The 112716-nt window shown below is 65.1% G+C and carries 105 protein-coding genes and 1 pseudogene (1 of these 106 only partly in view); 56 read left to right on the top strand and 50 right to left on the bottom strand.

The annotated features are described in order from the left end of the window. Positions 1 to 3389 carry the 5' portion of a response regulator gene (locus PSV38_RS18775; protein WP_300550217.1) on the bottom strand. 67 nt of this gene lie to the left of the window's left edge, so only the first 3389 of its 3456 coding nucleotides appear in the window; its start codon is at positions 3387 to 3389; the stop codon falls past the left edge of the window. Between the two features lie 185 nt (positions 3390 to 3574). On the opposite strand from PSV38_RS18775, the gene PSV38_RS18770 reads away from it, so the two are divergent. Continuing rightward, entirely contained in the window at positions 3575 to 4579 is a 1005-nt protein-coding gene (locus PSV38_RS18770; protein ID WP_300550215.1) for a PHB depolymerase family esterase, read from the top strand. Positions 4580 to 4599: 20 nt separating this feature from the next. Beyond that, entirely contained in the window at positions 4600 to 5397 is a 798-nt protein-coding gene (locus PSV38_RS18765; RefSeq protein WP_300550214.1) for a transglutaminase family protein, read from the top strand. A gap of 15 nt (positions 5398 to 5412) precedes the next feature. Here PSV38_RS18765 and PSV38_RS18760 read toward each other — a convergent pair whose 3' ends face one another. Further along, complete coding sequence (locus PSV38_RS18760) at positions 5413 to 6618, bottom strand: AI-2E family transporter (RefSeq protein ID WP_300550212.1); 1206 nt, start codon at positions 6616 to 6618, stop codon at positions 5413 to 5415. 163 nt (positions 6619 to 6781) lie between these two features. Between PSV38_RS18760 and PSV38_RS18755 the strand changes: the two genes are divergently transcribed. After that, on the top strand, positions 6782 to 7201 hold the full coding sequence (locus PSV38_RS18755) for a CopG family transcriptional regulator (protein ID WP_300550210.1): 420 nt from the start codon (positions 6782 to 6784) through the stop codon (positions 7199 to 7201). A gap of 25 nt (positions 7202 to 7226) precedes the next feature. Beyond that, the gene (locus PSV38_RS18750) at positions 7227 to 8309 is read left to right on the top strand and encodes a PHB depolymerase family esterase (RefSeq protein WP_300550208.1); all 1083 of its coding nucleotides are present in this window, start codon (positions 7227 to 7229) and stop codon (positions 8307 to 8309) included. Between the two features lie 16 nt (positions 8310 to 8325). Here the strand turns inward: PSV38_RS18750 and PSV38_RS18745 are convergent, their stop codons facing one another. Beyond that, positions 8326 to 8679, bottom strand: coding sequence for a response regulator (locus PSV38_RS18745; RefSeq protein WP_300550206.1), 354 nt, complete (start codon positions 8677 to 8679; stop codon positions 8326 to 8328). Positions 8680 to 8816: 137 nt separating this feature from the next. Here PSV38_RS18745 and PSV38_RS18740 point away from each other — a divergent pair, with 137 nt between their 5' ends. Together PSV38_RS18740 and PSV38_RS18735 are read left to right on the top strand one after the other, a co-directional pair. After that, complete coding sequence (locus tag PSV38_RS18740) at positions 8817 to 9620, top strand: alpha/beta hydrolase (protein ID WP_300550204.1); 804 nt, start codon at positions 8817 to 8819, stop codon at positions 9618 to 9620. A 3-nt stretch (positions 9621 to 9623) separates the two neighbouring features. Then, positions 9624 to 11591, top strand: coding sequence for an ATP-binding protein (locus PSV38_RS18735; RefSeq protein WP_300550203.1), 1968 nt, complete (start codon positions 9624 to 9626; stop codon positions 11589 to 11591). On the opposite strand, the gene ligD is transcribed toward PSV38_RS18735, so the two are convergent. The 3 genes from ligD to PSV38_RS18720 are packed head-to-tail and all read right to left on the bottom strand — an operon-like array spanning position 11563 to position 15545. Further along, positions 11563 to 14055 (bottom strand): DNA ligase D, encoded by a 2493-nt coding sequence (ligD, locus tag PSV38_RS18730; RefSeq protein WP_300550201.1) that lies wholly within the window; start codon positions 14053 to 14055, stop codon positions 11563 to 11565. The two genes, PSV38_RS18735 and ligD, sit on opposite strands and share 29 nt — an antisense overlap. Next, positions 14052 to 14636 carry a YqcI/YcgG family protein gene (locus PSV38_RS18725; RefSeq protein ID WP_300550199.1) on the bottom strand — a complete coding sequence of 195 codons (585 nt, stop codon included), beginning with the start codon at positions 14634 to 14636 and terminating at the stop codon, positions 14052 to 14054. The genes ligD and PSV38_RS18725 overlap by 4 nt, the downstream gene beginning before the upstream one ends. A gap of 18 nt (positions 14637 to 14654) precedes the next feature. Then, entirely contained in the window at positions 14655 to 15545 is an 891-nt protein-coding gene (locus tag PSV38_RS18720) for a Ku protein (protein WP_300550197.1), read from the bottom strand. Positions 15546 to 15654: 109 nt separating this feature from the next. On the opposite strand from PSV38_RS18720, the gene PSV38_RS18715 reads away from it, so the two are divergent. Next, positions 15655 to 16059, top strand: coding sequence for a phage holin family protein (locus PSV38_RS18715; RefSeq protein WP_300550195.1), 405 nt, complete (start codon positions 15655 to 15657; stop codon positions 16057 to 16059). A 21-nt stretch (positions 16060 to 16080) separates the two neighbouring features. Here the strand turns inward: PSV38_RS18715 and PSV38_RS18710 are convergent, their stop codons facing one another. From PSV38_RS18710 to PSV38_RS18695, 4 genes are all read right to left on the bottom strand, one after another. Next, positions 16081 to 16938 (bottom strand): SHOCT domain-containing protein, encoded by an 858-nt coding sequence (locus PSV38_RS18710; protein ID WP_300550193.1) that lies wholly within the window; start codon positions 16936 to 16938, stop codon positions 16081 to 16083. Between the two features lie 64 nt (positions 16939 to 17002). Continuing rightward, positions 17003 to 17641: a DUF599 domain-containing protein gene (locus PSV38_RS18705; RefSeq protein WP_300550191.1), complete on the bottom strand. Its 639-nt coding sequence runs from the start codon at positions 17639 to 17641 to the stop codon at positions 17003 to 17005. A gap of 74 nt (positions 17642 to 17715) precedes the next feature. Continuing rightward, the gene (locus PSV38_RS18700) at positions 17716 to 18366 is read right to left on the bottom strand and encodes a hypothetical protein (protein ID WP_300550189.1); all 651 of its coding nucleotides are present in this window, start codon (positions 18364 to 18366) and stop codon (positions 17716 to 17718) included. Positions 18367 to 18542: 176 nt separating this feature from the next. Next, positions 18543 to 20330 (bottom strand): lipase family protein, encoded by a 1788-nt coding sequence (locus PSV38_RS18695; protein ID WP_300550187.1) that lies wholly within the window; start codon positions 20328 to 20330, stop codon positions 18543 to 18545. A gap of 306 nt (positions 20331 to 20636) precedes the next feature. Here PSV38_RS18695 and PSV38_RS18690 point away from each other — a divergent pair, with 306 nt between their 5' ends. Then, positions 20637 to 21332, top strand: a complete 696-nt coding sequence (locus tag PSV38_RS18690) for a TetR/AcrR family transcriptional regulator (RefSeq protein WP_300550185.1) — start codon at positions 20637 to 20639, stop codon at positions 21330 to 21332. A 68-nt stretch (positions 21333 to 21400) separates the two neighbouring features. Here the strand turns inward: PSV38_RS18690 and PSV38_RS18685 are convergent, their stop codons facing one another. The 7 genes from PSV38_RS18685 to PSV38_RS18655 form a co-directional block, all read right to left on the bottom strand. Then, positions 21401 to 21823, bottom strand: coding sequence for a universal stress protein (locus PSV38_RS18685; protein ID WP_300550183.1), 423 nt, complete (start codon positions 21821 to 21823; stop codon positions 21401 to 21403). 36 nt (positions 21824 to 21859) lie between these two features. Further along, the gene (locus PSV38_RS18680; RefSeq protein ID WP_300550181.1) at positions 21860 to 24433 is read right to left on the bottom strand and encodes a cation-translocating P-type ATPase; all 2574 of its coding nucleotides are present in this window, start codon (positions 24431 to 24433) and stop codon (positions 21860 to 21862) included. Between the two features lie 3 nt (positions 24434 to 24436). Further along, complete coding sequence (locus PSV38_RS18675) at positions 24437 to 26173, bottom strand: alpha/beta fold hydrolase (protein ID WP_300550176.1); 1737 nt, start codon at positions 26171 to 26173, stop codon at positions 24437 to 24439. 16 nt (positions 26174 to 26189) lie between these two features. Next, positions 26190 to 27266 carry an NAD(P)-dependent alcohol dehydrogenase gene (locus tag PSV38_RS18670; protein WP_300550173.1) on the bottom strand — a complete coding sequence of 359 codons (1077 nt, stop codon included), beginning with the start codon at positions 27264 to 27266 and terminating at the stop codon, positions 26190 to 26192. Between the two features lie 65 nt (positions 27267 to 27331). After that, positions 27332 to 28210 carry an NAD-dependent protein deacetylase gene (locus tag PSV38_RS18665; RefSeq protein ID WP_300550170.1) on the bottom strand — a complete coding sequence of 293 codons (879 nt, stop codon included), beginning with the start codon at positions 28208 to 28210 and terminating at the stop codon, positions 27332 to 27334. A gap of 25 nt (positions 28211 to 28235) precedes the next feature. After that, a complete protein-coding gene (locus PSV38_RS18660) occupies positions 28236 to 29348 on the bottom strand; it encodes an alkene reductase (protein ID WP_300550167.1) in 1113 nt (370 codons plus the stop codon). Between the two features lie 69 nt (positions 29349 to 29417). After that, the gene (locus PSV38_RS18655) at positions 29418 to 30011 is read right to left on the bottom strand and encodes a TetR/AcrR family transcriptional regulator (RefSeq protein WP_300550164.1); all 594 of its coding nucleotides are present in this window, start codon (positions 30009 to 30011) and stop codon (positions 29418 to 29420) included. A 168-nt stretch (positions 30012 to 30179) separates the two neighbouring features. On the opposite strand from PSV38_RS18655, the gene PSV38_RS18650 reads away from it, so the two are divergent. From PSV38_RS18650 to PSV38_RS18620, 7 genes are read left to right on the top strand one after another with little or no spacing between them, the layout of a single operon-like run. Further along, the gene (locus PSV38_RS18650; RefSeq protein ID WP_300550161.1) at positions 30180 to 31826 is read left to right on the top strand and encodes a DUF4331 domain-containing protein; all 1647 of its coding nucleotides are present in this window, start codon (positions 30180 to 30182) and stop codon (positions 31824 to 31826) included. Between the two features lie 10 nt (positions 31827 to 31836). Beyond that, positions 31837 to 32109 (top strand): hypothetical protein, encoded by a 273-nt coding sequence (locus PSV38_RS18645; protein WP_300550158.1) that lies wholly within the window; start codon positions 31837 to 31839, stop codon positions 32107 to 32109. Positions 32110 to 32137: 28 nt separating this feature from the next. Continuing rightward, complete coding sequence (locus PSV38_RS18640; protein ID WP_300550156.1) at positions 32138 to 33271, top strand: hypothetical protein; 1134 nt, start codon at positions 32138 to 32140, stop codon at positions 33269 to 33271. After that, positions 33268 to 34479 (top strand): HupE/UreJ family protein, encoded by a 1212-nt coding sequence (locus PSV38_RS18635; RefSeq protein ID WP_300550153.1) that lies wholly within the window; start codon positions 33268 to 33270, stop codon positions 34477 to 34479. Before PSV38_RS18640 ends, PSV38_RS18635 begins: the two co-directional genes overlap by 4 nt. Positions 34480 to 34494: 15 nt before the next feature. Then, positions 34495 to 35115, top strand: coding sequence for a sigma-70 family RNA polymerase sigma factor (locus PSV38_RS18630; protein WP_300550151.1), 621 nt, complete (start codon positions 34495 to 34497; stop codon positions 35113 to 35115). 1 nt (position 35116) lies between these two features. After that, entirely contained in the window at positions 35117 to 35785 is a 669-nt protein-coding gene (locus PSV38_RS18625) for an anti-sigma factor (protein ID WP_300550149.1), read from the top strand. 46 nt (positions 35786 to 35831) lie between these two features. Beyond that, positions 35832 to 36497, top strand: coding sequence for an ion channel (locus tag PSV38_RS18620; protein ID WP_300550148.1), 666 nt, complete (start codon positions 35832 to 35834; stop codon positions 36495 to 36497). Between the two features lie 9 nt (positions 36498 to 36506). Here the strand turns inward: PSV38_RS18620 and PSV38_RS18615 are convergent, their stop codons facing one another. The 14 genes from PSV38_RS18615 to PSV38_RS18550 form a co-directional block, all read right to left on the bottom strand. Beyond that, entirely contained in the window at positions 36507 to 37220 is a 714-nt protein-coding gene (locus tag PSV38_RS18615; RefSeq protein WP_300550268.1) for a YebC/PmpR family DNA-binding transcriptional regulator, read from the bottom strand. Between the two features lie 48 nt (positions 37221 to 37268). After that, entirely contained in the window at positions 37269 to 38990 is a 1722-nt protein-coding gene (locus PSV38_RS18610) for a PAS domain-containing hybrid sensor histidine kinase/response regulator (protein ID WP_300550146.1), read from the bottom strand. Between the two features lie 2 nt (positions 38991 to 38992). Continuing rightward, positions 38993 to 40024, bottom strand: coding sequence for an ATP-binding protein (locus tag PSV38_RS18605; RefSeq protein WP_300550144.1), 1032 nt, complete (start codon positions 40022 to 40024; stop codon positions 38993 to 38995). A gap of 1 nt (position 40025) precedes the next feature. After that, complete coding sequence (locus PSV38_RS18600) at positions 40026 to 40367, bottom strand: anti-sigma regulatory factor (RefSeq protein ID WP_300550142.1); 342 nt, start codon at positions 40365 to 40367, stop codon at positions 40026 to 40028. A 64-nt stretch (positions 40368 to 40431) separates the two neighbouring features. Then, positions 40432 to 40803 (bottom strand): STAS domain-containing protein, encoded by a 372-nt coding sequence (locus tag PSV38_RS18595; RefSeq protein WP_300550139.1) that lies wholly within the window; start codon positions 40801 to 40803, stop codon positions 40432 to 40434. Positions 40804 to 40810: 7 nt separating this feature from the next. After that, positions 40811 to 41671 (bottom strand): STAS domain-containing protein, encoded by an 861-nt coding sequence (locus tag PSV38_RS18590; protein WP_300550137.1) that lies wholly within the window; start codon positions 41669 to 41671, stop codon positions 40811 to 40813. Positions 41672 to 41965: 294 nt separating this feature from the next. Further along, positions 41966 to 42784 carry a HAMP domain-containing sensor histidine kinase gene (locus PSV38_RS18585; RefSeq protein ID WP_300550135.1) on the bottom strand — a complete coding sequence of 273 codons (819 nt, stop codon included), beginning with the start codon at positions 42782 to 42784 and terminating at the stop codon, positions 41966 to 41968. After that, positions 42777 to 44267, bottom strand: coding sequence for an ATPase domain-containing protein (locus tag PSV38_RS18580; RefSeq protein WP_300550132.1), 1491 nt, complete (start codon positions 44265 to 44267; stop codon positions 42777 to 42779). Before PSV38_RS18580 ends, PSV38_RS18585 begins: the two co-directional genes overlap by 8 nt. Continuing rightward, complete coding sequence (locus PSV38_RS18575) at positions 44264 to 44824, bottom strand: hypothetical protein (RefSeq protein ID WP_300550129.1); 561 nt, start codon at positions 44822 to 44824, stop codon at positions 44264 to 44266. Before PSV38_RS18575 ends, PSV38_RS18580 begins: the two co-directional genes overlap by 4 nt. After that, a complete protein-coding gene (locus PSV38_RS18570) occupies positions 44817 to 45209 on the bottom strand; it encodes a response regulator (protein ID WP_300550127.1) in 393 nt (130 codons plus the stop codon). The genes PSV38_RS18575 and PSV38_RS18570 overlap by 8 nt, the downstream gene beginning before the upstream one ends. Continuing rightward, complete coding sequence (locus PSV38_RS18565) at positions 45206 to 46603, bottom strand: PAS domain-containing hybrid sensor histidine kinase/response regulator (RefSeq protein ID WP_300550125.1); 1398 nt, start codon at positions 46601 to 46603, stop codon at positions 45206 to 45208. Before PSV38_RS18565 ends, PSV38_RS18570 begins: the two co-directional genes overlap by 4 nt. A 12-nt stretch (positions 46604 to 46615) precedes the next feature. Then, positions 46616 to 47479, bottom strand: a complete 864-nt coding sequence (locus tag PSV38_RS18560; RefSeq protein WP_300550123.1) for an OmpA family protein — start codon at positions 47477 to 47479, stop codon at positions 46616 to 46618. A 32-nt stretch (positions 47480 to 47511) separates the two neighbouring features. Further along, positions 47512 to 47907, bottom strand: coding sequence for a DUF4398 domain-containing protein (locus PSV38_RS18555; RefSeq protein WP_300550120.1), 396 nt, complete (start codon positions 47905 to 47907; stop codon positions 47512 to 47514). A 102-nt stretch (positions 47908 to 48009) separates the two neighbouring features. Next, positions 48010 to 48729 (bottom strand): Crp/Fnr family transcriptional regulator, encoded by a 720-nt coding sequence (locus tag PSV38_RS18550; RefSeq protein WP_300550118.1) that lies wholly within the window; start codon positions 48727 to 48729, stop codon positions 48010 to 48012. A 308-nt stretch (positions 48730 to 49037) separates the two neighbouring features. Between PSV38_RS18550 and PSV38_RS18545 the strand changes: the two genes are divergently transcribed. Together PSV38_RS18545 and PSV38_RS18540 are read left to right on the top strand one after the other, a co-directional pair. Continuing rightward, positions 49038 to 52445 carry a GLUG motif-containing protein gene (locus PSV38_RS18545; RefSeq protein WP_300550116.1) on the top strand — a complete coding sequence of 1136 codons (3408 nt, stop codon included), beginning with the start codon at positions 49038 to 49040 and terminating at the stop codon, positions 52443 to 52445. Next, positions 52442 to 54097 carry a ShlB/FhaC/HecB family hemolysin secretion/activation protein gene (locus PSV38_RS18540; RefSeq protein WP_300550114.1) on the top strand — a complete coding sequence of 552 codons (1656 nt, stop codon included), beginning with the start codon at positions 52442 to 52444 and terminating at the stop codon, positions 54095 to 54097. Before PSV38_RS18545 ends, PSV38_RS18540 begins: the two co-directional genes overlap by 4 nt. Here PSV38_RS18540 and PSV38_RS18535 read toward each other — a convergent pair. Next, positions 54085 to 54414, bottom strand: coding sequence for a chaperone modulator CbpM (locus tag PSV38_RS18535; protein ID WP_300550111.1), 330 nt, complete (start codon positions 54412 to 54414; stop codon positions 54085 to 54087). The two genes, PSV38_RS18540 and PSV38_RS18535, sit on opposite strands and share 13 nt — an antisense overlap. Before the next feature lie 2 nt (positions 54415 to 54416). Further along, positions 54417 to 55334 (bottom strand): DnaJ C-terminal domain-containing protein, encoded by a 918-nt coding sequence (locus PSV38_RS18530; protein ID WP_300550109.1) that lies wholly within the window; start codon positions 55332 to 55334, stop codon positions 54417 to 54419. Between the two features lie 158 nt (positions 55335 to 55492). Between PSV38_RS18530 and PSV38_RS18525 the strand changes: the two genes are divergently transcribed. Beyond that, the gene (locus PSV38_RS18525) at positions 55493 to 55846 is read left to right on the top strand and encodes a hypothetical protein (RefSeq protein ID WP_300550106.1); all 354 of its coding nucleotides are present in this window, start codon (positions 55493 to 55495) and stop codon (positions 55844 to 55846) included. A gap of 100 nt (positions 55847 to 55946) precedes the next feature. On the opposite strand, the gene PSV38_RS18520 is transcribed toward PSV38_RS18525, so the two are convergent. From PSV38_RS18520 to PSV38_RS18500, 5 genes are read right to left on the bottom strand one after another with little or no spacing between them, the layout of a single operon-like run. Further along, positions 55947 to 56855 carry an SDR family NAD(P)-dependent oxidoreductase gene (locus tag PSV38_RS18520; RefSeq protein ID WP_300550104.1) on the bottom strand — a complete coding sequence of 303 codons (909 nt, stop codon included), beginning with the start codon at positions 56853 to 56855 and terminating at the stop codon, positions 55947 to 55949. Between the two features lie 38 nt (positions 56856 to 56893). After that, on the bottom strand, positions 56894 to 57508 hold the full coding sequence (locus PSV38_RS18515; protein WP_300550101.1) for a DUF2894 domain-containing protein: 615 nt from the start codon (positions 57506 to 57508) through the stop codon (positions 56894 to 56896). Further along, entirely contained in the window at positions 57505 to 58161 is a 657-nt protein-coding gene (locus PSV38_RS18510; RefSeq protein ID WP_300550098.1) for an OmpA family protein, read from the bottom strand. The genes PSV38_RS18515 and PSV38_RS18510 overlap by 4 nt, the downstream gene beginning before the upstream one ends. Next, positions 58148 to 60307: a DUF802 domain-containing protein gene (locus PSV38_RS18505; RefSeq protein WP_300550095.1), complete on the bottom strand. Its 2160-nt coding sequence runs from the start codon at positions 60305 to 60307 to the stop codon at positions 58148 to 58150. The genes PSV38_RS18510 and PSV38_RS18505 overlap by 14 nt, the downstream gene beginning before the upstream one ends. Continuing rightward, a complete protein-coding gene (locus PSV38_RS18500; protein ID WP_300550092.1) occupies positions 60304 to 60969 on the bottom strand; it encodes a DUF3348 domain-containing protein in 666 nt (221 codons plus the stop codon). Before PSV38_RS18500 ends, PSV38_RS18505 begins: the two co-directional genes overlap by 4 nt. Before the next feature lie 235 nt (positions 60970 to 61204). Here PSV38_RS18500 and PSV38_RS18495 point away from each other — a divergent pair, with 235 nt between their 5' ends. Next, positions 61205 to 62257, top strand: coding sequence for a putative solute-binding protein (locus tag PSV38_RS18495; protein WP_300550090.1), 1053 nt, complete (start codon positions 61205 to 61207; stop codon positions 62255 to 62257). 19 nt (positions 62258 to 62276) lie between these two features. Here the strand turns inward: PSV38_RS18495 and PSV38_RS18490 are convergent, their stop codons facing one another. Further along, on the bottom strand, positions 62277 to 62942 hold the full coding sequence (locus PSV38_RS18490; protein WP_300550087.1) for a glutathione S-transferase family protein: 666 nt from the start codon (positions 62940 to 62942) through the stop codon (positions 62277 to 62279). Between the two features lie 44 nt (positions 62943 to 62986). Here PSV38_RS18490 and PSV38_RS18485 point away from each other — a divergent pair, with 44 nt between their 5' ends. Next, positions 62987 to 63643 carry a hypothetical protein gene (locus PSV38_RS18485; RefSeq protein WP_300550084.1) on the top strand — a complete coding sequence of 219 codons (657 nt, stop codon included), beginning with the start codon at positions 62987 to 62989 and terminating at the stop codon, positions 63641 to 63643. Here the strand turns inward: PSV38_RS18485 and PSV38_RS18480 are convergent. The 4 genes from PSV38_RS18480 to PSV38_RS18465 form a co-directional block, all read right to left on the bottom strand. Beyond that, positions 63634 to 65925 carry a PAS domain-containing hybrid sensor histidine kinase/response regulator gene (locus tag PSV38_RS18480; RefSeq protein WP_300550081.1) on the bottom strand — a complete coding sequence of 764 codons (2292 nt, stop codon included), beginning with the start codon at positions 65923 to 65925 and terminating at the stop codon, positions 63634 to 63636. The two genes, PSV38_RS18485 and PSV38_RS18480, sit on opposite strands and share 10 nt — an antisense overlap. A 1-nt stretch (position 65926) precedes the next feature. After that, positions 65927 to 67156, bottom strand: coding sequence for an ABC transporter substrate-binding protein (locus PSV38_RS18475; protein WP_300550078.1), 1230 nt, complete (start codon positions 67154 to 67156; stop codon positions 65927 to 65929). Positions 67157 to 67204: 48 nt separating this feature from the next. Next, on the bottom strand, positions 67205 to 68647 hold the full coding sequence (locus tag PSV38_RS18470) for a SulP family inorganic anion transporter (protein ID WP_300550075.1): 1443 nt from the start codon (positions 68645 to 68647) through the stop codon (positions 67205 to 67207). A gap of 93 nt (positions 68648 to 68740) precedes the next feature. Continuing rightward, the gene (locus PSV38_RS18465; RefSeq protein WP_300550072.1) at positions 68741 to 69172 is read right to left on the bottom strand and encodes a helix-turn-helix domain-containing protein; all 432 of its coding nucleotides are present in this window, start codon (positions 69170 to 69172) and stop codon (positions 68741 to 68743) included. 82 nt (positions 69173 to 69254) lie between these two features. Between PSV38_RS18465 and PSV38_RS18460 the strand changes: the two genes are divergently transcribed. The 4 genes from PSV38_RS18460 to PSV38_RS18445 all read left to right on the top strand — a co-directional run bounded on the left by PSV38_RS18460 (position 69255) and on the right by PSV38_RS18445 (position 71312). After that, the gene (locus tag PSV38_RS18460; protein ID WP_300550069.1) at positions 69255 to 69749 is read left to right on the top strand and encodes a DUF2938 domain-containing protein; all 495 of its coding nucleotides are present in this window, start codon (positions 69255 to 69257) and stop codon (positions 69747 to 69749) included. Positions 69750 to 69760: 11 nt separating this feature from the next. Beyond that, complete coding sequence (locus tag PSV38_RS18455) at positions 69761 to 70333, top strand: flavodoxin family protein (protein ID WP_300550067.1); 573 nt, start codon at positions 69761 to 69763, stop codon at positions 70331 to 70333. Continuing rightward, positions 70330 to 70557, top strand: coding sequence for a DUF2798 domain-containing protein (locus PSV38_RS18450; protein WP_300550064.1), 228 nt, complete (start codon positions 70330 to 70332; stop codon positions 70555 to 70557). The genes PSV38_RS18455 and PSV38_RS18450 overlap by 4 nt, the downstream gene beginning before the upstream one ends. A gap of 122 nt (positions 70558 to 70679) precedes the next feature. Beyond that, complete coding sequence (locus PSV38_RS18445; protein ID WP_300550062.1) at positions 70680 to 71312, top strand: MBL fold metallo-hydrolase; 633 nt, start codon at positions 70680 to 70682, stop codon at positions 71310 to 71312. On the opposite strand, the gene PSV38_RS18440 is transcribed toward PSV38_RS18445, so the two are convergent. Together PSV38_RS18440 and PSV38_RS18435 are read right to left on the bottom strand one after the other, a co-directional pair. Then, complete coding sequence (locus PSV38_RS18440) at positions 71313 to 72161, bottom strand: M48 family metallopeptidase (RefSeq protein ID WP_300550060.1); 849 nt, start codon at positions 72159 to 72161, stop codon at positions 71313 to 71315. A gap of 7 nt (positions 72162 to 72168) precedes the next feature. After that, complete coding sequence (locus PSV38_RS18435; RefSeq protein WP_300550058.1) at positions 72169 to 73686, bottom strand: MFS transporter; 1518 nt, start codon at positions 73684 to 73686, stop codon at positions 72169 to 72171. A 156-nt stretch (positions 73687 to 73842) separates the two neighbouring features. Here PSV38_RS18435 and PSV38_RS18430 point away from each other — a divergent pair, with 156 nt between their 5' ends. The 16 genes from PSV38_RS18430 (at position 73843) to PSV38_RS18355 (ending at position 91049) form a co-directional block, all read left to right on the top strand. Next, a complete protein-coding gene (locus tag PSV38_RS18430; protein ID WP_300550056.1) occupies positions 73843 to 75597 on the top strand; it encodes a methyl-accepting chemotaxis protein in 1755 nt (584 codons plus the stop codon). A gap of 264 nt (positions 75598 to 75861) precedes the next feature. Further along, positions 75862 to 76959 carry a type VI secretion system protein TssA gene (gene tssA, locus PSV38_RS18425; protein ID WP_300550055.1) on the top strand — a complete coding sequence of 366 codons (1098 nt, stop codon included), beginning with the start codon at positions 75862 to 75864 and terminating at the stop codon, positions 76957 to 76959. Between the two features lie 52 nt (positions 76960 to 77011). Beyond that, entirely contained in the window at positions 77012 to 77503 is a 492-nt protein-coding gene (gene tssB, locus PSV38_RS18420) for a type VI secretion system contractile sheath small subunit (protein WP_300550054.1), read from the top strand. Positions 77504 to 77515: 12 nt separating this feature from the next. Continuing rightward, on the top strand, positions 77516 to 79006 hold the full coding sequence (gene tssC / locus PSV38_RS18415) for a type VI secretion system contractile sheath large subunit (RefSeq protein ID WP_300550052.1): 1491 nt from the start codon (positions 77516 to 77518) through the stop codon (positions 79004 to 79006). Between the two features lie 65 nt (positions 79007 to 79071). Beyond that, positions 79072 to 79557: a type VI secretion system tube protein Hcp gene (locus PSV38_RS18410; RefSeq protein WP_300550049.1), complete on the top strand. Its 486-nt coding sequence runs from the start codon at positions 79072 to 79074 to the stop codon at positions 79555 to 79557. A 96-nt stretch (positions 79558 to 79653) separates the two neighbouring features. Further along, the gene (locus tag PSV38_RS18405) at positions 79654 to 80142 is read left to right on the top strand and encodes a type VI secretion system tube protein Hcp (protein WP_300550047.1); all 489 of its coding nucleotides are present in this window, start codon (positions 79654 to 79656) and stop codon (positions 80140 to 80142) included. An 11-nt stretch (positions 80143 to 80153) separates the two neighbouring features. Next, a complete protein-coding gene (locus tag PSV38_RS18400; protein WP_300550044.1) occupies positions 80154 to 81014 on the top strand; it encodes a type VI secretion system accessory protein TagJ in 861 nt (286 codons plus the stop codon). A gap of 10 nt (positions 81015 to 81024) precedes the next feature. After that, positions 81025 to 81531: a type VI secretion system baseplate subunit TssE gene (gene tssE, locus PSV38_RS18395; RefSeq protein ID WP_300550041.1), complete on the top strand. Its 507-nt coding sequence runs from the start codon at positions 81025 to 81027 to the stop codon at positions 81529 to 81531. A 10-nt stretch (positions 81532 to 81541) separates the two neighbouring features. Next, the gene (gene tssF, locus PSV38_RS18390) at positions 81542 to 83416 is read left to right on the top strand and encodes a type VI secretion system baseplate subunit TssF (RefSeq protein ID WP_300550039.1); all 1875 of its coding nucleotides are present in this window, start codon (positions 81542 to 81544) and stop codon (positions 83414 to 83416) included. Continuing rightward, the gene (gene tssG / locus PSV38_RS18385; protein WP_300550037.1) at positions 83416 to 84468 is read left to right on the top strand and encodes a type VI secretion system baseplate subunit TssG; all 1053 of its coding nucleotides are present in this window, start codon (positions 83416 to 83418) and stop codon (positions 84466 to 84468) included. Before tssF ends, tssG begins: the two co-directional genes overlap by 1 nt. 30 nt (positions 84469 to 84498) lie before the next feature. Further along, on the top strand, positions 84499 to 87231 hold the full coding sequence (gene tssH, locus PSV38_RS18380) for a type VI secretion system ATPase TssH (RefSeq protein WP_300550035.1): 2733 nt from the start codon (positions 84499 to 84501) through the stop codon (positions 87229 to 87231). A 31-nt stretch (positions 87232 to 87262) separates the two neighbouring features. Further along, positions 87263 to 87658 carry a hypothetical protein gene (locus PSV38_RS18375; RefSeq protein WP_300550033.1) on the top strand — a complete coding sequence of 132 codons (396 nt, stop codon included), beginning with the start codon at positions 87263 to 87265 and terminating at the stop codon, positions 87656 to 87658. Between the two features lie 14 nt (positions 87659 to 87672). Then, positions 87673 to 88683, top strand: coding sequence for a M35 family metallo-endopeptidase (locus tag PSV38_RS18370; protein WP_300550031.1), 1011 nt, complete (start codon positions 87673 to 87675; stop codon positions 88681 to 88683). Further along, positions 88680 to 89108: a hypothetical protein gene (locus PSV38_RS18365; RefSeq protein ID WP_300550029.1), complete on the top strand. Its 429-nt coding sequence runs from the start codon at positions 88680 to 88682 to the stop codon at positions 89106 to 89108. Before PSV38_RS18370 ends, PSV38_RS18365 begins: the two co-directional genes overlap by 4 nt. Before the next feature lie 28 nt (positions 89109 to 89136). After that, positions 89137 to 90144, top strand: coding sequence for a hypothetical protein (locus PSV38_RS18360; protein WP_300550028.1), 1008 nt, complete (start codon positions 89137 to 89139; stop codon positions 90142 to 90144). 8 nt (positions 90145 to 90152) lie between these two features. After that, positions 90153 to 91049 (top strand): hypothetical protein, encoded by an 897-nt coding sequence (locus PSV38_RS18355; protein WP_300550026.1) that lies wholly within the window; start codon positions 90153 to 90155, stop codon positions 91047 to 91049. On the opposite strand, the gene PSV38_RS18350 is transcribed toward PSV38_RS18355, so the two are convergent. Further along, complete coding sequence (locus PSV38_RS18350; protein WP_300550024.1) at positions 91024 to 92397, bottom strand: type VI secretion system contractile sheath large subunit; 1374 nt, start codon at positions 92395 to 92397, stop codon at positions 91024 to 91026. The genes PSV38_RS18355 and PSV38_RS18350 overlap by 26 nt on opposite strands. A 114-nt stretch (positions 92398 to 92511) precedes the next feature. Between PSV38_RS18350 and PSV38_RS18345 the strand changes: the two genes are divergently transcribed. The 13 genes and pseudogenes from PSV38_RS18345 to PSV38_RS18290 all read left to right on the top strand — a co-directional run bounded on the left by PSV38_RS18345 (position 92512) and on the right by PSV38_RS18290 (position 103890). Beyond that, entirely contained in the window at positions 92512 to 93780 is a 1269-nt protein-coding gene (locus tag PSV38_RS18345; RefSeq protein WP_300550022.1) for a tetratricopeptide repeat protein, read from the top strand. Between the two features lie 15 nt (positions 93781 to 93795). Next, complete coding sequence (locus PSV38_RS18340) at positions 93796 to 95793, top strand: type VI secretion system tip protein VgrG (RefSeq protein WP_300550020.1); 1998 nt, start codon at positions 93796 to 93798, stop codon at positions 95791 to 95793. Positions 95794 to 95799: 6 nt separating this feature from the next. Further along, on the top strand, positions 95800 to 96972 hold the full coding sequence (locus tag PSV38_RS18335) for a DUF6861 domain-containing protein (RefSeq protein WP_300550019.1): 1173 nt from the start codon (positions 95800 to 95802) through the stop codon (positions 96970 to 96972). Next, positions 96969 to 97250 carry a hypothetical protein gene (locus PSV38_RS18330; protein WP_300550017.1) on the top strand — a complete coding sequence of 94 codons (282 nt, stop codon included), beginning with the start codon at positions 96969 to 96971 and terminating at the stop codon, positions 97248 to 97250. The genes PSV38_RS18335 and PSV38_RS18330 overlap by 4 nt, the downstream gene beginning before the upstream one ends. Beyond that, positions 97228 to 97395 (top strand): annotated as a pseudogene (locus PSV38_RS20470) (hypothetical protein); the annotation flags it as partial. The gene PSV38_RS18330 and the pseudogene PSV38_RS20470, both read left to right, overlap by 23 nt. Beyond that, positions 97376 to 97621: a hypothetical protein gene (locus PSV38_RS18325; RefSeq protein ID WP_300550015.1), complete on the top strand. Its 246-nt coding sequence runs from the start codon at positions 97376 to 97378 to the stop codon at positions 97619 to 97621. The pseudogene PSV38_RS20470 and the gene PSV38_RS18325, both read left to right, overlap by 20 nt. Continuing rightward, positions 97618 to 97731 (top strand): PoNe immunity protein domain-containing protein, encoded by a 114-nt coding sequence (locus PSV38_RS18320; RefSeq protein WP_300550014.1) that lies wholly within the window; start codon positions 97618 to 97620, stop codon positions 97729 to 97731. Before PSV38_RS18325 ends, PSV38_RS18320 begins: the two co-directional genes overlap by 4 nt. Positions 97732 to 97805: 74 nt before the next feature. Then, the gene (locus tag PSV38_RS18315; protein WP_300550011.1) at positions 97806 to 98345 is read left to right on the top strand and encodes a DUF4123 domain-containing protein; all 540 of its coding nucleotides are present in this window, start codon (positions 97806 to 97808) and stop codon (positions 98343 to 98345) included. A gap of 7 nt (positions 98346 to 98352) precedes the next feature. Beyond that, complete coding sequence (locus tag PSV38_RS18310) at positions 98353 to 100062, top strand: hypothetical protein (RefSeq protein ID WP_300550009.1); 1710 nt, start codon at positions 98353 to 98355, stop codon at positions 100060 to 100062. An 8-nt stretch (positions 100063 to 100070) separates the two neighbouring features. Further along, entirely contained in the window at positions 100071 to 100886 is an 816-nt protein-coding gene (locus PSV38_RS18305) for a hypothetical protein (RefSeq protein WP_300550006.1), read from the top strand. Between the two features lie 9 nt (positions 100887 to 100895). Continuing rightward, positions 100896 to 102704, top strand: a complete 1809-nt coding sequence (gene tagH, locus PSV38_RS18300) for a type VI secretion system-associated FHA domain protein TagH (RefSeq protein WP_300550003.1) — start codon at positions 100896 to 100898, stop codon at positions 102702 to 102704. A 14-nt stretch (positions 102705 to 102718) separates the two neighbouring features. Further along, the gene (locus PSV38_RS18295; RefSeq protein WP_300550001.1) at positions 102719 to 103474 is read left to right on the top strand and encodes a protein phosphatase 2C domain-containing protein; all 756 of its coding nucleotides are present in this window, start codon (positions 102719 to 102721) and stop codon (positions 103472 to 103474) included. A 29-nt stretch (positions 103475 to 103503) separates the two neighbouring features. Beyond that, a complete protein-coding gene (locus PSV38_RS18290; protein WP_300549999.1) occupies positions 103504 to 103890 on the top strand; it encodes a DUF4280 domain-containing protein in 387 nt (128 codons plus the stop codon). Positions 103891 to 103931: 41 nt separating this feature from the next. Here the strand turns inward: PSV38_RS18290 and PSV38_RS18285 are convergent, their stop codons facing one another. Beyond that, a complete protein-coding gene (locus PSV38_RS18285) occupies positions 103932 to 104477 on the bottom strand; it encodes an OmpA family protein (RefSeq protein ID WP_300549997.1) in 546 nt (181 codons plus the stop codon). Between the two features lie 112 nt (positions 104478 to 104589). Beyond that, on the bottom strand, positions 104590 to 104844 hold the full coding sequence (locus PSV38_RS18280) for a hypothetical protein (protein WP_300549996.1): 255 nt from the start codon (positions 104842 to 104844) through the stop codon (positions 104590 to 104592). A 171-nt stretch (positions 104845 to 105015) separates the two neighbouring features. Between PSV38_RS18280 and tssK the strand changes: the two genes are divergently transcribed. The 3 genes from tssK to tssM are packed head-to-tail and all read left to right on the top strand — an operon-like array spanning position 105016 to position 111317. After that, the gene (tssK, locus tag PSV38_RS18275) at positions 105016 to 106353 is read left to right on the top strand and encodes a type VI secretion system baseplate subunit TssK (protein WP_300549993.1); all 1338 of its coding nucleotides are present in this window, start codon (positions 105016 to 105018) and stop codon (positions 106351 to 106353) included. A gap of 52 nt (positions 106354 to 106405) precedes the next feature. Beyond that, positions 106406 to 107761: a DotU family type VI secretion system protein gene (locus PSV38_RS18270; protein WP_300549991.1), complete on the top strand. Its 1356-nt coding sequence runs from the start codon at positions 106406 to 106408 to the stop codon at positions 107759 to 107761. Positions 107762 to 107777: 16 nt separating this feature from the next. Further along, positions 107778 to 111317, top strand: coding sequence for a type VI secretion system membrane subunit TssM (gene tssM, locus PSV38_RS18265; RefSeq protein WP_300549989.1), 3540 nt, complete (start codon positions 107778 to 107780; stop codon positions 111315 to 111317). A 12-nt stretch (positions 111318 to 111329) separates the two neighbouring features. Here the strand turns inward: tssM and PSV38_RS18260 are convergent, their stop codons facing one another. After that, entirely contained in the window at positions 111330 to 112442 is a 1113-nt protein-coding gene (locus tag PSV38_RS18260) for a hypothetical protein (RefSeq protein WP_300549987.1), read from the bottom strand. Between the two features lie 90 nt (positions 112443 to 112532). Then, on the bottom strand, positions 112533 to 112706 hold the full coding sequence (locus PSV38_RS18255) for a hypothetical protein (RefSeq protein WP_300549985.1): 174 nt from the start codon (positions 112704 to 112706) through the stop codon (positions 112533 to 112535). Between the last annotated feature and the right edge of the window lie 10 nt (positions 112707 to 112716).

Raw genomic sequence — 112716 nt, 5'->3', positions numbered from 1 at the left:
TTGGCCAGGTAGTCGTTGATGCCCGCACGGCGGCATTGCTCCTGGTCGTCCTTCATGGCCTTGGCCGTGATCGCGATGACGGGCAGCTTGGCGAATGCGGGGTTGGCACGCAGGCGGCGCGTGGCCTCCAGGCCATCCATGCCGGGCATCATGATGTCCATCAGCACCAGGTCGATGTCGTCCACCTGCTCCAGCTTGGCCAGCGCCTCAAAGCCATTGCGGCCCACCTCGACCAGCAGGCCGCGTTGCTCCAGCGCGCTGGTCAGAGCAAAGATGTTGCGCACGTCGTCGTCCACCAGCAGCACCTTGCGGCCTTCCAGCACCTTGTCGCGGTTGCGCGCGGTTTTCAGCATGGTCTGGCGCTCGGCCGAGAGCTGCGATTCCACCGTGTGCAGGAACAGCGTGACCTCGTCCAGCAGGCGCTCGGGCGAGCGCGCGCCCTTGATGATGATGGAGCGCGAGTACTTGTACAGCTCGGTCTCTTCCTGACGCGTGAGGTTGCGGCCGGTGTAGACGATGACGGGCGGGAAGGAACAGATCTCTTCGCGGGTCATGCGCTCCAGCAGTTCGCTGCCGTCCATGTCGGGCAGCTTCAGGTCGATGACCATGCAGTCGAACACCGTGGTGCGCAGCAGGGCCAGGGCTTGCTCGCCGCGCTCCACCGCCGCGATCTCGATGTCGTCGTCGCCAATCAGGTGCACGATGCTGTCGCGCTGGCGGGCATCGTCTTCCACCACCAGCACGCGCTTGACCTTCTTGGCGCCTTTCTCTTCCAGCTTGCTGAAAACTTCCTTCAGGGCTTCACGCGTGGTGGGCTTGATGGCGAAGCCGATGGCGCCCATGTGGAGGGCCACCTCGCGGACGTCTTCGGCGGCCACGATGTGCACGGGGATGTGGCGCGTCTGCGGGTGGTCCTTCAGCTGCTGCAACACCGTCAGGCCCGAGTCGTCCGGCAAGCGGATGTCCAGCAGGATGGCATTGGGCAGGTGCTGCGTGGCCAGCTGGAAACCCTCGGCCGCGCCATGGGCGACCAGGCACTGGTAGTTCATCTCGTGGGCCAGATCGAACAAGATGGCGGCGAACTGCGGATCGTCCTCGATGACCAGCACCAGGCGCGCGCCAGCGGCAATGGCCGGGCGGTCGTCGGCAAAGGCCGGGATGCTCTCGGTCGGCGCGGGGGGTGGGCTGGCCGGCACTGGCGCAGCCGGCGGTGCCAACGTGGTCGCGGCTTGCTCACCCGAGTGGTCCACCCATTGCTGGGGCAGGTCAAGCGTGAAGGTGCTGCCTCGCCCCGGCTCGCTGTCCACGAAGATGGCCCCACCCAGCAAGCCCGCCAACTCGCGGGAGATGGACAGGCCGAGTCCCGTGCCGCCGTACTGCCGGTTGATGGTGCCATCGGCCTGGCGGAAGGCCTCGAAGATGACTTCCTGCTGCTCCGGCGCGATGCCAATGCCCGAGTCCGACACGGCGAAAGCCAGGCGGCCATCGGCGCGGCCCTGCACCGCCATGGAGATTTGGCCCTGGTCCGTGAACTTGATGGCGTTGGACAACAGGTTCTTCAGGATCTGCTCCACACGCTGGCGGTCGGTGAAGATCGAGGCTGGCGCATCGGCCGCCACCTGGATGTCGAATGCCAGGTGTTTCTCACCGGCCAGCGGACCGAAGGTCATGCGCAGCGACTCGACCAGGTTGTGCAACGACACCACCTGAGGCGTCAGCTCCAGCTTACCGGCTTCCACCTTGGAGATGTCCAGGATGTCGTTGATCAGGGTGAGCAGGTCGTTGCCCGCGCCATAGATGGTCTTGGCAAACTTGATCTGCTCTTCATTGAGGTTGCCGGCCTTGTTGTCCCACAGCAGCTTGGCCAGGATCAAGGAGCTGTTCAGCGGCGTGCGCAACTCGTGCGACATGTTGGCCAGGAACTCGGACTTGTAGCGGCTGGCGCGCTGCAACTCGTCGGCACGGTTCTCGAGCTCGGCCTGGGCTTGCTTGAGGGCGTCGTTCTTCTTGTCAACGATCAAGGCCTGCTCGGTCAGCTGCACATTGATCTGCTCCAGTTCCGCTTGCTGGTGTTCCAGGTGAACTTGAGATTCCGACAGCACGCGCGACTGTTCTTCCAGCTCTTCATTGGCGGTGCGCAATTCTTCCTGCTGGGTCTGCAACTCTTCATTGAGCTGGTGCGTTTCTTCCAGCGCGTCTTGCAGGCGCTGGCGGTATTGCGCGGCTTCCACCGAGGCGCCCACGTTGGAGGCCAGGATGCGCAGCAACTCCAGATCGCGCTCGACCACAGGCCGCATGAAGCCCAGCTCCATCACCCCATTGACCTGGCCATCGTTGCTGATGGGCAGCAGGACCACATCGGTGGGCGCGCCCGTGCTCAGGCCGGTGGTGACCTTGAAGTGATGGTCAGGCACCTGGGGAACATGCTTGAGCTGCCCATCCATGGCCACCTGTCCCACCAGGCCCTGGTCCAGGTCAAAGCTTTGCTCGGCCTGCTCATGGTTTTTGTCAAACCCATAGGCCCCCACCCGCTGCAGCTTGCCCGCCTGATTGCGCACGTACAGGGCGGCCACGGCCACCCCCAGGTAACCGGCCATGAACTCCAGCACATGGCGGCTCAGCACGGGCAAGGTCAACTGGCCCAGCAAGCGCTCGGCCAATTGGGTTTGCCCAATGCGGAACCAGGCTCTCTCCTGCAAGGCTTTGGTGCTGAGCACATGCTGGCGCAGCGCGTCGCCGTAACTGGTCGACAGGGTCATGATCTGGCGCCGCCCACTCAGGGCGATGAGCCCGCTCAGGATCAGCACCAGGCTCACGTAAGTCACGATGACCCAGAACGTGGTGCTGCGGGCCGTGTCATTGCGCTCATGAAGGAGCCTGTTTTCCTCGCCGATGAACTCCCGCACTTCGCGGCGGATTTCATCGAAAAGTTGCTTGCCGGTTTCGGCCCGGATGATGCTGAGGTAATCACCCTCGGTGCGCCTCAGCGCAATGACGCGCTGGGCAAACACGTCCCACTGCTTTTGCAGCGCCTCGATGCGGTTGACCCGGTCCAGCTGCAATTGGTTGTCCAGCACCATTCCCTTCAAGTCCAGCAACGCCGAGGCCATTTTGGGTTTGGCCAGGTTGTAGGGCGCCAGGAACTTGTCCTCGCCGGTGATCAGGAAGCCGCGCGTGCCCGTTTCCTGGTCCAGGATCACGGTTTTCAGTTCGTTGGCCTTGCCAATGACCCGCTGAGTGCGCTCCACCCAGTTGAGTTGCGACAGCAGGAAGAAAATCAGCCCGATGAACGCCATGGCACTGAACGCCCCCACCCCCAGCGGCAAGGTCAGGTGCCGCGTCAAGACGCGTTGGAAGTGCGCTGTTTCATGAGAAGTCTGTTCGGGCATCTGAGAATCCGCGTGAATCCAGGAGGAAGGCTTGGGAATTGTCAGGCAGTTGCGGCCGGTTCAAGGCATCCCAATCGCAAGACGCGGCAATGTCCTACAAGATCCGGGGCGCGTGTCTGGTGTCACCCCGACAGGGTCGGCCAGAGGATGGAGGCTGAAGTCAACAGCTCAGTTCAGGTCAGTTCATGGCAAGGCGCTCCAAACAATCCATCTGGACTGGGTCCCTCCAGCGGGCGGTCAGTGCCATCACCCGCAGCACGATCAAGGCGGGCAGCCGGGCTTTGGCCCAGTCGCTGCGCGCGCCCAAGGCCAGCACACCGCGCACCCAACTCAAGGGTGAGTGGATCCCCGGGGTGGCGCTGTCACCGATGGGCGCGCGCCGCTACCACCTGTTCAAACCACCGGACGTTCAATGGCATGAGCGCCTGCCTTTGCTGGTGATGCTGCACGGTTGCGGGCAGGACGCCCAGTCCTTCGCGCACAGCACCCGCATGAACCGCCTGGCGGCGCGTGAACGCTTCCTGGTGCTGTACCCCGAACAGGACCGCCGGGCCAACCCTCAGGGCTGCTGGAACTGGTATGGCACACGCACCAAAACGGCCTATGGCGAAGCCGCCATCCTGATGACGGCCGTGCAGCAGGTCAGCCAGCTGTACCAGGTGGACCCCGCCCGCGTTGCCATCGCGGGCATGTCAGCCGGGGCCAGCATGGCCGCCTTGATGGTCACACGCTACCCTGACCGGTTCAAGGCCCTGGCCATGCACTCGGGCGTGCCGCCGGGCGCGGCCGAATCAACGGTGTCGGCACTGGCCGCGATGCGGGGCCGTGGCGCCACGCAGGCCTTGTCCACCACCACCGACTGGCCTGCGCTGCTGGTGATCCACGGTGACCGGGACGCGATCGTCTCGGCCAGCAATGGCCAGGCGGCGGCCAAACTGTGGGCCGAAGCGGCGGGCCCCCATGTCGAGAAAAGCCGACAGGTCAGCCGGGGCCAACGCCACCCCATGACGGTGACCGACTTCAAGGTGCGGGGCGGCCGCACGGTGGCCACCTTGTGCGCCATCGACGGCCTCGACCACGCCTGGAGCGGGGGGCTGGCCCGGCAGGCCTACAGCGATGCAAAAGGCCCAGACGCCTCGCGCATGATTTGGTCATTCGTGACCAAACAGTTCGAGCTCACCAATCCATGACTCACAACCAAGCAACCATCATGAGCACCACACCACGTTTGTTCAATGTCGACTGCAAGCTGTCCTACAAATTGGCCCAGACCACCGACTTCGTGTTCCAGATCCACGCGCTCGAAGGCCAGGATCAGCACATCCAGTCCGAATCGCTCAAGATCACGCCCAGCGCGCACTACCGCGTCTACGAGGATCCGCAAGCCGGTCAACGCTTTTTGCGCGTGCAGGCCCCGGCCGGCGCGCTGACCTTGCGCTACAAGGCCAAGGTGCAAGTCACCAGGCCCCCTCGGCGGCGCAAAGCGCCCGAGCTGCCCATTGCCGAGTTGCCCGACAACGTGTTGCACAACCTGATGCCCACGCGGTATTGCGAATCCGACCTGTTGGCCTCGGCGGCGGTCAAGTTGTTTGGCAAGGTGCCCCCGGGCTGCTCACGGGTCGAGGCCATCTGCGAGTGGATCCACCAGAACATCGAGTACCGAACCGGCTCCAGCGACAGCACCACCACGGCCTGCGATGTGTTCCTGCGCCACGCGGGCGTTTGCCGCGACTTTGCCCACCTGGGCGTGACCCTGTGCCGCGCGCTGAACATCCCGGCACGGCTGGCCGTGGGCTACGCCATGTTCGACACGCCGCCGCCGGACTTTCACGCCATGTTCGAAGCCTATGTGGGCGGCCGCTGGGAGTTGTTTGACCCCACCCGCATGTCCGACCCGCGCGACCTGGTGCTGATCGCCACGGGCCGCGATGCCAAGGACGTGGCCTTTGCCACCATCTTTGGCCCGGCCCAGACCCTGGCGATCCTGCCGGAAGTCGAACGAGGCTGATCCGGCCGCGCCCGCTCAGGGCACGTTGATGGCGGCGTTGTCCTTGGACGGCTCGACCCCGCCCATCAACTCGCCCACCGCCTTGAGCTCGTCCACCCGGTCACACACGGCCTTGATGGCCATCAGGATGGGGGTGCCGAGCAGCAAGCCCCACACGCCCCACAACCAACCCCAGGCCAGCATGCCCACGAACACCACCACGGTGTTCAGGCGGCTGGTGCGGCTGGTGAGCCAGGGCGTGATCATGTAGCCAGAGATGACGTGCACCACCACCGACACACTCGCCACCAGAATGGCTTTGTCGATGGAGCCAAATTGCGTCAGCGCCACGATGGCCGACAGCACGCAGATGGCGATCGAGCCCAGGTAGGGGATCAGGTTGAGCACCGCTGCAGCGATGCCCCACACGGCCACGTGCTTCATGCCCAGCGCCCAGAAGGCCAGGCTGGTGGCCAGGCCCACGCCAATGCTGGTGACGATCTGCACCACCAGGTAACGCCGCACCTGCTGCGTGATCTCGTTGAGGGCCTGCACCGTGATCTTGCGTTTGGCGAAGTTGGGCCCGGCGATGTGGGCCAGCTTGCGCCGGAAGATGTCACCCGAGGCCAGCATGAAGTAGGTGATGAAGCACACCGCCGTGAACTGGCCGATCATCTCCACGATGCCCAGGGTGCCCACCACCACGTAGTCATTGATGTTGAAGGCGGGCTTCTCGATCCGCACACGCGTGATGCCAGCGCCACCGGATGAGTTCACCTGGCTCAATTGCTCGGCCGCCAGCTGCAACTGGTTGGCCGCCTTTTGCACCTTGTCCATGTTGCTGTCGGCCTGCGCGTGCGTGCCGCGAATCGCCTTGCGCAAGGTGCGCGCCGCCTCGGGCATCGACTGGATCATGTTGTCGACGTCGTCCTGCAGGGTGTAGGCCCCGGCGCCAATGGCCGACACCAGCCCCAGCATCAGCACGGCCGCGCTCAGCGAACGGGGCAGGCGCCAGCGGCACAGTGCATCCACCACCGGCGTCAAGGCGTAGGTGAACATGATGGACAAGAGCAAAGGAACGAACACCGCGCGAGCCCAGTGCAGCGCGAACAGGCACAGCAAAGCGGCGATGACGGCCAGCGACGCGCTGCGCACGTCCACCGGCATGTGCAGCAACACCCGGTCCGGTTCTGATTTGAACGAGGTCGGAGGTGCTTCGTCGGCGTCGCCAGCAATGCTCATGAATGTCAAAACCCAGGTAGACGAGGATGGACCATTAAGGCGAAGGCCTTGTCCGATATCCAGCAGCGTTCACCGCGATGCGTTGTCAGCGCTGTCCTACACCCCCACTGCCGACGAGGCAAGGTCATTGCACCATCCACTTGGATGGTGATAGGATGGTTTCATGCCAGCACCCGCCGCCCATTCCGCCCCCAGCAAACCGCTTGATGAAAAGATCACGATCAACATCGGTGTGGTTGACCTGGGCCAAATCGACCTTCTGGTGCAGGAGGGCTTTTATGCCAACCGCACCGACCTGATCCGCACCGCGATCCGCCACCAGTTGTCAGCCCATGCCGATGTGGTCCGGCAGGTGGTGGCTCGAAAAATGCTGGTGTTGGGCATCCAGCACTTCAGCGCCGATGACCTGCGCGCCGTGCAGGCGGCGGGTCAGACCCTGCAAATTCGCGTGCTGGGCCTCGCCACCATCGCGCCAGACGTCAGTCCTGAACTGGCCCTGGCCACCATCGACTCGTTGACGGTGATGGGGGCCCTGCATGCCAGCGCCGCCGTCAAAGCCGTGCTGGCCGACCGCCTGCGCTGAACCTCACCCAACCGGGACACCTCACGTGAATCCTCTCTTCAAACAACTCATGGGCCAGGCCTCGCGCCTGACCTTGGCGGGCGACCTGGGCTCGGCCACGGCGGCGATCCAGGATGCCCTGGCCCGCTCTGGCATGACACAGCCCCACGCGAAAGCGCCCGCGCGGCCAGACCTGAATGTGATCGATGTGGTGGCCCGCGAGGTGGTTCAACCGGGTGAAGCCCCACCTTCACCCGTGTCCCCCAACAGACCCCAGGACCACGTCGGCCAATTCCTGAGCGCCACGCACCGCGATGCCATCGGCACCCGGGACTACAAGCTCTACGTGCCCCCGGGCTACACCGGTCAGCCCCTGCCCTTGGTGGTGATGTTGCACGGCTGCACCCAAAACCCCGACGACTTCGCCGCCGGCACGGGCATGAATGACGCGGCGCAGGCCGAGGGCTTTTTCGTGCTCTACCCCGCGCAATCGCAGCAGGCCAATGCCCAGCGCTGCTGGAACTGGTTCAAGCACAACCACCAGCAGCGTGACCGCGGCGAGCCCGCCATGATCGCCAACATGACGCGCGACGTGATGAAGCAATACGGCATCGACCCCGGCCAGGTCTACGTGGCGGGCTTGTCAGCGGGTGGGGCGATGGCCGCCATCCTGGGCCAGGCCTACCCGGACTTGTTCATGGCGGTGGGCGTGCACTCGGGCCTCCCGGTGGGCTCGGCCCGCGATGTCAGCAGCGCCTTGATGGCCATGAAGAGCGGCGCGCCACGGCCTGCCTCCAAGCGGGCGGCATCCGCCCCCATCATCGTCTTCCATGGGGACCGCGATACCACGGTGCACCCGGTCAATGGTGACCACCTGATGGCGGACATGCCCGAAGGCACGGTGATGGAACAGGAACAGGCGCGTTCAGCCAATGGCCACACCTACACCCGCCGACGCCACCACGATGGCGAAGGCCGGGTGATGGCGGAGCAGTGGGTGGTCCATGGGTCGGCGCATGCCTGGTCGGGGGGGCGCGCGCAGGGTTCGTACACCGATGCCAAGGGCCCGGACGCCACCCAGGAAATGCTGCGCTTCTTCAAGCGGCACGCTCGCCCCGCCAAGCACTGAGGCGCCAAACGGGCCGTCAGTGCAGATGGCTCATCAAGCTCAACAACAAGGCCGTGTCACACGGCTTCTGAAGGTACAGGTCGAAATCGGACACGCTGCCAAGCCGTGTGCGCTGATCCAAAGCGGTCAAGGCCACCAGGATCAAATGCCGATCCGGCAAAGTCTGCCGCAATTCGCGCGCTGCCTGGTGCCCATCCATCACGGGCATGTTGATGTCGAGGATCACCGTGTCCGGTTGAAAGCTCTTGGCCAACTCCACGGCCTGGGCGCCGTTGTAGGCGGTGGCCGTCTCGTAGCCCGCCGAATTCAACAGCATGGCCAGGCTTTCGGCCCCGTCGCGCCAGTCATCCACCACCAAAACTTTGCCCATGCCTGCCGCCTGGTTCATAAGTTGCTCCTGAGTGAGAAACCGCTGGCTTGAATGAGCCAGCATCTTGGGGCTGTCAAGGCAAACCGCAGACCCGCTGTGAGGTAATCGCCCTTGGCATCAGTCTTGTTGGAGCACAAATGAGCATTCAGGCACGCAACCATGTGCAAACGGCCGGACAAGGCCAGGCGACCATGGTCTTTGGACATGGCTTCGGCTGCGATCAGCACATGTGGCGGCTCATGGCCCACCACTTTCAAGGCCACTTCAAAACCGTCCTGTTCGACCTGGTGGGCAGTGGCAGCTCCGACCTGTCGGCCTATGACAGGGACAAGTACGGCACCTTGCAGGGCTACGCCTCGGACCTGATCGAAATCATCGACGAGTTCGCCGACGGCCCCGTGGTCTTCGTCGGGCATTCGGTGAGCGCGTGCATCGGCATGCTGGCCGCCATCAACGCCCCGGATCGCTTCGCGGCGCAAGTCATGATCGGCCCCTCGCCTTGCTACATCAACGACGGCGACTACATTGGCGGCTTCACACGCCCCGACATCGACGACCTGCTGAGCACACTGGAGCGCAACTACCTGGGCTGGTCCAGCACCATGGCGCCGGCCATCATGGGCTCGCCGATGCAACCTGAACTGGGCATCGAGTTGACCAACAGCTTCTGCCGCACCGACCCCGACATCGCCAAGCATTTCGCCCGCGTCACCTTCCTGTCCGACCACCGGGCCGAGCTGAGCCTGGTCACCACCCCTTCGCTGATCCTGCAGTGCAGCGAAGACATCATCGCGCCCCAGTCCGTGGGCCAGTACATGCACCGCACGATGCCGGGCAGCACCTTGCGCATCATCGACAACGTGGGTCACTGCCCGCACCTGAGCGCTCCCAGCGCGAGCGCCGATGCCATGGCTGATTTTTTGCGCCAGCAGGAGGTCTAGCCGATGCTCACCAGCGCGCCCCCCCAGCTGCCCACCGCTGAGGCGCTCTACGAGCAGGCCGCGTCAGGCTTGCTGCTCACCAGCACCGATGGCACCATCCTTCGCGCCAATGGCACGTTTTGCCGGTGGATTGGTCAAGACGCCACCGACCTGATTGGCCAGCGCCGGGTGCAGGAGTTGTTGACGATGGGGGGCCGGGTGTTTTACCAGACCCACTGGTCGCCCTTGCTCCAGATCCAGGGCTCGGTGGCCGAGGTCAAGCTCGACATGATGCACCGCGATGGCGGCCACGTGCCCATGCTGCTCAATGCGATCCGCAAGCGACATGGCGACACCACTTACCACGAGCTGGCCGTCATCGTGGTCCGCGACCGACACAAGTACGAGAACGAACTGGTTCAGTCGCGCAAGAACGCCGAGGCCGCCCTGGCGGCCCAACACGAGGCGCAAAAGGCACTGCAGGAAACCGCCGATGTGCTGGGCTTGGCCATGCAGGGCGGCCAGATGGGCGCATGGTCCCGCAACCTGGCCACCAACGAGGTCTGGTGGAGCCGCCAGCTTGAAGCGCTCATGGGCCTGCCCGTCGGGGGCTTTGTCGGCACCGGGTCCGACTTTTTCGACCTCGTTCACCATGAAGACCTCCCGAAGGTCAGCGAGGCCGTGGAACACGCCGTGACCCAGGGCACCGACTACAGCGTCGAGTTCCGCTTTCGGCATGCCAGCGGGCAATGGCGATGGATGGAAGGCCGGGGCCGCGCCGTCTACGATGAGCAAGGCAAACCGGTGACACTGTACGGCCTGGGCATCGACATCACCGAGCGCAAGCATTCGGAAGACCAGTGGCAAGAGATCAGCGAGCGCCTGGCACAAGCCGACCGCCGCAAGGACGAGTTCCTGGCCACCCTCGCTCACGAATTGCGCAACCCGCTGGCCCCCATGCGCAATGTGGTCGAGTTGCTCAAACTGCAGACCCTGGACCCCACCCAGTTGCGCTGGACGCGCGAAGTGCTGGAGCGCCAGTTGCAGCACCTGACCCACCTGGTGGACGATTTGCTCGAAGTCTCGCGCATCACCCAAGGCAAGCTGGTACTGCGCCGACAACGCGTTGAGTTGGCCCACGCGGTGCACGGCGCGCTCGAAGCCGCGACGCCCCTGGTGCAGGCCGCCTCGCACGATTTGACCTTGGACCTGCCCGACCAGGCCATCGTGCTGGACGCCGACCCAACGCGGCTCACGCAAGTCATCCTGAACCTGCTCAACAACGCCATCAAGTACACGCCGCCCGGTGGCCGCATCTGGCTGAGCGTGCAACAGGTGGGCGAGCACGCGACCGTGACGGTGCGCGATTCGGGCCTGGGCATCCCCCGCGAGCACCTGGCCACCATCTTCGAGATGTTCTCGCAACTGACGCCTGCGCTGGAGCGCTCGCAAGGTGGCCTGGGCATTGGCCTGGCCCTGGTGCGCGGGCTGGTCGAGCTGCACGGCGGCGCCGTGTCAGCGCACAGCGATGGGCCGGGCCAAGGCAGCGAGTTCGTGGTCACCCTGCCCTTGGCCCCCGGCGCTCGCGCCGCGGCAACCCAGGTGGACAAGCCCGACGAAAGCGACCTGCGAACCATGCGAATCCTGGTGGTGGACGACAATGCAGACGCCGCCGAAAGCCTGGAGATGCTGCTGGGCCTGCAAGGCCATCAGGTGCGCAGCGCGGGCGATGGCATGGCCGCTTTGCGCCTGGCGGGCGAGTTCTTGCCGGAATTGACCTTGCTGGACATCGGCCTGCCCAAGCTCAATGGCTACGAGGTGGCCAAGTTGATTCGGCAACAACCGTGGGGTGCCCACATGCTGCTCGTGGCTGTGACTGGCTGGGGCCAGGCGCAGGACAAGCAAGCCGCGGACGACGCAGGCTTTGACCGGCACCTCACCAAGCCGGTGGACCCCGAGGAGCTCATGTCGATCCTGCGGGAGATGGCTTGAAGCCCAGCGCTTTCATCGCCCCGCTCAGGGTTTGCTTGTGCGTCCAGTAGTCCGCCCACGGATCCTCGGCCTGGAAGGACAAGCGATCCCGCGCGGTGGCGACGGTCCAGTCGGCCCCGCTTTTCAGGGTGGGCAACTCGTCCCAGGCCACCGGCATGGACACGCCCAGACCGGGTCTGGCCCGGGCTGAGAACGCCGCGGCCGTGGTGGCGCCATGGCCATTGCGAAGGTAATCGACGAAGAGCTTGCCCACCCGGTTGGCCGGCCCGCTCTTGGCCACGAAGCGCGTCGGGATGGTGGTGGCCAGGTGCTGCACGATCACTTTGGAGAATGCCTTGACCGTGTCGGCCGTCAGGCGCGGCGTCAAGGGCACCACCACATGCAGTCCCTTGCCCCCACTGGTCTTCAGCCAGGAGGCCAGGCCCAGCTCGGTCAGGAAAGACCGCACCAGCATGGCCGCCTCCTGGACATGCGCCCAGGATGTGCCTTCACCGGGATCCAGGTCAAACACCATGCGGTCGGGCTTGTTGATGTGGCGGCTGCGCGAGTTCCAGGTGTGGAACTCGATCACATTCATTTGCGCGGCGCTCAGCAGGGCCGACACGCTGGGCACCTCCAGCAAGGCCTCGTGATCAGGCCACAGTGCGGGATCGAGTTCCCGGATGCCTGGGATGCCTGGGATGCCGATGGTGCCGCCATGTTTCTGGAAGAAGAGCTGCCCACCCACGCCCTCCGGGCCCCGCACCAGGGAACACGGCCGGCCTTTGAGGTGCGGCAGGATCCAGTCGGCCACTGATTCGTAGTAACGCACCAGTGCCAGCTTGGTGGTGCCCGAGGCCGGGTCGATGACCCGTTCGCCATGGCTGACTTTGACTTTGCCAAAAGTGGTCGATGCGCTTGAAGCAGGCATGGCTGCTGACTCCCCCACGGTTTTGGCCACCTCGCGCACGATGGCTTTGGCAGGCTTGTCGCTGCGCAGCGCCACGTACGAAGCCTGCCTGATCTGGCCATCGGTGGTCCACTCGGCGAACTCGACCTCGGCCACCAAGGTGGGTTTAACCCAGCGCTCGCTGCCCAACACACGCCTGGACCACCGGCCCGGTTTGGCCACCCCCGCCGCGAAAGGCGCCTGGGCGCTGTGTCGCTTGGCCAAAGCCGCTTTCAAGTCGCGCGCCTCCTGCGCGCTCCAGCCGGTGCCAACGCTGCCCACCGAGATCAGTGGGCCCTTCCCGTCGTGCACCCCCAGCAGGAGGCTGCCCACCTGTGCCGAGCCATCGCTGCGGTCGGTGTAGCCGCACACCACGAACTCCTGGCGTTGCTTGCACTTGAGTTTGAGCCAGGTGTCGGAGCGGCCGGAGGTGTAGGGCGCATCGGCCCGCTTGGCGATGACGCCTTCCATCTTCAACTGGCAGGCTGATTGAAGGATGGAGGCCGGGTCTGCTTCGAAATCGGCGCTGAACCGAATCGGTTCGCACCCTTTGGCATCGATCAAGGCCTTGAGTTGCTGTCGGCGTGCTTCCAGCGGCGAGGGGCGCAAGTCCTGGCCATTCAGGAAGGGCATGTCGAACAAGAAATAGATGATCTGATCGGTGCGGGTGTGGTGGGTGAAAGCGCTTTGCAGCGCATTGAAGTGGGGTGCGCCATCGTCACCCAGCACCACGATTTCACCGTCCAGCCACGCCGATTGGATGCCCATCCGCTCGATGCTTTGCACCAGCGCTGGCATCTTGTCAGACCAGTCATGGCCACCGCGTGTGATGAGCCTGGCCTGGCCATGCTCGATTCGGGTCATCAGGCGGTAGCCATCGAACTTGAGTTCGAACAACCAGCGCCCCGTGGCCGGCACGCCCGTGGCCAAGGTGGCGAGCTGCGGCGCCAGCGTGGCCGGCAGGGACGCTGTTGAAGGCGCCTTGATCGGCTTGGCGATCACGCTGTCGGGCAAGGCGGTCACCACGTCGTACTCAGACCGGGGCCGGGCGAACTCGTCGCGCTTCTTGAAGAGCAGCCAGGCCTCCTGCCGGTCGCCAGGTTTGGCAATCTTCACCAGCTCCCACAGCCCAGCCAGCTTCTGACCGTGCAGGGCGAACACCAGCTTGCCCTGCGCCAGGCCTTTCTGTGGATCACCCACGGGCTCCCACCGCCCCTTGTCCCACACGATCACGGTGCCCGCGCCATATTGCTTGGGCGGGATGGTCCCTTCGAAATCGCCGTACGACAAGGGGTGGTCTTCCACGTGGATCGCCATGCGCTTGTCGCTCGGGTCAAAGCTCGGGCCTTTGGGCACCGCCCAGGACACCAGCACGCCGCCCAGCTCCAAACGAAAATCGTAGTGAAGGTGCGATGCCGCGTGCTTTTGAATGACGAAGGTCCAACCCTGGGCCTCGGCCACCTGCTGTCCTCGGGGCTCGGCGGTGACGGAAAAATCCCGCTTGTCCCAATAGCGTGCCAGGGCTTGCGATGTCATCGCCACGCCTCCCAGACTGGGTAGAAGACCATGGACGGTCGCGGCAAGGCGCCAGCCCCCTGATGCCGCCCCACCACCACGTAAACGCGGCCACCGAATGCAAACTGGACCTTGGTCGCATCCACACTGGCCGGGTCACCCCCATCGAAGTACTGCGCATCCACGCCGTGCATGGTCTGCAACTGGCGCCACAGCAGGTGGTCGAAATGGACCTCGCTGCCAATGGGCTGGCCTTTGAACAAGGCGGCGAAGCAGGCGCCGTGCTCATCGTCTGCCTGGGCCAGGTCGTGGGCAAATTCGTACAGGTCGTGGCACACCCCCAAGGCCGACTCCGCCGCGCCCATGTCAGCGTACAGCCCCATCCGAACCAAGGAGCGCCCGGCCACCGGCCGCAGCACCAGGTCACTGCTCAGTCGCGCAGCCTGGGGATGCCGGTGCAGGGGGTTCCACGGCCGCTCCGCCGACCACGCGCCCCGGCGGCCCTGCAGATGATCACGCACCTGCCGCTCGCCCAGCCGGGCATGGCGGTCGAAGTCCTGGACCGCAGCCAGGAAGTCATCGGTGGGCAGGGCGTGGATCATGGTGGGTCTCCGCCTGGGTCAAGCGCGCTTGCGGGCGGGTGCGCGCCCCGTTCCCTTGCGGGGCGCGGCTTTCTTGGCCGCTGGCTTCGGTGCGGCGGCTTGGTCGCCGGGCGCCGATCCCTTGTTCAGGCTGCGCTTGAGCAACTCGGTCAGGTCGATCACATTGCTGCTGGCCCCGGCGTCCTCCGATTCCAGTGCCTTGACCTCGTTGAGTTGCCCGGCTTGGGCCTTCGTCTCGATCAAGCCCATCACCGCATCGCGGAACCTGTCGCTGTACTGGCTGGGGTCAAAGTTGGCCGACATGTCGTCCACCAGCTGCGAGGCCATGCTCAACTCACGCTCGCTCAAGCCTGCCGCCTTGGCGCCTTCGGCCGGCAGCTTGAGCTCGTCCCAGGGGCGGATCTCGGCAGGCCAGCGCAAGGTGTTCAGCATCAAGGCCGGTCCCACGGGAATCAAGGCCGCCAGGTGCTCTTTGGTCTGGATGACCACACGGGCAATGCCGATCCGCTTGGACGCCAACAGGGTCTCGCGCAACAGGGCATAGACCTTCTCGCCCTTGGCAATCGGGGCCAGGTAGTAAGGCCGTTCCAGGTGCACGAAGGGGATGTCCTGCGCCTTGACGAAGGCCTCGATCTCGATCGTCTGCGTGGTCTTGGGATAGGCCTGCTTGATCTCCTCATCACTGAGCACGACGTAGCGGTCGTCCTCGTACTTCACGCCCTTGACGATGTGCTCTTTGGTGATCTCCTTGCCCGTGCGCTTGTTGATGCGCTTGTAGCCCACCGGGTCCATCGAACGGCTGTCCAGCCAGTCAAAATCGATGGCGTCTTCGCGGGACGCGGGGTAGAGCGCGACCGGGATGTGCACCAGGCCGAATGAAATGGCACCTTTCCAGAGACTGTGCGGCATGGCAGGCAAGGCGCGATGCCCTGACGGTAGTGATGGTCCTGACTTCCAGCAGTTGGCGTGCCTGCCTGGCCGATTGATAATGGCGCCACCACCATTGCACTGGCCCCACATGCTCGACCACTTGACGCCTTTCCTGATCCATTGGGCCATCACGGCCCTGTCACTTTGGGCGGCCAGTCACCTGTTCAAAGGTTTGAAGTTTGACGATGCCTCGTCGCTGATCGTGTCAGCCTTGCTGTTGGGCTTTGCCAATGCCATCGTCAAGCCGCTGCTGGTCTTGCTCACACTGCCACTGACCTTGATCACCTTTGGCCTGTTCCTGCTGGTGATCAACGCCTTGATGATCATGCTGGTGGCCTCGCTGGTCAAAGGCTTCAAGGTGTCCAGCTTCTGGACGGCGTTCTTTGCCAGCATCTTCATCGCCCTGCTGAGCATCTTCATCGGCTCATTCATCACCAACGACAGCCCCGCCAACACCATCCAGATGCCACACGGCAGCGGCACCTGGCTTTGACCGCGAGTGGACGACGAAGGCTTAAAGGCGGCCCAGGAGTTCGGACTTCTTGGCCGCGAACTCTTCCGCGCTGATGAAACCCTTGGCCTGCAAGGCGGCCAACTTTTCAATCGTGCCAAAGATGTCAGCCGGGTCGGCCGCGTTCGCAGGCGCTGACTCGAAACGCTGCGGCTGCGGCGCGCTGTAAGTCGGCGCCGAGCGGTGTGCGCCCTCCCCCGACACCACCGGCAACGAGGCCACGTCGATCAGGCCGTATTGGCTGGTGAAGCTGATGGAGCCGCTGCCCGATTGCTGCTGAGAGAAACCACCAATCTGGTGGTCCAGCGTGTCGTAGACCGTGACCCGGCCACCCACGTCGATCGCCAGGCGCCGCGCCTGTGCGAAGTAGGCGTAACGCACGCCATTCTGGGCACCGGTGCTGTTGGGCCAACGCAAGTCGGTCGGCCACCAATCGCTGGAGGTGCCGGGCACGAACAGGCTGGCCGATTCGGCGTGCCCCCCACCTGGCGATGGCGAACTGCCCTGGTAGCTGTGGTGGTTCTGCTGTTGCTGACCGTAGGCATCTTGCCCGCCCTGGCTTTGGGATTGGAAGCTGCCGGTGCGGACCAGGTCGGGCTGACTGGCGATCAGGTTGGCCAACTCGAAGCAAAGGCCATCCACGCGCCCCTTCAAGTGGTTGTTGAACATGTCGGACACCATGGTCATGCCGCCGCGCATCCACTGCCCGTAGCCACCAAACTCGGGGTGGTTGAACTGGGCCATGCCGCCGTTGCCGTTGATGACGGAGTCGAGCATGCTCAGGACGGCATCTGGGCTGAAGCCCGTGCGGGAGGCGATGTCGTTGATGGCCTGCTGGCCGCTGCTGGAAAGTTCACGCATGATGGGTCTGCCTGCTTGCATTTGGTCGGGGAGATGAGCAATTCGCATGCCGACGGGCGGCAGGTTACCCCAGCGGTGGCAAACCGGCCGGCGCGCGGTCAAAAGCCCGCAATACCAGGACCAGTGCAATGGCCGCGAAAGGCATGGCGACCGGGTTGACCAGCCCGGCCACGATCGGGGCCAGGAACAGGAACAAGCGCAGACCCCAGCTGTACAGAATGCCGGCACGCCGCACATAGTCGACGGCCATGGGGGTTCGGCGCACTCGCTCTTCCGAATCCACCGGCAACGACATGATGAAACTGCTGTGGCTGAAGTAGCGCATGGCCGTGGCCGAGCACACGTACGAAGCGAACAAGGTGGCCAGCAGCAGCAGTTCCAGCGCCAACCGAGTTGACAATTGCTGCATGCCGAACAAGGCCATGTCCTGGGCCACGGTGGTCGAGGTGACGGTGAGCGTGCCCATCAAGGCCAGCGCCGCGGTCGAGGCCGTGATGGTGGCCGACATCAGCGAGTTGCGAAGCGCCTGCACGGCCACGATTTCAGAGCCGACCTGCCGAGACAGGGCCTGCACCCACTCCGCACGCAGCAGGGCGTGGGCCGAACGGGCCGTGGCCAAGGGCTGCCGACGAGACACGCTCGCCAGGTGCACTTCGTAGGCGCCCAGGATGGCCAGGGACAGGATCAGGGAGAGCCAGGGCATGGTGCTGTTCATGCCCCAAGGTTTACCACAACGAGCAGGCCAAGCGCACTGCCCTGGGCACGCCCAGCCCGGAGTCAGCTGGCGGCGGAAGCCCCCAGGCGACGAGATTCCACTTCGGCGCGCTTCTTGCGCGCTTGCTCATCGCTCACCGCATCTTTCAACAAGGCAGCTTGCAGCTTTTGCGCTTCGGGCTTGTCCAGGTCGGCATTGGCCACGCGCTGGGGGATGTCGTCCAGCAATTGCTCGGCCAGCACCTGGCGCTTGGCCAGGTCATTGGAGTGCTCCATCGACTGCCACAGCTCCAACTGCTTCATGAAGCGCAGCTTGTTGACCAGGCGCGTCAGTTCCGCATCAGGTGTGGCGTTTTGCTGGGCCACGCCTTTCAGCATCTGCCATTCCATTTCGGACACGAATTCCGGACGTTCCGTCACGGGGCCCTTGATGGGCGCCACGCCAGGAGAGCGCTCGACGACCTGGGCGGCTGCCAATTGCTGTGCCAGCATGCCCGCTTCAGTGCTGGGCAAGACCGCCGCCGACTGGACCAGCGCCACCGGCTGGGCCAGGGCGGGGATCTCGGGCGCAGAGGCCGAGCTGGCCACGGGTTCGCCCACCGCGTCATCGCGGTGGGACCACCACCACAGCACGGCCGCCATCGCCACACCAATCAGGGCCAGCAAGGCGAACCATTGTTTGCCCGCGCTGCGCTCCACTTGAACTTGTGCCATTTTTCGAATCCTTAGCTTGATTGCGCCATGTCGGTGCCAACCGGCAGTTTGCACAGGGTGGAGAAAAATGCCCAGCCCGATGAAACCCGAACGTGAAAACCCGTACAAAAGCAAGAGGCCGACCCGCCCGCTTTGCAGGTGGGTCGGCCTCCCTGTCAGATCACCTCAGGCGAGGATCAGAACTTGCGAGGAGCCGGGGGCTTCACGGTGAACGAGTAGGTCTGGCCAGGGCCGGACATGACCGCGGTCAGGATCGCCGAGACGCCGCATCCCTTCAGTTGCGGGAAGGTCGTCGTGCCCGAGAAGTTCAGGTTGCCATTGCCCAGCGAAGAGATCGGGCCATCGAAGTTGATGGGGAACTCGACTGGCGTCACCGTCTTGCACGAACCGATCGGCAGACCCGACAGGGACGTGATCGTGATGTCGGCCTTGACCAGGCCATGAACGTGCAACTGGCCATCGTTGTCCAGCGACACCGTGCCGGTGGCATCGCCCACTGGCGTGATCTTCATGCCGACCTGCGAGCCAATGCCCAGGATCTTGATCGACTGGCTGAAGTTCGGGACCGAGAGGGTGCCGGTCAGGCGTTGGGCCGTGATGTCGGTCTCGGCCGTGAAGGTCGAGGTGGTCGGCAGGTTCACGGTCTGACCCAAGGTCTTCAGGCCCACATTGGCGACCAAAGGCCAGCTCTTGAGGGAAACCACGAAGTTGCCCTTGTTGGGATTGGCGGTCGACTTGGGGAAGGCCGAGAGGGTCAGGCAGCTGCTGGTCGCGCCCTTGCCATTGAACCGGTCACCGAACCAGGTCAGCACGGTGGGCGCGGCCTGGAATTGGGTCACGATGTGCTCGCTGGGGTACACGTCGAAGTACACATTGCTGAACTTGGCGCAGTACTTGCGCTTCAGTTCCACGTGCTGTTCGATGGGGATGAACTCATCGGCCTGGCCGTGGTACTGGTACAGCGGCACGGTCACCTTGGTCGAGCCCAGGTCTTGCGCCTTCAAAGTGGCATTGATGGCCGGCACCGCGACCAGCTGGTCCAGCGTCTGGTTGCCCACCGTGTACTCGGACAGGCTGTGGTTCATCAGGTCGAACAGCGCCTCGAACACGCACTGGTTCTTGGCACGCGCGATGGCGGCCTGGCCCGTGGCATTGGCCAAGGTGTTCAGCGGGATCGCGGCGGGGTACTGCTCGGCCAAACCGACCACGCCACCGAACAGGAAGGAGGCGCCGTTGGAGCCGTCCAGGTATTTGGCCGTGGTGATGAAGTCAGCGGGTGTGCCGCCAGCGGCCACGCCCACGAGGTTCAGGCTGGGGGCGTAAGTGGCCTTGCGCTCAGCAGCAAAGGAAGCGCTTTGGCCACCTTGCGAGTAACCCCAGATGGCGGTCTTGGCGGTGGCGCTCAGGCCCACCGATGGGACCTGGCTGGCGGCGCGGACGATGTCCAGCACGGCATTGCCCTGCGAAGCCCCGGCCAGGTAGGTGGGCGTGCTGCCGGTGGTGTAACCCGCGTAGTCGGTGACCAGCACGGCGTAACCGGCCTTCAGGGCGGCGGCGATGTTGGCGGTTTCATAGTCGGTGCCGCCGGCCAGTTGCAGCGAAGGCGCGCAAGGCTGGGCCAGACCATGGGTTCCCACGGCGTAAGAAATGATCGGGCGCTCGCCCGTGCCCGCCCAGGCGGTCGTGGGGACGATCACCGTGCCGGTGACGGCATTGGCAGCACCCACCGAGTCGGTGGACTGGTACAGCACATTCCAGGCCTTGACGGCGGGGGCATTGGCGCCCAGGTTGACAGTGGCCGTGCGGTAAGAAATCAGATCACCGTGCGTGCCGGTGAGGCTGGCGGGCGCCGTGTAGAAAGCGATGCCCGAAGGGCCGGTCGTGGGGGCGGCGTAGGCCGACGTCACGGCGAACGCGATGGCGGCCATGGCCAAGGCGGGCTTGCGCAGGATGGTGGTGATCATGTTCTCTCTCCATTTTGGTTTCGGCAACCTATCGGTGATCGATTACCAGCGATTGATTAACCGCGTGGGAGCAGTTTGACAAACTGAATAAGCAGTTCATCACAGGGTTTGCGCCAAAGCAGAACGACTTTCCCCGCAAATGCGGGGCTCGCAGGATTTTTGGGGGTTGAACGCGACAATCCAAGGGCTTTCCACAGACATGCAAACACCCTTGAGCCGGGAGAAGACCCCATACTCAAAGGGTCAATCCAAACAGCAATTGTCGTTGTCCCATTTCCAATGCCCTTGCCTCCCCTTCCCGCCGACATGAAACCACGCATGTACTCCGGCGTCCCGCTGGAGGAGCGCACGCGTTTGCGGCGTCGGCGCCTGATTGACGCGGGCATCGAGGTTTTTGGGCGCCAGGGATTTGCGCGGACCACCATGCGCGACATCTGCGCGCAATCGCGCCTGAGCGAGCGCTATTTCTACGAGTCCTTCAAGAGCACACCCGAGGTGTTTGACACCGTGTACAAGCACCTCGTGCGCGACCTGATGGCCGCCGTCAGTGGCGCGATCATGCAGGCGCCCTTGACTGAAAAAACGCTGCTGGAAGCCGGCCTGGGCGCCTTTTTGCATTTCATCCGCGACGACCCCCGCCGGGTCCAGATCATCCTGATTGACGGCGTCTGGCGCGAGCAATCCAAGCTTCGGGAAGGCCAATCGGAGTTATTGGCCTATCAACAGGTCATCGAAACGCTGACTCAGGGCTTGCACCCACGGGTGAGCACAGAAATCGACTTGAAACTGGCCGCCAGCGGCCTGCTCGGCACCGCCATCCACACCGCCATCGCATGGTCCGACACGGGCTTCAAGGCCGACATCGACTCGGTGGTCAAGCACAACCTGTCCGCGTGGGGCGGCCTGCGGCGCTGGATGAAGCTGACCGTGCCCGGCTCCGAGGCGGTGCCAGCGCAGACCGACATCGTCGCTCACGTGCGCCAGGTGTTCAAGCCCGACTGATTCCGGGCCGCATCGCGATCATGACCGCCAGGGGCGGATTGGTTGCCGATTCAGCGGCTATTTCAGGGTCAGCGCACCAGCAGCATGGGCACCTTGGTGCGCGCCAGCACACCAGTGGTCACCGATCCCAGCACCACGTTGCCGAAGGCCGAACGGCCGTGGGTGCCCATCACGATCAGATCCATCGGGTGTTTTTCAGCGAACTCAGCGACCACATCTGCGGCATGGCCCTTGCGGCTGATCAACTGGACATTCCAGCCCTTCTGGTCGGTGAAGGCCTTGATGGGCCGCAGCACTTCCTGGGCGCAATCTTCGTAGTAGGTGTCGGCCATGGCACGGTCCAGGAAACTGGTCACCCCGGCGGGCAACAGCGGCACGACGGTCAGGATGGTGTACTCGTGTTGAGCCCCGAGCAATTCGTCATGCGCGGCGATGTAGCCCAGCATGCGCTTGGTGTACTCACTCCCATCGACGGGCATCAGGATCTTCATGCAGGGCTCCAAGGCGTTGAGGATGATGGGGGGATGTTAAGGCCCAGGCGCTGGCGTTGCTTGACGTGGGTCAACCGTCCGCCCACCCGAACCCAGGTACCGAACCAACATCAGCGCAGGCCACAGCAGCGCGCCGACCACGGCGCACACCGCAGCCGCCTGGGGGCTGGGCCAGGCCAGGCTGAACAAACCCCGCAACAGGGGCCACGTCAGGATCAGGGTCAACACCAGCCCGGTGCCGGCGATCACGGCCCACATGGCCAAGTTGGCCTGCCCGCCCGCCCGGCGGCTCAGGATCAGCGCCATGTTGCCCAGCACCAAGGTGCCAAAGCTCAAGGCCCGGACCTGTGCCACATCATCGGTCTGTTGATGGGCCCACCCATGGACCAGCAGCACGGCCGCCAACAACAGCAAACCCTGGAAGACCCAGGGCCAGATGCCCGACGCACCAAACAAGGAGGTGGGCCCGCGCCGAGGTGGCTCGCGCATGGCCCGGGCCTCCTCGGGCTCAGCCTCGAAGGCGATCGAGCAAGCCGGATCGATCATCAACTCCAGGAAGGCGACATGGATGGGCAGCAACATCAACGGCCCGCCCATCAGCACCGGCCACATGGCCAGCCCCGCGATGGGAATGTGAACGGCCACGATGTAGCCACTGGCCTTGGTCAGGTTGGCGTAAATCCGGCGCCCCAGCCGAATCGACTCGACGATCGATGAAAAGCGATCGTCGGTCACGACCAGGTCCGCGGCTTCGCGGGCCACGTCGGTTCCCCGGCCCCCCATGGCGATGCCGATGTCTGCCGCGCGCAAAGCTGGTGCGTCGTTGACCCCGTCACCGGTCATGGCCACCACTTCGCCGTGGCCCTGCAGCGCCCGAACGATGCGCAACTTGAGCTGGGGCGTGGCGCGCGCGAAGACGTGCGTGGTCTGCACTTTCTCGCGCAACAAGGCGTCGTCCATCTGGGCCACCTCGGCGCCGGTCAGGCAACCCAACGTGCCATCCGCCGACCCAATGCCCGCCTGCCGTGCAATGCTGCAGGCCGTGGCCGGGTAGTCGCCGGTGATCATGATGATGCGGATGCCCGCCTGGCGGCATTGCGCCATGGCCTGCGGCACCTCGGCCCGCACGGGGTCGGCCAGGGCGATCAGGCCCATGAACTCGAAATCGAAATCGTGCACCAGCTCGGCGAGCGAGCCCAGTGGCGTCCGGCCTCGGGCCACCCCGAGCACGCGCAGTCCTTGTCCTGCCATGCGCTGCACATGGGCCAACAATGCCTGAACCTCGTCGGGGGGCAGGTGGCACAGGCTGGCAATGGCTTCGGGCGCGCCCTTGGTGGCGATCAACTGGTGATCAGCATCGGGGGTGCACCAAACGCGAGAAACGGCCAGCAACTCCGGGCTCAGCGGGTACTCGCGCGCCAAGGTCCAGGCTTCGTGCGGCGATCCCGCGGGTTTGACCGCGTGGATCGCCACCTCCATGGGGTCGAAAGGCTCGCGGCGGCTGGCCAGCAAGGCCAGGTCCACCAGCGCGCCAAACTGCGCTGGCCATTGGCCTGAGTCGTCAAGGGTCCACTCCTGGTCCAGCGCGCCCGCCAGGGCCAGCCGCGCCACGCGCATGCGGTTCTCGGTGAGGGTGCCCGTCTTGTCCACGCACAAGACCGTGGCCGCCCCCAGGGTTTCCAGCGCGGGCATGCGCCGCGTCAGGACATGGCGGCGTGACATGCGCCAGGCGCCCAGGGCCAGGAAGATGGTCAGCACGACGGGGAACTCTTCGGGCAGCAAGGCCATGGACCAGGCGATGGCGGCCAGCATGGCCTGAACCCAGTCGCCACGGGTCAAGCCCATGACCAGCAAGACCACCACCCCCAGCACCAGCACGCCGACCGCCACGCGCCGAACCATGTGGCGGGTGGCTTCCTGCAGGGGCGTGCGCCCCGTCTCGATCAGGCTGAGCGCGCCGCCGATGCGGCCGATTTCGCTGTGGGCGCCGGTTGCCAGCACCTGGGCAAAGCCCTGCCCTTGCACGACCAGGGCGCCCGAGAACACGCAGCTGGCGCTGTCATCGCCCGGTGGCGTCATGGTCCAGGGGGCCGGCCGGTGGGTGGCCTGCTTGTCCACCGGGAGGGATTCGCCAGTGAGCAGTGATTCGTCGGTCTGCAGGTTGTTGGCCTGAACCAGCACGCCGTCAGCGGGCACGCGGTCTCCTTCCAGCAGCACCATGAGGTCACCCGGCACCAGCGCCTGGGCATCGATGCGTTGCCGCTGGCCATCGCGGATGACCAAGGCACGGGGGCTGGCCAGGTCCTTGAGGGCGTCCAGGGCCCGCTCGGTGCGCCGCTCTTGCACCAGGGTGATGCCCATCACGGCCATGACCGAGACCATCAAAGCCAGGCCCTCTTGCCAGTCTCCGATCAGGAAGTACAGCACCAGGCAGGCCATGAGCAACAGGAACATGGGCTCGCGCGCCACCTCCAGCGCCGACCGCCACAGCGGCCGGGCCTCCTGGGTGGCCAGGGCATTGGGGCCGTGGATCTGGCGCAGGGCCAGGGCCTGCTCGGTGGTCAAGCCGACCATGGGGCTGGGATGGCCCGGTTCGGGCGCGGTGGGCATGGCCTAGCGCGACAACACGTATTGCCCCGGCGCATCGTCCAACGGCGGCAATCCCCGCGAGGCATTCCCCAATGAAGGCGGCTTGCCCACCTTGCCGGAGTGCGCGGCCAACCAGCCCTGCCAGGCAGACCACCAGGACCCTTCATGCTGCTCTGCCGCGTCAAGCCAAGTGTCGGGGTCCATGTACTTGTCACCCTCGGGACGAGCTCGCAACTGGTAGGTGCGCCCGGCGTGACCAGGTTCGCTGACGATGCCGGCATTGTGGCCCCCACTGGCCAGCGCGAAGGTCAAAGGGGCCTGGGTCAGCAAATGCAGCTTGTAAACCGAGCGCCAGGGCGAGATGTGGTCCTTCACCGTGCCCACCGCGAAGATCGGCACGCTGATGTCGGACAAGGCCACCGGCCGGCCACCCACCTCGTAGCTGCCGTGCGACAGGTCGTTGTGCAGGTACAGGCTGCGCAGGTACTCCGAGTGCATGCGGTAGGGCATGCGCGTGACGTCCTGGTTCCACGACATCAGATCGTTGAGCGGCTGGCGATGGCCCAACAGGTAGTCCCGCACCAGGCGCGACCACAGCAGATCGCGCGTGTTCAGGTAGGTGAAGCTGCCGCCCATCTGGGGCCCTTCCAGCACACCCTGCTCCCACATCAGGTCGTCCAGGTAGGTGAGCTGGCTGTCGTCGATGAACAGGGACAACTCGCCTGGTTCTTCAAAATCGGTTTGCGTGGCCAGCAGGCTCAGGGTGGCCAGGCCGTCCTGCCCATCGCGCGCCCAGGCCGCCGCCGCGATGGACAGCAGGGTGCCGCCCAGGCAATAACCCACGCCGTGCACGGGGCGGCTCGGCATCAGCTGGTTAACGGCCTTCATCGCGGCCACCGGCCCAAGCTCGAGGTAGTCGTCCATGCCCAGCGCCCGGTCGGCGGGCGTGGGGTTGCGCCATGACAGGATGAACACCGTGTGCCCCTGCCCGACCAGGTAACGCACCAGGGAGTTGTGCGGCGACAAGTCCAGGATGTAGTACTTCATGATCCACGACGGCACGATCAGGATCGGCTCCGGGTGGACCTTGGCGGTGGTGGGCGCGTACTGGATCAGCTCGATCAAGTGGTTGCGGAACACCACCTGTCCCGGCGTCACGGCCACGTGCTCACCCACGACGAAGGGGGCCGGATCGGCGTGGTGCTCATGCTTGAGCGAATGCGTCAGATCCTCCGCCGCGTTGAAGGCCCCGCGCAGCAGATTGAGCCCCTGCTCGCTGAACGTGGCGGCCAAAGCCTCCGGATTGGAGGCCAGGAAATTGGAAGGCGACAGCATGTCCAGTGCCTGCCGCGCGTTGAAGGTCATCACGTCTTCGTGGTGCGGGGTCACGCCGCGCACGCCCGTGGTGGCACAGTGCCACCACTGCTGCGTCAACAAGAAGCCCTGCGCCATCACGTTGAAGGGCCACTGGCCCCAGGCAGGATCGTCGAAACGGTGGTCCTGGGGCAAGGGCTCGATGCACGGGGTGGCAGGGCTCGCGGAGGGCAGCGACACCTCGGCCAACCGCAGCCATTGCTGGCGGGCCCGTTGGACCAGCGCCTGCTGCTTGCCCGGCGCGATGGCGAGGTGCACGACCCAGTCCAGGTAGGCCAGCAAAAAAGCCGCCGGGGACAGGCCTTGGGTCATCCGGCCCAAAGCCGCGTGGGCCGCCCGGTCCAGGTCCAACACCGGCGGTGGGGTGGGCTTGTCGTGCATGTTCATCCGTGATTGCTTCTGTTCAGGGCGTGATCGCCACTTTGAGCACACCATCTCGTTGATGACCGAACAGCTCATAGGCCTGTTCGATGTCGTCCAGCTTGAAGCGGTGCGTGACCATGGCGCTCAAATCCACCCGACCGGATTCGATCACCGACATCAGCCGACGCATGCGCTCTGAACCACCCGGACACAAGGAGGTGATGATCTTGTGGTCGCCCAGGCCGGCGGCGAAAGCGCCCAGCGGAATGGTGAGGTCGGTGGAGTAAACGCCCAGGCTGGACAAGGTACCGCCCGGGCGCAGCACTTTCAAGCAGGCCTCGAAGGTGGCTTGCGTGCCCAAGGCCTCAATGGCCACATCCACGCCACGCCCACCGGTCAGGCGCATGATTTCATCGACCGGGTCCAGGCGGCTGGCGTCGATCACGTGGTCAGCGCCCATGCGGCTGGACACCGTCAGCCTTTGCGCCAAACGGTCCACGCCAATGATGGTGGTGGCCCCGCTCAACTTGGCCCCGGCGGTGGCGCACAAGCCGATGGGGCCTTGCGCGAACACCGCCACGGTGTCGCCAATGCGGATGCCAGCGCGCTCGGCGCCGCTGAAGCCGGTGGACATGATGTCCGGGCACATCAGCACCTGTTCATCGCTCAGGCCATCGGGCACGGGCGCCAGGTTGGCCATGGCATCGGGCACCAGCACGTATTCGGCCTGGCAGCCGTCGATGGTGTTGCCGAACTTCCAGCCCCCCATCAGCTTGAAGCCATGGGGCGTGCCAGCGCCATCTTGCGAGCTCACACCGCACTGGCAGGCGCTGCTCCAGCCGCTGGGGGTGATGGCCCCGGCGATCACGCGCTGGCCTTCCTGAAAGCCGCTCACCGCCGACCCCAGTTTGTGGATGATGCCCACGGGTTCATGGCCAATGGTCAGGCCACGGGCGACGGGATATTCGCCCTTGAGGATGTGCACATCGGTGCCGCAGATGGTCGTGGTGGTGACCTTGATCAGCGCATCCAGCGGCCCCACATCGGGCATGGGTTTGTCATCCAGCACGATGCGACCGGGCTCCACAAAGATCGCTGCTTTCATCATCTGGGCCATGGTCTGCTCCTGCTGGGTCTATATGGGAACCCCAGTCTAGGCAGCCCCCGCCCGATCGTCCAGACTTAAGGCCCGGTGGCTTGACCAGCATCAAGGCTGGCGCTCAAAAGCTGGGCCAGCGCCTCGCTGCAATCAAGCTCCAGCTTGGCCGACAGCAGGGCATCGGCGCGCGTCGCGCCCTGGTTGATGGCCAGCACAGGCTTGCCCAGGCGGTGAGCCTGTTCGGCAAAGCGAAAGCCCGAGTACACCGACAGGGAGGAGCCCACCACCAGCAGCGCCGAGGCGTTCTCCACGGCCTGGCTGGCGGCCGCGACACGGTCGCGCGGCACGTTGTCGCCAAAGAACACCACGTCGGGTTTCATCACGCCCTGGCAGGCGGGGCAGGCCGGCACCTGGAAGGAGGCGTGGTGCTGGTCTTCGAGGTGGGCATCGCCATCGGGCGCAGCATGGAAGTCCAACCGCAGCATCGGGTCAAACTCCGGGTTGCGGTCTTGCAGCAGCACCTGCACCTGCGCACGTGAGTAGCGCTGCTGGCACGACAGGCACCGCACGCGGGCGATGCTGCCGTGCAGTTCGATCACCGACTGGCTGCCGGCGTGGTGGTGCAGGCTGTCCACGTTCTGGGTGATCACCGTGCTGACCAAGCCCCGCGCTTCCAGCTGGGCGATGGCCCGGTGTCCGGCATTGGGCTGGGCCCGCGACATGGTTTGCCAACCCACGAAACTGCGGGCCCAGTAGCGGCGCCGCATGGCCTCAGAGCCCAGGAACTCCTGGTGCTGAATGGGCTTGGAGTGCTGCCATTGCCCGTGGCGATCGCGGTAGGCGGGGATGCCGCTGCCGGTGCTCAGGCCCGCGCCAGTGAGGACGGCCCAAGGACCAGCGCCCAACAAGGCGAGCAGGGTCGCGATGTCGGGCGCAGGGGTCATCAAATCAGCAGCGGGCATCCGGTCAGGATACCCGTTCAACGCGTCAAGCGGGCAAGGCGGGGTAGTCGGTGTAGCCGTGCGCACCCACGCCGCCATACAAAGGCGCGTCCTTGAACAACTCGTTCAGCGGCGCGTTTTCCTTGAAGCGGCGCGGCAGGTCGGGGTTGGTCAACATCAGGCGGCCAAAGGACACCAGGTCAGCCTTGCCGGAAGCGACCACGTCCACGGCCATGGCCTTGTCGTAGCCGTTGTTCAGCATCCAGACGCCGTCGTACAGCTTGCGCAGCGCTTCGTAGTCAAACGGGGCGATGTCGCGCGGGCCGCCGGTGGCGCCTTCCACCACGTGGATGTAGACGGGCTTGAGCTTGTTCAGCTCGCGCACCACGTGCTCAAACAAGGGCTGCGGGTGGCTCTCGCTGGAATCGTTGACGGGCGAGACGGGCGACAGGCGCACGCCCACTTTGTCCGCCCCGATCTCGTCGATCACGGCGGCCATCACCTCGACCAGGAAGCGGGCGCGGTTCTCGATGCTGCCACCATAGCGGTCGGTGCGCTTGTTGGAGCCATCGCGCAGGAAGGCGTCCAGCAGGTAGCCGTGGGCGCCGTGGACTTCAATGCCGTCAAAACCGGCTTCAATCGAATGGCGGGCCGCGGTGCGGAAATCGTTGACGATGCCCGCGATCTCTTCCGTCTCCAGCGCGCGCGGCGTGGAGGTGTCGACGTAGCCAGCGCCGGGGATGAAGGTCTTGGCCTTGGCCGCGATGGCCGAGGGGGCCACGGGCGCTTGCTCGCCCGGCTGGAAAGCGGTGTGCGACATGCGGCCGGTGTGCCACAGCTGCACGAAGATGCGGCCGCCACGGGCGTGCACCTCATCGGTCACCTTCTTCCAACCGGCGATCTGCTCGGGGCTGTGCACGCCGGGCGTGGCGTTGTAACCCTGGGCTTGCGCCGACACCTGGGTGGCTTCGGCAATGATCAAGCCGACCGAGGCGCGCTGGGCGTAGTACTCGATGGTCAGGGGGCCGGGCACGTTGCCCGCTTCGGCACGGTTGCGCGTCAAGGGCGCCATCACCAGGCGGTTGGCCAGGGTGATGCCCCCCAGTTGGAAAGGCTGGAACAGCGCGGCGTCTTGGGTCGTGTGATCGGGGGCAGTCATGCAATGGACTCCTGGTTGGGAAACGGGGGGTGCCGCACAGGCGGCGATGCGTGGATGAAGCCCGTGTGGTCAGGGCAGGAAGAATTTGTCGAGCAAAAGATGCCGCACTTCGTTCAAGGGCCGCACGCTGTGCTCAACCTTGCTGCGCAGCACGGCGCCCTCCCACGCGTCCCAGAAGAAGTTGGCCAGCACCTTGGCGTCCACGTCGTCGCGGATTTCGCCGGCTTGCTGGGCTTGCAGAATCAGGTCGGCCAGGCGGTCGCGCCAATCGCGCAACACATCGGACAGCACGGCGCGGCAGGTCTCACTGGCCTCCACCACTTCGGCGGCGAAGTTGCCCACCAGGCAGCCCTGGCAACCGGTTTGGTCGTGGTGCGCGATGAACTGGCCAAACACGTGGTGGATGGCGGCCAAAGGGGCCGGCGGAGCGTCCTTCAAGGCCGCGATCCAGGCATCGCCCACCCACTTCGCGTAGTTGCGCAGGATCTGCGCTGCAAAGGCCTCTTTGCTGTTGAAGTGGTTGTAGAACGAGCCCTTGGGCACCCCGGCCTTGTCGGTGATCTGCTGGATGCCGGTGGCGTTGTAGCCCTGGAGCTGGAACAAGGCGTAACCCGCGTCGCTCAAGCGGCGGGGGATGTCGGTGGGGTCGGCGGTGCGGGGCATGGACAAACTATATGACCGGTCGTCTTGAAACGGGGCGCGGCTCGAATTAACCCCTCCAAAGAAAAAGGCTTTCGACGCGAAGGTTTTTTGCAACCCGTGCATCCATTCACCGCTTCGCGGCGTAAGGGATTCAGCAGTCGTTCGTCCAACCCTTTCCAGGAGCCTGTCATGCCTACCAACTCACGCGTTTTGCCGCCCTTGCGGCCCACCCTATTTGCCTGCGCCTTGTCGCTGCTGGCCACCACAGCGATGGCGTCCAGCCACCGTGAAGCGCCCTTCATCACCACCGCGCCCAAGATCGACGCCACCGACTTCTACCTGTTCAACAGCTACGAAGGCGTGGCCAGCGACGGCTCCGGCGGCAAAAGCGCCTTCGTGACCTTGATCGCCAACTACCTGCCCTTGCAGGACGCCTATGGCGGCCCCAACTACTTCTCGCTGGACCCGAACGCGCTGTACGAAATCCACGTGGACAACAACGGTGACGCGGTCGAAGACATCACCCTCCAGTTCCGCTTCAAGAACACCTTGAACGCCGCAGGGGCGGGCATCACGCTGCCCATCGGCCCGACGGGTGCGAAGAAGAACGTGTCCATCCCGCTGCGCCAGGCAGGCGGCATCTCCGGCGTGGCGGGTGACCCGCTGAGCTTCGCCGAGACCTATGAAATGTTCATCGTGCGGGGCGATCGACGCACTGGCGCACGCCACCAGATCAGCATCGCCAGCGGCAGTCCCACGGGTCAGTCAGGCACCACCTTCACCAAGCCGATCGACTACATCGGCGAGAAGACCCTGGGGGATGCCACCGCTTACGAGGCCTACGCCAACAAGTACATCTACAACATCACCATCCCTGGCTGCAGCGCGCCTGGCCGTGTCTTCGTGGGCCAGCGCAAGGAGGCCTTCTCGGTCAACCTCGGCCGCATTTTTGACCTGGTCAACGCGCCCGCCAGCGTCATCACCAACGAGGCCAATGCCAAGGCCCTGAACGGCACCAATGACGCCAACGAGTTCGGCGAGTTGTCTGACAAGAACGTGACCTCGCTCGCAGTCGAGATGCCCGCCAGTTGCCTGACCGCCTCCACCACCGACAAGGTCGTCGGTGCCTGGACCACGGCCAGCTTGCGCCAGGCCCGTTTGCTCGATGGCAAGCCCAAGTCGGGCCTGCAGGCCAGCGAAAAAACCGGTGGCGCCTGGACGCAGGTCTCGCGCCTGGGCATGCCCCTGGTCAATGAAGTCGTCATCGGCCTGAAGGACAAGGACAAGTTCAACGCGTCCAAGCCCAAGGACGACGCGGCCAACTTCGCGGACTACGTGACCCACCCGACCTTGCCCGCGCTGATCCAGGTGCTGTTTCCCACCGCCGTGGCACCCACCAACTTCCCGCGCAAGGATTTGATGACGGCCTTCCTGACCGGCTTGCCCACGGTGAACCGCCCCGCCAACATCACCGACCTGACCGGTGCGGACGCCAACCGCCGCGGCCCGCTGGCCGAGATGCTGCGGCTGAACACGGCCATCGCCCCAAGGCAGCTGGCTTCGCAGAATCCTCTGGGCGTGGCGGCTGGCGACAGCGCGGGCTTCCCCAATGGGCGACGTCTGGGCGATGATGTGGTCGACGTGTCGCTGCGCGTGGCCATGGGTGCGCTGTGCACCCTCACCGGGTCAAACGATGCCTTGAAGGTGGGATGCGCCCCCAGCGATGCACCCGTGGGCGGCCTGGGCTTCAACGATGCGGTGCGCGCGAACCCGCTGCACTTCAAGAACGCCTTCCCTTACCTGAATGCGCCGCTGCCTGGCGCGAAGAACCTGTGAGGAGCCTGACATGACACGCCTGCCCAACCTGCTACTGGCCGCCGTACTGTCCACCGTGCTGGTGGCGTGCGGGGGTGGTGATGATCCCAACATCCCCTCCACCACGCCTGCCGACGTCACCGCGCAAGTGCCGCCGGCGGCGGCCAACTCGCCCGATGTGGCCACCCTGTACGTCAGCGATCTGTCCGCTGTGCCCACGGCCACCTCGGACGTGCTGGAGCCGGTCGTCGTGCCAGAGATGCTGGCATCCGACGACTCGGCCGAGCCCACCGTGGTGAACTGATCGGCCGCGCATGAGAAGGGGGTTGCTCATGGCGTTCTTGCTCGTCACCTTGGTGGCGGGCAGGGCCCATGGCGCCCCTTTCACACCCCAGGCCGACAGCGAGGTGATCGAAACCCTGCGCGACCGCCCCTTGCCGGACGAAGAACGCACCTGGCGCAGCCTGCGCACCCAGGCCCGACAGAACCCCAACGACGCTGCGCTGGCCGCACGGCTGGCGCACCAAGCCATCGAGATATCCCGCCGCGATGGCGATCCCCGCTGGATGGGCCAGGCCCAAGGCGCCCTGCAAGCCTGGTGGAGCCTGCCCGCGCCGCCCCTGCCCATCCGCCTGCTTCGCGCCACCATCTTGCAGAACCAGCATGATTTCGAACCCGCCTTGCGCGATCTGGAGGCGGTGCTGAGGCAAGACCGCTCGAATGCCCAAGCCTGGCTGACGCGCGCTTCCATACTGCAAGTGACCGGCCGCTACAAAGAGGCCAAGACCTCGTGCGAAGCCCTGATCGGCATCGGCGCCGCTTGGCACGGCCAGGCTTGCCTGCTGGAGCTGTCCAGCCTGCAAGGACAAGGCGCACCCGCCAGGCTCTCCCTGCAGGCCTTGACCCGCCAGGCCCCACCCGACCTGCATCCCTGGTTGAACCTGATCCAGGCCGAGCTGGCCGAACGCCTGGGCCGCCGCGATGAAGCCCAAACTTTGTACCAGCGCTTGCTCGTCACCGCGCCAGACGCCTACACCGAAGGGGCTTACGCCGACTTCCTGCTGGACCAGGGCCAGGCCAGCGAGGTGATCAAGCGCCTTGAAAAACTGCAACGCAACGACGGCCTGCTGCTGCGCCTGGCCCTGGCCTATGCCCAGACCAAGGACGCGCCGCGCCTGGACGCCACCGTGCAAGCCCTGCGCGCCCGCTTCCACGCCGCGCACGAACGGGGCGACGAGGTGCACCGCCGCGAAGAAGCGCGCTTTGCCTTGCACCTGCTCCAGCGCCCCGACACCGCCTTGCAGCTGGCCCAGGCCAACTGGGCCGTGCAGAAAGAACCCGCCGATGCGCGCATCTTGCTGGAAGCCGCCCGCGCTGCCCGGCAAGACGCCGCCGCCCAGCCCGTGCGCGATTTCATCGCCCAGGCAGGCTGGTCCGACCAGCGCTTGAAACCCTGGCTGCGATGAAAAACTTCAAGCTCAAACTCTTGCTGCTGGCTTTGGCCTTGCTGCTCTTGGGAGGCCTGGCTCAAGCCCACAAGCCCAGCGACAGCTACCTCACCCTGACCCCGCAGGACGCTGGCCGCGTGGACGTGAGCTGGCACATTGCCCTGCGTGACCTGGACACCGAGTTGGGGTTGGACCGCGACGACGATGGCCTGCTCACCTGGGGCGAAGTGCGGCCCCGCTGGTCAGAGCTGATGAACTTTGCCCGACCGACCTTGCGTTTGCGCCATGACGGCCAGGATTGCACGCCCATGGCCGAACCACCGGCCGAACCACAGATCGACACCCACACCGACGGCCGCTACGCGGTCTTGCGCTGGACCGCCCAATGCCCTTTGGCCACCGGGCACGCCTGGCAGAGCCTGGACATCGATTACCGCCTCTTCGCCCTGACCGACCCGACGCACCGGGGCATCGTGCGCTTGACCGCCTCACTGGGCGACACCCGCGCCGTGGTGCTGGGCACGCCCCGGCCCACGCAAACATTGACTTTTCACGGCAGCTCGCCGCCATCGTTCTGGCCCAGCCTGTGGCGCTTCATCCTGGACGGCATGCACCACATCGCGATCGGCACCGACCACATCCTGTTCCTGATGTCGCTGCTGCTGGTCTCGGTGTGGCAACGCCCGGGGCCCGCGCGCTGGTACCCGCCGATGGCCGGCTGGCAGCCTCGCCCAAGCTGGGGCGGCTCGGCCACGGAAGTGCTGCGCCTGGTCACCGCCTTCACGGTGGCCCACTCCATCACCTTGGGGCTGGCTGCTTTCGGGGTCTTGTCGCCGCCCTCGCGCTGGGTTGAATCCCTGATCGCGCTCAGCGTGCTGCTGGCCGCGCTCGACAACATGCTGCCCCTGCTGCGCGCGCCCCGCTGGACCGTGGTGTTCGGCTTCGGCCTGGTGCACGGTTTCGGTTTCGCGGGGGCCATGCAGGATCTGGGCTTGTCGGGCGGTGACCTGGCCGTGCCACTGCTCGGCTTCAACCTCGGGGTCGAACTGGGGCAGCTGGCGCTGGTGGCGGTGACCTTGCCCATCATCGGCCTGCTGCGCCGCACGCCGCTGTACCGCTGGGTGTTCGTGGGCGGCGGCTCCCTGCTGATCGCCTTCATGGCCACCGTCTGGCTGATTGAACGCGTGTTCGACACCACACTGCCCGTTGGGATCCCGGGTTTTTAGCGCTATCGTGCACACATGATCTCCCCCTCCTCTCCAGAGACAGAGGCCGCCACCCAGGAACTGGCGCGGCTGCTCAGCCACGTCGCACTGGGCGATCGTGCGGCATTTGCCACGCTTTACCGCCTCACCTCATCGCGTCTGTTTGGCGTCGTGCTGCGTATACAGGCTGACAGAAGCGCTGCAGAAGATGTGCTTCAGGAGGTCTACGTGAATGTCTGGCGCGCCGCGCAATCTTTCAACCCCACGCTGAGCCAGCCTTTGACCTGGCTGCGCAGCATCGCGCGCAACCGGGCGATCGACAGCCTGCGCCGCACCCAGACCTCGCCGCAAACCGTGACGGCCCATGTGGGGGTCGATGGGGAGGAAGTCAGCCCCCTGGACAAACTGCCCTCGGAGCAACTGGGCCCCCTGGCCTTGCTGGAACAAGCCGCCGAACAGCGCCAGCTGGCGCACTGCATGCAGGGTTTGTCGCACGAGCAACGTCAAAGCCTGGCCCTGGCCTACTACCAAGGCATGTCGCACGCGGAAGTGTCGCAGCACCTGGTGCAACCGCTGGGCACGGTCAAGAGCTGGGTGCGCCGTGGCCTGTCTGCCCTGAAAGACTGCCTGGAGCGGGCCTCCGCGGCCCTGCGCTGACATGGACTACGCCCGCCCCTCCCTGTCTGACCGCCTGGCCGCCGAGTATGTTCTGGGCACCCTGCGGGGCCCGGCCCGAAGGCGCTTCGAGACCCTGCTGCTGGCCCACCCGCGCATGCGCGCCTCGGTGGCCGACTGGCAGCGCCGACTCGCGATGCTGGAAGAGCCCATCACCGAGCAAGCGCCCCCGCCGCGCGTGTGGCGGTCCATTGAAACGCGGCTGTTCCCAGCATCGGCCGCCCAACCTTGGTGGCAACGCCTGGGCCTGTGGCAAGGCCTCACCGGCGCATTGGGTGCCGCCATCCTGACCTTGTCACTGCTGCTGGCCACGCCTTCAACACAAGCACCGCCCTTGCTCGTGGTGATGGGTGGTGAGGCCGGCCCGGCCAGCTTCGTGGCCAGCGTGAGCGCCGATGGTGCCAGCCTGGTGCTCAAGCCCGTGAACGGCGTGGCACTGCAGCCTCAGCGCGCGCTGGAGTTGTGGTCCGTGCCCGCCAAGGGCGCGCCGCGCTCACTGGGCGTCGTGGCCGCCGACCGCACCACCACCGTGTTGCAGGCTCGGCTCTTGAACAACACCGAAGCCTTGGCGGTGAGCGTGGAGCCCCTCGGCGGCTCGCCCACCGGCGCGCCCACAGGCCCGATCGTGTCCGTGGGCAAATTGCGCACCTGAGGCGTTTGAAGCCCGGGTGCACTGCGCTGCCATGCAGAATGCGCGCATGCACTACGCCAACTTGCTCAGACTGACACGCCGCCACCCCTCAGCCATCTTGCTGGTGGTGCAACTGGCGGGCCTGTTGCTCTACCCCTTCCTGGAGGAGACCCCGGGCGCACCCATCGCCCTGGGCGCCTTCGGCATCTGCGTGCTGATCATCACCACGCGCATGGTGCGCCGCACGCCAGGCCTGACCTGGATCAGCGTCTGCATCGCCCTGCCGGCCATCGCCATGCTGGCCTTGCAGGCCCTGCGCGACGACATGGCCTGGCTGCTGCCCTGGTCAGCCGGGCTGGAGGCCATGTTCTATTTCTACGCGGCCGGCAGTCTGATCGCCTACATGATGGAGGACATGCACGCCACGACCGACGAGCTGTTCGCGGCGGGCGCCACCTTCACCCTGTTGGTCTGGGGCTTCACCTACTTGTTGGTGATGCTGCAGGTTTTGCAGCCGGGCAGCTTCCTGGCCGCGGTCAACCCCGAGCAACCCCGCAGTTGGACCGAGCTGATGTTCCTGAGCTTCGCGCTGCTGTCCAGCACAGGCATCGGGGATGTGATCCCGGTCAGGCCACCCGCGCGGGCGCTGGCCAGCATCGAGATGTTCACCGGCGTGATGTACCTGGCCGCCGTGGTGTCACGCCTGATCGGGTTGACCTTGATCCGGCGCTGACAACAGGGCTCAGCCCGCCAGACCCGCGAACACGTTCTGCACGTCTTCGTTGGCGTCCAGCGCGGCCAGGAAGGCCTCTACCTCTTCCAGGTCGGCCGCGCTCAGGCTGGCAGGATCGACGGGGTTCTTGGGCTTGTAGCCCAGCTTGGCCGAAAGCACCGTGAAGCCCTGCGCGGGCAAGGCGCGGCTGACCAGATCCAGGTCCGTCGGGTCGGTCAGGAAGACGGTGGCGCCGTCATCTTCACCAGGCTCCACATCCTGCGCCCCGGCTTCGATGGCGGCCACTTCGGGATCGGCCCCCGGCTTGGTCGGCTCGGCCTCGATCATGCCAACGTGGTCAAAATCCCAAGCCACCGAACCTGAGGTGCCCAACTGCCCCTTGCGGAACAGCACGCGCATTTCAGAGGCCGCGCGGTTCACGTTGTCGGTCAGGCACTCGACCATGACCGGCACGCGGTGCGGCGCAAAGCCTTCGTACACGACGTGTTCAAAGTGAACGGCCTCGCCCGTGAGCCCGGCGCCCTTCTTGATGGCCCGGTCCAGGGTGTCTTTGGGCATGGAAACCTTGCGCGCCTGCTCCACCACCAGGCGCAAACGCGAGTTGGCCGCCGGGTCAGCCCCATGGCGCGCGGCAATCATGATGTCCTTGGACAGCTTGCCAAACAGCCTGCCTTTGGCGTTGGAGGCCAGGTCCTTGTGTTTTGCTTTCCACTGCGCGCCCATTTCGATCGTCCTTTGCATTGCTGGGTTTCGGGTGCCGCATTGTCCACCTCAGCGCAGCAAGCTCACAATCTGCTGGATCAAATTCAAGGGGCGCAGGGGCTTGGGGCAATGGGCATCGAAACCCGCCTCCAGCGCCTGAAGGCGATCGCTGTCGCGCGCGAACGAGGTCAAGGCGATGGCGGGCAAGCGCGGGTTGGCGGCTGAAGCCAGCCCCAGTGACTCGCGCCTGCGCAATTCCCGGATCAGGTCGTGCCCGTCCTTGCCCACCATGCCGATGTCGCTGATCAACACGTCAGGCCGGAAGCTCTCCACCATCTCCAACGCCTGATCCACGTGACTGGCCGCACGCAAAGTGGCGCCCCGATCGCCCAGGATGATGTGGAGCATGGCCACGGCATCCGGGTCATCGTCAACGATCAAGATTTTGAGCTGCCGCAAAGGCAAGTCATCACTGCCCGCCGACACGTCCAGCTCGTCGTCGCCCGCATTCAAGCCAGACGAGGCAAGCGACCACGGATCGGTGGGCAGCCACACCTCGAACGTGGCGCCGTGGCCAAGCCCTTCGCTGCGCACGGACAGCACGCCGCCGTGCGCTTCCACCAACTGCTTGGCGATCGACAGACCCAAGCCCAGGCCGCCTCGGTGCCGGTTGCTGGCCGCATCGCTTTGGGCAAATCGGTCGAACACGAAGGGCAGAAAATCAGCCGAGATACCTTGCCCCGAATCGGTGACCAGGATCCGCAAACCCGTGCCCACCTCCAACAAGGAGACGCTCACGGTGCTGCCGCGAGGCGAAAACTTGATGGCGTTGCTGAGCAGGTTCCAGACCACTTGCTGCAGCCTGGACGCGTCCGCCTGGATCGGACGGTAAGGCGGCGCCACGATGACATCCAGGCGGATCTCTTTGTCTTCCAGCGCGGGCATCATCGCGCTGATGGCGGCATCGATCTCTTGTGCGGGGTCCAGCATCGACAGCGACAGTGGCAACTTGCCCATGTTCAGGCGCGACATGTCGAGCAGGTCGGAAATCATGCGCGCTTGCGTGGTGCCATTGCGCTTGATCACCGCCAGGCCACGCATGGTCTCGTCGGTGCCACCGCGCTTCATCAGCACGTGCGTCCATCCCATGATCGCGTTGAGCGGTGTTCGCAACTCGTGTGAGAGCACCGCGATGAAATCATCTTTCATCCGGCTGACCTGTTCGGCTTCGCCGCGCGCCACACGTTCGCTGTCGAGCAACTGCAAACGCTGATGCTCCAGCGCCACCCGTTCAGAGATGTCGGTGGCCAACACCATGGCGATGCCCGGCTCGATTTGAGACAGCACGCTCCACTCCAGGTGCACCAGCCCGCCCCCAGGCAGTCGCATCGGCACCCCCTGGTTTTGCCACTCGGCTCCACCTTGCGGCGACAAACCATCGAGCTGTGCGACCCACTCTGGAAAACTGAAGCTGCTCAACTTTTGACCAACGACCTCGGCCATGCCTCGCCGCAGGAGCTTGAGCATGGCGGGGTTGGCCCCGACCACAGTGCCATCGTCACCGAGCAGCACGATGCCGCTGGGCGACTGGGCGTAAATCGTGTGGAACTTGGATTCGCTGCGCTCGGATGCCAGCCGCAGTTGTTCGGCCTGATGGTCCAGTTCGGCATACAGCGCCACGACCCCGGTGTTCGTCTCGTTCAGCTCCTCTCGAAGCTCCGCCAGCTCTACCGTCATTGCCGCCAAGGCTGCCAGGGCATCCTCGCGTGAATCATTGAGGGTGTCGCCCATGGTCAGGCTCGCTTGACCACGACGACCAAAACGTCATCCAAACCCCGAGTGTGGTCGCGCACCAACCAAGCGGCAATGACGGCGGGATCGCACCGGAGCAAGCCGCTCACCTGGTCCAAACTCCAGCGCGTCTTCAGGCCGTCCGAGTGCATCACCAGCAAGGCGTGCTCGGGCCACGCGTAGCTGGCGTCTTGCAGGGTTCTGATCCTCAGCCCCAGCGTGCCATGCTGCGAGAGCAGCGATCGGTCAGACAGGCCGCAGATGACTCGGCCCGAGACATTGCCGGCCCCGGCGGCCACCACCTTGTTGGCCGCCAAGTCCAGCGCACAGATCGACACGGCGGCACCGCGTGTCTGGCGCATCAGGGGGTGGGCCTGCTCCAGGACGGTGCTCGGGGAACCGAACCCATCGCCCAAATCGGCCGCACGAAACGCGTCCATGGCCACCTGCGCGGCAGCGGCAGCTTCGGGCCCATGCCCCAGCCCATCCGCGACGATGACGCAGGCATGGTCACCTTCGAAGCGGATGTCCCACGCGTCGCCGCTGATCACTTCGCCGGGCGCAGCCAGGCAGATGCCCGCGTGCAAGAACCGCCTGTTGAGCAGCGCTGCACGATTTGCCGCCGCGCCACCGGTGGGAATGCGGATGCGCGACAGGATCACCGTGCCTTGATCCAGCTTGGAGAACACGGAGAAGTCGGTCGAGAGCCGCTGCACCGCCCCCAGACCCGTGCCGGGCGTGCCGCCAGTTGAATAGCCGTCACGCAGGCATTGGTTGACGTCGTGCATGCCGGGGCCACTGTCGATCGAGATCACCTCGAAATGGGCACCGCCCTCAACAGCGGTACAGGCGATCAGCAGTCGCCCGGCCTTGGCATGGCGCACCAGGTTCGTGCCCAACTCGGTCACCACCAGGGCGATGCGACCACCAATGTCTTCGCCCAGCTCATGGCTTGCCGCCAAGCGCAAGGCCATTCGGCGAGCCTCGCCAACCTGCGATGCCTCGTCAACACGAAGATCGAGATGCGGCGTCATGTCAGGTCTTCCACCGCGTGATGGTGACGCAGGTTCCCTTGCCCACGGCGGTGCGCAAGTCAAATTCGTTGACCAGCCTGCGGCTGCCGGACAGGCCCATGCCCATGCCCTTGCCCGAGGTCCACCCATCGGTGAGGGCCAGCGCCACATCGGCAATCCCGGGACCATGGTCTTCGAAGCTCAAGCGCAGGCCCAACATCGAGTCTCGCTCGATGATCTCCCAGCGCATTTCGCCCCCCCCGCCGTACACCAGGGTATTGCGCGACAGCTCGCTCGCCGCCGTGATCATTTTTGTCTGATCGACCAGCGAGAACATCAACTGCCGCGTCAGTTTGCGCACCATTTGCCGGCTCGTGACGATGTCGCTGTCTATCCCAATGGGGATGGTGCCTGTGAGATCTTCCGGTTCAGCATTCAAGGTCACCCCCGTCTGCGCGATGCAGCAGTGTCATGCCTCGTTCGACGTTCAAGGCCGTGCGCACGCCCTCCAGCGACAAGCCCAGCTCGACCAGTGTGATGGCCACGGCCGGTTGCATGCCGACCACCACCGTCGTGGCACCCAACACCCCGGCAATGCCGGAGATGCTGATCAGCATTCGGCCGATGAACGAGTCCACGATCTCCAAGGAGGAGATGTCGATCAGCACCCCGGTGGCACCGCTGGCCGAGATCTTCACGGCCAGGTCGTCCTGGAGTTGAACCGCCATCTGATCTTGCAAATCCACCTGGATCGTGACGAGCAAACATTTGCCCATCTTCAAAACGGGTATGCGTTCCATGGCCGACCTAGCCTTGGGCGCGCGAAACGATCCAGCCCGACCGCTTCATCGCCAGCGACAGGGCATCGGCCAGCGTGGCCTTGGTGGTGATGCCTTGCAGGTCGATGCCCAGATGGACAATGGTTTGGGCGATCTGCGGGCGGATACCGCTGATGATGCAGTCCGCGCCCATCAGGCGGATCGCGGTGACGGTTTTGAGCAAGTGCTGCGCCACGAGCGTGTCAACCGTGGGCACGCCGGTGATGTCGATGATCGCCAACTCAGCCCCGGTCTCGACAATGCGCTGTAGCAGGGACTCCATCACCAGCTGGGTGCGGCTGGAATCGAGCGTGCCAATCATGGGGGCCGCCAACACCCCTTCCCACAATTTCACCACCGGGGTGGAGAGCTCCAGCAGCTCCTGCTGCTGGCGCTTGATGACTTGCTCGCGGCTGCGCTGGTAGGTGGTGGCCGTCCACTGGGCCATTTTGTCGACCAGGGTGGAGGCGGCCCACACGGTGTCGAACACCTGCTGCGGATCGGTGGAAATCAATTGCTGCAGCCCGGCGAAGAGCGGCTTCTTGATGGCCATCACGAAGTAGCTGGTTTCGCCAGCGCTGGCGCCCTGCGCAGCGCGGGATTGCGACAACTCGGTCAGCACGGCCCGCGTCTTGCTCCAGGCATCACTGCCAAACTGGGTCAGGTCTGCATCGTTGCGCACCGCATCTTGCAGTGCGGTCAGCAGTTCCCGGGCTTCGTTTTGGGCGACGCGGGGGTTGGCCCCGGAGGGGCCTTCCCCGGAATGCGCCACTTCCTCGATCCAGGATTTCAGGAAGGCATCGGGCGACGCCTTGAGCACATTGTCAAAGGCCACATTGACGGGTTTCATCGGATTTCCTGGTGGGCACCACACAGCAGAACATCATGCCGGGACGGCATGGGTATATGACTGCTCGGTGGCATGAGCAATGGGGGGGCGGTCGCCAAAAAATGCGCAATCCGAAACAGGCACGAATCACATTGATCCGCCGCGGCGAGTATATCTGGCGCCCAGCGGAGGGGGCACCTATTCGCAGTTCAAAGGCGCATCTTGGATGCCTGATGCGGCAAGTTTCAGAATATGAAGTTAATGCGCGCCAGCCTATTTTCAAACTGTCTGTTCGCCAGCGCACACAGGGCGAAATCAAATGGTCGGCAGTATCACGACAAACTCGCTTCCCAGGTGGCGGCCCGGGCTGGTGGCCGCGACCGTGCCGCCATGCGCCTCCACCAGGTCGCGCACCACCGCCAGACCAATGCCCAAGCCCTGGTTGGTCTGGGCGAAGGCGGACGCCGTGGTGTCCTGCACAAACAGGTCAAAGATGTAAGGCAGGGCCGAGGCACTGATGCCCATGCCGTTGTCGGACACCTTGACCACCACCATGGCCCCCTGCTGCGCCATGGTCAGCTGGATCTCACCCTCGTCGGGCGTGTACTTGGAGGCGTTCTCCAGCAGGTTACTGAACACTTGCGTCAGGCGCACGGCATCCCCATCGACACTGACGGGTCCCTCAGGCAGGCTCACCACCAGGCGCTGGCGCCTTTGGTCCATGGTCGGCTTGCACATCTGCACCGCGGCGTCCAGCACATCGGCCAACCCCATGACTTGTCGCATGAGCTGAAACTTGCCCGCGCTGACCCTGGAGCCGTCCAGCAAGTCGTCGATGAGCCGCGAGATGTGGGTCACCTGCCGCTCGATGATGCCTTGCAGGCGCGTGAGCTGAGACTTGTCCAGCCCCGCGTGGTTGAGCAGCAAGGCCACGGTGCGGATCGGCGTCAAGGGGTTGCGCAACTCATGGGCCACCATGGCCAAAAAACGGATCTGCTGGGCGTGGGCATGCTCGGCCTTGGCCTCCAACTCCTGGGCGGTCAAAGCCGCGATCACCAATTGGGCATTGGCTTCGCGAAGATCGCGCAAACGCGGATCGACCGCCAGGCCGGCTGCTTCCGGAAAATCAACCATGGCCCAGGCTGGTGGGGGCCTCAGGAAACAAGGAGCCGCGACTTGGCGCGCCGCCCAGCAATCCTTCCTGGCCCAGCAGCATGTCACCGACCTGGATGCCCTGGTCGTTGATCGTGAACGAGCGCAGCTCATTGGAGTGCGCACTGCCGCGCACCTTGACCACCGCCATCACGCGCTGCAGGCGGCTGTCAACCTCCACATAGCGCTGCAACACGATGGCATCGGTCAGGAAGGCCGTGCCATAGGGGCTGAAGCGCAAGTCGGCGTAGCGATCTTCCAGCTCCGAGGTCATCAAGACGGTGACGCCCGTGCTGGCCAAGGCGGCCACCATGCGCGACAGCGATTCCCGGAAGTCTTCGCGGAAGGTGGGGGCCAGGGCCAGCTCAAACCCCGACAGCGAATCGATGACCACCCGCGTGGCCTTGAGTCGGCGGATCTCGATGATGAGCAAGGAGGCGATCTCATCCACCGACAAGGCGCCCACCCGGGTGTCGATCACCCCCACGCGGCCGCTTTCAATCAACTCGGCCATGATGCCGCCACGCGAGTTGTGGGGCCGCTGCTCGAAGGCCGCGATGACACCCGTCTCGCCCTGGCGGGCACCTTCGGCCAGGAAGGCCATCGCGAGGATGCTCTTGCCGGAGCCGGAAGGCCCGGCCACCAGCAGGGAGTAGCCTTTGGGCAGGCCCCCACCCATCATCTCGTCGAGCGCGGGCAACCCGGTTTGCAAGCGCGGGCTGTCGCCAGCCACAGGCTCCGGGTGTGGGTCCTGGGCCAGTGGCGGGGGCGCAAAAACATGGACGCCCGCCATGTTGATGCGGAAGGTGTGCAGGCCCGGTTCGGTGGGCTGACCACGCATCTTCATGATCTCCATCTTGCGGACCACCGAGTTGCGCTGCACGCTTTGGCGCAACCAGATCAGGCCATCGGCCACGGTGAAGATGGGGTTGGGGTCGTTGTCGGTGAAGTACTCGCCAATCAGGAAGGTGGTCGCCTGCCAGCTCGTCATCAGCACACCCAGGTTCTGGATGAAGTGCTGCAGGCTGATGAAGGAATGCCCTTGGCTCTGGCTGGCCAGGACCACCGAGCGGAACGAGTCGATGAAGACCAGGCCGGGCTGGCGGGACTCGACTTCGGCCACGATGCGGTTCAGGACCTTGTCCAGATCGCCCGTGGCGGTGTCATCCGCCAGGTTGACGAAACGGATGGAGCGGTTGAGCTTGTCCAGGTCAAAGAAATCAAACTGCTGCTGGTAGCGCAGCATCTTCAAGGGGGGCTCGCCCAGCACGGTGAAGTACAGCGCGGGCCGCTCAGGCGTGGCCATGGCGAACATCATCTGGTGCGCCAGGGTCGTCTTGCCACAGCCGGGGGTGCCGGCAATCACGTTGAACGAATACTCGGGCAGCCCGCCGCCCAGCACCTCGTCCAATCCTGGCACGCCGGTGCGCAGGCGCGTGATGATGGCTTTACCGGGGGTGTTCATGGCGAGGTGTCCTGTGCGGGTTGACCGCTTGAAGTTGTTTCGCAGACGGGTCTGAGCAGCCGGTCCGTGAGGGATCGGCCAATGAGCGTGGTCAGGATGTCGTAGAAGTTTTCCAGCAAGGCCGCACTCGCGGCCGCGGCGGTGGCGCTGGATTGCTGGGCCAACACCGCATGCAGCACCGAGAACTCGGCCAGCTGCAGCACGCTATCTTGCACGGTGGCCAAACACGGAAACTCGACCCGGGTGAGCTGCAGGCTGCGCTTGTAAAGCGCGGCAAACCCGCGCTGCCCGATGATGGGCGACAAGGCAACATCCATGGCGGTCCAGGTGGTCACGGCAATGCTGGCCGCTTGCGCTGCATGGGCACCGTTGGCCGCCAACTGCGCAAGTATTGCTTTCGTGCTTGGCGCCTCGTTTGGCATGTTGGGTCCGGTGACGATCCGCCCACGCGGGATGGTCGATGGTACGCCTTGTTCCTGCGCTGCTAAAGCAAGGCGCTGTCGAGTGGGGGTGGCCGCTTCGGTCACGGGACCATGGTCGTTACTGCGTTCAGGCATGTCGAATCCTCTGCGGGGCCCCAAGGAAGGACAGCACCGTGGCCGTGAAGGTCGCCACGTCAATGGGCTTGGCGATGTAGCCATCGCAACCGGCCTCGCGCATCTTGGCCTGGTCGCCATTCATGGCGTAGGCGGTGAAGGCCACCACGACGATGCCCTGGGTTTGGGGCGAGGCCTTCAGTCGGCGCATCAACTCCAGGCCGTCCATCCCGGGCATCTGGATGTCCATCAGGATCAGATCAGGTTCAAACGCGGTGATCTGGTCCACGGCCTGGTTGGCATCGGCCGCACAGTCCACAGTGATCTCAGAGGCCTGCAGAACCACCCGCGCCAGCTCCATGTTCAGCACGTTGTCGTCCACGATCAGCACACGCGGCGAGCTCATGCGGCGCCCCCTGAATGGACCGGGTGCACTCGGTCGAGCACCACGTGGAACACACTGCCCAAACCCAGGGTGCTGCGTGCGCCCACGCTGCCGCCCTGGGCCTCCACCAGGCGGCGCGTCAAGGCCAAGCCCAGGCCCGTTCCCTGGTGCAGCTTGCTGTAGCCAGCGTCCAGCTGTTGAAAATCCACGAACAAGCGGGGCAGGTCGTCTTGAGCAATGCCGATGCCGGTGTCCTCGATTTCAAGCCGGAACTGATCAGGCCCTTCCGAGTGGGCACTCACCGTCACTTGGCCGCCCGAAGGCGTGAACTTGATGGCGTTGGAGAGGTAGTTGTAGAGCACTTGCTTGAGCCGGGCAGGATCAATGACCAAACCCTTCACGGCCTCGTCGATCTTCATGTTGAACTGGATGGATTTGCGCTGCAAGGCGGTGTGCAAGACATCGCCCAGCTCGGACACCAGCTGCCGGAGGTCCACCGGCTCAGGGAAGAACTCGAACTTGCCGGATTCGACCTTGGACATGTCCAGCACATCGTTGATGAGGTGCAAGAGGTGGCGGGCGCTGCCACCAATGTGGCCCAGGTACTCTTTCTGTTTGGGCGAGCCCTCCGGCACCAGGCCCATGACCAGCAAGTCGCTGAATCCGATGATGGCATTGAGTGGCGTTCGCAGCTCGTGCGACATGTTGGAGATGAACTGGCTCTTCAACCTGCTGGCTTCCAGCATCTGGCGATTTTCAAGCGCCAGCCCTTCCAGTTGATGGCGCGATGCTTCGGCCTGCCTGACCTCGGTCACGTCCGTGATGATGCCCAGAAGGCGCGCGGGATGCCCGCTGTCGTGGAAGATCCCGCCACGGATGCTGATCCAATGGGTGCTGGCATCGGGCCACACCACGCGGCACACCGCCTGCCAATCGCTCAACTGTCGGGTGGCTTGGGCCAGCCCCTGCGCCACTTCGTCCCGGTCATCCGGGTGCACCTGCTTCAGGAAGGCATCGACACTCCATTCGAGTTGCCGCTCGTGGTGCCCAAAACACATGTCATGCCGCAGCGAATGAATCATGGCGCCACTGCTCAGGTCCATCTCCCATTCACCAATGTTGGCCGATTCAATGGCCAACCTCAGCAGGGCATCGCGTTGGCTGGAACACGCCAGCTCGCCCAGGTCGCTCACCGCGGTCTCGGCCACCGTTTCGGCGTGCAACACGGCCATCACCAAGTTCTCATTGGCTTCCAGCATGTGCGCGCCGTGGGTCTCGTTGAACTCGTTCTTGACCTGCGCCATGTCCTGCCGCAGGTGCCGCAGTTCCGCACGCATGTGGTCGGTCTGGCGGTGCAGTTGCGCCACCAGGCTCAGTGCACTCGCCACGTTCGAGTTGGTGCGAGGCGCGTTCATCGCGTGTTCAGGCTAGTTGACAGGGGCGTCAGCCGCCTGCTGGGCAAACACGATCTCCACACGCCGGTTCATCTGCCGACCTGCCGCGTTGCTGTTGCTGGCCGCAGGTTGCTCTTGGCCATGCGCCCGCGTGGTCAGCAGGCCCGGTGAAACACCCAGCTCCAGCAAGGCCGACAAGACCGCGTCGGCACGCCGCTGCGACAAGGCCAGGTTGGCCGTGCTTGAGCCCGTGCTGTCGGTGTAGCCCTCGATCGAGGCCCGGCGTGCCGGAGGTGTCTTGAACACGGCCGCCAGCTTGGCCATGTGGCCCGCACTTTCCGGGCGAAGCCTGGAGGCGCCGGTGTCGAACAGCACGTCACCCAAGGTCACCACCAGGCCCCGGTCGGTCTGTTTGGCATTGAGGTCTTTGAGCTGCATCTCCAGGCTGTTGACCTTGGCCTGACCACGCGCCAGGTCCATGTTCTTCTGGGCATTGCTTTGCTGAGCCAAGGCCAGCTTTTGCTGGGCCATGTCGGCCTCCTGGGTGCGCAAGGCCAGGCGTGTTTTGTCGCGCTCGCTGGCGGCGCCCGCCACCACGGCATCAGAGGCTTTGTGCGACGCGGTTTCTTGCGCGATGACCACGCGCTGGGCGGTCATGTAGGCCAGGTGGTCCACGGCCGAGAGCGTGCCGCCTGCGGCCCAGCTTCGGTCTGCAGCGGCCAGCGCGTCTTGCGCCAGCTTGAGTTCATCGGGGGCCAGCGCCATGACCTGGGCATCGCGCTGCGCCAGGTTGAAGTTCTGGCGGGCCTGCTCCAGCGCGCTGTTGGGTTCACGGGCGGTGCCGCAGGCGGTCAAGGTGGCGGCGATGGCGGCCAAGGCAATCAATCGGATGTTCATGGAAATCTCCTGTATTTTTTGAATGGGGTGGATCAACGGACCGTGTTTCGGTTGATCTCGTCGCGCAGCACGCGGGCCGCGTCTTGCGACTCCTGGGCCGCCTTGCGCGAGCGCTCCGACTGCGCGTGCAGTTCGGCCACTTGCGCATCCACCTGGGCCTGCTCGGCCAGTTGCTTGGCCCGCTCGAAATCTTTGGCGGCCATGGCTTGCCGTGCGCTGGCCAGCTTGCCCGTGGCCACCTGCAATTGCGCGGCGGCATCTTCATTGGTGCCGCTGGTGCTGGCACGTTGCACCGCCGCGTTGGCCACCGCCATTTCGGCTTTGGGCCCGGGCTTGCTGGCGCATCCTGCCAAAAACAGAGCACACGGCCCCAGCACGGCCATGGTCAAGATGGCATGGGGATGGCGAAGTGAAATGGATCTGGTCATGTGGATCTTCCCGGGTTGAATCATCGGCATGAGGTGCCGTGTTGAACAAGCCTAGGGAAGCCCTCGCGTGGCGTCTGTCTGCCACCGCACATTGAGGGGTTGTCAGTTGGCCACGGTGGTGGGCAGCAAGCGGTCGTACTCTGTCTTGACCACGGCATAGCATTCACAGGTGCGCTCTTCCAGGCGCGGTCGGTCCAGCACGGCAATCCGCCCCCGCTGATAGCTGATCAGGCCGGCTTTTTGCAGCCGGCCCGCCGCTTCGGTCACGCCCTCGCGCCGCACGCCCAGCATGTTGGCGATGAGCTCTTGCGTCATGAAGATTTTATTCGAAGGCAGGCGGTCCAGGCTCAGCAGCAACCAGCGGCACAACTGCTGGTCCAGTGAATGGTGGCGGTTGCACACCGCCGTTTGAGACATCTGGGTGATCAGCGCCTGCGTGTACCGCAGCAGCAGGTGCAACACCGGCCCCGCACGGTTGAACTCGCGCAGCATCATCCCCGCCTGGAGCCTGAACGCCTTCCCCGCGCTTTGCACCACGGCCCGACTTGGCGTGGACTCTCCGCCCATGAACAGCGAGATGCCCACAATGCCCTCAAACCCGACCATGGCAATTTCGGCCGACCCGCCGTCTTCCATCACATACAGCAGGGACACGATCGAGTCGGTGGGAAAGTAGACGTGGCTCAGCCGCGTGCCTGGCTCGTAAAGCACCTTGCCCAGCGGCATGTCGACCAGCTCCAACTGCGGAAGCCAACGCACCCATTCCGCCTCGGGCAAGGCTGCCAGCAAGCGGTTCTGTCGGGGATCGGCGGCCAGGGTCATCCGGTCCTCCAGGAAATATCGGCCTGAGGGTGCGCCTTTGCATGGCGACCTTGACGGCACGGCATGCGCCAGCCAAACCATGGTCGATGGAAGGTTCGCTGAGGCGTTGAATCCTGACCAAACCAGTATAGGGTCGCACACGGCCGTTCGTCGCCCTGTGCCCTTCAGCACACTGTGTGCGCTAGCGCACAGACAGTCAACCAACTGCCGCCCAATGTCCCTACGGCGGGAGGGCTGCGCAGAGGTGACCCCGTTGAAGGGCCGTTATCCGAAGACCCGACACCCGCCCGCGGCCGGAGGATGGCGGGATGAAAAAACTGACACCCTTGGTCGCGTCTGCCGCGCTGTTGACCTGTGCTGCGGCCTCGGCCACCGATTTGCCCACGGGCGGGCAGATCATCACCGGATCGGGCAGCCTGACCACCGATGGCACCACCCTGACTATCACCCAGACCAGCGCCACGATGGCCGCCGACTGGCAGGGCTTTTCGATTGGCTTGGGGCACACGGTTCACTTCATCCAGCCGTCCGCCAACGCGGTGGCCCTGAACCGGGTGTTGGGCACCGACGTGTCGGTGATCCAGGGGGCCCTGATCGCCAATGGCCTGGTGTTCCTCATCAACCCCAACGGCGTGCTGTTCACGCCCACCGCGCAGGTGAATGTGGGCGGCCTGGTGGCGTCGACCCTGAGCCTGAGCACCGCCGACTTCATGGCGGGCCGCTACCAGTTTGCGGGCACCAGCAGCAACGCCATCGTCAACCAGGGGCGCATCACCACCGCCAACGGGGGCACCATCGCCTTGATCGCGGCCCGGATCACCAACACCGGCAGCCTGGTGGCCCGGCAAGGCCAGGTCTTGATGGGCGCGGGCAGCCGGGTCACGCTGGACCTGGGTGGGCCCGTGAAGATCCAGGTGTCGCAAGGGGCCCTGGATGCCCTGATCACCCAGGGCGGGGCCATCAAGGCCGATGGTGGGCTGGTGTATCTCACCGCCAAAGCGGCCGGTGACCTGGCCACCACTGTGATCAACCACACCGGCGTGACCGAGGCGCAAACCTTGGCCAGTGGCGAGACCGGCCAGATCTACCTGATGGGCGGCATGGACACCGATCGCATGGTGGTCGGCGGCACGCTGGATGCCAGCGCCCCGCATGGCGGTGATGGCGGCTTTGTGGAAACCAGCGCCGCCCACGTGGCCTTGGCGGCTGACCTGCAGGTCAGCACACTGGCCGCCAACGGCCACACCGGCACCTGGCTGATCGACCCGCAGGATTTCACCATCGCGGCCAGTGGTGGGGACATCACCGGGGCGCAACTGACGGGCTTTCTGGCCAGCACCAACGTCACCATCGAAAGCAGCAGCGGTGGCGCTGCTGGCCATGGTGACATCCACGTGAATGACGCGGCGAGCTGGTCGGCTCATGAATTGACGCTGACCGCCGCCCGCGACATCAACCTGAATGCGGTGTTGACCGCCAGCGGCACGTCCAGCCTGGTCATGAACACAGGCACCACCAATGGCAACGATGGCGGCAACGGCGACGGCGCGGTCAAAGTGGGCTTCGCGCCGGGCGAGGCCAATGGCTTCGCGGGCCGGGTGGATTTCGCGGGGCGCGCTGGCAGCGGCCTCCTCACCATCAATGGCAACGCCTACACGGTCATCAACAGCCTGGGCAATGCTGGCAGCAGCACCGCCACCGACCTGCAAGGCATGGGGGGCAACCTGAGCGGCTTCTACGCGCTCGGCAGCGACATCGATGCCAGCGCCACCGCCGCCTGGAACGGCGGGCAAGGCTTCACGCCCGTGGGCAACGCCTCGACCGCCTTCACCGGGCAGTTTGACGGCCTGGGCCACACCATCGACCACCTCACCTTCAACAACCCCGCGTCCAACAACCTGGGCCTGATCGGCAAAGCCTTTGGTGCGGTGATTCGCAATGTGGGCCTGACCAACGCGCAGGTGACTGGCAACGACCAGGTGGGCCCCCTGATGGGCGAGGCCGTGTTGGGCCTGTTGCACAACAGCTACGCCACTGGCGGCCAGGTGAGTGGGCATGACCAGGTCGGCGGGCTGGTGGGTGCGAACAACACCATGCGCGTGAACGACAGCCATGCCGCCAACACCGTGAACGGCCACAGCATGGTGGGCGGCTTGATGGGCTGGACCAATGGCGGCACCAACTCCTTCCGCAATCACGCCTTGGGCAATGTGACCGGCACGGGCCTCTACGTGGGCGGCCTCGTCGGCCACAACGACTTTGCCTACAGCCTCCACTCCAGCCATGCGTCGGGCAATGTCACGGGCGCAGAAGCCGTGGGTGGCCTGGTGGGCTACAACACCAACGGCGACATCCGCGACAGTTTCGCCTCCGGCACGGTCACCTCCACCGGCAACCAGGCGGGCGGCCTGGTGGGCCTGAACCGCGGCACGATCGACGGCAGCCACGCCACGGGCAATGTGTCGGGCAACGCCAACCAGGGCGGCTTGGCTGGCATCAACGAATACATCGTCACCAACAGCTACGCCACCGGCACGGTGACGGGCACCGGCATCCTGGTGGGTGGATTGACCGGGCAGAACAATGGCCACCTGCTCAACAGCTACGCCACGGGTGCGGTGTCGGGTCCGGGCTATGTGGGCGGCCTCACCGGCTACAGCAACAGCTTCATCGCCAACACCTACGCCACGGGCTCGGTGACCTCGACCGGCGAGGAGGTGGGCGGCCTGGTGGGCCACCTGGGGGGCACGCTCGTCAACAGCTACTCGACCGGGGCGGTGAGCAGCCCGGGCGTGGCGGTGGGCGGCCTGGCCGGCTTCGCCGACAGCAGCGCGCCCAACAACAACTTCTGGGATGTGAGCACGTCGGGCCAAAGCACCAGCGCCGATGGCAGCGTGGGGCTGACGACCGCTGAGATGAAGCAGCGAGCCAACTTCACCAGCGCTGGCTGGGATTTCAACAGCAGCTGGGTGATGTACGAGGGGCACACCACGCCCCTGTTGCGGACCTTCATGACGGCCTTGACCGTGACGGCGAACAACGCCAGCAAGACCTACGATGGCACCGCCTACAGCGGCGCTCCTGGCGTGAGCTATTCGCAGGCGCCTGACATGAGCCAAGTGCTGGGCACCGTGGTGTATGACGGCGACTACCAAGGCGCCACGCAGGTTGGCAGCTACACCGTCACCCCCGATGGCTTGTACTCTGGCCAACAGGGCTACCTCATCAGCCTCGAAGCGGGCACAGTGACGATTGCTGCTCGCCCCATCACGGTCACGGCAGATGCCCAAAGCAAGACCTATGGCAACACCGACCCCACCTTGACTTACCAAATCACCACCGGCAGCCTGGTGGGCAGCGATGCGCTCAGCGGTAGCCTGAGCCGCACCACAGGCGAAGATGTGGGGGACTACGCCATCAGCGCTGGCGACCTGAGCAACGGCAACTACCTGATCACGGCCCAAGACGGCATGTTCACCATCCTGCAACGCCTGTTCACACAAACGCCCGAACAGCAGGCGGCCGTCACCACGGTCCAGGCGGTGTCTGTCGGCCCATCCATCACCACGCCGGGCACCCCGGCCACCATCCCCATGAACTTCATCAGCTCGAGCACGCCCAGCCTGTCCAATCTGGCGGTCATTGCCGGGGGCATCAAGTTGCCGCCACAGGCCGATGGGGCCCTGGGTGACCGCAAGACCAAGGAGCGCAAATGATGATGAAGCGCAGGCTCAAACTCCTGCACACACTGTGGGCTCTGGCAGCACTGCCCGCCCTGGCCCAGCAGGCCCCCGATGCCGGGCAAACGCTGCAGCAACTGCAACCCACCGCCCCCTCCGCGCCCAAGCCGGCACGCGCGATCGACATCCAGGGGCCCGCCTTGGCGCCCACCTTGCCGGGCGGGATGCAAGTCTCGCTGCAGACCGTGCGCTTCTCGGGCAACACCGTGTTCTCTGACTCGGCGCTGCAAGCCGTGGTGGGCGATGTGAGCGGCAAGCCCTTCGACATGGCACAGCTGCGGGCTTTGGTCGAGGCCGTCAATCAGCACTACCGCCGCCACGGCCACCCCTTCGCCAGGGCCTTCCTGCCACCCCAGGCCTTGACCGATGGCACGCTGCGCATTGAGGTGGTGGAGGGCCGCTACGGTGAGGTGCGAGCCATGGGCGATGACGCCAGGCTGACCGCGCAGGCGCAAGCCTTCCTGGCCCCGCTTCGTCCTGGCGCCTTGATCGAAAGCGCCCCCTTGGAACGTGCCAGCCTGCTCCTGAATGACCAGCCCGGCATCACGGCCAGCCCCACCCTGCGCCCCGGCCAAACGATGGGCAGCGGCGACCTGGACGTGTCCATTCAACGCACCCAGCCCTACAACGTCGAACTGGGCCTGGACAACCACGGCAACCGCTACACGGGCCAGACCCGCGCGCGCTTGAACCTGGACCTCAACAGCCCCTTCCGCCTGGGCGATCAGGCCACCTTGCGCAGCATCGTCACGGCGCAAGGCCTGTGGTTCGGCCAGCTGGGCTACAGCCTGCCCTTGGGGGCCTCCGGCCTGCGCGGGCAGGTGGGCCATGCCCACACCGCCTATGAGCTGGGGCAGGAGTTTGCGGCCTTGCGCGCCAATGGCACGGCCGATGTCAGCAGCCTGGGGCTGAGCTACCCCTGGCTGCGATCACAAGGCGCTAACGTGACGGTGAGCGCCACCTACCAGCACAAGACCCTGACCGACAAGCAGAATGCCGCGAGCACGCGCAGCGACAAGTTCAGCCAGACCTTGCCGGTGGCCCTCGACTTTGACCGGCGCGACAGCATCGGTGGCGGCGGCATCACCCGAGGCTCATTGAGCTGGACCCCCGGCCAATTGCGCCTGGACGGATCCCAGCGGGCCGCTGATGCCAGCACAGCCCGTCGGCAAGGTCGCTTTGACAAGGCCAACCTCGACCTGGCCCGCCTGCAAGCCCTGCCCAAGCACCTGGGCCTTTTCGTGCGCATGTCCACCCAATGGACCACCCACAACCTCGATTCTTCCGAAGGCTTCGGCCTGGGCGGCCCCGCTGGCGTGCGGGCCTACCCCGTGGGCGAAGGCTACGGCGATCGAGGCTGGGTGGGCCAAGTGGAGTTGCGCTACGCGGCGGGAGCCTGGGGGCCTTACGTGTTCCACGATGCCGGCTCGGTGGCCAAGAACGCGCGCCCTTGGCTGACCGGACCCAACGAACGGCACATCGCGGGCCACGGCGTGGGCCTTCGTTTTCAGCAAGCCGCCTGGCGCTTCGATGCGTCAGTGGCCTGGCGCAGCCAAGGCGGCCACGCCGAGTCTGACACCTCTCAGCGCAACCCCACCGCCTGGCTGAGCGCCAGTCACCGGTTCTGAGACCCCAGCCGCCGCAACTGGGCGCGCAAATCTTCAATCTGGTCCAACAGGTCCAGCACCAAGGCCGTGCCCTCCACGCCCAACTGCAAGTCACGGCTCATGCGCAATGCCGCACGGGCGCGCCGCAGGGACGCGCCGCTGAACATCCAGTCTTGCGGTCCGCTGCCGCCGGGCTCCAACACGCCCTCGTCCACCAGCACGATCAGCTGAGCATGGTCGGCACCGCAGGCGCGGCTCAAGTCTTCCAGCGTGAAGCGGATGTCCTCTTCCACAATGACGCCGGTGACCACGGGGATGGGGTTGCTGCTGCTTGTCATCATCAGGCCTCCAGAGCGCTGCGTGGGTTGAAGTGCGGAAAGGTCCGGGCCAGTGCCTCATACGCCTGAGTGGACGCCGGGGTGTCCGCAGGGGGCACCGTGATGCCGACGACGGCGTAGAGGTGGCCGGGCGGATCACCGGGCAGGCCACGCCCTTTGAGCCGCAGCTTGCGGCCCGATGAGGAACCCGCTGGCACGGTCAGTTGCACCGGGCCACCTGGCGTGGGCACGGTCGCGGTCGCCCCCAGGGCCGCCTCCCAGGGCGCGATGGGCAGGTCCAGGTAGAGGTCTCGGCCATCGACGCGGTAATGCGCGTGGGGCTTGAAACCCACTTCCAGGTACAGGTCCCCGGCGGGACCGCCTGGCTCACCCGCCAACCCCTGCCCTGCCAGGCGCAGATGCTGCCCCTCGCGCACGCCCTTGGGGATGTTGACCTCCAGCTGGCGCTCCTGCAGCGTGACCTGGCCGTGCGCATCCACCACCGGCACGCGCAGCGAGATGGTGCGGCGTGCGCCGTGGTAGGCGTCCTCCAGGTCGATCAGGATCCTGGCGTGGTGGTCCTCGGCGGTGGCGCGCCTTCTGCGCGGGGAAGACGCTCCGCGGGCTGCCTTGCCAAACAGCGATTCAAAAAAATCACTGTGGTTCATGCCCTCGTTCGGATCAAAGCCGCGATCACTGCCGAAATCAGGCATCGGGACCCGTTGGGGACGAGCCCGGGCTTCGTCGTAGGCCGCGCGCCGCTGGGGGTCGTTCAAGGCCTCATAGGCTTCAGCCAGGTCCTTGAAACGCGCCTCGGCATCGGACTCTTTGCTGACATCCGGGTGGTACTTGCGCGCCAGCTTGCGGTAGGCGCGCTTGATCTCATCCTGGGTGGCGGTGCTCTCCAGGCCGAGCGTGGCGTAATAGTCCTTGAACTCCATGTCCCGTTCCCGCATTGCCTGTTGAAAGCACACGGTAGCCCAATTGGGCCCCACGCGGTTGACCACGGTCAAACATGGGTGCAAGGCCGCTGCGGGAACACCGATTGCTACTTGGGGGCAGACCGACGTCGTCGGCTGACATCAAAGGAGAGACATCCATGCGTTCATCCAATCTCAAAGCCATCATCGCCAGTGCCGCCGCCGTTTTGAGCCTGTCGGCCATGGCCGCAGACCCCACCGTGCATCCCACCAACAGCCAGACCGAACTGACACCACAGCAACAAGAAAAGCGCGCCCTCAAGACAGAGAGCAAAGCCGAGTACAAGGCCCGCAAGGAAATTGCCGAAGTCAACAAGGACCTGGATGTCGCCGATTGCAAGACCTCGGGCCTTGAAAGCAAGGACGTCCGCGATTGCAAGCGCGAAGCCAAGAACAACGCCAAAGCCGTCAAACAAGAAGCCAAGGAAATCTACAAGGAAGACAAGGCCAACATCAAGGCCCACACCGAGTAATCCAAGGTCGGCCTGATTGACCGGTTGACATCACGGGCAGCCAGTTCGTTGAGACCTGCTGTTGAATGCGGCGCCCATCATCGCAGGATCGGCGCTTGCTTCAGCCCAGCCCTGCGGCCTTCTCCATGGCCAGCGTGAGTTCCTGCCGCCCCTGGTCGGCACCACTGCCCGGCACCGTGGCACCGACTAAGGTCCCCAGGGCAGCGAGGTGTTGCGCCAACTGCTCAGGCACATCGCCGCCCATGCCCAGGTACACGCCTGGCGTCATCGCGATGTGCGCCGCCGCGAAGGTGCCTGCACCAGCTTCCAGGATGGTGCGGTTTGGTGCCCGCTCGTGGGCCAACACCAGCATCGCAGGCACCACGGCCTCGGGCTTGAGCAGGCCCAGCATCGATGGGGGGAACAGGCCTTCCGTCATGGCCGTGGCAGCCGTTGGCGCCAGGCAGTTCACGCGGATGTCGTTCTTGGCGCCCTCGATGGACAAGGTCTGCATCAGGCCCACCAAGGCCATCTTGGCGGCGCCGTAGTTGGCCTGCCCAAAGTTGCCATACAGGCCGGAGGACGAGGTGGTCATCACCACGCGGCCGTACTTCTGCGCCGTCATCAGTGGCCAGACGGCCTTGGTGCAGTGCACCGCGCCCATCAGGTGAACCTCCAGCACCAGCCGGAAGTCATCCATCTCGAGCTTGGCAAACGACTTGTCGCGCAAGATGCCCGCGTTGTTGATCAACACGTCCACCCGGCCCCAGGCATCCTGCACCTGCTGCACCATGGCCTGCACCGCCACAAAATCAGTGACCGAGCAGCCATTGGCCATGGCCTCGCCGCCCGCGGCCTGGATCTCTTCCACCACCTTCTGCGCCGCCGCAGAGTGCCCGGCGCCGTCGCCCAGGTCGTTGACCAGCACTTTGGCGCCGCGCGCGGCCAGGGCCAGCGCGTGCTGGCGCCCCAGCCCGCCACCCGCCCCCGTCACGATGGCCACTCGGCCGTTGAAGTTCAGCTCTTCCATGGGGGGCTCGCTTTCTTGAAAAGTGGGGGGAGGTTGCTTCATTTTTTAGACCGGCTTTGACGCGCGGGCTTCGAATCCGTCAGCGTGTACTTCTGGTTCACCTGATCCAGCCACAGCAAGGTATCCACCTGCGCCATGAACTGCTGCAAATAGTGCGGCGACAGGTCACGCATCAAACGCAGGGAGTGCAGCACCAGCATGTGGGCATTGAGCGGCCCCGCGTTTTCAGGGCCGCGCCCAAAGGCTTCATTCACCTGCTTTTCGGCCGCGATGCGGGACCAGGTTTCCCGGAAGCGGCGGGCGCTCTTGATGTCTGAGCCGCCCTCGTCGTGCCCCAAGGAGTCCGCCCCGCTGACGCTCTGGGTGCGGAGCTGGATGTACTGGTTGAGTTGGGTCAATGGGCTCACGGGCGCCCGGCCTGCCGACCAGGGCTTGACGCCGTCATCACGGCCCCCCTGGGGTGCTGGCGCGCAGCGTTGCCCATAGTCGGCCAGGGCCGCGTCCAGCTTGCCTTGCAAGATGTGCCGCACCTCAGCAGCCGCGCCCTCCACGCGCCGTGACAGCACCTCGAGGTAATGAAAGCGCACCGGGTCAAAGCGCGCAGCGCCTTCGCGGCGCAAGGCTTCCAGCGAAGGCGTGGGCAACTCGGTCATGGCGTGGCCGCGGCCTTCACGTTGGATGACTTGGGCACGGGCGCCATCTCCACGCGCCGATTCAAAGCGCGGCCTTTTTCGTCCGCGTTCGAGGCCACCGGTTGCTCGGGCCCGAAGGCCGCTGCAAACACCCGGGACGAGGGCATGCCTTCCTCCATCAAGGCGCGGGTCACCGTCAAAGCGCGTTGCGCCGACAGTTCCAGGTTGTCCGCGAAACGCTTGCCAGCGCTGTCGCGGATGCCCTTGTCATCGGTGAAGCCACTCACCATCAGCATCTCGTCGCGCTCCCCCAGGTAGACCAGCAAAGGCTGCACCAAGCCCTTCAACAACTGGCGCCCCTCGGGCCGCAACTGGTCGGAGTTGACCGGAAACAGCACGCTGCCGCTGATGCCGATGCGCCCGTTGTTCAAGGTGACCCGGCCCGTGGCCAGGGGAATGGCCAGGGCCTTCTCCAGCGCGATGCGGCGCTTTTCTTCCACCTGGCGCTTGTGCACTTCCGATTGCAGGTTGGCCACCAGGTCCATCTGCACCACCAGCACGCCCACCAGGATCAGCACGAAGGCGCCCAGCAAGCCCGCCATCAAGTCGCCGAACACGGCCCAGACGGGCGCGGTGTCTTCGAGGCCGTTGCCCGCGTCGTCAAGCTCGGACATCGGCGGCCTCACGGTGCAGTCGGCGCAGATCTTCCACGATGCCTTGTTGCGAGGCGATGCTCAGGTCGATGACCTCGCGCGCCTGCGCCACGTAGTAGGCCAATTGTTCATCGCTGCGCGCGGTGGACTGTTTGATCGAGCCTTCGATGCGCGCCAAGCTGTCCAGCAGCTTGTCGTTGCTGGCACTGAACAACTGCACGCCATGCCCGAAGGACTCGCCCAGGCTGGACAGCTCGACCGCACTGCCCGTGAGGTGCGCGGCCACATCTTGGGACTGGCCCGCCTGCGCCTGCAGCGCTTGCGCAAACTGGCTGCCCGCCTGATCCAGCACCTGGGTGGCCGAGTTCACCAAGGCTTCAATGGCTTCGCGTTGTTCGCCCGAGGCTTGGTTCAGGCCTTGCAGCAAGGTGGTGATTTTCTCGACCAGGCCATGGCGCTCTTGCAAGGCCAGGTTGCCCTGCTCGGCCAGCTGCACCATCTCTTGGCGCAACTGCGCAATCACCTGGGCCGCCGCTTGCGGCACGTCCGAGGCCGTTTGCATCAGGCGTGTCATCGGGGCCTCCAGCGCGGTGCCCAAGGTGGCCAGGTGGCTGGCCATCGCGGTTTGCAAGTCACCCAAACGCTCAACTGCCGCGTGGCCGCGCAAGGCCTCGTCATCCCGCAAGGCGCCCAATTCCGTGCGCCACACGCTGGCCAACTGGTCCATGCGCTCACGGTGGTGCTGCATCCATTGGGCTTCAGACTCGATGCGCGAGCGGATCAATTCTTCGGACTGGTTCAGCAAACGCGCCACATCGTCCAGGGTCTGGCCTGCTTGCGCACTCGTGCGCTCGGTGATCTCGCGGGCGGTGGTTTCCAGCGTCAAGCAGACCGCGTTCTGCTGGGCCAGCGTTTGCGCGCCCGCTTGCTGCCACTCGCCCTGCAGCTTGGCGGCCATGGATTCCAAGGCGCCCGTCCAGGCATTCAGGCGCTCACCATCGGCCGAAGCCTGCTCAGCCTGCGACTGCGTCGCGACCTCGTTGACCGTGGCCAGCAAGGCGGCAGAGCGTTGCTCGAAGGTCTGGGTGAAGGCCGTCAGCGAACGGTCCAGGCCATCGACCAGGCCTTCGCTGGTGCGCGCATGGGTTTGGAGGGCCGTGGCCCAACCATCGGACACGGTGCGGGCGGTGGCGCTGAACTGCGCAGACAGCCCATCCAACTGCGTTTGCGCCGCCTCGACTTGGCGCTGGTGCGCGCGGGTCGACTCCAGCGCGATCTCGGCCATCGCGGCCTCAACCACCGGCTTGATGGTCTCGCCCGCCATCTTCGCGCTGCTGACCAAGCTGTCTTTCAGGGAGGCCCCCACCTCGACCGCCAAGCCCGTGTAGGCGGTGGTGACATCGCGGTGGAACTGCGCCTGCTGGCCCAGCAACTGCTCGCTCAGCTGCTGGTTGCGGCGCTCCAGGCCGTCCATCATGGCCTGCAACTGCCTGACCACCTCCGGCAAGGCATGCGCCTGCACCTGCAAGGCTTTGAAGCTTTCATCGCGTTGGTGCGCGCGTGAGAAGGGCCGCAACTCGGTCGCGATGCGCGCGTCGAGCTGCCGCGCCACGTCCAGCCGCTCGCGGCGGCTGAGGGCCGAGATCAGGCCCAACATGCTGGACGCCGCCACCCCGGCCACCGAGGTGCCGAACGACAAGCCCAAGCCCTTGATGGGCGCGGCCAGCGCCGAGCGGATGGCCTGCAGGTCGGCCGAACCTTCGAGCGCGAACACGGCGCCCTTGAAGGTCAGCACCATGCCCAGAAAGGTGCCCAGCATGCCCAGCATCACCAACAAGCCCACCAGGTAGGGCGTCAAGGCAGGCCCAGGCAAGGCCACGCGTTCGCCCTCGATCCGCAAGCGCACCGCGTTCTGCAAGGAGGGGTGCAAACCCGACAGCCAGGCCCGCAGGTCGGACAAGGGTTGCGGGATGTGGGACAAGGCGTTCGCCAACGACGAGGTGGCCGCCCGAAACTGCCGCAACTCAAACGCGCCCAGCCCATAGACCGCCGCGATCAGCACCGTCATCCCCAAGGCCAAGGGGCTGGTGCCGATGAAGCCCACGCCAACCCAGCCCACCACCATCAGGCCGATGGCAAAGGCGAAGGCAAACACAATCCTGTTCATGGTGACTTTTTGACCTCGTTGCTGAATGCTTCCATCAATCCCAACACCGGCTGCAGGCGCACGCTCATCTCGGCCAGCAAGACCTCTTGCCATTCCTGGCGGAAGGTGTCGTGCCAACCGTCTTCCTGGGCCCGGCGCAGTTGCTCGAAGCGCTTTTCAAGCAGCACGGGCACGGTGGACATCAACCGTTGCTCGCGGCCGCCGATCACCTGGTCCATCACGGTGTCCAGGTAGGCCAGTTGCTTGAGTCGGGGCGAGGCCCGGGACAGGACTTGCCGGACGTGGGATCTCAATGAAGCAATCTTGGATTCAATGTGGCGTTGCTGTTGAAGGTAACGCTGGCGATAGGGCGCGTAACCGGCGTCCGTCTCGATGGCCTGGGTTGAACCGTTCGCCGTGATGGCCTGCACCATGGCCGTGCGCACCCGTTGGACATCCTCTTCCAAGGGGTGATGGGTTGGGGCCCGCGGGCCCGCAGGCGCCTCTTCGGCAAACGCTTTGATCGACTGGTGAGCGGCATGAAGTTGGAGGGTGTCGAGCGTGCCCAGCCACAAACCCAGTTTTTCGGCCACGTCCTGGCGGGACGCGTCGACGTCCACCGAGGCGGCATCACTGAGCAAGCGAACGAGTCTTGAACTGCTGAAATTCCGGCGCAAATGCATTCTTCTGTCGGCCGCGCTGCTCAATGCCCGCGGCCAAGGGGGGATTAGACACGATCCGCAGCGACCGGCCTCAACGGGGGCTCACAGCGCGTTTGAGCCTCGAAACCAAAGGCAACAAGGGGCGAATTCACGAGCATCTGCACCATTCACCACCCATCCCTCGGGTGCTCCTGCTTGTGCGCACGCACCGATTTGGCGAGTATCCAAGGCTACCCAAAAAACAGGAGACCCCCGCGTGAACGCCTTGATCCGAAGCAGTTTGACCGCCTTGATGTTGACCCTGTCCAGCCTGAGCGCCCAGGCCGCCACCGCGCAGAAGGTCTGCGTCTACGACATGCTCGGCGCCGCAGGCGACCTGTTCAGCATGACCAAGGACTACGTGCTGGCCATGCAAAAGTTCGGGGCCAACATCACGCTCAAGGGTTACACCGACGAACGGCAGGCCGCAGAGGATTACCGCGCGGGCCAGTGCGATGGGGTCATCACCACGGCCTTTCGAGCCCGTCAGTTCAACCGCACCTCCGGGGCCATCGACACGCTGGGGGCCACCACCATCGTTCGCGATGGCAAGATCGACATGCCCGGCAGTTACGAAGTGGTTCGCAAGCTGATTCAAACCTACGCCTCACCGGCGGCCAGAGCCCTGATGGTGGAAGGTGAGCACGAAGTCGGCGGCATCCTGCCGCTGGGCGCGGCTTACCCGATGGTCCATGACCGGCGCATCAACACCGTCGAAGCCCTGGTCGGCAAGCGCATCGCGTCGTTTGACCACGACAAGGCCCAGGCCATCATGATCAAGCGCATCGGCGCGGTGCCCGTGTCGGCCGACATCACCACCTTTGCCAACAAGTTCAACAGCGGCCTGCTCGACATGGTGGCCTCGCCCACCATCGCCTACAAGCCGCTGGAGTTGTACCGGGGCCTGGGTGAGAGCGGGGCGATCGTGCGCTTCCCGCTCATGATCCTGACCTATCAGATGATCTTCAACAAGACCCGTTTCCCTGAAGGCATGGGCGAAGTGTCCCGCACGTACTGGCTGAGCCAGTTCGACCGCGCGCTGCAGTTCATCAAGCAGGCCGACAACAGCGTTCCGCCCACCACCTGGTCGGAGCTGTCCGCCGAGAACGCCTACAAGTACTCGCTGATGTTGCGCGAGTCGCGGATCGACATCGCGCAGCAAGGCGTCTACGACAAGCGCGGCCTCAAGGTCATCAAGCGGGTGCGCTGCAATGTGAACCCGGGCGACCCGGAATGCAGCACCAAGTCGGAAGAAGAATGGCGCCAGTAGGCTGAGGCGCCGTCAAGGCTCAGCGGATGTCGGGCGCGGGCACCGTGGACACGCCTTGCGCCTGCGCCGCTGCATGCTGCACGGCCAAGGCACGCAAGTACGCCGGGCGCTGTTGCAAGCGCTGCCAGTAAGCTTGAACCGCAGGCTTGAACCGCTCGGCCAGGCCCAGGTGGCTGGCCAGCAACAGGGCATAGCCCACCGACACATCGGCCGCCGTGAAGCGGCCCGCGCACACAAACGCCTCCTGCGCCAGCAAGGGCTCCAGCGTGCGCAAGCGGGCCAGGAACCACTTGGCGTAGTCCTCGGCCACTTGGGGCTGCCGCCGCTCGGGTGATTCGAAGTGCGCGTACCGCAAGATCAAGGTCTGAGGGAAGGTCAGCGTGGCCTCGCCAAAGTGCAGGAAGTTGAGGTAAGCCGCGAAGCCAGGCTCATCCGGGGTCACGTCCATGCGGGCGGCCGGGTGGCGCGCCGCGAGGTACTGGCAGATGGCTGCCGATTCGGTCATGCGCACGCCGTCGTCCAGCAGCGTTGGCACCGTGCCCAGTGGGTTGATCTCCAGGTAAGCCGCGTCGTGCACGCGCGGCGGAAACGGCAGCATCTTCAGTTCGTAAGGCACACCCAATTCCTCCAGCACCCACAAGGGGCGGAACGAACGGGCACTGACGCAGTGGTGAAGTGTGATCATGGTCATCCAGTATGCTCGACCCGCCCCCTTCTCTTGAGCCCGCCATGAACAGACTGCAAGCCGAATTGCACCGCCTTTACCGCCTTGACGATGGCGGCGCGGGTGATCAGGTGCGGGCCGTGGTCCTGGCGCTGGGGCGGCCCGCCGAGTGGGCGGCACTGTCGGTGGTGTGGCAAGGGGTTCAGGCCGACCTGGGGCTGCCCGCCCCCGCCATCGCGGTCTCCGGCGTGGACGGCTACCAGGTCTGGTTTTCACTCGCCGAACCCCGGCCCGCGGCGCAAGCCTTGGCCTTCCTTGAATCGCTGCGCGTGCGCTATTTGCCCGGCATCGCGGCAGACCGCATTGACATGATGACCGCGGCGCCCGTGGTGCCCGCCTTGCAAACACCCACCGGCCACTGGTCGGCGTTCGTGGCGCCCGACCTGGCCCCCGTGTTTGCCGACACCCCGTGGCTCGACATCCCGCCCAGCCCGGACGGCCAGGCCGATTTGCTGTGCCGCCTGCACAGCATCAACCGCGCTGATTTCCAGAGGGCACTGGCGCGGCTGAGCCCTGCGCCCGCCAAAGCGACGCACACCGAGGCCGGGCTGGTGCGCGGCACGCGCTCACCCAAAAGCTTTTTGCTGGAAGTCATGAACGACGACACCATCGAGTTGAGCTTGCGCATCGAGGCCGCCAAGGCGCTGCTGCCTTACCTCTGAGGCAACCACCTCACCAACACCTCGTTCAAGGCCCGCATGTCCACCGGCTTGGTGAGGAAGTCGTTCATGCCTGAGGCCAGGCAAGCGGTCCGGTCCTCGCCAAACGCGTTGGCCGTCATCGCCACGATGGGCGTGTTGGCCCAGCCCGGCAAAGCCCGAATGGCGCGGGTGGCTTCCAGGCCGTTCATCACGGGCATCTGCATGTCCATGAAGACGAGGTCATAGGGGTGCAGCTTCGCCTTGGTCAAGGCCGCCAGGCCATCCTCGGCCAGCTCGACGTTCATGCCGGCCGCCTGCAGCATCCCTTCTGCCACCGCGCGGTTCAAGGCATTGTCTTCCGCCACCAGGATCGTGGCGCCTGCGCGCCGCAGCAGCCCTTGCTCACCCTCGCTGGCCGCGCTCACGGGTTCTGCGGGCGAGGACGCCGCCTGGCCCAGCCGCAGCCGGGCGGTGAACCAGAAGGTGCTGCCCACGCCCACCGTGCTGTCCACCCCCGCTTCACCCCCCATCAAGTGGGCAATGCCTCTGGCCACGGCCAGGCCCAGCCCCGTGCCGCCGTACTGTCGCGTCGTGGAGGCATCGGCCTGCTCGAAAGCCTGGAACAGCAGCGGCAGCTTGTCGGGCGCCACGCCAATGCCGGTGTCCTGAACTTCAAAACGCAGCACCAGCTCATCGCCGTCGCGGTGCTGCACCCTGGCACGCAGGGCCATGCTGCCCCGCTCCGTGAACTTGACGCCGTTGCCCGCATAGTTGAGCAGGGCCTGCCGCAAGCGAGTCGCGTCGCCCCGAAGCCACAGGGGAACCCCTGCCGTGTCCACCGACAAGGTCAAGCCCTTGTCGCGGGCCGACTCGGCCACGATGGAGACCACCCCATTGAACAGGTGCTCCACCGAGAAATCGAGTTGCTCCAACTCCATCCGGCCCGCCTCGATCTTGGACAGGTCGAGGATGTCGTTGATGACCGACAGCAGGTGATGGCTGGCACCATGGATCGAGTCCAGGCGCTGGGCCTGCGGCTCGGTCACGCCCTCGCCCCGCATCAGCTGCGCCAGCCCCACGATGGCATTCAAGGGCGTGCGAATCTCGTGGCTCATGTTGGCCAGGAAGGTGCTCTTCGCGCGGCTGGCCGCTTCGGCCGCTTCCTTGGCCGTGAACAGGGCTGCGGTGCGCTCCGACACCAGTCGCTCAAGGTGAACGCGCTGCTGCTCCAGCGCATGTTCGGCCTCCTTGCGGTCGTGCACATCGGTGCTGGAGCCAAACCATTTCACGGTGGCGCCCGACTCGTCACGCTGAGGCACGGCCATCAGGGCATGCCAGCGAAATACGCCATCGAAGCGCCGCAGTCGGCAATCAATCTGGTACGTGGCCCCTGTCAGCAAACACTCGGCCCAATGTGCCTTGCACAGGGGCACGTCATCGGGGTGGACCATGGCCGTCCAGCCCCTGCCCATGAACCGATCGGCCTCGGCGCCCGAATAGCTGAGGGCGCTCTTGCTGACGTAGTCCAGCTCGCCATCGGCATGCGCGGTCCACAACTGATTGGGCGTGCCATCCGCGATCAGCTTCAAGCGCGCCTCGCTCACCTCCAGCGTGCGTGAAATCGCATCGCGCTGCGCCAACTGCTCATGCAGATCACGCTGCAGCCGCGTGACGCCATCGGCGAGTTCATGCAACTCGTTGGGCACCTTGGCGCGCGGCAAGGGGGCTGGCTCATGGAGCCGATCCGGCGTCATGTGGCGCACATGACGAGACAAGGCCAGCACCGGCAAGGTGACACTGCGCCGCATGAGCGCGAAGAGGAGGATGGCCAACAGCACCATCTCCACGCCCACCACCACGACGGTCTGCACGACCCCAGCCCACACCTGATCACGCAATGCAGAGGCGTCCAGCGTGAGCCGCAATCGGCCGATTTCCAGGTCCCCCTCGGGCGCCATGAGTGGGTAGCTCTGCGCCTGGTCGGGCGGCGCGGTCGGCGCCCCTTTCTTGACATAGCTGGCGCGCAAATCGGGCGCGCTCACCTCGACGCGCTGCAGCGCCGGAAACCGGTCCAGGTTCAACAAAATCTGCTGAGCCCCAGCCTGGTCAAAATCCCACACGGCTTTGGCCAACTGCAGGCCGAACAAGGACCTGACCGCCTCGACCTGCTCCTGCTGGCGGGCTGCCTCCTGGCGGTGGGTGATCCACACATTGACCACCCCAATCGGGATCGACAGCAGCAAGGTGTAGCCCATCACCAGGATGAGCAACTGCCGTGAAAGGGTACGGGGGCCGCGCTGCATGTCAGGCTCGGGCGCAAACGCCAGCGGCGGTTAGGAACGCCTCGAACGAAAAGTCGTAGCGGCTCAGCCTGGGGTTGTGCGCCTTGGAGAAGGCCTTGAAGTCGATGCCGTGCACACACCGGCCCAAACGCTGGTGCTGCGCCGCGTTGTCCCGCGTGGCCACCAAGGTTGGAAACTCGATCTCGCGGCCCAGCTCTGCCTCGAAGTCCCGGCCCTGCAAGTAGTCGTACACCAGGATGGCCACCTGGGCATACGACATCAAGGGGCTGGCGGCGGTGGCCACGAACTGGCCTTGCGACACCATGTCAAGGCCAAGTTCGGACAAGTCCAGGCCGCCGGTGAAGGCCGTCTTGCCTGGCACTTTGCCCGCCGCGGTGAGGGCCTGCACGGCGCCCGAGCCCAGCTGATCGCTGGCGGCCCAGAACACACTCGCTTGCGGAAAGCGCGCCAGCAAGCGGGCGGTGAGTTGCTGGCCTTCTGACTGACGCCAGTGCGTGGGGACCACCTGCTTCAACACCGCATTGGGGTGTTCGGCCACCGCGCGCCTCAGACCGGCCTCGCGCAAGCCCGAGCCAAACCAGCTGGGGTCGCCTCCCAGGCCCACCACGTGAAGGCGGCCGTCATCGGCCACGGCGTTTTGCCGTTGCGCCGCCTGCAACAGCACTTTGGCCAGGGCATGGCCTTTTTGCGCTTCGGCCCAGTTGAACAGCGCCGGCCAGTTCTGGTATTGAACCCGGGGCGCTCCACCCAACGTGGGCAGCTCGGCCGGGAACAGCGGGCCCAGGATGAACACCGGGATGTCCATCGCGCGCGCCGCCTCCAGGATGCCATGGCTTTGTCCGATGACCACCGAGGCGATCACGGCATCCGGGCGCGGCTGCGCGCTCAAGCTCTGCACCGCATCACGCAAGCGCGCAAATCGGTTCTGGACGCCAAAGCTGTACGGCACGAACTCAAAGCCCAGCGATTGCGCCACGAACCCCATGATGCGAAAGACCTGGGGCCAGTAGGTGTTGCCTTCACTGTTGGGCGTGAAAAACGCGATGCGCGGGCGGGCCTTGGGCGCAGTGGCTGCCAGGGCCCCCTCAGGGAGGGCCAACAAACCCAACAGGGTGGTCACAAAATGACGACGGGCCTCCTCCTGCGGCGAGCAGGGTGCGGGGGGCGGTCGCGTCTTGCTGACGGGGTGAGGCATGAGGGCGCGCAACTCGTGGGTCAGCGGGAAGGTCATGGTAGCCCATGCGCCCCTCCCCGTGGGGCTCACAACGAGCCTGCCCCGTCAATGAGGCACATCGGCCCGCTTGAGCAGCTGCTTGCAGCGCGTTGACAAATGCACCACGCGCAGGTGCTTGCCGCCTTTGGCGTAGCGCTCCCGCAGCGTCTTCAGCGCCGCGATGGCGGAATAGTCGACAAAGCTGAGGTGCTTGCAATCGAGCGTCACCTCCGGCGGGTCATTGGCCGGGTCAAACTGGTTCAGAAAGGACGCCACCGAGGCGAAGAACAAGGTGCCGTGCATCAGGTAGAGCTTGCTGCCATCGGCCTCCACGTGGGTGTCGGCATACAGGGCGCGCGCATGCTGCCAGGCGAAGTTGAGCGCGGCAATGACAATGCCGCACAGCACGGCCGTGGCCAGGTCGGTGAACACGGTGATGAGCGTCACCGTGAAGATCATCACCACATCGTTCAGCGGCACCTTGCCCAGCACCCGCAAAGAGGCCCACGCGAAGGTTTGCTGCGCCACCACGAACATCACGCCCACCAGCGCGGCCAACGGTATGCGCTCGATCAGCGGCGAGAGGAACAGCACAAACAACAAGATCATCACGCCCGCCACCACGCCCGACAGGCGCCCACGCCCGCCGGAGCTGAGGTTGATCACCGTCTGACCAATCATCGCGCAGCCGCCCATGCCGCCAAACACGCCCGACACCATGTTGGCCGCTCCCAGCGCCACGCACTCCCGGTCCGGGTAGCCACGGCTTGCGGTGATCTCGTCGGTCAGGTTCAGGGTGAGCAGCGTTTCCAGGATGCCCACCAGCGCCATCAACACCGCGTAAGGCGCCACGATGCGCAAGGTGTCCAGGCTCCACGGGATGTCGGGCAATGCGAAGGCGGGCAGGCCACCGGCAATGTGGGCCATGTCACCCAGCGTGCGGGTGGGCAGGTCGAGCCCGTACACCGCCAGGCCCACGCCCAGGATGGCGACGAGCGCGGGCGGCACACTGCGCGTCAGGCGCGGCAGCAGGTACACGGTGGCCATGGTCAGCGCCACCAGGCCCGCCATCAGGTACAGCGGCTGGCCACTCAGCCAGGCATCGCCCTGCTTGAAATGCTCCAGCTGCGCCATGGCAATGACGATGGCCAGGCCATTGACGAAACCCAGCATGACCGGGTGCGGCACCATGCGCACCAGCTTGCCCAGCCGCAGTGCCCCAAAGGCGATCATCAAGGCGCCGCCCATCAGCACGGTGGCCAGCAGGTACTGCACACCATGCTGCACCACCAGCGCCACGATGACCACCGCCATCGAGCCCGCCGCGCCCGAGACCATGCCCGGGCGCCCGCCGAACAAGGCCGTCAAGGTGCAGATGATGAAAGCGCCATACAGGCCCATCAGCGGGTGCAGGTGAGCCACCAAGGCGAAGGCGATGCACTCGGGCACCAGGGCGAAAGACGTGGTGATGCCCGCCAGGATGTCCGCGCGGGGACTGGTGGTTCTCATGTTTGGCTTGGGAGGAGGACGGGGACGCGAATGTTACATGGCGCGGTCGATCAAGGCTCCTCCTCCGCGCTTGGCCAAACCACCCAACGCCAGTCACCGCTTTTTCGGCGCCACCTTGCGCCCAACACGCTGCCGATCCAAAGCCCCTGAAGCCGCAGCCTTGAGCAGCCCTTGAAAGGTGGGGCATTCCGCATGACTGGGCGCGGGGCACGCGGCGGCGTGCCGCAGCCCGCGGCTCACGGCCCTGAGTTGCTTGATCGTGGCGTCGATGTCGTCGGCCTTGGCCGCCAGCAGCTGCCGGTCAACGTCCACTTGGCCCGCTGGCGACAGCATCGAATGGATCTCTTCCAGAGACAGGCTCGCCGCCTGTCCCAGCGCAATCAAAGCCAGGTGATCCAGCACGGCCGGTGCGAATTGCCGCCGCGCCCCTTGTGGCGCGGTGGAACTGATCAACCCGACCTTCTCGTAATACCGCAGCGTCGATGCCGGAACGCCAGACCGCTTGGCCACCTCGGAAATGTCCATCAAAAGCCTCTTGACTTGAAGTTGACTTCAACTTCTATAGTGACTTTCAACGGTCAATCAGTCAACCCAAAGAGGCCCGCCAATGGACAACCTGCCAGACATCTTTCGGATCGCCTTCATCGGCTTCGGCGCCACCGCCGTCATGGACGTGTGGCTCAAGCTGCTCAAACGCATGGGCGTTGCCACGCAAAGCTTCGGCCTGATCGGGCGATGGGTGGGCCACCTGCTGCGCGGGCAGGTGGCCCACCAGGCCATCTCGAAGGCTGAGCCCATTCCTGGCGAGCTGGCTTGGGGCTGGCTCACCCACTACGCGGTCGGCGCGGCCTTTGCGGCCTTGCTCGTCATGGCCGTGGGCCCCGCCTGGATGCTGAGCCCAACACTGCCCCCCGCGCTCGCCGTGGGCGTGCTCACCGTGGCCGCGCCCCTGCTGGTGATGCAACCCGCCATGGGGGCCGGGTTTTTCGCGAGCAAGACCCCCGCCCCCTTGAAGAGTTGCATTCGCAGCCTTCTCAACCACAGCATCTTCGGGGTGGGCCTCTACCTGGCGGCCTCGCTGATCGCGCTCGTTCAATTCTGAAAGGCATCCACATGAAAAAGCTCGCCGTCATCTATCACAGCGCCCATGGGCACACCGCGCACATCGCGCAGCACATCGCCGAGGGCGCGCGCGGCGTCCCGGGTGCCGACGTGGCGCTGTTGCGCGCCGAAGACCTGGCAGGGTCGCCCGACGCCTTGACCGCCTACGATGGTTTGATCCTGGGCTCGCCCACCTACCTGGGCGGCGTGTCGGCCCCTTTCAAATCCTTCATGGATGCCACCGGCCGCTTGTGGCGCACGCAGGGCCTGAAAGGCAAGGTGGCCGCTGGGTTCACGGTGTCGTCGCTGCCCGCCGGGGACAAGCAATCCACCTTGATGTCGATGTTCGTCTTCAGCATGCAGCACGGGATGGTTTGGGTGGGCAACCCCTTCCTGCCAGAGCAACACCAAGGCGTGCCCTACGACGAGGCCGTCAACCGCCTGGGCTCTTGGTCCGGCCTGATGGCGCAAGCCGGGCATGGCTCACCCGCCGACGCGTTCGTGCCAGGCGACACCAAGACGGCTCGCCTGTTCGGCCAGCACTTCGCCTCGGTCGTGAACCGCTTGGCGGTGGAGGCCGCATGATCGCCAAAAAACACGCCCCGCTGTTGTTTGGCTTGCTGCTATCGGGCGTGATGTCGCTCCTCGTTTCAGGCGTCGCGACCCTGCGTGCGGCAGGCCTGAACGCCACCTTCTTGGCCACCTGGATGCAAGCATGGGTGACGGCCTGGGCGTTGGCCTTTCCGGCGGTGCTGTTGGTCGCACCGTGGACGCGCCGCCTTGTCGAGCGGATCACCGGGGTGGACTGAACGGGACGACCGCCACGGCCTTACCCAAGCAATGCTAGGCTTCAGAAAGCCACCTCAAATCAAGCGCACTTGAAAATGCGCCATGAATTTTGAGACCTCGTTTGCACGAATTTTCTGAAACCATGTTCCACCGCCGCACCATCCCCGTCACCGCCTTCCAACAGAACTGCTCCCTGGTCTGGTGCGATGAAACCAATGATGCTGCCCTGATCGACCCCGGCGGTGACATCCCCGCGCTCATGGCCCCCATCCAGTCCCTGGGCCTGAACCTCAAGGCCCTGTGGCTCACCCACGCCCACATCGACCACGCGGGCGCCACCGGCACCTTGGCGCGCGAGCACACGCTGCCCATCGAGGGCCCGCACCCAGCCGACCAGTTCTGGATCGACGCCCTGCCCCAGCAATCACAAATGTTTGGCTTTCCGCAGGCCGAACATTTCGCCCCCACACGCTGGCTCACCGATGGCGACACGGTTCAGATCGGCCACTGCCAGTTGCAAGTGGTGCACTGCCCTGGCCACACCCCCGGCCACGTCATCCTGTTCGAGCCCAGCACGCGCCACGCCTTCGTGGGCGACGTGCTGTTCGCGGGCGGCATTGGCCGCACTGATTTCCCCCAGGGCAACCACGCCCACCTGATCCACGCCATCAAGCACAAGCTGCTGCCATTGGGCGATGACGTGACCTTCACGCCCGGCCACGGCCCTGAAAGCACCTTGGGCGAAGAGCGCCAGTACAACCCTTACCTGGTCTGATCACCGGGCCTGGTCAAAGCGCTGCGCGGGCTTTTCGGCCCGCTGGTACAGCGGCATCACCTGGGGCAAGCTGGCCTGGATGTCCTGGATGCGGGTCGCACTGGCCGGGTGGGTGGACAAGAACTGCGGCGGCGCGCCCTTGCTGGCCTCGCCCATCTTCTTCCACAAGGTCAGGCCTGCCCGCGGGTCGTAGCCCGCGCGCGCGGCCAGTTCCATGCCCACCAGGTCGCCTTCGGTTTCATCCTTGCGGCCAAAACTCAAGCTCAACAGGCTGCGGCCTGCATTGAGCACCATGTCGCCCGTGCTGCCCAGGCCCAACAGGCTGGACAGCAAACTGGCGCCCAGGCCCGTGGCCGCCGATTTGCCCATTTGCTCGCGCGCATGTTCGCGCAGGGCGTGGGCCATCTCGTGGCCCATGATCATCGCCACCTCGTCATCGTTCAGCTTCAACTGCTCCAGGATGCCGGTGTAGAACGCGATCTTGCCGCCCGGCATGCAGAAGGCATTGATCTCTTTGGACTGCAGCACGTTGACTTCCCAGCGCCACTGGGCCGCGCGCTTGTTCCACTCCAAGGCATGGGGAATCAAACGCCGGGCAATGGCCCGCACACGGATCACCTGCGGGTGGTTATCGGGCAGCAAAGCGTTCTGCGCCCGCGCCTGCGTGGCCAGCTTCACATACTGCTGGGCCGCCATCTGCTCCACCTGGTCCGCCGGCACCAGTCGCGACAGGCCTGACTGCTTGCCCACTTCCACGCCGTCGCGCGCCTGCGCCCCGGCACCACACATCAACAGGGACAGCAACACTGCCCCGCGAACCCACTGACCTGCATTCATTCGTTTGTCCATGATTACATCAACGTTCGTCCGAGCGATCCAGCATACGGCGCACCGCCGGTAGTATCAAATAAGCTGGGAAAGACAGCCAGAACGTCAAAAAGAAGAAGGCGGCATAGCCCATTTGTTCCACCCCCAGGCCGCCTGCCCAACCGGCCACCGCCCGCGAGAACGCGAAGATGGACGACAGGATGGCATATTCCGTGGTGGCCCGTGTCTTGTGGGTGATCCCCATCAGGAAGGCCAGGAACGCGCCCGTGCCCAAACCGCCCGTGAAACTCTCCAGGCCGCTGGCCGCATACACCACCAATTGGTACTGCGGATCGACCATGCCCGGCAAGGCGTGTGGCACGTACCAGGCCGCCGCCGCGTAGCCCAGGTTGGACATGGCCTGGGCCAGACCCAGCACCCACAGCCCCTTGAAGATGCCCGCGCGGTCCACGTACCAGCCGCCCGCCAGCCCCCCGGCGATCGACAGCCCCAGGCCCACGTTGACGCTGACCAGGCCGATCTGGGCCGGCGTGAACCCCACATCCACCCAGAAGGGCTTGACCATGAAGCCCATGGCCGCGTCCCCCAGCTTGAACAGCAGGATGAACAGCAGCACGGCCAGCATGCCCGGCCGCGCCAACAAGCTGACCCAGGCCCCAAACACCGGCCCATCGGCCAGGGCCTGCGCTTGTGGGCCCCGCGCGGCCGTGACCATCAGACCCGCCCCTGCGAACATCAGCCCCACCGGCACGGCCCCTTTGAACCACCAGGTGCCGGACACCGCCTGCACCGCAGCCCATTCAAAGGTTTTGGCCAAGGGCGACAAGGCGGGCCAAAGCAGGCCTGCCATCACCAGGCCCAAAGCCAGCAGCCACAGCGGTTGCTGGCGCAGCACCAGCCACTCACGCGCTGAAGCCCCTTCTGGGCGAGCAGCCCGGGGCGGTTGTGGGGGCGCCAGCAGCACCGCCATGCCGTTCATCAGCATCAACACCGCTCCAAGGCCATAGGCCGCCGCCCAGTTGGGCTGCCCGGGCGTGCCCATCCAGCCCGCCGCCACCAACAGCCCACCCGCCGCCAGCATGCCCACGCGGTAAAAGCCAATGCGCAGGCCATTGGCCACGCCGTATTGCCCTTGCGCCAGTTGCTCGATCGTGTAGCCGTCGGTGGCGATGTCGTTGGTGGCCGACAAAAAGGTGAACACCGCCAACAGCACCCAAGGCCAGGTCTCGCCCTGCCCCAGGGCTTGCGGGTTCATGGCCAAGGCGCCCAGCACGGCGGCCATGCCGAGGTTGGCGGCCGACATCCACAGCCGGTGGTGCCGCCAGGCGTCCACCAGCGGTGCCCACAGAAACTTCACGGTCCAGGCCAGGCCCAGCAGGCTCAGCAAGCCGATTTCGGCTGGACCCACCCCTGCCTGGCGCAAATGCACCGGGAACAGGTCGAAGAACAGCCCCAGGGGCAGCCCCTCCGAGAAATACAGCAGGCCCACCCAAAACATCAGGCGGCGGGTGGTGGGGGGCTTGGCAACAGGGGCGGGAAAACTCATCCGGGGATTCTAGGGAGGCCTGAATGCACAGAAAGCACGGGGCAGCACCCATATTTTCGGCTTTTGCCACTTCAGATCTGTCTGCAAGATGCCGATAGCGTCATGGATCACCCATGAATAGCGCCTGTTAGGGGCGCATGCCCGGAGGCAAAAGTAATGAATTTTCGCACCAAGATCTGGATGTTGCCCCTCAGCGCAGGGGCCGTGTTCGTCGTCGGCGTGGCGCTGAGCTTCTTCGTGGGGGAGCAAACCTCGCGCGGCCTGCAGCAACTTGAGGCCGTCGACAGCCCGCACATCGACTACGTGCTGGCCGTGGACCGCAGCACCGAGCAACTCCGGCTGACCTTGCAAACGGCCGCCGCCGAGGGCGATCCCGACCGCATCAAGGACACCGATCCCATGGTGGCCAGCGCTCAAGCCGCCCTGGCGTCCATGCAAAAACTGGCAGGCAAGGACGCCGTGGCCAAGGAGTTGGGCGCCGCCTTCAACGCCTACCAGACCTCCGCCATTGGCGCCACACGGGCCCTGCTGACCAAGGCGCCCCCGGGTGACCTGGTTGCGCAAATGCAGTCGTCGCAAACCGTGTTGAGCAAGCTGCTGGACACGCGCAAGACGCAAGCCAAAGCCGCCATCCTGTCAGCCCAGACCGACGCCAAGAACGGGGTCAACACCAGCTTGTGGGTGTCGGTCATCACCGGCGCCATCGTGCTGGCGGTGCTGGGCACCGCCTCGGCGGCCATCGTGAAATCAGTCTGGCGCGACCTGGGTGACGAGCCCACCAAACTGCGCGACCTGGTCAGCCGCATCGCCGAAGGCGACCTGGACCTGGCCATTGAACCCAAAGCAGGCGACAGCACCTCGCTGCGCGCCTCGGTGGTCAACATGACGACCCGGCTTCGCGACACCATCACCCTGATCCGCAACGCCACCGACTCGATCGCCACGGCTTCGCAACAAATCGCCAGCGGCAATCTGGACTTGTCCAACCGCACCGAGAACACCGCTTCGAACCTGGAAAAGACTGCCAGCTCGATGGGCGAGTTGACCGGCACCGTGCGCCAAAGCGCCGACTCGGCCCGCCAGGCCAACCAGCTGGCCTCGGGCGCGGCCACCGCCGCAGTGCGTGGCGAGCAGATCGTCTCGCAGGTCGTGTCCAACATGTCCGAGATCAACGTGGCCAGCCGCAAGATCACCGAGATCATCACCGTGATCGATGGCATCGCCTTCCAGACCAACATCCTGGCGCTGAATGCCGCGGTGGAAGCCGCCCGCGCTGGCGAACAAGGCCGCGGATTCGCGGTGGTGGCGGGCGAAGTGCGCTCGCTGGCCCAACGCAGCGCCCAGGCCGCCAAAGAAATCAAGACACTCATCAACGCCTCGTCCGAGAAGGTCGATTCCGGCTCCAAGCTGGTGCAAGACGCTGGCAACTCGATGACCGAGATCATGACCAGCGTGAACCGCGTGTCGGACATCATCGGCGAGATCAGCGCGGCCTCGACCGAGCAAAGCACCGGCATCGGCCAGGTCAACCAGTCCATCACCGAACTGGACCAGATGACCCAGCAAAACGCCGCCTTGGTGGAAGAATCCGCCGCCGCCGCCGAAAGCCTGAAGGACCAGGCCGGCCGCCTGGCGCAAGCCGTGTCGGCCTTCAAGCTGGGCAGCCACCAAACCGCCAAGCCCTCGGTGGCCACGCCAGTGAGCGCCAAGGTTGAAGCCAGCACCGTGATCGCCAAAGCCCAGACCACGGCGAGGCACACGCCCGCTCCGGCGGCAACCGCCCCGGCCAAACCCGCGCCGGTGAAGGCCGCCTTGCCCAAACCTGTCGCGCCCATCAGCGCGCCCGTGGTCACGGCCAGCGCCAGCAAATCCGCCGCGCCCCCTTCTGACAACGATTGGGAAACCTTCTAAGCGCGCCTCACCGCCCTTCGATTCCCATCACGCCCCGCCACCGCTTAGCCGGTGGCGGGGCGTTGTCATCTAGGTGTTACCTCTGATCGCACCCCCCTAGCTTGCATATTGACGCGGCCCAAAACATCCCACCAGAATCAACGTTCAATCGCGGACAACGCGGCAAAGCGACAAATCGCCACAGCTTTTGCAAAGTTGTCACAGCAGGGCCTTCAATTCGTAGACACTCATGCTCCTCAGCAGTGAATTCAATAGGTTGACGAGATGAGTGAATCGGGAGAGTTCCACCCATCCAGCACCGGCGAACGAACCATCGTGGATGATTGGTTCGAGCCGCTGCCCGATCTGGCCAGCCCGTGCGGCGAGGACCTGGAATACGACAACAGCTTCCTTGAACTGGCCCAGGCCGCCCAAGGCAAGCCCGAAACCCAGTTCGCCCCCGCCGAGCCGCCCGACTGGCGCGCCGTGCACGACATCAGCCAATCGCTCTTCGAGCGCACCCGTGACCTGCGCGTGGCCATGCTCTGGGCCCGAGCCCACATCCAGATCCACGGTTTCTCAGCGGTGCCCGACGCGCTGCGCCTGCAACTCGGCCTGCTCGACCGTTTCTGGGACACCCTGCACCCCCGACCCGACCCCGACGATGGCGACGCGTATGCGCGCCTGAACGTGCTGGCCTTGCTGGGCGAGGTCGAAGGCATGGTGGGCGACGTGCGCAGCGCGCTGGTCATCCAGAACCGCTCCATCGGCGAACTGCGTGTGCGCGACATCGAAGTGATGATGGGCAAGTACCCGCCACGCGATGGCGAAACGCCCATGACCCGCCACCAGGTCGAGCAGATGCTGGTCGCCGCCACCGCCCAAAACGCCGAGCTGCCCGGCCAGGTCACCGCCGCCCTGGCCAACCTCAAGGCCCTGAGCAGCCTGCTGAACGACCACGTGGGCATTGAGCGCGCGCCCGATGTGCGCGCCTTGCACAATCTGATCAGCCTGGTGAAGCAGGTCATGCCCACCGCTGGTGCGGGCAATGACGCCGACGCCGACGCCGGTGCCGAGGCCGAAGCTGGCGCCGACGCTTCTTCGTCCAGCAATGGCAGCCCGGCACCCCGCGCTGCGGGCAAAGGCCTGACCGGGGTGGTGGAGTCCCGCGCCGACGCCCTCAAGGCCATCGACATGGTCTGCGACTACCTGGAGCGCACCGAACCCACCAACCCGGCCCAGTTGTTGCTGCGCCGTGCCCGCCGCCTGATCAACAAGAACTTCCTGCAGCTGATGCGGGAATTGGCCCCCGACGCCCTCAACGAGGTGGCCCGCATCATGGGCGTCGATCCTGAAAGCATCCAATCCGAAGACGTCGAATGACGCGCTTCGGACGATATCAACCCTTCCCCACCCAGATTGACCGGAGGTGACCATGAGTAGCCAGAAATTCATTGCGCGCAACCGCGCACCGCGCGTCCAGATCGAATACGACGTGGAGCTTTACGGCGCCCAGAAGAAGGTGCAACTGCCCTTCGTGATGGGTGTGCTGGCCGACCTGTCGGGCAAGCCCGCGGATCCGCTGGCCCCCGTGGCCGACCGCAAGTTCCTGGAAATCGACGTCGACAACTTCGACTCGCGCATGAAGTCCATGAAACCCCGCGTGGCGTTCCAGGTGCCCAACGGCCTGACCGGCGAAGGCAACATCAGCGTTGACCTGACGTTTGACAACATGGACGACTTCTCGCCTGCCGCCGTGGCCAAGAAGGTCGATGCGCTGAGCAAGCTGCTGGACGCCCGCCAACAGCTGGCCAACCTGGTCACCTACATGGACGGCAAGACCGGCGCTGAAGAACTGATCGCCAAGGTCTTGGCCGATCCCGCCCTGCTGGCCACTTTGGGCAGCGCTGAAAAGCCCGCGGAGTAACTGGAGAACCTCATGGCAGAAACCCAACTCAACACCGCCCTGGCCAGCGCCACGCTGGAAGGCAGTGACCTCGCGTCGCTGCTGCAAAAGGAATTCAAGCCCAAGACCGACGAGGCCAAGAGCGCCGTCGAGATGGCCATCCAGACCCTGGCCCAGCAAGCGCTGTCGCAGACCAAGCTGATCGGCAACGACGTCATCAAGTCCATTGAGGCCATGATCGCCGCGATCGACAAGAAGCTGTCCGACCAGATCAACCTGATCATGCACCACGAAGACTTCCAGAAGCTGGAAGGCGCCTGGCGCGGCCTGCACTACATGGTCAGCAACACCGAGACCGACGAGCAGCTCAAGATCCGGGTGATGAACATCTCGAAGGCGGACCTGGGCAAGACGCTCAAGCGCTTCAAGGGCACGGCCTGGGACCAAAGCCCCATCTTCAAGCGCGTGTACGAAGAAGAGTACGGCCAGTTCGGCGGCGAGCCCTTCGGCTGCATGGTCGGCGACTACCACTTCGACCACAGCCCCCCCGATGTGGAGCTGCTGAGCGAGATGGCCAAGGTGTGCGCGGCCTCGCACATGCCCTTCATCTCGGGCGCCTCGCCCACGACCATGCAGATGGAATCGTGGCAAGAGCTGGCCAACCCGCGTGACCTGACCAAGATCTTCTCGACGCCCGAGTACGCCGCCTGGCGCTCGCTGCGCGAGTCGGACGATGCCAAGTACATCGGCCTGGCCATGCCCCGCTTCCTGTCGCGCCTGCCTTATGGCTCGCGCACCAACCCGGTCGAAGAGTTCGACTTCGAGGAAGACACCGGCGCGGCCGACCACAACAAGTACACCTGGGCCAATGCCGCTTACGCGATGGCCACCAACATCAACCGCTCCTTCAAGGAGTTCGGCTGGTGTTCGCGCATCCGTGGCATTGAATCGGGTGGTGCGGTGCAGAACCTGCCTTCGCACACCTTCCCGACCGACGACGGCGGCGTGGACATGAAGTGCCCCACCGAAATCGCCATCGCCGACCGCCGCGAAGCGGAACTGGCCAAGGCCGGCTTCATGCCTTTGGTGCACAAGAAGAACAGTGACTTCGCCGCCTTCATCGGTGCGCAATCGCTGCAAAAGCCCGCCGAGTACGACGACCCGGACGCCTCGGCCAACGCCAACCTGGCGGCCCGCCTGCCCTACCTGTTCGCCACCTGCCGCTTCGCTCACTACCTGAAGTGCATCGTGCGCGACAAGGTCGGTTCGTTCAAGGAACGCGACGACATGCAGCGCTGGTTGCAAGACTGGATCCTGCAGTACGTGGACGGGGATCCTGCGCACTCGTCCGAGTCGACCAAGGCCAGCAAGCCTCTGGCCGCCGCGGAAGTGGTCGTCGAGGAAGTCGAGGGCAACCCCGGCTACTACTCGTCCAAGTTCTTCCTGCGCCCTCACTATCAGCTCGAAGGGCTGACGGTTTCCCTGCGCCTGGTCTCGAAGCTGCCCTCCGCCAAAGCGGGCTGATCGGGCCTGAGGCCATTTTCCAGACGTTCATCCATTCAACACCACTTTCAATTTAGGAGCACACCATGGCTGTAGACATGTTCATCAAGATCGGCGACGTCAAGGGCGAATCGCGCGACAAGACCCACGCGGGCCTCATCGACGTTCTGGCCTGGAGCTGGGGCATGAGCAACTCAGGCTCGGCCCACACGGGCGGCGGCGCTGGTTCGGGCAAGGTCAACGTGCAAGACCTGTCGTTCACCAAGTACATCGACAAATCGTCGACCAACCTGATCCTGGCTTGCTGCAAGGGAACCCACTACCCTGAAGTGACCCTGACTGTGCGCAAGGCTGGCGACAAGCCCCTTGAGTACCTCAAGATCACCCTGACCGAAGTGCTGGTCACCTCGGTGAGCACCGGTGGCAGCGGTGGTGAAGACCGCCTGACTGAAAACGTCACGCTGAACTTCGCCAAGTTCAAGGTGGCCTACCAGCCGCAAGACAAGACCGGCGCCAAGGAAGGCGGCGAAGTTCTTGCCGTCTACAACATCGCCGAAAACGTCGACGCCTGATCCTCGATCAGCTCGCCGTTTTTTTGAAGGGCAAGGGGTCAGCCCCTTGCCCTTCAATGGTTTGAATCCATCGCACGCCATTGGCAGAGGTTCCTTATGTCCCTGGGTGACATGTTTTTCAAAGTCGATGGCAGCCGCTCCGGCGCGGTCAAGGGCGAAGCCAACGACACCGCCCACGCTGGCGAGATCGACATCCTGGACTGGTCATGGGGCATGCGCTCGCCCTCGGCCATGGGCGGCGGTGGCGCCGCTGGCAGGACCGCACTCGATGCCTTGAACATCACCAAGCGCGTGGACAGTGCCTCGACGGCCCTGATGTCCGTCATGCGCAACAACGAATTGATCAAGAAAGGCGTGCTCACCGTTCGAAAGTCCGGCAGCAAGCCTGTTGAATACTTCATCGTGACGATCGAGAACGCGCGCATCACGTCGTACGACGTGGCCACCGTGGAAGGCGCCGCCCACCAGATGGTGGAGAAGCTCAGCCTGAGTTTTCAAAAAATCTCGATCGATTACTACCCACAGGACGGCACGGGTTCGCGCAAAGGCGGCTCCAATTTCTCGACCGACGTGGGCCCCACCTGAGCGACTCCGACATGAACGCACCTTCTGCCACCTCCACCCCCGAAGACAGCCTGCGCGCGGGCGACCCGCAACAGGCGCTCAAGCAACTGCAAGACCTGATCCGCAGCAAGCCGGGCGATGCCAAGCTGCGCGTCTTCCTGTTCCAGTTGCTGTGCGTGCTGGGCCAGTGGGAGCGTGCGCTCAACCAGTTGAATGTGGCCACCGAGCTGGACGCCTCCACCCTGGCCATGGCGCAAACCTACCGTGAAGGCATCAAGTGCGAGTTGCTGCGCGCCGAGGTCTTCAAGGGCCTGAAGGTGCCGATGATCTTTGGCCAGCCTGAACCCTGGCTGGCGCTGCTGATCGAAGCCCTGCTGCGCGAAGGCAAGGGCGAGCACGCCGATGCCAATTCGCTGCGCGACCAGGCGTTTGAGCAAGCCCCGGCCGTGAGCGGCACCGTGGGCGAGGGTGATGCTGCCCAGGCCTTCGAGTGGATCGCCGACGCCGACATGCGCTTGGGCCCGGTCATCGAAGCCGTCATCAATGGCAAGTACTACTGGGTGCCTTTCGCGCGCCTGAGCGCACTCACCATCGACCCGCCCGAAGACCTGCGCGACGCCGTGTGGATGCCCGCGCACTTCGTGTTCGAGAACGGTGGCGAATCGGTGGGCCTGATCCCCACGCGCTATGCCGGCTCCGAGGCCAGCACCGAGGGGCTCATCGCCCTGTCGCGCAAGACCGACTGGGTCGAATCGACCCCCGGCTTTTACACCGGCCTGGGCCAGCGCCTGTTCACCACCAACGAGGGTGATTTCCCCTTGATGGACTTGCGCAGCGTCACCTTCAACGCGACGCCGTCCGACGCCACGGACACGGCCGACGCGGCCGAGTAAGCACGCCGCCATGGCCGAGCAGACGCCACAAGAACGCTTGCAGCCCGCGCTGCTGGACCGCCTGATGGACGACAACCCGGACGTTCAGGCCGAGTCGCGCGAGATGCGGGTCATGTCCCGCAACCGCATGCGCGAGGCCGTGCTGCGCGACCTGGCCTGGCTGTTCAACTGCACGCAGATGTCGGGCGACTTCAACTGGCCCGCGCACCCGCATGTGCAGCGCTCGGTGCTCAACTTCGGCCTGCCGACCTTGTCGGGCGAGACGGCGTCCACCCTGGACGTGATCGACCTGGAAACCCAAGTTCGCCAGGCCCTGCTGGATTTCGAGCCACGCATCATGGCCTCCACCCTGCAGGTCAGCGCCCTGATGGACGAGATGACGATGGACCACCACAACGTCATCAGCTTTCGCATCACCTGCAACCTGTGGGCGCAGCCCGTGCCTTTCGAGCTGATGCTGCGCACCGAGGTGGACCTGGAATCTGGCCAGGTTGAAATCAAAGAACTGACGAGGTAAGAAGAGCCCCATGGACCCGCGACTGCTGCGCTACTACAACCAGGAATTGCAGCATCTGCGCGAGATGGGGGCCGAGTTCGCCCAGCAGTTTCCGAAGATCGCCGGGCGCCTGGGCATCGATGGCATCGAGGTCAACGACCCGTATGTGGAGCGCCTGCTGGAGGGCTTTGCCTTCCTGACCGCGCGCGTGCAGCTCAAGCTGGATGCCGAGTTCCCGCGCTTCACCCAGCGCTTGCTGGAGATCGTGCACCCGCACTTCCTGGCGCCCACACCGGCCATGCTGATCGCGCAACTGCAGCCCGACCTGGGCGACAGCAACCTGGCGCGCGGCGTGACCGTGCCGCGTGGCAGCCCCATGCGCGGCAGCCAGGTCGCCAAGGACGAAACCGCCTGCCAGTTCCGCACCGCGCACGATGTGACCCTGTGGCCGCTGGAGATCACCGGGGTCGAGTACTTCAGCTACGCGGCCGACCTGCCCTTGTCCACCCTGTCGGTGGGCCGCAAGGTCAAAGGCGGCCTGCGCCTGAAGCTGCGCACCACGGCGGGCGTCAACTTCAGCCAGCTGGCCTTGAACGACCTGCGCCTGCACTTCAGCGGCAGCGACGACATCGCCTACAAGCTGCACGAGCGCGTGCTGGGCAGCACCATCGGCGCGCTGGTCATGCCCGGCGGCAAAGGCAGCACGCAGCACACCTTCATGCCCCCCACCACCGTGCAGCCCGTGGGCTTTGACGACGAGCACGCGCTGCTGCCCTTGAGCCTGCGCGGCTTTTCAGGCTACCGCTTGCTGCAGGAATACTTCGCTTTTCCGCAGCGCTTTTTGTTCTTCGACCTGAAGGGCGTGGGCGACGCGCTGCGCGCACAAGGCGGCACCGAGGCCGAGATCGTGCTGCTGTTCGACCGCGCCGATGCCTCGCTGGAGAGCGTGGTCGATGCCAGCAACCTGGCCCTGAACTGCACCCCGGCCATCAACCTGTTCGAGCGCCGCTGCGACCGCATCCACGTCACGCCCACGCAGAACGACTACCACGTGCTGGTGGATCGCACCCGGCCGATGGACTTCGAAATCTACGACCTGCTGGAGGTGAACGGCTATGGTGTGGGCATCGACAGCGAGCGGCGCTTTTTGCCGTTTTACGCGGCCTTCCACACCGAAGACCGCCAGCACAACGCCTACTACGCCATCCAGCGCGAACCGCGCCTGCTGTCCACCACGCAAAAGCGCAACGGCGCGCGCTCGTCCTACGTGGGCACCGAGATGTACATCTCGCTGGTCGACCCGCGCGAGGCGCCCTACCCCGGCGACCTTCGCCAACTCGGCCTGAGCGCCCTGTGCACCAACCGCGACCTGCCCTTGCTGATGCCGGTGGGCCTGGGTCAGAGCGACCTCACGCTGGACGACTCCGCACCCGTCAAGGCCATCCGCGTCATCAAGGGGCCGTCCAAGCCTTTGTCGGCCTTGCGCGATGGCGGCATCGCCTGGAAGTTCGTCAACCAGTTGTCGCTCAACTACCTGTCGCTGCTGGACACCGACGCGCATCAAGGCGCCGCCGCCTTGCGCGAGCTGCTGACCTTGTACGCCGACAACGGCGATGGCGGCATGCTCAAGCAGATCGAAGGCCTGCGCTCGGTCAGCACGCAGCCCATCGTGCGGCGCCTACCCATGCCGGGGCCCATCACCTTTGGGCGCGGCCTGGCCATCAACCTGGAGGTTGATGAAATGGCCTTCCAGGGCCTGAGCGCCTTCCTCTTCGGCTCCGTGCTGGAGAACTTCTTCGCGCGGCACGTGTCGATCAATGCCTTCACCGAAACCACGCTGCGCTCACAGTCGCGCGGTGACATCAAACGCTGGGTGCCGCGCGTCGGCACCCGGGCGATCATCTGATGACAGACGACGTGCGCCCCAGCGACCCGTTCGCGGCCCTGGCCGCCGAACCGTACCGCTACGACTTCTTCCAGGCCTTGCGCTGGATCGAAGCGGCGCACCCCGGCAAGCCGCGCCTGGGCACGGCCCGCAAGCCGGCCGATGAGCCCTTGCGCCTGGGCCAGACGGCCGACCTGGGCTTTGCGCCCAGCACCTTGTCGTCGTTCAAGTACGGTGTGAATGGTGCGGCGCCCCGCCTGGAGGTGCGCTTCTTTGGCCTGTTTGGCCCCAACGGCCCCTTGCCGCTGCACCTGACCGAGCACGCGCGCGAACGCATCCTGCACAAGGGCGACCACACTTTCTCGCGCTTCGCTGACCTGTTCCACCACCGGCTGTTGCTGCTGTTCTACCGCGCCTGGGCGCAGGCCCAACCCACCGTCAGCCTGGACCGGCCCAACCAAGACCGCTTCGCCGACTACGTGGGCTCGCTGGTGGGCATCGGTGGCCCCACCTGGCGCCAGCGCGATGCCGCCCCGGATCACATCAAGCTGTACTTCGCGGGCCAACTGTCGCGCCAGGTGCGCAATGCCGAAGGGCTGGAATCGCTGCTCAGCGGCTACCTGCGCCAACGCGTGCGCATTGAGACCTTCGTTGGCCACTGGATGACGCTGCCAGTCAGCGAACGCACGCGAATGGAGCGCGGCGGCGGCATCAGCTCGCAGCTCGGTTCGGGTGCCGTGCTGGGCGGCAAGGTCTGGGACCGGCAGCACAAGTTCCGCATCCACATCGGCCCGCTCAGCCTGGCCCAGTACGAAGCCTTCTTGCCCGATGGCCCCGCCATGGCCGGCGTGACCGCGCTGGTGCGCCAGTACTTCAGCATGGAGCTGGACTGGGACGTGCGCCTGCACTTGCGCAGCACCGACGTGCCCGCCACGCGCCCCGGCCTGAATGGCCGCCTGGGCTGGACCAGCTGGGTCGGCAAGCGCCGCCAGGCTGGCCACGCCGACTCGCTCACCCTGCACCCCGAATCCTGGCGAAGGCCTGCCAAAGGCCCCCGCGCCAACGCCGCTTAAACACAAACGATCAGACTGAAAGGATCCCCCATGGGAGAAATCAACCGCGTCACCCTGTTCGGCAAACTCAACAGCACCGGCTACAAGGCCGTCGAGGGCGCCACCGTGTTCTGCAAGTTGCGGGGCAATCCTTATGTCGAGCTGGAGCACTGGGTCGCGCAGATCGTGCAGAACCCCGACAGCGACTGGCACCGCATCATCAAGCACTACGGCCTGGACACCTCGGTGCTGGCCAAGGACATCACCACGGCACTTGACCGCCTGCCGCGCGGTGCCACGTCCATCTCCGACCTGTCGGACAACATCAGCCAGGCCGTTGAACGCGGCTGGGTGTATGGCTCGCTGATGTTCGGCGACAGCGCCGTGCGCACCGGCTATTTGCTGCTGGGCATGCTCAAGACCAGCTTCCTGCGCAACGCCCTGTTCGCCATCTCGCGCCAGTTCGAGAAGGTCAAGCCCGATGACCTGAGCGAGAACCTGGCCAAGATCATCGAAGGTTCGCCCGAAGACGGGCTGAGCGCCAGCGATGGCTCCGGCGTGGGCGGTGCGCCTGGTGAGGCCAGTGGCGCTTTGGCGCCCGCGCAGATGGGCAAGCAAGAGGCCCTGAAGAAGTTCACGGTGGACCTGACCGAACAAGCGCGCAGCGGCAAGATGGACCCCATCGTGGGCCGCGACGACGAGATCCGTCAGGTGGTCGACATCCTGATGCGCCGCCGTCAGAACAACCCCATCCTGGTGGGCGAGGCCGGTGTCGGCAAGACTGCCGTGGTCGAAGGCTTCGCGCAGCGCATCGCGCGCGGCGACGTGCCACCTTCGCTGAAAGACGTGGAGCTGCGCTCGCTGGACGTGGGCCTGCTGCAAGCCGGTGCCAGCATGAAGGGCGAGTTCGAGCAACGCCTGCGCGCCGTGATCGACGAAGTGCAAGCCAGCCCCAAACCCATCATCTTGTTCGTGGACGAGACTCACACGCTGGTCGGCGCGGGCGGTGCCGCTGGCACGGGCGACGCTGCCAATCTGCTGAAGCCTGCCCTGGCGCGCGGTACGCTGCGCACCATCGGGGCCACCACCTTCGCCGAGTACAAAAAACACATCGAGAAAGACCCGGCCCTGACCCGTCGCTTTCAGACCATACAGGTCGACGAGCCGGATGAAGCCAAGGCCATCTTGATGATGCGTGGCGTGGCCAGCACGATGGAAAAACACCACAAGGTGCAGATTCTGGACGAGGCACTGGAAGCCGCAGTGAAGCTGTCGCACCGCTACATCCCCGCACGCCAGTTGCCCGACAAGTCCGTCAGCCTGTTGGACACGGCCTGTGCCCGCGTGGCCGTCAGCCTGCACGCCACCCCCGCCGAGGTGGACGATTGCCGCAAGCGCATTGAAGCGCTGGAAACCGAACTGGGCATCATCGCTCGCGAAAAAGCCATTGGCATCGACATCGGCAAACGCGAGACCGATGCCACCGAACTGCTGGCGAGTGAGCGCGTGCGCCTGGCCGCATTGGATGAGCGCTGGAACGCCGAGCGCACCCTGGTTGACGAATTGCTGGCCCTTCGCGCCAAGCTGCGCGCCGGCATCCGCCCCGTTGAAGGCACGGGCAGCACGCTGGAGGCCGCCGCCGAAGCCGTCGCCCCCGATGCCGTGGCACCCAACGACGAAGCCCTGGAAGCCGAACGCGTTGCGCTGCTGGCCCAACTCAACATCGTGCAAGACAAGCTGACCGCCCTGCAAGGCGAGACGCCGCTGATCCTGCCCACGGTGGATTACCAGGCCGTGGCCGCTGTGGTGGGCGACTGGACCGGCATCCCCGTGGGTCGCATGGCACGCAACGAAGTCGAAACCATCTTGAAGGTGTCGTCCTTGCTGGCCCAACGCGTGATCGGTCAAGACCACGCGATGGACATGATTGCCAAGCGCATTCAAACCTCCCGAGCTGGCCTGGACAACCCCAGCAAGCCCATTGGCGTGTTCATGCTGGCGGGCACCTCGGGCGTTGGCAAAACCGAGACCGCACTGGCCTTGGCGGAAGCTTTGTATGGCGGTGAGCAGAACCTCATCACCATCAACATGAGTGAGTACCAAGAGGCCCACACCGTGAGCACGCTGAAGGGCGCGCCTCCCGGCTACGTGGGCTATGGCGAAGGCGGCGTGCTGACCGAAGCCGTGCGCCGCAAGCCCTACAGCGTGGTGCTGCTCGATGAGGTCGAGAAGGCCCACCCCGATGTGCACGAGATGTTCTTCCAGGTGTTTGACAAGGGCTTCATGGAAGACGGCGAAGGCCGCTTCATCGACTTCAAGAACACCTTGATTTTGTTGACGACCAATGCTGGCACCGACCTGATCGCGGGCCTGTGCAAAGACCCCGACCTGATGCCCGATCCCGAAGGCATGGCCAAGGCCCTGCGCGAGCCGCTGCTCAAGATCTTCCCGCCCGCGCTGCTGGGCCGACTGGTCGCGATCCCCTACTACCCACTGTCGGATGTGATGCTGGGCCAGATCGTCAAGCTGCAGCTGAACCGCATCAAAAAGCGCGTGGAAGCCCGCTACAAGATCCCCTTCAACTACAGCGAGGACGTGGTCAAGCTGGTCGTGTCGCGCTGCACCGAAGGCGAATCGGGCGGCCGCATGATCGACGCGATCCTGACCAACACCATGCTGCCCGATGTCTCGCGCGAGTTCCTCACGCGGATGATGGAAGGCCAGGAGATCAAGGGCGTGAACGTTGGCGTGAGCAACGGCGAGTTTTCTTACGATTTCAATTGAACTTCAACCCGACGAAAACAGGAGAGTGACCATGGCTGGATACGTGTACAACTGGGGTGACGCCGACGTCACCGATGCGATGGCCTCCGTGAAGTGCGCGGGCATGATCAGCGAGGCGGGTGCGGATGGTTACGGGGGCACCAACTGGTGCTTCACCATCGTTGGCGCGGAAGGCCAACAGTGGCACGCCCACCTGAATGGCGGCAAGGATGGCCGCAAGGTCAATGTGCTTCGCTACAAGAAGTCCAGCTCGGACGCGGGAGGCAGCAATGTCATCAAGTTCCTGGACACGGGCTCGGGCTACCCCACCAGCAAAGAGAACATGAAGCGCTTGGCCAGCGTTTGCGGCACCGACTACCCAAAGTTCAACAAGCTGTTGACGGCGCTCGCCCAGGCACTGGACACCTACGTCATCGCCAACCCCTGACACCAGGAGGCCCCATGAACGTCTTCACCGAGGTCTACAACAAGTCGGTTGATCTGCTGAAAGCGCCCACCCTGGACGACAGCTGGAAAACCATCGAGGCCAACCTCAAGACCTTGCTGGAAGCCGACGGCCCCAACGCCGGCAAGGCCAAGGTGCTGGATGACTTGCGCGACCAGCTCAAGAAAGCCAGCAAGGGCAAGGCCGTGGCCAAAACCGCCATGGCCGAAGAGATCGCCAAGGCCAGCAAGGCGGGCACCGTCGGCTACCAGGACCGCGCGGCCCTCATCAAGACCATGCAGCACTTCCACATGGTCGAGAAAAAAGGCGGCCAAAGCATCTGGGTGGTCGATCCGCCCAAAGCCTTCGTCACCTGGCCTTACGACCAGTTGGCGGGCAAGAGCGAAGCCGACCTGAAGGCCGAGTTGCAGTCCGACACCGAGGTGTTTGGCAAGGGCAACCGCAAGATGATGTCGGACTCGTTGCAACTGGCCCGCAAGTGGTCGGCCGACGTCCAGATCAAATTGGGCGCGCCCAACGCCAAGACGCTGGAGAAGATCAAGCGCTGGTTCCATGCCGATGGCGCGTCGGCCGATGAGATCGCGGCCACGGCCAAAACCCTGGCCGATGGCTTCAAGAAGATCCACGCCAGCTGCAATTCTTCGCGCGTGATTTTCTCGGATCGGCCGCACCTGCGGGCCAGCGGCGAATGGGACAACGTGTACGCCTCGGTCAATGAGGCCGACGCCATGCCCGTCATCTACATCTTCCAGGTGTTCCTGACCACGGGCAAGCGCAATGCGCTGGGCAGCATTCCCAAGCTGTGGCTGTGCGCGCTGACCGTGGTGCACGAGTTGTCGCACAAGCTGCTCAAGACCGACGACATCCGCTATGACGATGACGGCCTCAAGCCGGGTGACAGCTTCACGGCCGAACAGGCCCTCAAGAATGCCGACAGCTGGGCCTACTTTGCCGCCGACATGGTGGGGGCCTTGACCCCAGGCACGATCACCAAGGTGCTGACATGACCGCGAGGCCGACCGCGCTCTCAAGCATGCTCTTGCTGCTGAGCCTGTCGGCCTGTTCATGCCCCACCACACAAGCAGCCGCCCCCCAGGAGAAGACCATGGAAAGCCCCAAACGCCGAGTCCCCAATGTTGCCCCCGTGGTGGCGGGCAACACCCGCTATGAAGTCGTGCGCGGCGCCCGCTCACGCGGCTTTGCACAGAACGGTGGCGTCATCGCGGCCATCGACGTGGCCAGCGGCAAAGAGCTTTGGACGCTGATGCTTTACGAAACCGCCTACGACGCCCAGGAAGAGAAAGACGTGCAAGACCGCTTCATCACCGAGATGAGCCTGAGCACCGACCGCCAAAGCCTGCTGGTCAAAAGCGAGAACAAGAAGACCTACCTGGTCAAGCTGGCCGACCGCGCCGTCACCGTTCAACCCTGACCCCACCTCTTCAAGGCAGTAACACTCCATGGCCACCACCACCCTGACCCGCGCTGACTACATCGGCATGGGCGCGATCGCCAATGCCCGCCGCGATCTCCTGTCGCAAACCTTCAAAGGCACCAAGCTCAAGTTCGGCTCCACCGACAAGGTGGCCGTGGCCAAGAAGCTGCTGACTTCGGCCAAGAAAGCGCGCTCCTCGACCAACAAGCTCACAGGCCCGGCCAAGACCACGGCCAGCAGCGTCTCGGCCATCCCGGGTGTTGAAAAAGCGGTGAAGGAATTCATCGTGCAGTGCGCCGACCTGGACGGCATCGAGGACGTGATCGAGGCCATCACCTCGGCCGTGCTGGCCGACATCATTGCCGAGATCGTGCCCGTGGTCGGCGTGCTCGTCAGCGGGGGCAAGCTCGCCAAAGCGGGCAAGGCCGTGGTCGAAGACGGCTACAACCTGTACCAGTGCCGCAACTACAAGAAGGGCTTCCTGCGGGGCGACCCGGTGGCCGCGGCCGAGGCGGTGCAGATCCTCATCCAGCGCGACCTGGCCAGGCACTCGATCCAGTTGGCCCAGCAGGCCACGGCCACCGGCGCCAAGATCGCCGGGCTGTTCGCCGACATGGGCACCGGCACCACGGCCGCCATCGGTCTGGCCAATGCCCTGGCCAGCCTGGGCCTGGAGTTGTTCTCGCTGGGCCTGTCCATCAAGGACATGCGCGCGGGCAACCGCCGCCTGGCCACGCCTGAAACGCTGGACCTCACGGTGTTCGAAGATTGCCCCATCCTGGGCTGCTACCTGCTGACCTGCGCCGACACCTCGTCGGTGGCCAACTTCTTCGTGGCCGACATTGGCCTGCCCGGCTGGATGGACAAGGTCGAGAAGATCAAGAAGACGCAGATGGACCCGATGCTCAAGATCGCGCGCAAGAACATCGCGTCCTCGCGCATCCAGCTGGAAGGGCTGTCGCAGAACAAGGCCACGCACCAGAGCAAGGGCTTCTTTGCATCGATCAAGCGCAAGGCCGCCAAACTGGTGTGAGCCACGCCATGCGCCTGGAATGCGTGGTGTGCGGCACCGTCGTGCTCACCACGCGATCACCTGGCGCGACGGGGCCTTACCCCATCTGCCACGCGGTGCCCTGCCGCATGGTGCTGGACCAGCGCGCCACGATGGGCGAGGCGGCGTTTCAGAGGCACCTGCATTGGCGGGCCAAGAACACGCGTGAGCAACGCGCCCGCGCCCGTGCCGAGGACGAGCGCCTGCAGGCGTGGACCGAGGCCGAGTCCGCGGAGAACGCTGGCCATTGGGCTGCGGTCGAGGCCGTGTTGCCCGGGCATCGGCCGGATCAGTTCATTCGGCTGGCACTGCCCAGCGGGCCCGCGCGCCCGCGCAAACTGGCACAGCGCCGCCGTCAACATTACCTTGATCACTTGACAGCGGTCATCGCGCAGGCCTTCTTGCCCGGCGATGAAGTGCCGCCTGCAGACACCGTGGCCGTTGATGCCCGATCAACACTGCCCGGCCAGGTGTGCGCCCTGTGCCGTGGTGGCTGCTGCACAAGGGGCGGGGACACCGCCTACCTCTCGGCCGACACGGTGCGCCGCTTCATGGCGCAACAGCCGCATTGGCAGCCCGCGCAGGTGCTGTCGGCTTACCTGGACCGCCTGGCCCCCAAAACCCTGGTGGGCTCCTGCATCAACCACACGGCCGGTGGTTGCGCCTTGCCGCGCGAGATGCGCTCGGACGTCTGCAATCGCTACCTGTGCGAATCGCAGAAGGCGCTGCTGGAGCGCCTGGATGAAGCCCCCGCGCTGCGGGGCGTGGTGGTGGTTCAGCGCCGCCAGGACCACTGGAGCCGCCACCGGCCGGAACTCGACAACGGCATCGTCGGCTCGGCCACCATCACCGAATCGGGCATCAGCCCATGGCCTGGAAACTCATGACGCGCACCGCGTTGCGGTGCTTGTAGCTCAGCAAGGGCATGAGGCCCAAAGCCAGCAGGCGGTCGCCCACGGTCTCGCTCAGGTTGGCCTCGGCGCACGGCAGCAAGTGCTTTTCGCCATCGCGCTCCAGCACGTAGGCGGGCAGGTCTTCCACATCACGCAGGTCGCCCACGCGCATGATCCAGCCTCGGTCCATGAAGGATTGGCCAATGAGTTGCGCGCAGGCCAGCGCGCCATTGCCCCACAGGGCGTGCTCGTGCGCGAAAGCGGGCACCATCTCTTCAAAAGGCCCGGCCGCGATGGGATCGGTGGCCTGGCCATAGGGCAGGCGCAACAGGATGCGCGGCCAGGCCAGGTGCACGCTGGCCGCTTCGGGGGTGCGTCGGAAAGCGTCCCAGCGCGCTTGCTCGTCCAGGGCCATGCCGGGCCACTGTGCAGGGTCTGCGCCATCCGCCAAAGAGGCCAGGCCGACCACGGCCGGTTGCGCCGCGGCCATGAAGGTGCTACCCACTTGGCGGGCCAAGGCGCCCAGCGCGGCCAGCAGGCTCAGGTCGGCGGCCGAAGGGCCGAACGCTTGCAAGCCCACGACCAGCGCCACGGCGGGCGCGCCCGCTTCGTCGGCCTCGGCCAAACGCTGAAGCGCTTGCGCCAGGCTGGTCTTGCTGGCGTCGCCCTGGGAGGCGTCCACATCGGCCTGCAACTCGGCCTGGCCCACGTCCAGCAGGTACAACTGCAAGTCGCCGTCCAGGTCCAGGCTGCGCACCAGTTGCTGCACGCCCAGCCAGGCGGCTTCAAGCGCTTGAAAGGCCGGGTGGTGCAACACCGCGCGCCACAGATCGGCCTGGGCGGCTTGTTGCGCCGCCACGGACTGGGCGTGGCCCGCCGACACTTCGGGCACCAGGGACGGCGCCACGATGCGCTGAATCAAGGCATCGAGGCCGGTGCTGACCGCAGGCTCGGGCTTGCGGCCCAGCAGGCGCTCCAGGGTCGAGGCATCGTTCTCGCGCGGGGCCGAAGCCGGTGCGGCCGAGGGTGCCGAGGCCACAGCGACCGGCGCGGTCAGGCTCACAGTCGGCAAGCGTCCCGCCAGTTGATCGGGGTGGAAATCGTCCAACGCGCTGAATGCCAGCTCAAGCCGGTCATTCACCGCGCCCGGCCAAGGCAAGGACAAGGCCGGCGCCAGGCGCTTGAACACGGCCTCGAAGTTGTCGATGTCCACGCGCTGAGGCGCGCGCTGCGCCAGTGGCTTGGCCTGGACCAGCCCCCGCAGGCCATGCCCGCTGAAGTCACCCAGCACCACGATCCGAAAGGGCCCGTCGTGTAATCCAAAATCCAATCGTCCTGTCATGACCCCACCCCCAAATAATTGCCGACATAATGGGACATGCCCGCCAAAAGACACTCAAGTTTGCCTGGAAAAGCGCTTCAGCACGTCAGCTTGAAAGACGCCTTGCCCATCGCAATGCAATTGCATCAAAACGGCCACATGGCGGCGGCCCAGCAAATGTATGAACGCATTTTGCGGCTCACCCCACGGCAAGCCAACGCGGTGCACTTCCTGGGCGTGCTGCACCACCAGATGGGCCGCAGCGATCAGGCCGTCAAACACATCCGCCGCTCCATCGAGCTCGACCCCAAGGTGCCCGATTGGTATAACAACCTGGGCAATGTGCTGCTCGAATCAAAACGCCTGGCCGAGGCCGCCGATGCTTACGAACAAGCGGCCGAGATGTCGCCCAGCAACGCCACCATCCTGAACAATCTGGGCGCCCTGCGTCGTGCGCAAGAGCGCTTTGACGAAGCGGAGGTGGCCTACACCAAGGCCCTGGCCCTGGACCCCGCGCGCCCCGAGGCCCACAACAACCTGGGCAACCTGCTGCGGCTGCAGGGCCGCACGCAAGAATCCTTGCAGCACTTCTGCGAAGCCCTGATCCTCAACCCCAAGCAGCACCACGCCCGCAAGATGCTGGGCATCGCGTACTACACGCTCAGGCGCTTCGAAGAAGCCGCCAAGGTCTACCGCGAATGGCTGGCCGAGGAGCCCGACAACCCCGTGCCCAAGCACTACCTGGCCGCCTGCACCGGGCAGGACGTGCCCGAGCGCGCCGACGATGCCTATGTGGCCAACACCTTCGACGAGTTCGCCGACAGCTTCGACGCCAACCTGGAAATGCTCACCTACCGCGCGCCCCAACATGTCGCCGACGTGGTCAAGCGCCTGGGCGGCACCCCGGCCAAACAATGGCGGGTGCTGGACGCCGGTTGCGGCACCGGCCTGTGTGGCCCGCTGATCGCGCCCTATGCGCAGCGCCTGGTCGGCATCGACCTGTCGGGCCAGATGCTGGCCAAGGCCCAACCCAGGCAGGTGTACGACGAGTTGATCCAGGCCGAGCTGACGGCATTCCTGCAGTCACAGCACCAAGCCCATGACCTGATTGTGTCGGCCGACACCCTGTGCTACTTTGGCAAACTGGAAGCGGTGTGCCAAGCCGCTCGGCGCGCCCTGGCCCCCGGCGGCTGGTTGATCTTCACCGTGGAGAGCCTGGAAGGCGGCGATGCTGCAGAGCAGTACCACCTCAATCCCCACGGCCGCTACAGCCACCGCCGCGAGTACGTCGAGCAAGTGCTTGGCCAGGCGGGCTTCGAGCACCTTGGCGCCGAAGCCATCCACCTTCGCAACGAAGGCGGCGTGCCCGTGCCAGGCTGGCTCTTCACCGCACAACACCCCTAACCTCAGGACCCCACCATGCCCGTACCCCCTCGCCTGATGGAGATCAGCACGCCGCTGGGCAACGACGTGCTGCTGATGCGATCCATGTCGGCCACCGAGTCGCTGGGCCAGCTTTACGAGTTCAACATCAGCGCGCTGTCTGACGACAAAGGCATCGCGGTCAACGACCTGCTGGGCAAGCCCATCACCGTCAAGCTGGAGCTGGCCGATGGCGGCCAGCGCGAGTTCAGCGGCATCGTCACGCGCTTTGGCCAGGTGGGCTTTGTGGGCCGCTTGTTCGAGTACCAACTGGTGGTGTGCCCCTGGTTGTGGCTGCTCACGCGCACCCACGACTGCCGCGTTTTCCAGAACAAGTCGGTGCCCGACATCATCAAGCAGATCTTCGAGAAGTACTCCTCCGACTTCTCGGACAAGCTGAGCGGCAGCCACCCGGTGCGCGATTATTGCGTGCAGTACCGCGAAAGCGATTTCAACTTCATCAGCCGCCTGATGGAAGAAGAAGGCATCTACTATTACTTCGAGCACAAGGACAGCAAGCACACGCTGGTGCTGGCCAACAAGGACAGCGCTCACACGCCCTACGCCGGCCATGCCGACATGGTTTACCGCGAGACGCTGTCCGGGGGCATCGACCTGGAGGCGATCACGCGCTGGCAGTTCAACCACGAGATCCGCACCGGCAAGGTCTCGCTGACCGACTACAACTTCACCACACCCTCGACCAACCTGCTGGCCAGCGCCGAGCTGGCGCGCTCGCACTCGCACGCCAGCGGCGAGGTTTACGACTACCCCGGCAGGCACCTGGTCAAGGCCGATGGCGAGCGCTATGCCAACTTGCGGCTGGAAGGCTTTCAGTCACTGCACGCCCAGGTGTATGGCGAAGGCAATGTGCGCGGCTTGGTCACCGGCTCGCGCTTCACGCTGAAAGAGTTCCCGCGCGAGGATCAGAACCGCGAGCACATCGTCACCTCCACCCGCATCCAGATGGGCTATGGCGAGTACGAAGGGCAAAGCGGCGCGGCGCCTTACTTCAATTGCCAGTTCACCGCACTGGACAGCCGCGAGGTGTTCCGCTCGCCCGATCGCGCCATCCGCGTGCGCGTGGCGGGCCCGCAAACCGCCATTGTGGTCGGCCCCAGTGGCGACGAGATCCACACCGACGAGTACGGCCGCGTGAAGATCCAGTTCTACTGGGACCGCGAAGGCAGCAAGAACGAGAACAGCTCCTGCTGGGTGCGCGTGTCATCGCCCTGGGCGGGCAAGAACTGGGGAATGATCAACATCCCCCGCATCGGGCAGGAGGTCGTGGTTGACTTCCTGGAAGGCGACCCGGACCAGCCGCTGATCACCGGCCGCGTCTACAACGCCGAACAGACGGTGCCCTACAAGCTGCCCGACCACGCCACGGTCAGCACGCTCAAGAGCCAGTCCAGCAAGGGCGGCAGCACCTCAACCTCGAACGAGTTGCGCTTCGAAGACAAGATGGGCTCCGAGCACGTCTGGCTGCAGGCCGAGAAGGACTTCCTGCGCAACGTCAAGAACGACTCGTCCCACTCGGTGGGCCACGACGAGTTCGTGACCATCAAGAACGACCTGACCGAGAAGGTCGGCAACGACCACCAGCTGGAGGTGGGCAAGGATTTCAAGCACAAGGTGGGCGGCGACATGCACTTGCAAACAGCCACCGACCTGATGATCAAATCGGGCGGCCAGTACAGCCTCAAGTCGGCCAAGGACCTGGCGGGTGAAGCAGGCACCGGCGTGTCTTTCAAGGCCGGCACCGATGTGCACATCAAGGCTGGCATGAACGTCACCCTGGAGGCCGGCGTGATGCTCACGCTCAAGGCCGGTGGCAGCTCCATCGTGCTGGGCCCGGCCGGGGTGTCTATCGTGGGCGCGCCCCTGGTCAACATCAACTCTGGCGGTGGTGGCAGCGGCGCGCAACCCGTGGCACCGGCAGCCCCGGCCGACCCGGCCGCGCCCAAGGATTTCGCGGACCCGCTGGCGTCCTGATCCGCCATGAGCCGCTGGACCAACTGGCTGGGGCCACTGGATTGCACCGACAACCTCAAGGCGTTGAAAGAGGCCTATGAGATCGGGGTGATGGAGATGCCTGGTGAGGTTTACAAGGAGACGGGCTACCAGGTGGCCGCCTTCATGCAAGGCCTGATCCCCATGCTGATGCAGGTGCTCATCGCCTTGAGCGCCTCCACCGCACTGGGCGGGGCCATTGGCGCGGCGGTGGGCGTGTTCTTTGGCGGGGCCGGGGCCATTCCTGGTGCGGCCTTTGGCGCCCAGGCGGGCTTTGACCTGGGGGTGCTCGTCATCACCTGGCTGGGCTTGGCCTTTCTGATCGAGGCCATTGGGCATGGCATGGTCGAGCTGACATCATTGTTGACGCAGGCCGTTCGGCGTGCATGGGACGCGCCCAACACGCCGCAATCGCGCCAGCAGATCAGGCTGGCCGGACAGGATCTGGCCCGCTGCGGCGCGATCCTGATGCGCTTGATATTGCAAGGCATCGTCGCCTGGCTGAGCAAGGGCGCGGCCACCAGCACGCTCACACGCAGTGAAGCATCGATGGCGCGGCTGACGGCGGAGTTGCGCCAGAGCAAGCTGGGGCCGCAGTTCACCGGCTGGATCGAAGCCAACATCGAGCGGCTGATGAGCGATCCGCGCTTGAAGCCGCACCGGGGGCGGGGCTCGGCGGCCAAGGAGGTGGTGTCGGAGGCGCAGTCGCCGAGCAAGCTGGCGAATCGGCCAAAGGAAGCCGTGGTGGAGGCCCCGAAGCCGCCTTTGCGACGAGTCGTATCTTCTGCAGAAGCAGAGCAAATGCTCATTGAGCATGGCCTCAGCCCAGGAAGGGCAAAAGACTACGTTGCGTCTTTCGAGGGCCAAATTACCGCAAGAGAAGTAAAAGTAGGGGAGAAATTCCTCAGGTATACCGACATTCCTGACAGCAAAGGCAGTTTCCTCACGACCAAGATTTTTGGGTCGCCTCAACAAGCGGCGAGAGGTTTATATCTTGAGCCATATGGAAATAATGCCAGCTTGGTTCAAGAGGTGTTCGCCACAAAAACTTCTACGGTGCTGGAGGGGGCAATTGCCAATGGAGTCCCACCCGGCACGACCCAGACATTGATCATGGATAGGACTGGATTTTTAATCGGCGGGGGAGTTTTACATCCATGAAAACCAAACTTGAACTACTAGAAGCATTGCGCGCCTTCGCTCACGAACTGGAGCACCCCCTGACTCAAGGTGAACTGAAGAACGGATGGACATCCGCCGCTCAGCAAGCATTCACTCAACTCACCAACGAGCTGATAAGGAAAATTGAAAACAATGAGCCCCTCCCAAAACTAAGCCTATCGCGGGGACTCGATTCCTGGGGCGTTACCGATGGAGCATTGGTAGAGGCTGCAGCCATCATTTCAAACGCTCTTCGTGAATTCAAGGCAGGGCCATGAGGTTTTCTCACAGGCGTTGCGGATTATCAAATCTGCGAGAATTCTTCAAGGTCGGCGTGGCCATCGTGGGATCCCGGGCTTGATTCAGGCCTTGATCGCACTGGCGGCCAGCACGGCGCTGGGCGGTGCGATCGGTGCGGTGGTCGGCGCCTTCTTTGGTGGTGCTGGCGCCATTCCTGGTGCGGTGGGGGGTGGGCTTCCTGGCCTATTCCATCGGGCACAGCCTGGGCGAACTCACGGCCTTGCTGGAGCTGGCCGTGCGCCGCTCCTGGGATGCCCCGAACTCGCCACAGCCTCGCACGCAGATCCGACTGGCGGGCAAAGACTTCGCCCGCAGCGGCGCCACCCCCACACAGACTGTCTTGAAATGATCGAGGCCGCCGGAGTGGTGGCAGCCTTCGGCATGGATGACGTCTCCTTCCAAGATATGCGTTATTACCCCAAAGACCTGGTGGCCTATCACCGCGCACGCCAAAACTGACTCCGGCGCAAACACCCCTCAAAAGGCGCGATTTTTTCGATACCCTCGGGGGCACTGTCATTTGGAGTGTCCCCTTGTCCGCACCGTCTTCTTTGCCCCAGCAAAAAGCCACCCTGTGGACCCAGTCCGACGCGCACGTCTACGCGGTGATCGATGCCTCGCAGGTGCCCGGCCTGCCCGAGGCGCTGCTCAAAGCCGACATCCTGGGCTGGGACTGCCTGCACCGTGGCGCCTTGCCGCCCGATGAAGCCGCCAAGGCCCCCTACCTGGTCGAGCTGAAACCCAACTCGCCCTTCACCGATTGGCTGCTGACCGAGGCCAGCGCCACCATGGAGAACTGGGGCGTGCTGGTGGTCAGCGCCCTGGGCCTGCGCCCATTGCGCGAACACCTGCGCGACCTGAACGAAGCGCAAACGCCACAAGGCCAGCGCTTCACCCTGCGCTGGTACGACCGCCGCATCCTGCGCGTGCTGCTGCCCAGCTTGTCGGCCCCGCAGTTGCTGCAGTTCTTCGGCCCCATCACTGCCATCGCCCAACCCACCCCAAAAGCGTGGACGTGGTGGCGTGAAAGCGTCGGCCAGTTGATGACCGACACCCGAACCCTGGCAGGATGAACACCCCATGCTGTCATTGAGCCCCCAACAAATGGACCTGCTCGCGCAGGTGGCCCGCGAACGCTTCGTGCACCGCGTGGCCGCCTACTTCGCGCTGCAATGGCCCGCCATGCTGGAACGCCTGGGCGATCGCTACGGCGCCTTCATCGACCTGGCCGTGCAGCACGCGCAAAAGCACCAACTGGCCGAGGGGCCCTGCGTGGCCCGCTACGTCAACCTGTGGTTCGTGTGGGGCCCGGCCTTTGAAGACAAGCCCGGCTTTGAATGGGCCAAGGACATCCTGGGCGATGCCCGCCGCAGCGAGTTCATCAAGCCCCACCAACTGGTGCGCCGCACGCTCGATGAGTTGCAACGCCTGCACGCCGCCAGCGCAGGCCGCCCCCACACCGGCCTGCCGCCCGCCGATTTCGAAGCCGCCGACGCGCGCGTGGTGGCCGATCTGGCCGACCTGGGCCGCCTGGGCGACGTCGTGCCCAGCCACGTGCAAGTGGCCCGCATCAGCTGCGACCTGGACGCCGTCGACATCGGCACCATCGACACCGCCTGGCGCCACGAATACCGCCTGACCGACAAGGACTGGCAACGCGTGCCCGGCCCGGCCGCCCCGCCCCGCTTGCGCATCGACACCGCCCAGCCCTTGCCGCCCCAACACCTGAACGTGCTGACCCATGCCCCCGGCGAAGGCCCGCCCGCGCGCCTGCAAGTGAAGGTGCGCGCTTTGGGCGGCTGTGGCGACCACACCCATCCCCGCGTCGCCTTCACCGGCGGGCATGGCCTGTGGGAGTGGCGCGGCCACGAAGCCACCGCCGTGAGCTGGCCCGTGCACGCCGCCCCCACCTTGCCCGTGCTTGATGGCTTGGTCGCAGGCATTGCCCACGAGGGCGCGCCGCAATGGCACACCCTGCAGATCGCCAGTTGCGGCCTGCGCGACCATGGCGCCCCATTGGGCGAGTTGTCCACCCAGGTGCTGAGCTACCCTGCCGACCAATGGCTGCTGGAGTTGCGCCACACCACCAAGCCCGCCACCTGTCGGCTGGAGCGCGACGGCATCGCGCAAGATGGCAGCGCCTGGCAACGCGGCTTTGCCCGCCTGCACGATGACTTCAAGGCCAGCACCGACCAACTGTTGTTGGCCTTTGAGCGCACCAGCGGCGCCACCGCTGCGCAACTGGACATCGAGCCATCCCTGATGGCGGGCCAGGCCGGCCTGAGCTGGGGCTGGCGCGAAGGCCCCCAAGGCCTGGTCGACGACCCCATCATGCGGCTGGAAGGCTGGCTCGACATGGTCGCCTGCGCCCTGCAACTGCAGCTCAGCGGCGAACTCAGCCTGCTTGGCGCCCGCGCCCGTTTGCGCCTGCGTGCGCAAGGCAGCACACCCCTGCGCACCCGCATCCTGCGCAACAGCAAGCTGCCCCTGTTGCCCGAGGTGCTGGCCCCCACCGTGGTCAAGCTGCGCTATCCCTTCGAACTCGAGATGGACCCCATCGTCACCCCCGACCATGTCGCTCTGCACCCCACCCTGCCCGCCACCGGCGCCATCGTCGGTGAGGCCGGCTTGCGCGCCAAGCCTGGCCATGGCGGCGCTCAGCTCTTCCTGAACCTGCGGATCGAGCCCGTGGCCACCACCCTGGCCATCCACGACCCGGTGCTGGGCACCTCGCGGCAAGCGCGCCCGCTGCTGCCCGCCATGACCTTGCTGGATTGGAGCCTGGGCTGATGGAGCGCTTGCTGTTATTGCGAATCGAAGCGGCGGGCTGCCAGGCCGAGGCCGTGCTCAACGGCGTGCCCGTGGCCAGCGTCGACGCTCGCACCGCGCTCGGCACCCATGTGGCCTGCGTCCCGGTGCACGAGTACACCCTGGCCGGTGGCAACCGCCTGAGCCTGGTGATCAACTCCCACCCTTTGAATCTGCCGCCCGGCCAGCCCGCACCACCGCACACGCCCAACGTGGCTGATGGGCGAACCTGGGTCAAGCTGCGCCTGCTGCTACCGCGCCAAGGCCAACCCGCCAGCGAGAACTCGGCGCGCACCCTCGCCCAGCTGGACTGGGCCCTGCCCGAAAACGAGGTTTACGAGACCCCGCTGCTGCTGCCGCAAACCGTGGACCTGCCCGTGACCTTTCCGCGCTGGCGCTGGCTCGACGCGCCCGTGGTCGACATCACGCCCGCCTTGAAGATGCAAGCCCTGGCCTTCCTGCAGCGCCTGGCCATCGACCTGACGCGGGGCGACCCGGAAGGCTTCATCGCCGCCGCGCGCCTGCGCTTTGAAGAGCTGGCCCTGGCCTACCAGCGCGAGGCCGCCGTCGATGTCGGCCGCTTTCGGGCGCACGTGCAGCAACTCAGCGCCAGCAAAACCTTGCGCATCGCCCCACCCACCGCCGCCGACCTGGTCCTGCGCCCCGTGGCCGATGGCCGACTGCTGGAATGCCTGGGCCCCACCGGCCAACCCATCTTGCGCACCGTGCCCACCGAGTCGGGCAGCAGCCACGCCTGGCCGATTCGGTTGGCGGTGGTGGATGGACAGTTCTACGTGTTGAGATAAGCTGCCAACGTGATCACCCTGACCATCCTCACCTTCAACGGCGGCCCCACCGAGCGCCTGTCCGCGTCCTTCGACGAACTGGGCGGCACCATCGGCCGGGCCGACACCAACCAGTTGATCCTGCCCGACCCGGAGCGAACCATCTCGCGCGTGCACGCGCAGGTTGCGTTCCGCAACGGTGGCTTCGCCCTGGTCGATCGCGGCAGCAACCCGGTGCTGGTCAATGGCCGAGCGCTGGGCAATGGCGCCGAATCCCCGTTGAAGGCGGGCGACCAGGTGCAGATTGGCGGCTATGTGCTGTCGGTTGAGGCCAGCGCTGGCGCCGCCGCGCCCGCCGATCCTTTCGCGGACCTGATGGGCTTTGGTGGTGGCCTGGCTGGCGCACCGCCCGCGTTTGCGGCCACCGCGCCCATGGACCCGTTTGCCTCGCTGGGATCCGCCGGTGGCGGCGGTGCTTCGGCCTGGGGCAGCCCGGCTCCGTCGCCTTTCGGCAGCCCAAGCAGCCCAAGCCCGGTGGCGGCCAGCCCATCCTCCTCCAGCGCATCCGCCGGAGGCATCCCCCTGGACTGGGACCCGTTCGCGCCCGACCCGGTGCCCGCCCATGACCTGGGCCGCAGCCTGGGCGCCGCACCCTCTGCCATCCCCGACGACTTCGGCCTGGGCCTGGGCGGCCCATCCGCCTCGCCTTTGGTGCCCGATGTGGGCATCCGCGCCACCGCCGCTGAAGATTCGCTCGACAACCTGTTCGGACTGGGCCCAGCCAGCAACCGCAGCGGCGACCCGCTGGCGGGCTCGGCCTTCCAGGACCCGCTGTCCAAGCCCAACACCGCGCAGAACACCGACCCCTTGCGCTCCTTCATGAGCGGGCCCGCTTCGGCTGGCAGCGATGCCATGGCCGACAACGTGTCCGAGCTGAACACGCCTTTCATCGCGCCCAAGGTGGCGGCGCCCAAGCCAGTGACCCCCGCACCTGCAGCCCCGATCGCGCCCGCCAGTGGCCCCGCCCCACAAGGCGCGGTCCTGTCCTGGGGCGACCAGGCCGGTGGCGCCGAAGGCCGCACCATCATCCGGCCGGCCAGCAAGCCCACCGCACCAGCCGCCAAGCCGACGCCACCTGTGGCCACGCCCCCCTCGGCCGCCTTTGCCGCTGCCCCCGCACCCGCCTACGTGCCGCCGCCAGTGGCCGCCGCGCGCCCCACCTCCAGTACCGCAGGCAACGCCGATGTCCAGGCCCTGCTGGCCGCCTTCCGCGAAGGCCTGGGCGTGCCCAGCCTGCAGATTGATGCGCTCACGCCCGAGATGATGAAACTCATCGGCCAGTTGCTGCACGAATCGGCCAAGGGCACGGTGGACCTGCTGGTGGCCCGCGCCGCCCTCAAGCGTGAGATCCGCGCCGAGGTCACCATGATCGTCGCGCGTGAAAACAACCCGCTGAAGTTCTCGCCCTCGGTCGATGTCGCGCTGACGCATTTGCTGACCCCGCCCGCGCGCGGCTTCATGCAACCCGCCCCCGCCATGCGCGATGCCTATGATGACCTGCGAGCCCACCAATTCGGCTTCGTCGCCGGGATGAAAGCCGCGCTGGAAGGCGTGCTCAAGCGCTTCGACCCGGCCATCCTGGAAAGCAAGCTCACGCAAAAATCCGTGATCAACAGCCTGTTGCCCGGTACGCGCAAGGCCAAGCTCTGGGAGGTCTTCCAAGAGTTGTACGGCCAGATTTCGGAAGAAGCGGCCGAAGACTTCCACGACCTGTTCGGCCGCGAATTCCTGCGTGCCTACGAGGCCCACATCGACCAGCTCAAAGACGGCCAGCACTGAAAGAAGCCCCGCCCGTGGAACTTGAAATCGCCATCATCTCCAAGCAAGGCGGACGCAGCTACAACGAAGACGCCTGCGGCCACTGGAACTCCGACCGCCACCTGTGCTGCGTGATGGCCGATGGCGCTGGCGGCCACGGCGGCGGCGACATCGCCTCCAAGCTGGCCGTGCAGAACGTGCTCAACAGCTTTGTCACCCAGCCCGCCATCACGCCGCCGCAACTGCGCGAGCTGGTGGTCGGCACCAACCACGTCATCCTCGACCACCGCATCGATGGCACCGTGCAAGCGAACATGCACACCACCGTGGCCCTGCTGGCCATCGACTTCATCGACCAAACCGCTCTGTGGGCCCACGTGGGCGACTCGCGCGTGTACTGGTTCCGCCAAGGCCGCCTCCAGACCCGCACGCGCGACCACAGCCTGGTGCAGGCCCTGGCCGACGGCGGCCTGATCAAGCCCGAGGACATGCGCACCCACCCCAAGCGCAGCGAGCTGCAATCGGCCCTGGGCACCCCGGCCGAGTACCTGGAAGTGGGCGTGCCCGAGCACGCTGTGGCCATCGAGGATGGCGATGTCTTCCTGCTGTGCACCGATGGCCTGTGGGAGTATGTGGACGACGAGGTGCTGGCGCAAACGCTGACCAACGCCCCCACGCCGCAAGCCTGGCTGGATGTGCTGGAAGCCACCGTGCTGACCAACGCCGCCCACAAGCCCAGCCATGACAACTTCAGCGCGCTCACGGTGTGGACCAGCGCCACGCCCGCCTGAACCGCCAGTCCGCCTAAAGGAGCCCCCACATGCCCCAACAAACCTGCATGGGCGCCATGATGAAGTGCACCTTCGGCCTGGCGCCCAGCACGCTGGTGCCCACGCCCAAGCCCATCATGACCAGCCACATGATCGCGGCCAACATCATGGACCACATCCCCATCATGAACATCCCGCCCTTCGGGATGTGCAACTGCCCGGGCAACCCCATGGTCGCCGCCGCCACCGCCGCCGCGCTGGGGGTGCTGACGCCCATGCCCTGCATCCCCAACACACCAGCGCCCTGGTCGCCCGGCGCCGCCACGGTGATGCTCCAGAACTTCCCAGCGCTGGACAACATCTCAATGCTCACCTGCATCTGGGGTGGCGTGATCACCTTCAGCAATGCGGGGCAGACCACGCACATGATTCCGTGAGTGCACGCCCAGCGGGCCGTCAAACGACGGCCCAGCACCACTTACTGTTGGCGGCCGATCTCGACGCGGCGGTTCTCTCCCGAGAACGGATTGCTCGCGTTCTTCAAATCCTTGGTGCCCACACCGACCGAGGCCAGCAGCGACGCGTCCACGCCCTGCTCGACCAGGTAAGACTTGACGGCATCGGCACGCCGCTGTGACAGCACCAGGTTAGCATCCGCCGAGCCCGAGGCGTCGGCATGGCCTTCGATCTTCACCACGCTGCCCGAGCCCTTTTTGGACTTGAGCACCTCGGCGAACACGTCCAGCTGCTTTTTCAGCGAGGGCGGCACATCGGCCGACCCCAGCTGAAACGACGAAGCGGGCAGCGAGTAGCGGATGGCGGGCTTGAAACCCATGCACTTGAAGCCATTGGCTTCGAGTTCCTTGCACGCATCTTCAGGGAACAGGCCTTCCTTGATGGCCTTGGCATCGGGCACCTTGGTGCCAATGTCCAGGGCGCTGTCGGCCCGGGCTGGGGAAGCCACGCCGCCGGCCAGCACGATCAGGGCGGCCACAGCGGGGACTGCGAATTGAGCGAATTTCATGGGCAATCTCCCGAGGTCAAACAATGGGGGCACCCCGGACACGCCGGGGGCTCAAGCTGACATCATAGAGACTTCAGGCGGCGATGTCCGCCCTGAATCGAGGGGAAATGGGTCAGTGGGCGGCGCCTGAAGGCGCACGGTGCAGGTGCAAGCCGCTCTGGGCCCCGTGCAAGGTGCCGTCACGGCCCAGGTCAAGGTGCTCGCCCGTCGCCAGTTTGTACTCGACCACTCCAGTGGGCTCCCACTGCACGGCCGCGTCCAGCCAGGGGTAGGCGCGCGCCATCAGTTCGTACCCGTAGACCTGGTAGGCCCTGCCCTGGGTGTCCTGGGCGGAAAACGATTCCAATCGGTGAAGCTTGATGTCCATGGGGTCCCTCCATGAAAAGCCAGCCCGCAGGCCATGAGTCAACCTGTGGCAATTTTGCGCCGACTGATTCGAAACTGCACGCGATTTTTGACCTGCTAGGGGGGTCTCCCCACGCTGGCCGACCCCTTCTGTAACGTACAGTTGAAGATCAGCCCTACACACGATTCGGATATGACCTGGCACAACAAGGTGGTTTGGACGGAGGGCATGTTCCTCCAGCCGCAGCATTTCCAGCAGCACGATCGTTATCTGGCGCATCAGCTGGATGCCCGATTGGCCTCCAGCCTGGGCTATGGCTGGGGTTTCTATTCATTGGTGCTCGACGAAGCGGCCATGGCGCAGGGCAAGATCGCCCTGGCCTCGGCCAGCGGCGTGCTGCCCGATGGCACCGCTTTCCACATCCCCGGCCATGACGCCGCCCCCGCCGCGCTCGACGTGCCGCTGGATGCCCGCAACGAACTGGTCGTGCTGGCCGTCTCGCTGGCCCGCCCCGGCGTGGCCGAATCCGACGCCGAAGACTCGGGCGGCTCCATGCCGCCGCGCTTTCGTGTGGCCGAGGTCGACGTGGCCGACACCAACGCCGCCGCCGAGCGCGACGCGCCCCTGCAGATCGGCCGCCTGAACCTGCGCCTGATCCTGGCCCGCGATGCCAGCGAGGGCTACACGCACCTGGGCGCCGCCCGCATCACCGAACGCCGGGCCGACAACCGCCTGATCCTGGACACCACTTATGTGGCGCCCACCCTGCACGCGCCCAACAACGCCATCCTCGACGGCTATGTGCGCGAGATCCATGGCATGCTGCACCAGCGCGGCGAGGCACTGGCGGCCCGCATGGGCCAAGGCGGCCGAGGCGGCGTGGGCGAGATCGCCGACTTCCTGCTGCTGGAGACGGTGAACCGCAACGAACCGGTGTTCGTGCACCTGCAAAAGCTGTCGGTGCTGCACCCCGAGCGCCTGTACGCCACCTGCCTGAGCCTGGCCGGTGATCTGTCCACCTTCCGCGACAAGCGCCGCCCCGCGCAGTTGCCCGAATACAAGCACGACGACCTGGCTCCGTGCTTCCGCGCGGTGATGCAGGACCTGCGCCAATCGCTGTCGATGGTGCTGGAGCAGACCGCCATCCCGATCGAGCTGCAGGACCGCAAGTACGGCATCCGCGTGGCCACGATTCCCGACGTCGAACTGCAGCGCAACGCGAGCTTCGTGCTGGCCGTGGGCGCGCAGATGCCTGCCGATGCACTGCGCGTGCGCTTCCCTACGCAGGTCAAGATTGGCACGGTCGAGCGCATCCGCGATCTGGTGAACCTGCAACTGCCGGGCGTCACCTTGCGGCCGCTGCCGGTGGCGCCGCGCCAGATCCCTTACCACGCCGGGTTCAACTACTTTGAGCTGGACACGCGTGGTAACGACATGTGGAAGCAGCTGGAAACCTCGGGCGGCCTGGCCATGCACATCGCTGGCGAGTTCCCGGGCCTGGAGTTGCAGTTCTGGGCCATCCGCGCGTGACGCGGGCCCCAAGCCAAATCATCAAGCGGTCCCTTGAGTTCTTGAGGTTGCCATGAGCGAAGAAGATCCTTTCGCCGCGTTCGAATCCGACCGCACCATCATCAAGCCCAGCGCGGGGCGCAAGCCGGGGGCGACTGCCGCCGGTCAGCCGCCAGCAGGTGCCGCCGCCGCGCCATCGTCCGCGCCGATTGGCGGGTTGCCGCCTGGCGCTGGCTCGGTCACTTTGGATGCGCTGATGAGCGCCAGCCTGAACCCGCTGGTGTCGGCCGCCGCGCCTTTGTTGAACGCCGCGCCGCGCATCCGCGCCATGGCGCAGCACCCCAACCCTGCTGGCCTGAAAGACGCGCTGGCCGATGGCATCCGCAAGTTCGAAGCGCAGTCGCGCCAGCGCGGCCTGCCCAATGAACAGGTGATTGCCGCGCGCTACGTGCTGTGCACGTTGCTGGACGAATCCGCCGCGAGCACGCCCTGGGGCAGCTCGGGCGCGTGGTCGGCGCAAAGCCTGCTGGTGCAGTTTCACAACGAGGCCTGGGGCGGCGAGAAGGTCTTCCAGCTGATGTCCAAGCTGGCCGAGAACATCGAGACCAACCGCGACCTGCTGGAGTTGTTGTACGTGGCCTTGGCCTTTGGCTTTGAGGGCCGCTACAAGGTGCAGACCGATGGCCGCGCGCAGCTCGACAGCGTGCGCGTGCGCCTGGCCGACTTGCTGCGCAAGAGCCGGGGCGGTTACGACAAAACCTTGTCCCCGCGCTGGCAGGGCGTGCCCGCGCAAACCGCGCGCTTGAGCGATGGCCTGCCCATGTGGGTGATCGGCGCGATCGTGGGCGTGCTGTTGATGTTCGCCTTCATCGGCATGCGCTTTGGCATCAACAGCCAGTCGGATGCCACCTTCTCGGCGCTGCAAGGGCTGGACGTGAAGGCGGCGCCGACCGCGGCACCGCCGCCACCGCCCGTGGCCGCACCGGCACCGCGCTTGGCGGGCTTCCTCAAACCCGAGATCGAGGCTGGCCTGGTGGCCGTGAGCGACTTGGCCGACCGGTCCATCGTCACCATCAAGGGCGATGGCTTTTTCGAGCCCGGCAGCGCCGACATCGCCGACCGCGTCAAGCCCCTGCTGGTGCGCATCGCCGATGGTTTGAACGGCGTGCCGGGCCAAGTGCTGATCACCGGCCACACCGACAACCAGCCGATCCGCTCTGTGCGCTATCCATCGAACTGGCACTTGTCGCAAGAGCGCGCCACCTCGGTCAAGGCCATGCTGGAATCGAACAAGGTCAAGCCCGAGCGCATGCGCGCCGAAGGCCGCGCCGACGCCGAAGCCGTCGAGGACAACAGCACAACCGCAGGCCGCGCCAAGAACCGCCGCGTAGAAGTCACGCTCTTCGTGCAACCCGCCGCCGCTCAATGATTTTCAGGATCGCCGCATGAAAAAGCTGTTGCAAGTGCTCTTGCACCCCGTGTTCCTGGCTGTGCTGGGACTGCTCGCCTTGTCGGCCATCATCTGGTGGGTCGGGCCGCTGATCGCCATTGGCGAGTCGCGTCCGCTTGAATCGATGTGGGTGCGGCTGGCAATCATCGCCGTGCTGTTCTTGCTGCTGGCGGCCAAGGTGGCCTATGGCGCCTGGCAACGCAAGCGCACGAATGCGGCGTTGGTGCAGGGCATGACGGGTGGGCCTTCCGCCTCTGACCGGGAAGTGGCCACGCTGAATGAGCGCTTCACGCAAGCGATGGGCGTGCTACAGACTTCTCGCAAGCCTTCGCTGTTCAAGCGCAGCCAGCACCTGTACGAGCTGCCCTGGTACATCTTCATCGGCGCACCGGGCTCGGGCAAAACCACGGCGTTGATGAACGCGGGCTTGAACTTTCCGCTGGCCGAGAAGCTGGGCCAGGCTTCGGTGAAGGGCGTGGGCGGCACGCGCAATTGCGACTGGTGGTTCACCGACGAGGCCGTGCTGATCGACACCGCCGGCCGCTACACCACGCAAGAATCCGACAGCAAGGTTGACGCCGCCGCTTGGGATGGCTTTTTGGCTTTGCTGAAGAAGACGCGCCCGCGCCGCCCCTTGAACGGCGTGATCCTGACCGTCAACATCCAGGATCTGCTGCAGCAAGGCGTTCATGAGCGGCAAGAGCACGCGGCCAAGTTGCGCGCCCGCTTGCAAGAGCTTCACGACAAGCTGGGCCTGAGCGTGCCGGTGTACGTGCTGGTCACCAAGGCCGATTTGATCGCCGGTTTCAACGAAAGCTTTGGCGAGCTGGGCAAGGAAGAGCGCGACCAGGTGTGGGGCTTCAGCCTGCCCTACAACGCGGATGCGCCCTTGCAGGACAAGGACACGCCGCTGGGCGATTTCATGGGCGAGTTTGGCGCGCTGGAACAGCGCCTGCGCGACCGCCTGATCGACCGCATGGACGCCGAGCGCGAGGTGCTCAAGCGCGCCGCCGTGTTCGCCTTCCCGCAAGAGTTCGCCAGCCTGAAGCCTGTGCTGTCGGATTTCCTGACGCAGGTCTTCACCGGCGGCGGCCAGTTTGAGCAACGGCCGCTGCTGCGCGGCATCTACTTCACCAGCGGCACGCAAGAAGGCACGCCCATCGACCGCGTCATGGGCACGCTGGCGAGAGCCTTTGGTGTGGAGCGCAAGGTGGCCTCGCTGTCCAGCGGCAAGGGCAAGAGCTTCTTCCTGCACCGCCTGCTGCGCGACGTGATCTTTGCCGAGCAAGGCTTGGTCGGCACCAACAAGAAAGAAGAGCAACGCCGCACGGTGCTGCGCATCGCGGCCCTGGCCGGCATCGGCGTGGTGGCCACCGCGCTGCTGGTGGGCTGGGCGGTGAGCTACAGCCGCAACAAAGCCTACATCGCGCAGATCCAGGCCAAGCTGCCCGAGCTGCAGCAGGCCGTGAACGCGATCCCGCCCGCCAACACGGGCGACGTGACGCCGCTGCCCGCCATCCTCGACCTGGTGCGCAACGCCGCCCACCCCGCCGAGTTCGACATCGCGCACCCGCCCTTGCTGCACACCCTGGGCCTGTACCAGGGCGACAAGCTGGACGCGGGCGCACAGCAAGGCTTCAACCACCTGCTGCAGCACGCGCTGATGCCGCGCGTGGCCAAGCGCCTGGAAGAGCGCCTGCGTGGCGCCAACAAGGACAACCTGGAGTTCGCGTACGAAGCGCTCAAGGCCTACCTGATGCTGTACACGCCGGACAAGTTCGACCCGGACACGCTCAAGGCCTGGATCAGCATCGACTGGGAAGTGAACCTGGCCAACAGCTTGACGCCTGAGCAGCGCGGGGCCTTGAATTCGCAACTGGAAGCCGCCCTGGCGCAAGGTGCACCGCAACCCACGGTGGCGATGGACGGCACCCTGGTCGCCAGCGTGCGCGACATGCTGGTGTCCTACCCGTTGGAATACCGCGTCTACAGCCGCCTCAAGCGCGCGCAGACCGGTGCCGACATCCCCGAGTTCACCGTGGCCGGCGCCGCGGGCCCGAACGCCGCGCAAGTGTTCGAGCGCACCAGTGGCCAGCCGCTGACCAAGGGCATCCCAGGCCTGTACACGCGCGATGGTTATCAAAAGGCCTTCCAGAAGTCGGTCGAGAAAGCCACGCTGCAACTGGCCACCGAAGAAGGCTGGATCCTGGGCACCAAGACGGACCCGGCCAAGCTGCGCGACATTGCCCTGACCGGCGAGCTGCCCAAGCGCGTGCGCCGCCTGTACCTGGAAGACTATGTGAAGACCTGGGACGCCTACCTGGCCGATGTGCACCTGGTCAAGCTGACCGGGCTGGACCGCAGCATCCAGGTGGCGCGCGCGGTGTCGGCGGTCGACTCGCCGCTGGCCGCTTTCCTGCGCGCCGTGGCCCGCGAGACCACATTGGTGCCCGCTCCTGCTGCCGCCGCAGCGGGTGGCAATCCCCTGACCGACGCGGCCAACAAGGCCGAAGCCGCCCGCAAGGAGTTGGCCGCTTTGAGTGGCGCGCAACCCACGCCCGCCGAAGCGGCCGCAGGCCCGATCGAGCGCATCGTGGACGACCACTTCGCCGACATCCGCCGCCAGGTCACGGGCCAGCCCGCGCCCATCGACGAAACGATGAAGATGTTCAACGAGGTCTACGTGCAACTGTCGGCCGTGGACGCCGCCGCCAAGAGCAAGTCGCCCCCGCCACCCGCTGGTGGCGCCGACCGCATCAAGGCCGCCGCTGGCCAGCAGCCCGAGCCCATCAAGTCGATGCTGATGGCCCTGTCAGACGCGGGCGCTTCGCAAAGCCGCGTGGCCGAACGCGCCAGCCTGAGCGACGAGGTCAAGCCCATCGCCGATTTCTGCGCGCGGGCCATTGCCGGTCGCTACCCTTTCAGCGCCAGCTCGCAAGCCAACGTGATGCCGGACGACTTCGGCCAGTTCTTTGGGCAAGGCGGTTTGATCGACGACTTCTACCAACGCAAGCTGGTCAACCTGGTCGACACCGGCACCAACCCCTGGTCGCTCAAGCCGCTGACCGATGGCACCAAGCCACCTTCGCCGTCATCCCTGGCCGACTTCCAACGCGCCGCGCGCATCAAGGACGTGTTCTTCCGCAGTGGCGGCAAGGCGCCCTCCTTCCGCGTTGACATCCGGGCGCTGGAGTTCCTCGATGGCGCCAAGGAGTTGAGTCTGGACATCGATGGCCAGGTCACCAAGTTCACAGCGGGCAACACCACGCCGGTCACTGTGAATTGGCCCAGCCAGCGCGTGGCTTCGCAGATCAAATTGTCAGCGGGTGGCGCGGGCGTAACCTTCGACGGGCCCTGGGCACTGTTCCGGATGTTTGACCGGTTTGAAGTGCAGCCCTCAGGACAGCCTGAGCGCTTCACCGTGGTGGTGAATGTGGATGGCAAACGGGCCAGGCTGGAAGTGACGTCGAGCAGCGCGTTCAACCCCTTCAGGTTGCGCGAGATCCAGCAGTTCAGGTGCCCTGGGGCGTTTTAATGAACGGCTTGCTCAGTGGTTTGTCGGCACCCGCGCATCTGTTCGCATGGCAATGATCACGATGGCAGAGTTCGGGCCATGCCCCTCAATGTAGAGCGTGCGTGCTTGAGACCCGTAAATGCCCCCAGTGACGTCCGCGATGGCTTGATCAACGTGGAGATTCATGTCCAGATTACTGAGTTGCACTTGAGTGGGAAAGGCGCCTTTCTTGACCACTGACTTACGAACATCGAAGTGCCATTCAGCCGTGGCAAAACCGGCCGTGGTTGCGCCCATCTGAACGTCAGCGCTGGTGCAAGCACTGACTTCAACCATGATTTTCCCCCTCTTCACATCCAAGGTGGCAACGACGTCGCAATTGACACTGGAGTCAATGATCAAGGTGCGCCCTGTCGCAGGATCAATGACGCTGGCGCCGCCCATGTCACCCTGCATGTTGACAGACCCCTTGTAGGTCAGCATCGTTTCATCAGGCGCATCAAGCCAGTCTGTGCGGAGACCTATCTTGGTGGACCAAAAGTCAAAATTGGGGATCGGTTGGGGCCGCTCATGCTGGGGGTCGAAGGTCAGGTTTTGACGCCGCAAGTCTGCAAAATCTTCGGCATACCCGGTTTGAAAAATCAGTTGCCGACTTAAGTCGCCACCCGTGACCATGTCGTGCATATTGCGCTCTGCCCCGCCCAACTGGGCACCGGAAAAATCAGCATCTTCCGGGCCGTAGGTGTTGCCTTCCAGCGTGAACTTGTGCTTGCCCACATACAGGTCTCGGGACTCCATGCCCTTGTATGTTTTGCGCCCGTCCTTGTCGATGTAAAGCCCAAACCCTATCGTTTGGAAATGCACCAGCTTTCCCTCAACCGGATTCAACAAGTACGTGCTGAGCTCGGCAAGCCGGGCATTGGATGAAGTCGGCTCCACACAATACTCGCCCAGTTTGACATCAAGGTCCGTTTGCGTGCAAAACGTGCCTGAGGGTGAGGCATACGCGTCATACGCGACCTTCCCTTGCGGACTGCTCTGCGGCGTGACCGACGGAGCGTCCGCAGGTGCATCACCGCCGCCCCCGCAAGCGGCCAAGGCCACGCAGATCGATGCGATTGAAATCCATTCATATGGTTTTTTCATACTGACTCCCTTTAGTTCGGCATTGTCTTGCCTTCAATAGAAGAACGCGCCTCCTATCGTGACGAATTCGTAAGTAGAGGTTGATCGGTCTCAGGCATGCCACTGGCATTGCCAGTTGACCCACAGGTCATGTTGCAGGCTGACGAACTCGCCGCTGGGTAGACTTGTCACCACCAACGCAAGCATCAATGGGAAATGTTCAAGCCGTTGGTTTTCTTCGGGGAGTGTCAGGATTTCTGTGTGTGAGGCGGGGTAATGAATCATTTACTTCGTT

It is taken from the genome of Aquabacterium sp. (assembly GCF_029946005.1).
GTDB lineage: Bacteria > Pseudomonadota > Gammaproteobacteria > Burkholderiales > Burkholderiaceae_C > Aquabacterium.
Note: the sequence above shows the minus strand (reverse complement) of the source record. Positions and strands in the feature narration are given on the sequence as shown.

What these genes read in the sequence shown, in the direction of transcription:
- PSV38_RS18770 (WP_300550215.1), top strand. Translation starts at nt 3,575, where the DNA reads ATGGCAAGGCGCTCCAAACAATCCATCTGGACTGGGTCCCTCCAGCGG.
- PSV38_RS18765 (WP_300550214.1), top strand. Translation starts at nt 4,600, where the DNA reads ATGAGCACCACACCACGTTTGTTCAATGTCGACTGCAAGCTGTCCTAC.
- PSV38_RS18760 (WP_300550212.1), bottom strand. Translation starts at nt 6,618, where the DNA reads ATGAGCATTGCTGGCGACGCCGACGAAGCACCTCCGACCTCGTTCAAA.
- PSV38_RS18755 (WP_300550210.1), top strand. Translation starts at nt 6,782, where the DNA reads ATGCCAGCACCCGCCGCCCATTCCGCCCCCAGCAAACCGCTTGATGAA.
- PSV38_RS18745 (WP_300550206.1), bottom strand. Translation starts at nt 8,679, where the DNA reads ATGGGCAAAGTTTTGGTGGTGGATGACTGGCGCGACGGGGCCGAAAGC.
- PSV38_RS18740 (WP_300550204.1), top strand. Translation starts at nt 8,817, where the DNA reads ATGAGCATTCAGGCACGCAACCATGTGCAAACGGCCGGACAAGGCCAG.
- PSV38_RS18735 (WP_300550203.1), top strand. Translation starts at nt 9,624, where the DNA reads ATGCTCACCAGCGCGCCCCCCCAGCTGCCCACCGCTGAGGCGCTCTAC.
- ligD (WP_300550201.1), bottom strand. Translation starts at nt 14,055, where the DNA reads ATGACATCGCAAGCCCTGGCACGCTATTGGGACAAGCGGGATTTTTCC.
- PSV38_RS18725 (WP_300550199.1), bottom strand. Translation starts at nt 14,636, where the DNA reads ATGATCCACGCCCTGCCCACCGATGACTTCCTGGCTGCGGTCCAGGAC.
- PSV38_RS18720 (WP_300550197.1), bottom strand. Translation starts at nt 15,545, where the DNA reads ATGCCGCACAGTCTCTGGAAAGGTGCCATTTCATTCGGCCTGGTGCAC.
- PSV38_RS18715 (WP_300550195.1), top strand. Translation starts at nt 15,655, where the DNA reads ATGCTCGACCACTTGACGCCTTTCCTGATCCATTGGGCCATCACGGCC.
- PSV38_RS18710 (WP_300550193.1), bottom strand. Translation starts at nt 16,938, where the DNA reads ATGCGTGAACTTTCCAGCAGCGGCCAGCAGGCCATCAACGACATCGCC.
- PSV38_RS18705 (WP_300550191.1), bottom strand. Translation starts at nt 17,641, where the DNA reads ATGCCCTGGCTCTCCCTGATCCTGTCCCTGGCCATCCTGGGCGCCTAC.
- PSV38_RS18700 (WP_300550189.1), bottom strand. Translation starts at nt 18,366, where the DNA reads ATGGCACAAGTTCAAGTGGAGCGCAGCGCGGGCAAACAATGGTTCGCC.
- PSV38_RS18695 (WP_300550187.1), bottom strand. Translation starts at nt 20,330, where the DNA reads ATGATCACCACCATCCTGCGCAAGCCCGCCTTGGCCATGGCCGCCATC.
- PSV38_RS18690 (WP_300550185.1), top strand. Translation starts at nt 20,637, where the DNA reads ATGAAACCACGCATGTACTCCGGCGTCCCGCTGGAGGAGCGCACGCGT.
- PSV38_RS18685 (WP_300550183.1), bottom strand. Translation starts at nt 21,823, where the DNA reads ATGAAGATCCTGATGCCCGTCGATGGGAGTGAGTACACCAAGCGCATG.
- PSV38_RS18680 (WP_300550181.1), bottom strand. Translation starts at nt 24,433, where the DNA reads ATGCCCACCGCGCCCGAACCGGGCCATCCCAGCCCCATGGTCGGCTTG.
- PSV38_RS18675 (WP_300550176.1), bottom strand. Translation starts at nt 26,173, where the DNA reads ATGAACATGCACGACAAGCCCACCCCACCGCCGGTGTTGGACCTGGAC.
- PSV38_RS18670 (WP_300550173.1), bottom strand. Translation starts at nt 27,266, where the DNA reads ATGGCCCAGATGATGAAAGCAGCGATCTTTGTGGAGCCCGGTCGCATC.
- PSV38_RS18665 (WP_300550170.1), bottom strand. Translation starts at nt 28,210, where the DNA reads ATGCCCGCTGCTGATTTGATGACCCCTGCGCCCGACATCGCGACCCTG.
- PSV38_RS18660 (WP_300550167.1), bottom strand. Translation starts at nt 29,348, where the DNA reads ATGACTGCCCCCGATCACACGACCCAAGACGCCGCGCTGTTCCAGCCT.
- PSV38_RS18655 (WP_300550164.1), bottom strand. Translation starts at nt 30,011, where the DNA reads ATGCCCCGCACCGCCGACCCCACCGACATCCCCCGCCGCTTGAGCGAC.
- PSV38_RS18650 (WP_300550161.1), top strand. Translation starts at nt 30,180, where the DNA reads ATGCCTACCAACTCACGCGTTTTGCCGCCCTTGCGGCCCACCCTATTT.
- PSV38_RS18645 (WP_300550158.1), top strand. Translation starts at nt 31,837, where the DNA reads ATGACACGCCTGCCCAACCTGCTACTGGCCGCCGTACTGTCCACCGTG.
- PSV38_RS18640 (WP_300550156.1), top strand. Translation starts at nt 32,138, where the DNA reads ATGGCGTTCTTGCTCGTCACCTTGGTGGCGGGCAGGGCCCATGGCGCC.
- PSV38_RS18635 (WP_300550153.1), top strand. Translation starts at nt 33,268, where the DNA reads ATGAAAAACTTCAAGCTCAAACTCTTGCTGCTGGCTTTGGCCTTGCTG.
- PSV38_RS18630 (WP_300550151.1), top strand. Translation starts at nt 34,495, where the DNA reads ATGATCTCCCCCTCCTCTCCAGAGACAGAGGCCGCCACCCAGGAACTG.
- PSV38_RS18625 (WP_300550149.1), top strand. Translation starts at nt 35,117, where the DNA reads ATGGACTACGCCCGCCCCTCCCTGTCTGACCGCCTGGCCGCCGAGTAT.
- PSV38_RS18620 (WP_300550148.1), top strand. Translation starts at nt 35,832, where the DNA reads ATGCACTACGCCAACTTGCTCAGACTGACACGCCGCCACCCCTCAGCC.
- PSV38_RS18615 (WP_300550268.1), bottom strand. Translation starts at nt 37,220, where the DNA reads ATGGGCGCGCAGTGGAAAGCAAAACACAAGGACCTGGCCTCCAACGCC.
- PSV38_RS18610 (WP_300550146.1), bottom strand. Translation starts at nt 38,990, where the DNA reads ATGGGCGACACCCTCAATGATTCACGCGAGGATGCCCTGGCAGCCTTG.
- PSV38_RS18605 (WP_300550144.1), bottom strand. Translation starts at nt 40,024, where the DNA reads ATGACGCCGCATCTCGATCTTCGTGTTGACGAGGCATCGCAGGTTGGC.
- PSV38_RS18600 (WP_300550142.1), bottom strand. Translation starts at nt 40,367, where the DNA reads ATGGTGCGCAAACTGACGCGGCAGTTGATGTTCTCGCTGGTCGATCAG.
- PSV38_RS18595 (WP_300550139.1), bottom strand. Translation starts at nt 40,803, where the DNA reads ATGGAACGCATACCCGTTTTGAAGATGGGCAAATGTTTGCTCGTCACG.
- PSV38_RS18590 (WP_300550137.1), bottom strand. Translation starts at nt 41,671, where the DNA reads ATGAAACCCGTCAATGTGGCCTTTGACAATGTGCTCAAGGCGTCGCCC.
- PSV38_RS18585 (WP_300550135.1), bottom strand. Translation starts at nt 42,784, where the DNA reads ATGGTTGATTTTCCGGAAGCAGCCGGCCTGGCGGTCGATCCGCGTTTG.
- PSV38_RS18580 (WP_300550132.1), bottom strand. Translation starts at nt 44,267, where the DNA reads ATGAACACCCCCGGTAAAGCCATCATCACGCGCCTGCGCACCGGCGTG.
- PSV38_RS18575 (WP_300550129.1), bottom strand. Translation starts at nt 44,824, where the DNA reads ATGCCTGAACGCAGTAACGACCATGGTCCCGTGACCGAAGCGGCCACC.
- PSV38_RS18570 (WP_300550127.1), bottom strand. Translation starts at nt 45,209, where the DNA reads ATGAGCTCGCCGCGTGTGCTGATCGTGGACGACAACGTGCTGAACATG.
- PSV38_RS18565 (WP_300550125.1), bottom strand. Translation starts at nt 46,603, where the DNA reads ATGAACGCGCCTCGCACCAACTCGAACGTGGCGAGTGCACTGAGCCTG.
- PSV38_RS18560 (WP_300550123.1), bottom strand. Translation starts at nt 47,479, where the DNA reads ATGAACATCCGATTGATTGCCTTGGCCGCCATCGCCGCCACCTTGACC.
- PSV38_RS18555 (WP_300550120.1), bottom strand. Translation starts at nt 47,907, where the DNA reads ATGACCAGATCCATTTCACTTCGCCATCCCCATGCCATCTTGACCATG.
- PSV38_RS18550 (WP_300550118.1), bottom strand. Translation starts at nt 48,729, where the DNA reads ATGACCCTGGCCGCCGATCCCCGACAGAACCGCTTGCTGGCAGCCTTG.
- PSV38_RS18545 (WP_300550116.1), top strand. Translation starts at nt 49,038, where the DNA reads ATGAAAAAACTGACACCCTTGGTCGCGTCTGCCGCGCTGTTGACCTGT.
- PSV38_RS18540 (WP_300550114.1), top strand. Translation starts at nt 52,442, where the DNA reads ATGATGATGAAGCGCAGGCTCAAACTCCTGCACACACTGTGGGCTCTG.
- PSV38_RS18535 (WP_300550111.1), bottom strand. Translation starts at nt 54,414, where the DNA reads ATGACAAGCAGCAGCAACCCCATCCCCGTGGTCACCGGCGTCATTGTG.
- PSV38_RS18530 (WP_300550109.1), bottom strand. Translation starts at nt 55,334, where the DNA reads ATGGAGTTCAAGGACTATTACGCCACGCTCGGCCTGGAGAGCACCGCC.
- PSV38_RS18525 (WP_300550106.1), top strand. Translation starts at nt 55,493, where the DNA reads ATGCGTTCATCCAATCTCAAAGCCATCATCGCCAGTGCCGCCGCCGTT.
- PSV38_RS18520 (WP_300550104.1), bottom strand. Translation starts at nt 56,855, where the DNA reads ATGGAAGAGCTGAACTTCAACGGCCGAGTGGCCATCGTGACGGGGGCG.
- PSV38_RS18515 (WP_300550101.1), bottom strand. Translation starts at nt 57,508, where the DNA reads ATGACCGAGTTGCCCACGCCTTCGCTGGAAGCCTTGCGCCGCGAAGGC.
- PSV38_RS18510 (WP_300550098.1), bottom strand. Translation starts at nt 58,161, where the DNA reads ATGTCCGAGCTTGACGACGCGGGCAACGGCCTCGAAGACACCGCGCCC.
- PSV38_RS18505 (WP_300550095.1), bottom strand. Translation starts at nt 60,307, where the DNA reads ATGAACAGGATTGTGTTTGCCTTCGCCTTTGCCATCGGCCTGATGGTG.
- PSV38_RS18500 (WP_300550092.1), bottom strand. Translation starts at nt 60,969, where the DNA reads ATGCATTTGCGCCGGAATTTCAGCAGTTCAAGACTCGTTCGCTTGCTC.
- PSV38_RS18490 (WP_300550087.1), bottom strand. Translation starts at nt 62,942, where the DNA reads ATGATCACACTTCACCACTGCGTCAGTGCCCGTTCGTTCCGCCCCTTG.
- PSV38_RS18485 (WP_300550084.1), top strand. Translation starts at nt 62,987, where the DNA reads ATGAACAGACTGCAAGCCGAATTGCACCGCCTTTACCGCCTTGACGAT.
- PSV38_RS18480 (WP_300550081.1), bottom strand. Translation starts at nt 65,925, where the DNA reads ATGCAGCGCGGCCCCCGTACCCTTTCACGGCAGTTGCTCATCCTGGTG.
- PSV38_RS18475 (WP_300550078.1), bottom strand. Translation starts at nt 67,156, where the DNA reads ATGACCTTCCCGCTGACCCACGAGTTGCGCGCCCTCATGCCTCACCCC.
- PSV38_RS18470 (WP_300550075.1), bottom strand. Translation starts at nt 68,647, where the DNA reads ATGAGAACCACCAGTCCCCGCGCGGACATCCTGGCGGGCATCACCACG.
- PSV38_RS18465 (WP_300550072.1), bottom strand. Translation starts at nt 69,172, where the DNA reads ATGGACATTTCCGAGGTGGCCAAGCGGTCTGGCGTTCCGGCATCGACG.
- PSV38_RS18460 (WP_300550069.1), top strand. Translation starts at nt 69,255, where the DNA reads ATGGACAACCTGCCAGACATCTTTCGGATCGCCTTCATCGGCTTCGGC.
- PSV38_RS18455 (WP_300550067.1), top strand. Translation starts at nt 69,761, where the DNA reads ATGAAAAAGCTCGCCGTCATCTATCACAGCGCCCATGGGCACACCGCG.
- PSV38_RS18450 (WP_300550064.1), top strand. Translation starts at nt 70,330, where the DNA reads ATGATCGCCAAAAAACACGCCCCGCTGTTGTTTGGCTTGCTGCTATCG.
- PSV38_RS18445 (WP_300550062.1), top strand. Translation starts at nt 70,680, where the DNA reads ATGTTCCACCGCCGCACCATCCCCGTCACCGCCTTCCAACAGAACTGC.
- PSV38_RS18440 (WP_300550060.1), bottom strand. Translation starts at nt 72,161, where the DNA reads ATGGACAAACGAATGAATGCAGGTCAGTGGGTTCGCGGGGCAGTGTTG.
- PSV38_RS18435 (WP_300550058.1), bottom strand. Translation starts at nt 73,686, where the DNA reads ATGAGTTTTCCCGCCCCTGTTGCCAAGCCCCCCACCACCCGCCGCCTG.
- PSV38_RS18430 (WP_300550056.1), top strand. Translation starts at nt 73,843, where the DNA reads ATGAATTTTCGCACCAAGATCTGGATGTTGCCCCTCAGCGCAGGGGCC.
- tssA (WP_300550055.1), top strand. Translation starts at nt 75,862, where the DNA reads ATGAGTGAATCGGGAGAGTTCCACCCATCCAGCACCGGCGAACGAACC.
- tssB (WP_300550054.1), top strand. Translation starts at nt 77,012, where the DNA reads ATGAGTAGCCAGAAATTCATTGCGCGCAACCGCGCACCGCGCGTCCAG.
- tssC (WP_300550052.1), top strand. Translation starts at nt 77,516, where the DNA reads ATGGCAGAAACCCAACTCAACACCGCCCTGGCCAGCGCCACGCTGGAA.
- PSV38_RS18410 (WP_300550049.1), top strand. Translation starts at nt 79,072, where the DNA reads ATGGCTGTAGACATGTTCATCAAGATCGGCGACGTCAAGGGCGAATCG.
- PSV38_RS18405 (WP_300550047.1), top strand. Translation starts at nt 79,654, where the DNA reads ATGTCCCTGGGTGACATGTTTTTCAAAGTCGATGGCAGCCGCTCCGGC.
- PSV38_RS18400 (WP_300550044.1), top strand. Translation starts at nt 80,154, where the DNA reads ATGAACGCACCTTCTGCCACCTCCACCCCCGAAGACAGCCTGCGCGCG.
- tssE (WP_300550041.1), top strand. Translation starts at nt 81,025, where the DNA reads ATGGCCGAGCAGACGCCACAAGAACGCTTGCAGCCCGCGCTGCTGGAC.
- tssF (WP_300550039.1), top strand. Translation starts at nt 81,542, where the DNA reads ATGGACCCGCGACTGCTGCGCTACTACAACCAGGAATTGCAGCATCTG.
- tssG (WP_300550037.1), top strand. Translation starts at nt 83,416, where the DNA reads ATGACAGACGACGTGCGCCCCAGCGACCCGTTCGCGGCCCTGGCCGCC.
- tssH (WP_300550035.1), top strand. Translation starts at nt 84,499, where the DNA reads ATGGGAGAAATCAACCGCGTCACCCTGTTCGGCAAACTCAACAGCACC.
- PSV38_RS18375 (WP_300550033.1), top strand. Translation starts at nt 87,263, where the DNA reads ATGGCTGGATACGTGTACAACTGGGGTGACGCCGACGTCACCGATGCG.
- PSV38_RS18370 (WP_300550031.1), top strand. Translation starts at nt 87,673, where the DNA reads ATGAACGTCTTCACCGAGGTCTACAACAAGTCGGTTGATCTGCTGAAA.
- PSV38_RS18365 (WP_300550029.1), top strand. Translation starts at nt 88,680, where the DNA reads ATGACCGCGAGGCCGACCGCGCTCTCAAGCATGCTCTTGCTGCTGAGC.
- PSV38_RS18360 (WP_300550028.1), top strand. Translation starts at nt 89,137, where the DNA reads ATGGCCACCACCACCCTGACCCGCGCTGACTACATCGGCATGGGCGCG.
- PSV38_RS18355 (WP_300550026.1), top strand. Translation starts at nt 90,153, where the DNA reads ATGCGCCTGGAATGCGTGGTGTGCGGCACCGTCGTGCTCACCACGCGA.
- PSV38_RS18350 (WP_300550024.1), bottom strand. Translation starts at nt 92,397, where the DNA reads ATGACAGGACGATTGGATTTTGGATTACACGACGGGCCCTTTCGGATC.
- PSV38_RS18345 (WP_300550022.1), top strand. Translation starts at nt 92,512, where the DNA reads ATGCAATTGCATCAAAACGGCCACATGGCGGCGGCCCAGCAAATGTAT.
- PSV38_RS18340 (WP_300550020.1), top strand. Translation starts at nt 93,796, where the DNA reads ATGCCCGTACCCCCTCGCCTGATGGAGATCAGCACGCCGCTGGGCAAC.
- PSV38_RS18335 (WP_300550019.1), top strand. Translation starts at nt 95,800, where the DNA reads ATGAGCCGCTGGACCAACTGGCTGGGGCCACTGGATTGCACCGACAAC.
- PSV38_RS18330 (WP_300550017.1), top strand. Translation starts at nt 96,969, where the DNA reads ATGAAAACCAAACTTGAACTACTAGAAGCATTGCGCGCCTTCGCTCAC.
- PSV38_RS18320 (WP_300550014.1), top strand. Translation starts at nt 97,618, where the DNA reads ATGATCGAGGCCGCCGGAGTGGTGGCAGCCTTCGGCATGGATGACGTC.
- PSV38_RS18310 (WP_300550009.1), top strand. Translation starts at nt 98,353, where the DNA reads ATGCTGTCATTGAGCCCCCAACAAATGGACCTGCTCGCGCAGGTGGCC.
- PSV38_RS18290 (WP_300549999.1), top strand. Translation starts at nt 103,504, where the DNA reads ATGCCCCAACAAACCTGCATGGGCGCCATGATGAAGTGCACCTTCGGC.
- PSV38_RS18285 (WP_300549997.1), bottom strand. Translation starts at nt 104,477, where the DNA reads ATGAAATTCGCTCAATTCGCAGTCCCCGCTGTGGCCGCCCTGATCGTG.
- PSV38_RS18280 (WP_300549996.1), bottom strand. Translation starts at nt 104,844, where the DNA reads ATGGACATCAAGCTTCACCGATTGGAATCGTTTTCCGCCCAGGACACC.
- tssK (WP_300549993.1), top strand. Translation starts at nt 105,016, where the DNA reads ATGACCTGGCACAACAAGGTGGTTTGGACGGAGGGCATGTTCCTCCAG.
- PSV38_RS18270 (WP_300549991.1), top strand. Translation starts at nt 106,406, where the DNA reads ATGAGCGAAGAAGATCCTTTCGCCGCGTTCGAATCCGACCGCACCATC.
- tssM (WP_300549989.1), top strand. Translation starts at nt 107,778, where the DNA reads ATGAAAAAGCTGTTGCAAGTGCTCTTGCACCCCGTGTTCCTGGCTGTG.
- PSV38_RS18260 (WP_300549987.1), bottom strand. Translation starts at nt 112,442, where the DNA reads ATGAAAAAACCATATGAATGGATTTCAATCGCATCGATCTGCGTGGCC.
- PSV38_RS18255 (WP_300549985.1), bottom strand. Translation starts at nt 112,706, where the DNA reads ATGATTCATTACCCCGCCTCACACACAGAAATCCTGACACTCCCCGAA.